The 87,327-nt window shown below is 38.5% G+C and carries 84 protein-coding genes; 30 read left to right on the plus strand and 54 right to left on the minus strand.

The genetic code is table 11. The features are described from left to right. From IBX42_RS00780 to IBX42_RS00815, 8 genes are all read right to left on the minus strand, one after another. Positions 1-1,789 (minus strand): ABC transporter substrate-binding protein (locus IBX42_RS00780; protein ID WP_294927323.1); only part of this gene is annotated, 1,789 nt, incomplete at its 3' end. 28 nt (positions 1,790-1,817) lie between these two features. Continuing rightward, the gene (locus IBX42_RS00785; protein WP_294927326.1) at positions 1,818-2,147 is read right to left on the minus strand and encodes a DedA family protein; all 330 of its coding nucleotides are present in this window, start codon (positions 2,145-2,147) and stop codon (positions 1,818-1,820) included. A 76-nt stretch (positions 2,148-2,223) separates the two neighbouring features. Further along, positions 2,224-3,153: a D-2-hydroxyacid dehydrogenase gene (locus IBX42_RS00790; protein WP_294927329.1), complete on the minus strand. Its 930-nt coding sequence runs from the start codon at positions 3,151-3,153 to the stop codon at positions 2,224-2,226. After that, complete coding sequence (gene purT / locus IBX42_RS00795; RefSeq protein WP_294927331.1) at positions 3,154-4,317, minus strand: formate-dependent phosphoribosylglycinamide formyltransferase; 1,164 nt, start codon at positions 4,315-4,317, stop codon at positions 3,154-3,156. Between the two features lie 50 nt (positions 4,318-4,367). Further along, the gene (gene flgE / locus IBX42_RS00800; protein ID WP_294927333.1) at positions 4,368-6,530 is read right to left on the minus strand and encodes a flagellar hook protein FlgE; all 2,163 of its coding nucleotides are present in this window, start codon (positions 6,528-6,530) and stop codon (positions 4,368-4,370) included. A 204-nt stretch (positions 6,531-6,734) separates the two neighbouring features. Continuing rightward, entirely contained in the window at positions 6,735-7,991 is a 1,257-nt protein-coding gene (locus tag IBX42_RS00805) for a flagellar hook-basal body complex protein (protein WP_294927336.1), read from the minus strand. Positions 7,992-8,007: 16 nt separating this feature from the next. Further along, positions 8,008-8,673 (minus strand): FlgD immunoglobulin-like domain containing protein, encoded by a 666-nt coding sequence (locus tag IBX42_RS00810; RefSeq protein ID WP_294927339.1) that lies wholly within the window; start codon positions 8,671-8,673, stop codon positions 8,008-8,010. 230 nt (positions 8,674-8,903) lie between these two features. After that, positions 8,904-10,511: a flagellar hook-length control protein FliK gene (locus IBX42_RS00815; RefSeq protein WP_294927342.1), complete on the minus strand. Its 1,608-nt coding sequence runs from the start codon at positions 10,509-10,511 to the stop codon at positions 8,904-8,906. 96 nt (positions 10,512-10,607) lie between these two features. On the opposite strand from IBX42_RS00815, the gene IBX42_RS00820 reads away from it, so the two are divergent. Next, a complete protein-coding gene (locus IBX42_RS00820) occupies positions 10,608-10,853 on the plus strand; it encodes a hypothetical protein (protein ID WP_294927345.1) in 246 nt (81 codons plus the stop codon). On the opposite strand, the gene IBX42_RS00825 is transcribed toward IBX42_RS00820, so the two are convergent. From IBX42_RS00825 to IBX42_RS00835, 3 genes are read right to left on the minus strand one after another with little or no spacing between them, the layout of a single operon-like run. Next, positions 10,840-11,256, minus strand: a complete 417-nt coding sequence (locus tag IBX42_RS00825; protein ID WP_294927348.1) for a hypothetical protein — start codon at positions 11,254-11,256, stop codon at positions 10,840-10,842. The genes IBX42_RS00820 and IBX42_RS00825 overlap by 14 nt on opposite strands. Before the next feature lie 57 nt (positions 11,257-11,313). After that, the gene (locus tag IBX42_RS00830; protein ID WP_294927351.1) at positions 11,314-12,291 is read right to left on the minus strand and encodes an argininosuccinate synthase domain-containing protein; all 978 of its coding nucleotides are present in this window, start codon (positions 12,289-12,291) and stop codon (positions 11,314-11,316) included. 47 nt (positions 12,292-12,338) lie between these two features. Next, positions 12,339-13,595, minus strand: coding sequence for a DEAD/DEAH box helicase (locus IBX42_RS00835; protein ID WP_294927354.1), 1,257 nt, complete (start codon positions 13,593-13,595; stop codon positions 12,339-12,341). Between the two features lie 97 nt (positions 13,596-13,692). Here IBX42_RS00835 and IBX42_RS00840 point away from each other — a divergent pair, with 97 nt between their 5' ends. Next, entirely contained in the window at positions 13,693-14,616 is a 924-nt protein-coding gene (locus IBX42_RS00840; RefSeq protein WP_294927357.1) for a hypothetical protein, read from the plus strand. 8 nt (positions 14,617-14,624) lie between these two features. Here IBX42_RS00840 and dnaG read toward each other — a convergent pair whose 3' ends face one another. Then, positions 14,625-16,277 (minus strand): DNA primase, encoded by a 1,653-nt coding sequence (dnaG, locus tag IBX42_RS00845; protein ID WP_294927547.1) that lies wholly within the window; start codon positions 16,275-16,277, stop codon positions 14,625-14,627. Positions 16,278-16,713: 436 nt separating this feature from the next. Here dnaG and rpsU point away from each other — a divergent pair, with 436 nt between their 5' ends. Then, entirely contained in the window at positions 16,714-16,926 is a 213-nt protein-coding gene (rpsU, locus tag IBX42_RS00850; RefSeq protein WP_011371658.1) for a 30S ribosomal protein S21, read from the plus strand. Positions 16,927-16,969: 43 nt separating this feature from the next. Here the strand turns inward: rpsU and dgt are convergent, their stop codons facing one another. The 8 genes from dgt to IBX42_RS00890 are packed head-to-tail and all read right to left on the minus strand — an operon-like array spanning position 16,970 to position 23,335. Beyond that, positions 16,970-18,067 (minus strand): dGTP triphosphohydrolase, encoded by a 1,098-nt coding sequence (gene dgt / locus IBX42_RS00855; protein WP_294927359.1) that lies wholly within the window; start codon positions 18,065-18,067, stop codon positions 16,970-16,972. 14 nt (positions 18,068-18,081) lie between these two features. Next, positions 18,082-19,245 (minus strand): GGDEF domain-containing protein, encoded by a 1,164-nt coding sequence (locus tag IBX42_RS00860; RefSeq protein ID WP_294927362.1) that lies wholly within the window; start codon positions 19,243-19,245, stop codon positions 18,082-18,084. A 37-nt stretch (positions 19,246-19,282) separates the two neighbouring features. Next, on the minus strand, positions 19,283-19,840 hold the full coding sequence (locus IBX42_RS00865; protein WP_294927365.1) for an alkylphosphonate utilization protein: 558 nt from the start codon (positions 19,838-19,840) through the stop codon (positions 19,283-19,285). Positions 19,841-19,853: 13 nt separating this feature from the next. Beyond that, positions 19,854-20,066: a hypothetical protein gene (locus IBX42_RS00870; protein ID WP_294927367.1), complete on the minus strand. Its 213-nt coding sequence runs from the start codon at positions 20,064-20,066 to the stop codon at positions 19,854-19,856. A gap of 4 nt (positions 20,067-20,070) precedes the next feature. Further along, on the minus strand, positions 20,071-20,904 hold the full coding sequence (locus tag IBX42_RS00875) for an FAD-dependent thymidylate synthase (protein ID WP_294927369.1): 834 nt from the start codon (positions 20,902-20,904) through the stop codon (positions 20,071-20,073). A 50-nt stretch (positions 20,905-20,954) separates the two neighbouring features. Next, a complete protein-coding gene (locus tag IBX42_RS00880; RefSeq protein WP_294927372.1) occupies positions 20,955-21,593 on the minus strand; it encodes a protein-L-isoaspartate(D-aspartate) O-methyltransferase in 639 nt (212 codons plus the stop codon). After that, entirely contained in the window at positions 21,586-22,329 is a 744-nt protein-coding gene (locus IBX42_RS00885; RefSeq protein ID WP_294927375.1) for a carbon-nitrogen hydrolase family protein, read from the minus strand. The genes IBX42_RS00880 and IBX42_RS00885 overlap by 8 nt, the downstream gene beginning before the upstream one ends. Next, positions 22,313-23,335 (minus strand): ribonucleotide-diphosphate reductase subunit beta, encoded by a 1,023-nt coding sequence (locus IBX42_RS00890; protein ID WP_294927378.1) that lies wholly within the window; start codon positions 23,333-23,335, stop codon positions 22,313-22,315. Before IBX42_RS00890 ends, IBX42_RS00885 begins: the two co-directional genes overlap by 17 nt. A 226-nt stretch (positions 23,336-23,561) precedes the next feature. On the opposite strand from IBX42_RS00890, the gene IBX42_RS00895 reads away from it, so the two are divergent. Next, a complete protein-coding gene (locus tag IBX42_RS00895) occupies positions 23,562-24,413 on the plus strand; it encodes a bifunctional methionine sulfoxide reductase B/A protein (RefSeq protein WP_294927549.1) in 852 nt (283 codons plus the stop codon). A gap of 18 nt (positions 24,414-24,431) precedes the next feature. On the opposite strand, the gene IBX42_RS00900 is transcribed toward IBX42_RS00895, so the two are convergent. Both IBX42_RS00900 and typA read right to left on the minus strand, forming a co-directional pair. After that, positions 24,432-24,698 (minus strand): hypothetical protein, encoded by a 267-nt coding sequence (locus tag IBX42_RS00900; RefSeq protein WP_294927381.1) that lies wholly within the window; start codon positions 24,696-24,698, stop codon positions 24,432-24,434. Between the two features lie 111 nt (positions 24,699-24,809). After that, positions 24,810-26,612, minus strand: coding sequence for a translational GTPase TypA (gene typA, locus IBX42_RS00905; protein ID WP_294927384.1), 1,803 nt, complete (start codon positions 26,610-26,612; stop codon positions 24,810-24,812). A 140-nt stretch (positions 26,613-26,752) separates the two neighbouring features. Here typA and IBX42_RS00910 point away from each other — a divergent pair, with 140 nt between their 5' ends. Continuing rightward, complete coding sequence (locus IBX42_RS00910) at positions 26,753-28,003, plus strand: CCA tRNA nucleotidyltransferase (protein WP_294927387.1); 1,251 nt, start codon at positions 26,753-26,755, stop codon at positions 28,001-28,003. 72 nt (positions 28,004-28,075) lie between these two features. Here the strand turns inward: IBX42_RS00910 and queF are convergent, their stop codons facing one another. The 5 genes from queF to dnaA form a co-directional block, all read right to left on the minus strand. Beyond that, positions 28,076-28,453 carry a preQ(1) synthase gene (gene queF / locus IBX42_RS00915; RefSeq protein WP_294927390.1) on the minus strand — a complete coding sequence of 126 codons (378 nt, stop codon included), beginning with the start codon at positions 28,451-28,453 and terminating at the stop codon, positions 28,076-28,078. A gap of 1 nt (position 28,454) precedes the next feature. Next, entirely contained in the window at positions 28,455-29,873 is a 1,419-nt protein-coding gene (locus IBX42_RS00920; RefSeq protein WP_294927393.1) for a GGDEF domain-containing protein, read from the minus strand. A 14-nt stretch (positions 29,874-29,887) separates the two neighbouring features. After that, positions 29,888-32,197: a DNA topoisomerase (ATP-hydrolyzing) subunit B gene (gene gyrB, locus IBX42_RS00925; RefSeq protein WP_294927396.1), complete on the minus strand. Its 2,310-nt coding sequence runs from the start codon at positions 32,195-32,197 to the stop codon at positions 29,888-29,890. A 239-nt stretch (positions 32,198-32,436) separates the two neighbouring features. Further along, positions 32,437-33,504 (minus strand): DNA polymerase III subunit beta, encoded by a 1,068-nt coding sequence (gene dnaN / locus IBX42_RS00930; protein WP_294927397.1) that lies wholly within the window; start codon positions 33,502-33,504, stop codon positions 32,437-32,439. Between the two features lie 167 nt (positions 33,505-33,671). Continuing rightward, a complete protein-coding gene (dnaA, locus tag IBX42_RS00935) occupies positions 33,672-34,979 on the minus strand; it encodes a chromosomal replication initiator protein DnaA (RefSeq protein ID WP_294927400.1) in 1,308 nt (435 codons plus the stop codon). 162 nt (positions 34,980-35,141) lie between these two features. On the opposite strand from dnaA, the gene ruvC reads away from it, so the two are divergent. The 3 genes from ruvC to IBX42_RS00950 all read left to right on the plus strand — a co-directional run bounded on the left by ruvC (position 35,142) and on the right by IBX42_RS00950 (position 37,018). Beyond that, complete coding sequence (gene ruvC / locus IBX42_RS00940; RefSeq protein ID WP_294882051.1) at positions 35,142-35,621, plus strand: crossover junction endodeoxyribonuclease RuvC; 480 nt, start codon at positions 35,142-35,144, stop codon at positions 35,619-35,621. Between the two features lie 76 nt (positions 35,622-35,697). Then, the gene (locus tag IBX42_RS00945) at positions 35,698-36,663 is read left to right on the plus strand and encodes a PAS domain-containing protein (RefSeq protein WP_294927402.1); all 966 of its coding nucleotides are present in this window, start codon (positions 35,698-35,700) and stop codon (positions 36,661-36,663) included. Positions 36,664-36,706: 43 nt separating this feature from the next. Next, positions 36,707-37,018 (plus strand): pyrimidine/purine nucleoside phosphorylase, encoded by a 312-nt coding sequence (locus IBX42_RS00950; protein ID WP_294927405.1) that lies wholly within the window; start codon positions 36,707-36,709, stop codon positions 37,016-37,018. Positions 37,019-37,033: 15 nt separating this feature from the next. On the opposite strand, the gene IBX42_RS00955 is transcribed toward IBX42_RS00950, so the two are convergent. The 6 genes from IBX42_RS00955 to purB form a co-directional block, all read right to left on the minus strand. Beyond that, entirely contained in the window at positions 37,034-38,311 is a 1,278-nt protein-coding gene (locus tag IBX42_RS00955) for a citrate synthase (RefSeq protein WP_294927408.1), read from the minus strand. 31 nt (positions 38,312-38,342) lie between these two features. Beyond that, positions 38,343-38,765 (minus strand): thioredoxin TrxC, encoded by a 423-nt coding sequence (trxC, locus tag IBX42_RS00960; protein WP_294927411.1) that lies wholly within the window; start codon positions 38,763-38,765, stop codon positions 38,343-38,345. Positions 38,766-38,781: 16 nt separating this feature from the next. Continuing rightward, positions 38,782-40,167: a Do family serine endopeptidase gene (locus IBX42_RS00965; RefSeq protein ID WP_294927414.1), complete on the minus strand. Its 1,386-nt coding sequence runs from the start codon at positions 40,165-40,167 to the stop codon at positions 38,782-38,784. Positions 40,168-40,239: 72 nt separating this feature from the next. Further along, complete coding sequence (locus IBX42_RS00970; RefSeq protein ID WP_294927417.1) at positions 40,240-40,605, minus strand: hypothetical protein; 366 nt, start codon at positions 40,603-40,605, stop codon at positions 40,240-40,242. 1 nt (position 40,606) lies between these two features. Further along, complete coding sequence (locus tag IBX42_RS00975) at positions 40,607-42,973, minus strand: ribonucleoside-diphosphate reductase subunit alpha (RefSeq protein WP_294927420.1); 2,367 nt, start codon at positions 42,971-42,973, stop codon at positions 40,607-40,609. 86 nt (positions 42,974-43,059) lie between these two features. Next, complete coding sequence (gene purB, locus IBX42_RS00980) at positions 43,060-44,391, minus strand: adenylosuccinate lyase (protein ID WP_294927423.1); 1,332 nt, start codon at positions 44,389-44,391, stop codon at positions 43,060-43,062. A gap of 80 nt (positions 44,392-44,471) precedes the next feature. On the opposite strand from purB, the gene IBX42_RS00985 reads away from it, so the two are divergent. After that, positions 44,472-45,389, plus strand: a complete 918-nt coding sequence (locus IBX42_RS00985) for an RluA family pseudouridine synthase (protein WP_294927425.1) — start codon at positions 44,472-44,474, stop codon at positions 45,387-45,389. Between the two features lie 423 nt (positions 45,390-45,812). Here IBX42_RS00985 and IBX42_RS00990 read toward each other — a convergent pair whose 3' ends face one another. From IBX42_RS00990 to hisF, 4 genes are all read right to left on the minus strand, one after another. Further along, positions 45,813-46,052 (minus strand): hypothetical protein, encoded by a 240-nt coding sequence (locus IBX42_RS00990; RefSeq protein ID WP_294927428.1) that lies wholly within the window; start codon positions 46,050-46,052, stop codon positions 45,813-45,815. Between the two features lie 134 nt (positions 46,053-46,186). Continuing rightward, entirely contained in the window at positions 46,187-47,257 is a 1,071-nt protein-coding gene (gene rlmN / locus IBX42_RS00995; protein WP_294927431.1) for a 23S rRNA (adenine(2503)-C(2))-methyltransferase RlmN, read from the minus strand. Then, complete coding sequence (locus IBX42_RS01000) at positions 47,254-47,799, minus strand: purine-nucleoside phosphorylase (RefSeq protein ID WP_294927434.1); 546 nt, start codon at positions 47,797-47,799, stop codon at positions 47,254-47,256. Before IBX42_RS01000 ends, rlmN begins: the two co-directional genes overlap by 4 nt. After that, a complete protein-coding gene (gene hisF / locus IBX42_RS01005; RefSeq protein WP_294927437.1) occupies positions 47,799-48,557 on the minus strand; it encodes an imidazole glycerol phosphate synthase subunit HisF in 759 nt (252 codons plus the stop codon). The genes IBX42_RS01000 and hisF overlap by 1 nt, the downstream gene beginning before the upstream one ends. A 235-nt stretch (positions 48,558-48,792) precedes the next feature. Here hisF and rsmA point away from each other — a divergent pair, with 235 nt between their 5' ends. The 6 genes from rsmA (at position 48,793) to fliI (ending at position 56,097) form a co-directional block, all read left to right on the plus strand. Then, complete coding sequence (gene rsmA, locus IBX42_RS01010) at positions 48,793-49,596, plus strand: 16S rRNA (adenine(1518)-N(6)/adenine(1519)-N(6))-dimethyltransferase RsmA (protein WP_294927439.1); 804 nt, start codon at positions 48,793-48,795, stop codon at positions 49,594-49,596. Then, positions 49,568-51,505 carry a ribonuclease J gene (locus tag IBX42_RS01015; RefSeq protein ID WP_294927442.1) on the plus strand — a complete coding sequence of 646 codons (1,938 nt, stop codon included), beginning with the start codon at positions 49,568-49,570 and terminating at the stop codon, positions 51,503-51,505. The genes rsmA and IBX42_RS01015 overlap by 29 nt, the downstream gene beginning before the upstream one ends. A gap of 167 nt (positions 51,506-51,672) precedes the next feature. After that, the gene (locus IBX42_RS01020) at positions 51,673-53,304 is read left to right on the plus strand and encodes an EAL domain-containing protein (protein WP_294927445.1); all 1,632 of its coding nucleotides are present in this window, start codon (positions 51,673-51,675) and stop codon (positions 53,302-53,304) included. A gap of 40 nt (positions 53,305-53,344) precedes the next feature. Further along, positions 53,345-54,067 carry a PAS domain-containing protein gene (locus IBX42_RS01025; protein ID WP_294927448.1) on the plus strand — a complete coding sequence of 241 codons (723 nt, stop codon included), beginning with the start codon at positions 53,345-53,347 and terminating at the stop codon, positions 54,065-54,067. A 104-nt stretch (positions 54,068-54,171) separates the two neighbouring features. Next, on the plus strand, positions 54,172-54,756 hold the full coding sequence (gene folE, locus IBX42_RS01030; RefSeq protein ID WP_294927452.1) for a GTP cyclohydrolase I FolE: 585 nt from the start codon (positions 54,172-54,174) through the stop codon (positions 54,754-54,756). Between the two features lie 27 nt (positions 54,757-54,783). Further along, entirely contained in the window at positions 54,784-56,097 is a 1,314-nt protein-coding gene (gene fliI, locus IBX42_RS01035) for a flagellar protein export ATPase FliI (RefSeq protein WP_294927455.1), read from the plus strand. Here the strand turns inward: fliI and IBX42_RS01040 are convergent. From IBX42_RS01040 to IBX42_RS01060, 5 genes are all read right to left on the minus strand, one after another. Next, positions 56,078-58,210: a WD40 repeat domain-containing protein gene (locus tag IBX42_RS01040; RefSeq protein WP_294927458.1), complete on the minus strand. Its 2,133-nt coding sequence runs from the start codon at positions 58,208-58,210 to the stop codon at positions 56,078-56,080. The two genes, fliI and IBX42_RS01040, sit on opposite strands and share 20 nt — an antisense overlap. 83 nt (positions 58,211-58,293) lie before the next feature. Continuing rightward, positions 58,294-59,268, minus strand: a complete 975-nt coding sequence (locus IBX42_RS01045) for an MBL fold metallo-hydrolase (protein WP_294927461.1) — start codon at positions 59,266-59,268, stop codon at positions 58,294-58,296. Positions 59,269-59,361: 93 nt separating this feature from the next. Next, on the minus strand, positions 59,362-60,840 hold the full coding sequence (locus IBX42_RS01050; RefSeq protein WP_294927463.1) for an FAD/NAD(P)-binding oxidoreductase: 1,479 nt from the start codon (positions 60,838-60,840) through the stop codon (positions 59,362-59,364). Positions 60,841-60,974: 134 nt separating this feature from the next. Beyond that, a complete protein-coding gene (gene recJ / locus IBX42_RS01055; protein ID WP_294927465.1) occupies positions 60,975-62,594 on the minus strand; it encodes a single-stranded-DNA-specific exonuclease RecJ in 1,620 nt (539 codons plus the stop codon). A gap of 2 nt (positions 62,595-62,596) precedes the next feature. Further along, positions 62,597-64,225 (minus strand): CTP synthase, encoded by a 1,629-nt coding sequence (locus IBX42_RS01060; RefSeq protein ID WP_294927467.1) that lies wholly within the window; start codon positions 64,223-64,225, stop codon positions 62,597-62,599. Positions 64,226-64,392: 167 nt separating this feature from the next. Here IBX42_RS01060 and IBX42_RS01065 point away from each other — a divergent pair, with 167 nt between their 5' ends. From IBX42_RS01065 to IBX42_RS01085, 5 genes are all read left to right on the plus strand, one after another. Then, complete coding sequence (locus tag IBX42_RS01065) at positions 64,393-66,012, plus strand: cation:proton antiporter (RefSeq protein ID WP_294927470.1); 1,620 nt, start codon at positions 64,393-64,395, stop codon at positions 66,010-66,012. Positions 66,013-66,018: 6 nt separating this feature from the next. Beyond that, positions 66,019-66,846, plus strand: coding sequence for an HAD-IIB family hydrolase (locus IBX42_RS01070; protein ID WP_294927473.1), 828 nt, complete (start codon positions 66,019-66,021; stop codon positions 66,844-66,846). Next, positions 66,839-68,104, plus strand: coding sequence for a sugar MFS transporter (locus IBX42_RS01075; protein ID WP_294927476.1), 1,266 nt, complete (start codon positions 66,839-66,841; stop codon positions 68,102-68,104). The genes IBX42_RS01070 and IBX42_RS01075 overlap by 8 nt, the downstream gene beginning before the upstream one ends. Next, entirely contained in the window at positions 68,101-68,937 is an 837-nt protein-coding gene (locus IBX42_RS01080) for a D-hexose-6-phosphate mutarotase (RefSeq protein WP_294927480.1), read from the plus strand. Before IBX42_RS01075 ends, IBX42_RS01080 begins: the two co-directional genes overlap by 4 nt. Positions 68,938-69,069: 132 nt before the next feature. Continuing rightward, positions 69,070-69,321: an iron oxidase oxidoreductase gene (locus IBX42_RS01085; protein ID WP_294927483.1), complete on the plus strand. Its 252-nt coding sequence runs from the start codon at positions 69,070-69,072 to the stop codon at positions 69,319-69,321. A 6-nt stretch (positions 69,322-69,327) separates the two neighbouring features. On the opposite strand, the gene IBX42_RS01090 is transcribed toward IBX42_RS01085, so the two are convergent. Next, positions 69,328-70,302, minus strand: a complete 975-nt coding sequence (locus IBX42_RS01090) for a lytic murein transglycosylase (protein WP_294927485.1) — start codon at positions 70,300-70,302, stop codon at positions 69,328-69,330. Between the two features lie 109 nt (positions 70,303-70,411). Between IBX42_RS01090 and IBX42_RS01095 the strand changes: the two genes are divergently transcribed. Next, on the plus strand, positions 70,412-70,558 hold the full coding sequence (locus tag IBX42_RS01095; RefSeq protein WP_294927488.1) for a hypothetical protein: 147 nt from the start codon (positions 70,412-70,414) through the stop codon (positions 70,556-70,558). On the opposite strand, the gene murU is transcribed toward IBX42_RS01095, so the two are convergent. From murU to secG, 8 genes are all read right to left on the minus strand, one after another. Next, positions 70,545-71,207: an N-acetylmuramate alpha-1-phosphate uridylyltransferase MurU gene (gene murU / locus IBX42_RS01100; RefSeq protein ID WP_294927491.1), complete on the minus strand. Its 663-nt coding sequence runs from the start codon at positions 71,205-71,207 to the stop codon at positions 70,545-70,547. The genes IBX42_RS01095 and murU overlap by 14 nt on opposite strands. Then, positions 71,204-72,142, minus strand: coding sequence for a phosphotransferase (locus tag IBX42_RS01105; protein ID WP_294927495.1), 939 nt, complete (start codon positions 72,140-72,142; stop codon positions 71,204-71,206). The genes murU and IBX42_RS01105 overlap by 4 nt, the downstream gene beginning before the upstream one ends. Continuing rightward, on the minus strand, positions 72,135-73,241 hold the full coding sequence (locus tag IBX42_RS01110; RefSeq protein WP_294927498.1) for an anhydro-N-acetylmuramic acid kinase: 1,107 nt from the start codon (positions 73,239-73,241) through the stop codon (positions 72,135-72,137). Before IBX42_RS01110 ends, IBX42_RS01105 begins: the two co-directional genes overlap by 8 nt. Continuing rightward, on the minus strand, positions 73,234-74,706 hold the full coding sequence (locus tag IBX42_RS01115; protein WP_294927501.1) for a sodium:solute symporter: 1,473 nt from the start codon (positions 74,704-74,706) through the stop codon (positions 73,234-73,236). Before IBX42_RS01115 ends, IBX42_RS01110 begins: the two co-directional genes overlap by 8 nt. Then, positions 74,706-75,812 carry a glycoside hydrolase family 3 N-terminal domain-containing protein gene (locus IBX42_RS01120; protein ID WP_294927504.1) on the minus strand — a complete coding sequence of 369 codons (1,107 nt, stop codon included), beginning with the start codon at positions 75,810-75,812 and terminating at the stop codon, positions 74,706-74,708. The genes IBX42_RS01115 and IBX42_RS01120 overlap by 1 nt, the downstream gene beginning before the upstream one ends. Before the next feature lie 87 nt (positions 75,813-75,899). Then, positions 75,900-76,508, minus strand: coding sequence for an orotate phosphoribosyltransferase (gene pyrE / locus IBX42_RS01125; RefSeq protein WP_294927507.1), 609 nt, complete (start codon positions 76,506-76,508; stop codon positions 75,900-75,902). Between the two features lie 5 nt (positions 76,509-76,513). Then, positions 76,514-77,071 carry a ribosome recycling factor gene (gene frr / locus IBX42_RS01130; RefSeq protein ID WP_294927510.1) on the minus strand — a complete coding sequence of 186 codons (558 nt, stop codon included), beginning with the start codon at positions 77,069-77,071 and terminating at the stop codon, positions 76,514-76,516. 96 nt (positions 77,072-77,167) lie between these two features. Further along, positions 77,168-77,500: a preprotein translocase subunit SecG gene (secG, locus tag IBX42_RS01135; RefSeq protein ID WP_294927513.1), complete on the minus strand. Its 333-nt coding sequence runs from the start codon at positions 77,498-77,500 to the stop codon at positions 77,168-77,170. 97 nt (positions 77,501-77,597) lie between these two features. Between secG and IBX42_RS01140 the strand changes: the two genes are divergently transcribed. From IBX42_RS01140 to IBX42_RS01155, 4 genes are read left to right on the plus strand one after another with little or no spacing between them, the layout of a single operon-like run. Then, positions 77,598-78,512: a metal ABC transporter substrate-binding protein gene (locus IBX42_RS01140; RefSeq protein ID WP_294927516.1), complete on the plus strand. Its 915-nt coding sequence runs from the start codon at positions 77,598-77,600 to the stop codon at positions 78,510-78,512. Further along, on the plus strand, positions 78,509-79,273 hold the full coding sequence (locus IBX42_RS01145; protein ID WP_294927518.1) for a metal ABC transporter ATP-binding protein: 765 nt from the start codon (positions 78,509-78,511) through the stop codon (positions 79,271-79,273). Before IBX42_RS01140 ends, IBX42_RS01145 begins: the two co-directional genes overlap by 4 nt. Further along, positions 79,251-80,072: a metal ABC transporter permease gene (locus tag IBX42_RS01150; RefSeq protein WP_294927521.1), complete on the plus strand. Its 822-nt coding sequence runs from the start codon at positions 79,251-79,253 to the stop codon at positions 80,070-80,072. The genes IBX42_RS01145 and IBX42_RS01150 overlap by 23 nt, the downstream gene beginning before the upstream one ends. Beyond that, a complete protein-coding gene (locus IBX42_RS01155; protein WP_294927523.1) occupies positions 80,069-80,761 on the plus strand; it encodes a methyltransferase domain-containing protein in 693 nt (230 codons plus the stop codon). The genes IBX42_RS01150 and IBX42_RS01155 overlap by 4 nt, the downstream gene beginning before the upstream one ends. Here IBX42_RS01155 and IBX42_RS01160 read toward each other — a convergent pair. Further along, the gene (locus IBX42_RS01160) at positions 80,743-81,189 is read right to left on the minus strand and encodes an MOSC domain-containing protein (protein ID WP_294927526.1); all 447 of its coding nucleotides are present in this window, start codon (positions 81,187-81,189) and stop codon (positions 80,743-80,745) included. The genes IBX42_RS01155 and IBX42_RS01160 overlap by 19 nt on opposite strands. Positions 81,190-81,457: 268 nt before the next feature. Between IBX42_RS01160 and soxC the strand changes: the two genes are divergently transcribed. The 5 genes from soxC (at position 81,458) to IBX42_RS01185 (ending at position 85,901) form a co-directional block, all read left to right on the plus strand. After that, the gene (gene soxC, locus IBX42_RS01165; RefSeq protein WP_294927528.1) at positions 81,458-82,801 is read left to right on the plus strand and encodes a sulfite dehydrogenase; all 1,344 of its coding nucleotides are present in this window, start codon (positions 81,458-81,460) and stop codon (positions 82,799-82,801) included. A gap of 13 nt (positions 82,802-82,814) precedes the next feature. Next, entirely contained in the window at positions 82,815-83,966 is a 1,152-nt protein-coding gene (locus IBX42_RS01170; protein ID WP_294927530.1) for a c-type cytochrome, read from the plus strand. Between the two features lie 39 nt (positions 83,967-84,005). Continuing rightward, positions 84,006-84,461: a thiosulfate oxidation carrier protein SoxY gene (locus tag IBX42_RS01175; RefSeq protein ID WP_294927533.1), complete on the plus strand. Its 456-nt coding sequence runs from the start codon at positions 84,006-84,008 to the stop codon at positions 84,459-84,461. A gap of 57 nt (positions 84,462-84,518) precedes the next feature. Then, a complete protein-coding gene (gene soxZ / locus IBX42_RS01180; protein WP_294927536.1) occupies positions 84,519-84,809 on the plus strand; it encodes a thiosulfate oxidation carrier complex protein SoxZ in 291 nt (96 codons plus the stop codon). A gap of 129 nt (positions 84,810-84,938) precedes the next feature. Further along, a complete protein-coding gene (locus IBX42_RS01185) occupies positions 84,939-85,901 on the plus strand; it encodes an MBL fold metallo-hydrolase (protein ID WP_294927539.1) in 963 nt (320 codons plus the stop codon). A 97-nt stretch (positions 85,902-85,998) separates the two neighbouring features. Here the strand turns inward: IBX42_RS01185 and IBX42_RS01190 are convergent, their stop codons facing one another. Next, a complete protein-coding gene (locus tag IBX42_RS01190) occupies positions 85,999-86,403 on the minus strand; it encodes a thiamine-phosphate pyrophosphorylase (RefSeq protein WP_294927542.1) in 405 nt (134 codons plus the stop codon). Next, complete coding sequence (locus tag IBX42_RS01195; protein WP_294927544.1) at positions 86,396-87,094, minus strand: Bax inhibitor-1/YccA family protein; 699 nt, start codon at positions 87,092-87,094, stop codon at positions 86,396-86,398. The genes IBX42_RS01190 and IBX42_RS01195 overlap by 8 nt, the downstream gene beginning before the upstream one ends. Positions 87,095-87,327 lie beyond the last annotated feature (233 nt).

The following is an 87,327-nucleotide window of genomic DNA, read 5'->3' on the forward strand; positions in this document are numbered from 1 at the left end:
CAGCCACCGCTTGGGTAACCATGCTTTGAAGCTCGCCATTTTTCTTTTTTAAAATATATTGTCTATAAAAAAATACGAACAATACAAAAAACGCCAAAAACAGACTCTCTTTTAGGTACTTAAACTCTATACCGTTTACATAATTGACAGAGACCCAATTATTAAAAAAGCTATTCACTTCCGGATGTTTGAGGCTTTTTGAGAGTTTTTCATAAATGGAAAAGAGCATAGCATCATCACTCCTTACCCCAAAACAGATGCCTACCTTATCATCAAACTGCCCAGATATTTTCAGATATACATTAGAGCTGTTTTTAAAAGCGTATGCCGCATTTATAAGAGTATCTATATATCCGTAATATTGTCCTCTCTCAACGGCTCTAAAGCCCTCTTTTAGTGAATTGACATAGTTTAGTTTTATCCACGGGTTTCTCTTTTTCAAATCCTCTATAAAAGGATTGCCTCTCACGACAACAAACTCTTTATCTATGATGCTATCTATATCTACTATATAATTTTGCGATTTTCTTGTCACAACTATAAGCTGTTCATAATGATAAGAGGTTGTATACTTTAAATCTTTCTCTTCTTTATTTGATACCGCCATAGGCACAATATCACACTCATTGTTTGAGATTTTTTGCAAAGCCTCTTTGTAGCTGCTGCTTTTTACATACTTATATTCGACATTGATATTCTCTTTTGTAAGATTTAAAATATCTGCAGAAACTCCTATAAAATCCTCATGCTCTATACCACTAAAAGGGAGCATAGATGTAATAGCGCAAACCTTAATCTCTTGTTTATTTCTAAGATAATCACGCTCCTCTTTGGTTAAAAATCCATCTTTAGCATTGAATATAAGTTTATCTATGTCAACATCGGATTCCACTAAACCTGTAACTCTATAGATATCCACTATTCTCTCTATTTTACTTTTTTTTATGCTCCCCAAAGGCACACTCTCTGTATAAGCGAGTTTTTTTAGTTCGTTCGCTTCAAATATCAGAGCATCTTTTGTCTTGTTGGTGGGATTGTACTTTTTGTAAATGATATCTACTGCTTCATCTATATTTCTAAAAGCGTACTCCCACCCTTTTATGGATGCTTTTTTAAAACTCTCTACTTTTACAGGATTTTTGCGAGCCTCTTCTTGCGAAGTGAAAAGTATATCGCTGTAAAAGTCAAAGCCTCTCTCTTTTGGGGAAAATAGCCTGTATGGTATCCCTCTTTTTTTTAAGGTAAAAGGTTCATTTGAAACATACCCCGTATAAAGATCAACTCTTCCATCAATCAACTCTTCAAGGTCAAAAGTATGCTTCTTAAATGTGATGCTGTTTTTATCTACCTTAGCAGCATTTATCATGGCATACACGGATGCAATCTCAACAGCGTTTTCTGTTGTCATGGCATTTCTAGAAGCAAAATCTTTTATACTCTTTATTTTTGAAGATTCGAGCGCTATCAGAGTAAGCGGTGAGGATTGGAATGCTGCACTAAGCAGAGAGATCTCTCTACCTTGAGCATAGTGCCAAACTAGGCTTGAGCGACCAATGCCGTATGTTGTTTTGCCGCTTAGTACATCACCAATCAGGTCTGTTTCATAACTGAATTTTTTTATCTCTACATCAAAACCCGCATCCTTGTAAAAACCCTTCTCTTTTGCCATATAATATCCGGCAAACTGAAACTGGTCAAGCCACTGAAGCTGCAGAGATACTTTTTGCAAAGAGTTTTGTGAAGCATGCATGGAGGTAAAAAGAAGTAAAAAAGCAAATATATATTTCATAAAATTCCGGCTGTTTAAATATGCTAGATTATACCACAAGAGTCAAAAAGTAGTATCTTGCAATCCTCAAGCTCCCAGCGATTAAAACAAACCAAACAAACCTGAGCCTAACCAAGCCCGCGACAACTGTTAGTGGGTCACCGATGATTGGAAGCCATGAGAGCAGAAGTGCATAATAGCCGTTTGCATGAGTGTAGTTGTAAGCTTTTGCTCCTGTTTTGGATGCTAAGAGTTTCGTTTTTGTCTTCTCGTAAAGCAGATAGCCTAAAAAGTAGTTTGTTATGATGGCAAGAATATTGCCGCTTGAGGCAAAAAAAAGTGCATTTAACTCGGGCATGCCGTTTGAGAGAGCTGCCACAAACGCAACCTCTGAGCTGAAGGGGAAGATAGTGGCTGCTAAAAAAGCTGAGAGAAAAAGTGCTAGCTCTGTTATGTTATCTGCTTGTAAAGTATGTGATATTTTCTATAACGCCCGCTATAAGTTTCTCTCTTGCTTCAACACTTGTCCATGCAATATGCGGGGTTATGTAGAGATTGTCTTGGTTTTTGACATGCAAAAGAGGGTGGTTCTGCTCCATCGGCTCGCGACTGAGGACATCTAAACCAAAGGAGATATTTTTCTTATCAATCACTCTTGCAACCGCCGCTTCATTGATGATGCCGCCGCGCCCAAGGTTTAAAACTACTGCCCCATTCCTACATGTTAACAGCCGTTCATATCCCAAAAGATTTGTAGTTTTCTCATTCAATGGCGCATGGATAGAGATAATATGGCATGTTTTTAAAAGCTCATCGAGTTCTACATGTGGATAGTCTTTATTGGAGTTTTTGCCGCTTGTAGAGAAGTAGCAGACATCCGCACCGAACATTTTAGCAACCCTTGCAACACCTTTGCCGATTTCACCCAAACCAATGATGCCCCATTTTTTACCCTTTATCTCAAAAAACGGATGTGAGACATCTGTAAAAATAGGGCTTTTTGCATAAGAGCCATCTTTTACATACTCATCATAATATCTAGAGTGTCCTATGAGGTAGAAGAGCATAGAGAATGTGTGTTGAATGACTGAATCTGTTGAGTATCCTGAGACATTTTTTACCTCAATGCCTCTCTTTTTTGCAGCCTCCATGTCTATATTGTTCATGCCCGTAGCAGCTACACAGATAAGTTTTAGAGCAGGTGCGTTAGTCATATGAGCCTCTGTTATAACCACTTTGTTAGTAACAATAACATCTGCATGAGCCATGCGCTCCTCTGTATGCTGCGGCAAAGTTGTTTGAAAAACATCAACGTCCCCTAACTTAAAGAACCCATTAAGAGAGGTATCGCCGAATGTAAGCGCATCAAGGATAACAATCTTCATTTAGCTGTCCTTAATGTTTTGAATCAACTCTCTTGCTCTCGCTAACGCTTTATCTGCTTTATCAAAAACAAGTGCAACTGCCAATCTTCTGCCTTTATGAGCTTCGGGTTTGGAAAAAATCCTCACAAAACTGTTATCACTAAAGAGGCTCTCATCAACACTTAAAACAGGAGCATTACTGTGGACTTCTGATTTAAACGCGGCACTCGCACCCTCACCGTAAAAGGTAAACCCAAGCGGAAGTCCAAGAACAGCGCGTAAGTGAAGTGCAAACTCGCTTTGAGACTGAGTGATTAGCGTAACCATCCCCGTATCATGCGGACGAGGCGATACTTCGGAGAAGTAGACCTCATCGCCCTTAATGAAGAGTTCAACTCCAAAAAGACCGCGACCGCCAAGACCGTCGGTTATCTTTTTTGCCATCTCCTGAGAGCGCTCTTTTGCAAGCGGGCTCATCTGCATCGGCTGCCATGAGAAGACATAGTCACCGCCCTTTTGCTCATGACCTATCGGCTCGCAAAAAACAGTCTCTTTGCCATTTCTAGCGGTGAGCATCGTTATCTCATAGTCGAAATCTACAAAAGCTTCAACAATAAGCTCGCTTGCATCGCCACGCGCCTCTTTTGCAATCTCCCATGAAGCATCAATATCTTCCGCACCTTTAGCAACGCTCTGCCCGTGTCCGGACGAACTCATAACAGGCTTAATAACACATGGAAAGCCCATGCGTTCAGCTGAGTCTTTTAAACCCTCTTTTGTAGTAACAAACTCATAAGGACCTGTTTTTAAACCCAGAACTTCTGCCGCAAATGTGCGGATATTTTTTCTGTTCATGGTCTTACTAACAGCACTCGCGTTAGGAATAACGTTATACCCTTTATCTTCGGCTGCAAAAAGAGCATCGATGCTTATCGCCTCGATCTCAGGCAAAATATAGTCCGGTTTTTCGCGGTGGATAATCTCTAAAACCGCATCTTTATCCTGCATGTTTACGACATAGCTTCTGTGTGCCACATGGTGTGCTGGCGCATTTTGGTATCTATCGACCGCGATGACTTCAAGACCTAGTCTTTGCGCTTCAATAGCGACTTCTTTACCGAGTTCGCCGGAGCCTAGAAGCATAATTTTTTTTGAGTTTGATTTTAGAGGAGCAGAGAAACGCATAATAATTCCTTCGTTGATATGAAGGAATTATAGCAGAGCAGAGTTAAAAATTATCGTTTTAGTCCGATAAGCGTCTCAAGAAGCGTATCTGAAGTGGTAATTGTTTTACCGTTTGCCTGATACCCTCTTTGAATGATAATGAGCTGCGTCAAAGAGCGTGAGAGGTCAACATTTGAAGCCTCAAGAGCTGCCGCTTGCATAAATCCGCGTCCTGCCGTTGCAGCCGTTCCGATAATCGGATCACCTGAGTTTGCTGTTTGAATAAATACGTTTCCGCCCTCGGTTGAGAGACCTTCGTTGTTAGTAAACTTTGCCATACCTATCTGCGCCAAACCAAAAGAACGACCGTTACTAAACGAACCGACTAGTGTACCGCTCTGATCAATTCTGATACCTACCAAATCTCCGCCGGTAAAACCATCCTGACTTATTCCAGAAGTTGATGAAATAGAATCAAAGCTTGTCATACCGTCAAAACTATTTGATGTACCCAGCTTAATGGAAACTTGCTGATTTGGAGCCGAGCCGTTATTCGCCGTAAAAGAGACGTTTGGCGGATTATAAGTCGATAGTGAACCGTCACTATTAAATCTAACAAAACCAGTTTTTTCGTTGTATGGCGTTATCGTATCTATCGTAGCAGGCTCTGGAACACTTATTTTCATATTCCAAGTACTTCCCGTAGAAGCGTCAACGGAAACTTTTCTAAACTCTGTTCTTAATGTATGTTTTGAGCCCAAAGAGTCAAAAACATCAATACTTGCAGAGTGCGTTGCCGCATTAAAGCCTTGTGAAAATGCTGTAGCAGTACTACCTGATGGCAAAGTTGCATTAAGCGCTTCCATGCTTCTAGTAAAGCTACTGTTCTCAGTTATTCCGCCGCCCGTAATACTGTTTGCATTCATTCCGGTGATAGAGAGATTTATATCATAATCATTGTCTAGTGAACCACCGGGATTTGAGAGTTCAAATTTACCCTGCTCATTAACAGTTACTTCTATATTATTTTCATAGATACCGTTAAGATTGGTGTCACCAGCAGTCGCTCTTGCCTGATTTTCTAAAGCTTCACGAAGATCGGCGATTGTTCTAAATTTTTTATCGAACCCTTCGGTTGTCGTAGCCCCTGTAGGATCATATTGGTATCTGTACGCAGTCGTAGCTGAGTCAGCAAGCGCAAAACCACTTCCATCAAGTGCACCGACCGCACTTATTCTAATATTATGCGAAGAATTTGAGTTCGAGTTGCCGTTTGTAAGGGTAATTGCTCCTGTTCCTGGATCATAAACAGCTTCAATGCCTGTTACTGATGTTTGGGCATTAATGGCTGATACAAATCTTGAAGCAGTTTGCGCCTGAGTCTCTCCACCCGGAGCGTTACTTGTTGTTATCTGCTTTGTTGTACCGTTATCCAACTCAAATGTAATATCCAACTCAGTATCGGCAGTAACCGGCACTGAAGCAGTCGTAGTTGTATCTATAAATGACGCCCATATACCCTGCTTGGCCTGAAGATTAAAAGCCTCGCCGGATTCATTGAACATAACACCCATGTCGCCTGACTCTATCGGATTTCCGTTTTTATCTATTGCCGCAGGTGAAGGAACAGCTGTTCCGGCAGGATAACTTTTTACCTCGTATGCAGCCGAATAGTTATCGACACGTGGACCAGAGTTTAGGTTTGCTTTGATTATGACATTTTGTGTCGGGGACGCAGGAGTTGTAAGTCCCGGCGGTATATTGATATTTGTTATCGGTGCGGTTGCATCTACGAGTCCTGTAGTCTGATCTCTAAGCCACCCCTGAACAATAAAACCGTTATTGTCAACAAAGTTTCCGCCGGCATCAAACTTGAAGTCGCCTGAACGCGTGTATTTGTATGTATTTCCGCCATCAGGAGAGACTATAAAAAAGCCGTCCCCCTGAATAGCAACGTCTGTATTTTTGTCAGAGTTCTGAACAGAACCCTGTGCAAAAATCTTAGTTACCGAGCTCGCACTCGCACCAAGACCAACTTGAACCGGGTTTTTACCGCCCAGTGAGCCTTGTGGCGCCGTAGCTATTGCTTTGGTCTGAGCAAGAAGATCCGAAAAGTTAGCACGTGAATATTTAAAACCTATAGTATTTACGTTTGCAATATTATTTGACTCTACGTCCATCGCTACCTGATGAGACTGTAGTCCGGATACACCGGCAAAAAGTGATTTTAACATTTTAAATCCTTTTTATTATTTGATATTATGCACTAAAACGGACGCGTTCGTTTTAGTGAGAGGGACTAAAGTCCCTTCTAGCCCCCTAAAGCTACGAAAAAAAGTTTTTCGAGAATTACAAGGTGTTTTATGCCGTTATTTGTAAAAGCGCATAAGCCTAATTATTATAAGTGAAAATACTTAGCATTTTGTGTTCCAACTTTGTTAAGCATCCATGCTCAAGGCTTTTTGAAGCATCTCGTCTGCTGTAGTTATTGATTTTGAGTTTGCATCGTATGATCTCTGCATAATAATAATCTCCGTAAGACCCGCTGCCATCTCAACATTTGAGCCCTCAAGCTTAAAGTTTGTCATATCCGTTCCTATAATATTTTTACCGTTTTCATCTTGAAAAAATATTGCTCTGCCGCTATTTTGAGACTCTGCAAATCTTGAACCGCTTACACGCTCAAGTCCTCTGTCATTTTGAAAATGGTATACGGCAACCATTCCGACTGCACTCTGCATACCGTTTGAAAAGGTTGCTATTACCTCTCCATTTTTGTTTATATCATAACCCAAAAGATCACCAGCTTCAAGACCGTTTGCAGAACTTGAGCTACTAAAAGTATCGCCCAAAGATATAACACCCTCATATCCCATTCCAAGATTTATAGCTACATCTGTTCCGTTATTATTAATTGATGCAAGGGTGTTGGAGATAAGCGCCCCGGCATCATCAAAACTTGCAACGCCACCGCTTGTAGAGTAAACTTCGGTGCCTTCTAAATTCTGAACCGTGGCAACTATATCCCACTGTGCCCCAGGTAAGACTTGCGGAACGCTCTTTGCGAACTCAAGTCTTAAATTGTTTCTGTTATTTTGTGCATCAATTATTCCTGAGCTTATAACCCTTGTCTCATCCCCTGCGGTCAAATTTCCATAAAATTTCGCCTCTGTAGTAGGCTGAACAGGGAAAAGCAGATCTTCCGGAAACTGGAGTTTTTGTTGCGCATCTACTGCTCCAAGCTCCAACTCTGCCAACTGTTGTGTCAGCACTCCGTTGTTTATGTTGCTCCCCATAGTTCCTAAAACATACTGTCCGTCATTTGTAACCAAATCTCTGTTTTTATCAAACAAAAAGGCTCCATCACGCGTATATAGAGGTTTGCCTTCTCCCTGAATACCAAACCAGCCATCACCCAAAATTGCCAAATCCGTACTTCTATCGCTGAGTTGAAAAACACCCTTGCTCTCATTCATGGCAACCGTATTTAACTTTGTACCGATTCCAACGCCGCTGCTCGCACTTGAAAAATCTGAGGCTGTTACGAGAGTCTTTTCAAAAAGCGAGGAGAACTCAGTTGTGTACCCACGAAATCCGACCGTACTTATGTTTGCCAAATTGTCTGAAATTACATCAATACCATACTGATGCGCTTTAATTCCGTTTATTCCCGTATAAAAAGCTTGGCTCATCATTTGTGTGTACCTCTTTTTAGTAGATCTCTACTACGTCCGAGAGAGATACATAGCTGGAGCCTATTTTAAAGTATGTATCATTGCCCTCAAACTTAACCGACTCTATAGGATACGCTCCCACTCTGGTTGTTAAAGCATCACCGTTTGGATTTTTATATGAAGCAGTTGCGTAATATATTCCACTGTTTACGGTATTGCCGTTTGTATCGGTTCCGTCCCATGTAAACTGGTAAACACCCTTAGGGTTTGTGCCGACATCCAGTGTCTTTAATATATTTCCGTTTACATCAAGCATCTCAACGTTTCCCTGCCCTATGTCATCGGGAAAGTAGATCTCAAAAGTAGTCTCGCTTCCCTCTTCAAAAACAATTGCGTTGCTTCCTGTATCGGCTGTTTTTCCAATAGCAGATATTGTACCAAACTGCTGTGAGATACCAAGTGATACAGCCAAATCAGATAGTGCTTTGTTTGTATTTTCAGTAGCTTCAAGCGTTGCGAGCTGTGATGTCTGAGTTAAAATCTTCCCACTGTCCATTGGCTCTGTGGGGTCTTGATTTTGAAGCTCAACCAACAAAAGAGTCATAAAGTCGTCTTTACCTAAAATCGACTTATCCTCAACCTTACTTGGAGTAGCATACTCCGCATTTGTCGCAGCATTTAATCCTGTTGATGTAATTGCCATAATTAACTCCTTAATTTTATTTCATAAAATGAAGGGAACCTTTCCCCTTGATTTGTCCACAAAAGGAACCCGTCCCTTTTGCTTCGCTAGCCGCTGTGGCACTACTTGTCTAAAGACTGATACTAGAAATCACTAAATGATTTCTAGTAGAAGCTTGCCTCATTTGAGGCAGATTTTATTTACTGATATCCCTGCCACTAAACGGACGAGTTCGTTTAGTGCGTAACAAGTTATATGTATCTAGGGACTACAATCTCTAAAGAGCTAAGTATCTCTTCATGTGTCTCTTCGCTCTCAAAATAGCCATACTCTTCATGGGCTCTCTGCTCATTTTGTCTCTGCTGATGTTGCCCACCTGCATTTGTATCGCCGCTTTGCGAACTATCACTAAAGTTCAATGTAGCATTATTTATTCCACTGTTGCTTAACTGCACTCTTAGCTCATTTGCATTCATCGCCAAAGTATTTACGGCAACATTGTTTGAGCTGATATTGACATGCAGGTTTTTGCCTCTTTGGACTATCGTCAGGTCAACCTCTCCCAAATGTGCAGGATTGAGCTGAATCTTGACTCTGGTAAAGGGTGATTTATAATCCTCGATAGCATTTTTTACATCATTTGAGAGATATTTAATCATCTGTTTTGCTTCATTTAACTTAACCTCAAAGCTGTCGGCTTTATGTGTTGTTAATGATTCTGTTTTTGAAGATGAGCTGTTTTGCTCGGACGAAGTTGAATCTCCACCAAGAAGCTGTTCAAGCGTTCTCATACCCTCTTGTGTCGCATTCGGCGCAATTACTTTGGCTGTAGCTGTGGAAAAATCAGCCGTTAAAACCAGATTGTTTAGTGATGGCTTCTCTTCTCGAAGAAGAAGCTTAAGCGTTTCATCCGCTTTTGTTTTGGGCGTTTTTTCTTCCGCCCTTTGCATGCTGTTTGCTTTTACCTGAACTATCTGCTCTGTTGTTGCATGTTGTTGCGGAGCTTGCGCCTTAAAAAGAGGTGTCTCTTTTATCTCTTTTTGCGCTTGTGTAAATTTTTCACTTCTGTTTATCTCTTGAGAAGCTTGAGCATTGGCTGTTTGCGCATTTGCGGCAACTCTCTGTGCATTTTTTTCATCAATATCAATGTTTTTACCAAGATTTTTCATCTCTTTTGGCACTTCTTGACGTAGCTCTTTTTGAGGAGTTTCTTTTGTCTGCAACGTCATCTCTTTTGCAGGCGCCTCTTGAGGGCTCTCTTTTTGAGAAACTTGACTCTTGCCGGGTGCTATTTCTTTTACAATCTCCATGCGTACATCTTTGAGACTTCCGTTATCTTTGAGACTTCCGTTATCTTTGAGTGGAGTCTTCAACTCCTCAAAACTGATTTTACTTATATCTATATCAAATTTTTTGGCAACCTCGATTAAGCCGCTCAAGGTCTTTGGAAGCTCTTTTATCTCCGCTTTTTTATAGCCGTCGCTATTTTTAATCTGCTCTTTTAGGTAGTTTTTTGCCTCCATAGTTAGTGACTTCATCTCCTCTTTTGTAAGCGAGGAGAGAAGCTTTGGATTGAGAAGCGATAACTCTTCCTCATCTTTTGAGAGAGTCAACTCATCGCCGCTCTTTAGCAAAGAGAGATTTTTCTCAGACTTTAAATCAACATGCAGAGGCTTGACATTTTTTGCTTCACTGCCAAGCGAGAGGATTAAAGAGCCGTTTTGAACACCTTTAACCTCTTTTTTTTCACTCACTCCCTTTAAGAGGTCTGAAAAAGAGATACTTTTTTCATTTTTTGGAGTAACTAATGCTAGGGGTGATGATGAGCTATTTTTACTTTTGCCATCCAACAATATCATTGTACACCGCCTTTATAATCATAGATTTTTAAAAGTAGTAGCACAAATTATTCCACTACTAAAAATATTAAAAAAATATAGCTATAATTTTGGATTATGAAACTATTACTATTGCTATTTCCGCTACTGTTAATTGCCGAAAGTCCTTTTGAGTCAAAACCCTCTAGTTTTGACATGTCTGCTTATGAGACAAAGAAAAGTGAGCTAAATGTTATGGCGGGAAATAATAGTAAAATCAGGTGCAGATATGTGTGTGATAAAAAAATCTATAAAGAGCAGGAGATTTCAGATGCATTAGAGTTCTATAAAAACTCTAATGAGTACAGTTTTAGTAAAGATTAAAGCTCTCTAAGCATTTAAGATCTTTTTTGTATGTCGCACTTATATTGTTTGCAAGCTCTTCGATAAGTGCTCTTGAACTCTCTCCATCTACGGGATAGCTCACCATGCTACTGTTTAAATCTCTTGCGAAGAACTCTTCAAACATATTTTTAACGATTTTTGTTCCATACTTATCCGTGTATGGCAGCAGAAAAAAGTAGTCTGAATCGCTATTTACGATAGCGTCAGAGTTTCTTAAAATCTGCTCTAAGGAGCTGTCTATGACCGATTGCTCAACTGCTGAAAAATCACAATAAAGTAAAGTAAAACTCTCGGCACGACTCTCATCTACCCTCTGAGCCAAACCTATACTCAGATCAAGAAACTGTCTAAAGTTGTCAAATCCAAAGTGTACTCCCGCCATCTTTAACTCCAAGTTTTAAAATTTGTCTTTTTAAAGTATATCAAAAATTATAAAATCTCACATTACTGTGTATGGCTTTATCTCATCCCTTGAATCAAACGGTACTGCCGTTAACTCCTCTTCATCGAAGCTAAGCGTATATGTTTTATTCTCCTGCGTTTTACAGTACGTTAGAATTATTCTTGCCGCAAGCTCTTTGTCTGCCGTAGTCGCATTTTTGCCAAGAAGCGAGTGGGGGCCGGGAAGAGCGATAGTTTTTATGTGGTAATATTTATCATTATCTATCTCTTGAAGATGTAGATTCTCATCTTTGTTTCTTCCAACAACCAGTTTTGCGCCATCAGGAAGTCTAAGATGGCGTCCAAACTTCATAACGGGGATATCTTTTACCTCAAATTTGTCATACTTAATAAAATCAAACATTTTCTTGGCAAAATTTTCGTCTGTTAAAAGGCAGCCGCCACCCGGAGTCTCAAAATCTTCAAGCCCTATCTCTTTTACAAGTTCAAGTTGCCTGTCACGGCTTCTTCCTACAATGCCCTCAAGTTTTTCTCTATCGACCCATCCCTCTATCTCTGCAATAGTAGGAGCGAGTGCTTTTGCGGAGAGCGGGCGCAATAATAGCCCATCACAATTACTTTCGTTTAAAACAGTTTGCATGGCATCTTTGTTTTGGCTCATGGGGCGCTGTCCTAAAACTTCACCGCTTATTAAAAACGATGCGCCCTCTGCTTCCATTACTCTTTTTGCAACCGCAAACATCTTTGCATGGCAATCTATACATGGGTTAAAATTTTTACCGTATCCATGCTTTGGATCAAACAGTACATCTTGTAAAAATTCACTCTCTATATCTACGATTTTAAGTTCTGCACCGACCTGCTTGCACATGTTTTGCATATGCTCAAGCCTACTTTTTGTGCTCCCGAAACCGGTATTGATATTTACTGCCAAAACCTCTATGTTTTGATCTACTATAAGTTTTATTGCTAGAGTTGAGTCTAACCCACCGCTAAATAGTGCGACTGCTTTCATCTTTTTCCTTGTAAAATTAATAATTTTTAAATAATTATATACTATTTCTACTTTTTTCTTCTAGATGGCTCTTTTGAAGATTTTTGAGCCGGTTTGTTTTGCGCTCTGCCTCTGGAGTTTGAGCCTCTGCCGCTACCGCCTTGGTTTATAGGCTCTGCTTTAATGCTTGGATCTGGTTTAAAATCTTTTAGCCATACTTTTGGGATATCGGTTTTTATTAGCTTCTCTATATTTGCCAAATACTCATGCTCATCTATACACACGAGAGAGATTGCCTCTCCCTTATTTCCGGCACGTCCCGTTCGCCCTATTCTATGGACGTAATCCTCAGGTACATTTGGCAGTTCATAGTTTATGACATGCGGAAGTTGGTCAATATCTATCCCTCTTGCCGCAATATCCGTTGCAACCAAAACTCTCACTTCGCCCGCTTTAAAGTCAGAGAGCGCTTTTGTTCTTGAGTTTTGACTTTTGTTGCCATGAATGGCAACAGCGGTTATGCCGTCCTTTTCAAGTTGCCCTGTCAGACGGTTGGCTCCATGTTTTGTTCTTGTAAATACAAGAACCTGCTTCCATTTTCCCTCGTTTATAAGATGCGTTAAAAGCTCACGTTTGCGCTCTTTGTCAACCGGGTAAACTATTTGTTTTACAATCTCTGAAGTTCTGTTTGGACGCGCAACCTCTATAAGTACAGGGGAATTTAGTAATTTGTCCGAGAGTTTTTTTATCTCATCGGAGTAAGTAGCCGAAAATAGAAGGGTCTGCTTCTGTTTCGGAAGAATTGCCAATATTTTTTTGATATCGTTGATAAAACCCATATCGAGCATTCTATCGGCTTCATCGAGTATGAGAAACTCAACATCTCTTAAATCTATGCTCTTTTGAGATACATGGTCCAAGAGTCGCCCCGGAGTTGCAACAACTATATCAACCCCTTTTTTTAGCTTTAATAGTTGAGGATTGATTTTAACTCCCCCAAAGATAACTGCTGATTTAAACGGAAGATATTTTCCGTAAACCTCAACACTCTCGCCGACTTGTGCAGCCAACTCTCTTGTTGGAGTTATTATAAGTGCTCTTATGCTCTGTTTTGACTTTGCGGGTTTTGTGCTGCTTAAGAGTTCGAGCAGTGGCAGAGTAAAACCTGCGGTCTTGCCGGTTCCCGTTTGAGCGCCTGCCAAGATATCTTTTCTGCTTAAAATTACCGGAATTGCTTGTTTTTGGATGGGTGTTGGTTCACTATACCCTTGTTCTTTGACAGCTTTTAGTAGAGGAGCTGATAAACCTAACGTGCTAAATGACATTCTAATCCTGATTGTAATATTTATACATAATAGCATAATTTATGCTAATGTGAGATATAATGTGAACTAAATTTTAAAAACCTCATTAGGACATCTTATGCCAATCAGCCAAATAACTCTCAAACACAACAAACATCGTATTCATCCATGTCCTAATGATAAAAAATTATCACTTCTCAACTTGCTAATAGAGCAAAACGGCGACCTTGATATTTTAGTTGCAACAGCACAAAACAGCAGTTTGATAAAAGAGGCACTTAAAAATGAGAATATTAAAGTTCTTGATGACAGTGAACTCTCGGGGATGCCTGAACTTAAATGCGAACTTCTTATAAGTTATGATTTACCGGGAGATGCTTCAGTGTACCTCTCAAGAGTAGCCAAAGCTACGGACAGTGCGGTTGTTCTGCTTGACATTAGTGAGCAAAAAGAGCTCTACCCCATAGAGACTCTTCTAAAGAGAGTTATCAAGCAAGAGATTGTTGAGGGTTTTGAGTATGAAGAGCAGAAGATGGTAATAGCTCAGCCTGCTCAAAAGAGAGAGTATGCTTTCAAAACCGACTCTAGCGAGAAACCAAAGTACGATAAAAAACCATTTGACAAACCTAAATATGAAAAAAAGAGTTCGGATAGACCAAAATATGACAAACCAAAAAGAGACGGCGAAAAATCAGAGCGCAAAGTATTTGAAAAACCAAATTACGATAAGTCAAAAAAAGATGAGAAAAAACCTGATTATAAATCTTTTGACAAACCAAAGTATGACAAGCCAAAATTTGATAAACCTCGAAGAGATGACGAAAATAAAGAGGAAAAATTTAATAAATTTGCAAAGTCAGATAAAAAACCAAGTAAATATTTAGGCAAAGATGAAAACGGAAAGGCAAAATTTTCTGGCAAAAGCAAAGAGAGAAATCACCGCCATGACGGAAAACCTAGAGAGACGCAAGAAGCGCCAAAGAATGTTGGAAGAAAGATATCTATAAAAGAGCGTAAGCCCAAGGAAACACCCGAGTCATAACTGAGTTATTAGCTATTAAAAGCGACCAGTTCGCCTTTTTTTAGCTGCGAGATTTTGCCTTTGTATCTACGGATAAAAAAGGCTTTTTGCTCAAAAGAGATATCTTTTTGCGTGTTGACCTTTTTATACTCCCTCTCATAATGCTTCATCAAAAAAGAGATTAATTCCGCCCTTAGCGCCTCCTCATTTTTTAGCGCCCTTATCTGTTCATCCACAGAAATTGCCATCAGCAGAGGTTCATCAAATTTTCCTCTAAGTGCCAATGCAAACTCATGCGAGTGAAACTGCAAGAGTGATGGGTCTAAAACATCTAGTATCTGCTCTATAAATTCTGGATGCTCTAAAACCGTTTTTATGAGTGTAAGCTCCCACATATCCTTATGACGGCTTCTATCATCAACAGATTTGTTGGTGTTAGTGTTAGCTTGGTTAGTCAATCTTACAAATGAGGGATTGATTCCCAATCTTTGCGCTAAATATGTTTTATATCTATCTTGGAGCATAGCAGAGAGGGTTTTAAGATAGCCGATTGCCTCTTGCATGCACACCTCTTTTGCTTTTGGGTCTGAGAGATTGTAAAGAGAGAGTATCTCATCTATAACAAACTCTATAAAAGGCTGAGGAGTTCTAAACATCTCTGAAAGCTCCTCTATTGCACCCTTTTGTACCATATCCGCAGGATCTAAACCTGCACCGAATATAACAACTCCGCCGCTAAATCCGCTTGCGCTCAAAAGTTTTGAGGCTTTAAGCGCCGCCACACGCCCCGCTTTATCTCCGTCATACGCCATGACAACCTCAGGCTCCCCCTTTCTTAAAAGAGGCAGGTGCTCAGCCGTGAGTGCGGTACCAAGCGTTGCGACAGCGTTATCAAATCCCGCCTGATGCAGCATAATAACATCAAGATAGCCCTCTGTTATAACAATCTGTTTTGTTTTATGTATGCTCTGCCTTGCAAGATGATACGCATACAAAAGACGAGATTTATTAAAATATGGAGTTTCTGGAGAGTTTACATACTTTGCCTGATGTCCCGTTATGGTTCTGCCGCCAAAACCCACTATAGCACCGTTTGCGGAGTGAATCGGAAACATTATGCGTTCTATAAACCTAGCATAACTCTTTGCTCCATCACTTCCTATTACACCCATCTCAATTGCTTCACTCATATTTAAAAGTTCAGATTTTATATAGTTTATCGTGCTATTTGAATCAGGTGCATAGCCTATAAAAAACTTCTCCATGCTGCTATCATAGATACCGCGCTCTTTGAGGTAAGAGAGTGCTGTTGGATTTTTGGTAAGCAGGTATTGATACCAGCTATTTATTTTTTCCATAAACTGTGAACGTGGTTTGTTCTTTTTTTCCTCACTGTAGGAGAGAGAGAAGTTGTGTGAAGAGGCGAGCTTCTCAAGAGCTTCTGGATAATTAAGCTTCTCATACTCCATAACAAACTTAATGCCATCACCGCCTGCGCCGCATCCAAAACAGTGGTATATCTGCTTAGAGGGGCTTACTACAAATGAAGCTGTTTTTTCATCATGAAAAGGGCATGGAGCTTTATAGTTTGCACCCGCTTTTCTAAGTTCCACGTATGAACCTACTACGTCAACAATGTCAAGTCGTGCTTTTAGGGCTTCTATGGAGTCTTGGGTAATCATGTGCGAATTATACAAAAATGTTCGTTAAAGAGAGTTTGGAAAAAGGTAGATGGAGGTCACCAAAACAGGTCACACTAAGACCTATTTTAGAAGGAGAAATAAAATTTGAGATATCGGTAAATATCTCTACTCTCATGATCCGGTCAATCAATCTGAGTATTTGACTTCGGTATTGAAATAAACAATACTCTAAGCTTGGAGGACACCCAACGCTGCAACACGGCTAAAATGAACATAATTCATTTAACTTCCTCTGGCAAGAACGCATTACGCTCTTAAACTTTTAAATCGGACGAATCTTATCTGATTTAGAATTGAGACTCATTGATTTGTATCAATTTTAAGAAAAATCTCTATCTCACTAATATAAAATTTTAGTTGAAGATATTTATGATACAATTCGACTCCAAATTTTAAAGAAAGTAGGTGATGTGATATGCCAGGTATCGTACTACGCAGTGATGATAATTTTGATGCATCTTACCGCCGTTTCAAGAAGCAGACTGACCGTAACTTAATTGTTACTGAAGCTCGTGCTCGTCGTTTCCACGAAACGAAAACTGAAAAGCGCAAGAAATTCTTAATTGCATCTCGTAAGAAAATGCTCAAGCGTCTTTATATGATGAGACGCTACGAATCACGCCTCTAATATAAGCCTTCGGGCTTATATTTTTTTTAGTCTTCAACTTTAACTACAGTTTCCCATACATCTCATTATAAAAAGACAACGCATGTCTATCGCTCATTGAAGCTATATAGTCGGCTATAACCCTATGTTTATTTCTGCTTTGCAGTTGAGCTCGGTAAAAATTCGGCAACATCTTAGGCTCTTCGTTTAATCCGCTATATAGGCCTCGTATTGCCTGTTTTCCTGCAAACATCTTTATCATTATATCTTTATGCTGATAGAGCTTTGAGAAGAGGATTTTTTTGAGTTTTTTTATCTCTGTCTCAAGTTTTGGCTCAAAACCGATAGGAAGCTCGCTCTTGCTGTCAAGTGTTGCACATAGTACCCTGGAGTTATCCACCCTCTCTTTTGAGTACTCTATAAGCGAATAAACAAGACGGTTGATTAGGTGCGAGACAAAACGGTATCTAAACATCTCATCGTCACGCTCTTCTACACCCTCGTTTTTTACCTTCTGGAGTATCTCTTTTATCAAATCACTCTCTTGCAGATCATCAAAACTAATCAATCCTGAATTCACACCGTCATCTATATCATGGGTTATATATGCTATCTCATCTGCGCGATCAACTATCATTGCCTCGATGCTGGGATGGGTATTGAGATTGAACTGCTCATCTATAACTGGAGGAAGAAAACTTTTTTTGTATGGATATGAGTGCTTAAGAATCCCCTCTAGAGTTGCGAAGGTAAGATTTAGACCGCTAAATCCATTGTATCTCTTCTCAAGCGATGAGACGACCCTAAAGCTTTGAAAATTATGCTCAAAACCGTTGCCAAATCCCTCCTGCTTCAAACACTCATCAAGCGTATCTCCGCCGATATGACCAAAAGGCGTGTGCCCCAAGTCATGCGAAAGAGCAATCGCTTCGGCGAGAGATTCGTTGAGTCCCAGATGAGAAGTTATAGAGCGGGCAATTTGGGATACCTCTATAGAGTGTGTAAGACGCGTGCGAAAAAAGTCACCCTCTTGATTTAAAAAAACCTGCGTTTTATACTCTAACTTTCTAAAACTTCCCGAGTGAATAACCCTGTCTCTATCTCTTGCATAGGGATTTCTAAAATCTTCGTCTATATTGTAAAATCTATTATGCGCTTGCATTTCATACCTCTGTTTTAAGCTTTTATAACTTGGTTTCTTCCTGCTTTTTTTGCCTTGTATAAGGCATTGTCTGCTCTTTTCATAACTGCAAACGGATCTCTGTCCTTTGAGCTTTTTTGCACAACGCCGGATGAGATATTTACATATATTGTCTTAGAGCTTTTTTTATTTCTGATGCTAAAGGGGCTCTTTGCGATTGCATCTCTTAATATATCCGTATGAGTGTATGACTCATCTGCATCTTTTGAAGGAAAAAGAAGTACAAACTCTTCTCCTCCGTATCTATAAGCTTTTCCGCCTCCGCCTACATTTGCCAGTCTTGAAGCGACCATCTTTAAGACCTCATCACCCGTATCGTGTCCGTATGTATCGTTAAACTTTTTAAAATGGTCAATATCTATCATAGCAAGTGAGTACTTCATTCCTAATTTTGCCATATCTTCTACCAGTGCTCTTCTCCCCGGAAGCGATGTAAGTTCATCGTAAAAAGCAAGGCGGTATGACTCTCTTATGAGCAAAATAAAAATAATTACACCGATTGCCAACATTGAGAGATCGTAGGCATGAGCTGTTTTTATAAAATATAAACCCGCGTAAAAAGTCACGGTTATTACGAAAAAAGAGCTGTTGTAAATTAGATACCTATTAAATATCAAAAGCGCACCCATTATAAATAGCACAAAGATTCCTATAGCAAACGAGAGATCCTGCAGCGGATAAAAAGAAGCAGCAAAGAGTTTTATCTTAAACAGAGCTATTAAACTATCGTTTGGATTAACTACCAGGTATGATACGACTCCTATCTCAAGTAAAAAAAAGAGTATCTTTAAGATGCCCCAGATAGAGAAGAGTCCTCTCTCCCTCAGAGATAAAAATATAAGAAGATGAAGCGGATAAAGCAAAGAGACATATAAGAAGAGATCTGTTGCTTTTTTTGCGCTCAAATACTCAAACCCTGCATTTACTAACAGCAGCGGTACGACAATAAAAATAAATCTATTGCGGTTAAAGTGCCAAGAAACCCATAAAATAAGCACGCTTATGCCATAAAAAAGATATGGAACCAGATTAAATATAATCTCGGGTATCTTGGCTTCGTAATATGCGATAAAGAGAAATAGCAAAAATATAAAAAACGGTATTGATATATTTAGGAGTACTGATTTCAAAGAGTTCATATATTCCTTTTATATAAGCTTACCACTAGGCACTAAATTAGGCTTTTTTCAAAAACTCTGTTTTTAGGTAAATTTTTGTTCCGTTTACACGCCCCTCTACATGACCCTCTACGTCTTGTGGAATTGTGATATTTTTAACCATAGTACCTCTTTTTGCAGTAAAGCCGGCACCCTTAACCTCTAAATCTTTAATGATTACAACACTGTCGCCAGCATTTAAGACAACTCCATTGGAGTCTTTTACCACCGTACTCTCGGAAGCACCCTTAAAGCCGGCCTGGGCCCAGTTTTTCACATCCTCCTCCATGTACATCATATCAACCAAATCTTCTCTTCCAAGAGCCTTTAGAAGTCTGTATGACATAACTACAACTGCAGGAACTTCGCTCCACATACTGTCATTGAGGCAGTTAAAATGCGTCTCATCCATCTTATCAGGGTTTTGGATCTGCTCTTTACATGTTGCACATACATATATCGACTGCTCTGCGCTTGCGTCAGATGGCGCTACTTCTAATGCGCTAAGCCCTTCGCTGCTTCCACAAAGTTCACAAACGCCGCCACTTCTGGCTTCTAACTCTTTTTCTACGCTCATATTCTCTCCTATCTTATTTTTTAAACTCTAATATCTCTTCATTGCTTGCAGGTTTTCTTTTCGTATTGTCAAAAGCTTTTTGCGCCTCTTCTTCATTGTAGTTTCTACACTCCTCAATTTTTTGAGGGTTATCATTCGGTCCGATATTCTCACACATTGCAGCGTTAAACTCAAAATATGAGCATCCGCTAAAGAGAAAACTTGCTATTAAAATATATTTCCACATAAACTCAACCTTTTTTGATTATTAGATCTAAATATTTCGACGGTGTCTTTCTCATCATCTCTTGCGCAAGCCATCTTATCTGAAAATATGCCGCACCGCTGTCTCTAAGCGTCAAATAATTTTTTAAACTGCGAAGATTGAAAGTAACTATCATATCAACTTTTACGTTATCAGTTATTATATGCTTAAAAGCATCTCCGACATTGCGCTTCTTTTTTCCACTCTCAAGCGCTTCAAAAAGTGCTTTTGGATTCCCACTAAACTCTTCTAAAAACGCAAGTGAGCTTTTTGCTACAGCTATCTCATTGAAATTTTCTACTCTTTGAGATTGGAACTTCAGCTTATCATACATCGCCCCGATTTCAACTCTGTTGTACGCTTCATCACACGTTACAAACATATCAAAACTCAAAACTTTGTCTATAAAAAACTCTCTATCTTCAGCTGTCTGTGAGGCGATAAAAGCGTTGATAACAGAGCTCATGGTATAACGCGTACTTCTAACGCTTATGGCCTGTATACGGTGGCGCGCATGTTCTTGAAGTACGCCCCTGCTGGTTCCTCTTATAAGAAAACTGAGATTTGCATGCTCTAAAATAGAGTGATGAAAATGGGTCCAAGCCAAATCATGAAGCAGATTCGACTCCTCAATTTCATTTATCTTTTGACATGTTGAGTTATCCGGCATACTGCTTTCAATATATCGAATAGCCTCATTTTCACTGTTTTCAAATGAGTCATAACATGTTCTAGCCGCAGCTTCAGCCACACCGATACCGGTCTCTTGCATTAAGACAACTTCTGGCTTTGAGTATTTAATACCGTACATCATTTGCATAGATTTATCCTGCTTTGTATTCATACTATTTTACAACAATAAGCTTAGAGTCACTTCTGAATTCCGTTTAAAATCGGAACAAAATCGCACTCTTCAAGCTCCTCTTTTTGTATGGAGCCGCCCGTTTTTTTAAAACGTGTAATTATCTGTTTTGAGCCTGCCTGCATAGGAGCTATCAAAACTCCGCCTTCACAAAGTTGCTCAAAAATTTTTGAAGGAATCTCTTTTGCCGTTGCCGAAAAAAGGATTCTGTCATACGGAGCATACTGAGTCCAGCCGTTTTGTCCATCATCAAGTCTTGTGTGAATATTAGTAAAACCCAATTTTCTAAAACGCGCTTTTGCCTCTAAAATTAGAGGTTCTATTCTCTCTATGGTAAAAACTCCGCGAAAAAGATGCGACAAAACAGCTGCCTGGTAACCGCTTCCGCAACCTATCTCCAAAACCCTATCTGCACCTTTTGGCTCTAGATATTCCGTCATCTTCGCAACCGTCAAGGGAGAACTTATCCACTGCGATGAACCCATCGGCAGAGCATCCAATTTATATGCGTTATGTCTAAAACCTGCAGGAACAAACTCCTCCCTGCTTGTTTTAGCGATTGCATTTTTAACACTCTCGCTTAAAGAGAATTTCTTGTGACACTCATCCGCTAATTTTGCCGTTTTTGTCGCGGTAATTCTATCCAATCTCTACATCCATATATCGTCTCATTTTAACTATCTCTTTTTCATCATATTTAATCTCTAAACAAGCCATGTTTCCATTTCTCACATCTTCGCCATGCGGAGTTATAATTCCGCTCATCTTTGTACACTCTTCGTTTTGTGAATCGCTTGCAACAACATAGCATTGGTTTATAATGGCAAGTGCCTGCGTCAGTACTTTAAAATGCTCTGTTCTTAAAACTCCCCACCATGAGGGAACGGCTATAACATCGCACCCTTCAAGTTTTTGCCAAAAATCTTTAAAACGGAGTTCAAAGCAGATTAAAATACCAATTTTTATACCATCAATTTCCACAATCCTGATATCATCGCCGCTTCCCTCAGCCATGTATATCTGCTCATCACCAAAACGAAACAGCTTTGCCTTTGCTCTCTCATATACGATTTCACCATTATAAAATATCTTGGCAAAATTGAAAACTTCATCACCTCTTTTCTCAAGCATGCTAAGAATGATTATCTTCTTTTTTGAGGCACTCTTTAGCTCTTTGTTAGCTACATGAGAAAACTCTATCGCCGCATCATAGTTTTCATAGTCAAACCCCGTTAAACAAACTTCGGGAGCGACGATTAGAGATTTTTCGGGAGTTTTATCTACTAACGCCAAAAGTGTTTGCAAGTTAGTGTTATAGTTTTTTGTTGTTTTAAAAAGAAGCGAGCAGAGTCTATATTTGCTCTGCTTAAAAGTCGTCGTCAAAGCTTAAGCTTCCTTTTGAGTAATTGGCAACTGTTCCCTCAAAAAAGTTTGTTTTTTGGTCATTAAACTTTGAGAAATCATCAACCCATTTTATGGGATTTGCTACATTATATAGTTTGGCAAACCCGACGCTTGCGAGTCTGTCATCGGCTAGATATTGTATATACTGCTCTATAATCGAATCCGTAAGACCTAAAACCTGCCCGCCGGTTATATATCTTCCCCAATCCGTCTCAAGTCTGACCGCCTCTTTAAACATCTCTATAACTTCACCCTTAAGCTGCTCACTAAAAAGATCCGGTCTCTCTTTTCTAAGTGAATTTATAAGATTTTGAAAAAGTACCAAATGCGTCACTTCGTCTCTTTGGATAAAGCGGATCATCTGTGCGGAACCGAGCATTTTACCGCTTCTTGCAAGTGTATAAATGTACGCAAAACCGCTGTAAAAGTAGATGCCCTCAAGTATTTGGTTTGCAAAACATGCTTTTACAAAGTTGTGTTCTGTCGGGTTTTTAGAGAGTTCCTCATAAATGGCCGCAATTGCGTCGTTCTTGCTCTTTAGCATCATGTCGCGTCGCCAAAGATCATAAATCTCTTTGGAGTTTGCAGAGATGCTATCAACCATAACGGCATAACTTTGCGAGTGAAGCGCCTCTTCATAAGCCTGACGAACCAAAATAAGATTAATCTCCGGAGATGTTACATAGGGATTTATATTGTCCATAATATTGTTTGTTTGCAGAGAATCCATAAAAATAAGCTGCGAAAGCGCTTTATCATAAGCTGCTTTTTCGACATCGGTAATCTGCTTATAGTCGCTAACGTCGCGTGTCATGTCAACCTCTTTTGGAAACCATGTATTGTTTAACATCATCTCCCAAAGGTTATACGCCCACTGGTATTTTATATCGTTTAGCTCAAATATTCCGGTTGGATTGCCGCCAAATATTCGTCTATCGTTTACACTTTCATTTGATTCAGGATTATATATCTTTTTTCTGTTCATCTCTTCTCCTAAAATTCAGTATAGGATTATATCTTTATGAAGATTTTTTTTTGATAAAAGCAATATTATAAATTTTATTCAAATAAAAAATCTCTATCTTGCATAAAATTTTATAGCGTATAATAGAACAAATCTAAATAAGGAGTAGTGTGTGAAAAATTTTATAGTTTTCATACTCATAATAATTAACATGAATGCATCCGAACTAAAACCATGGAGTTCAAAAATCCAAAAACTTAGCCAAGAGGAGAAAAGTGTAATCATAAACAAAGGTACTGAGCGACCTTTTTCAGGAAAATACACAAATGAAAAATCAAGAGGAGTCTACACATGCAAAGTTTGCGATACTCCGCTTTATGACTCCGGCGATAAGTTCGATTCCGGCTCCGGTTGGCCAAGCTTTGATGATGCCATAGAGAGCGCCATCAAGAGAATCCCCGATGCGGATGGCAGAAGAGTAGAGATAGTCTGTGCAAACTGCGGAGCACATCTGGGTCATGTTTTTGAAGGAGAGGGTTTTACATCCAAAAATACAAGACACTGCGTCAATTCAATATCTCTTAATCTTGTAAAAAAGCCGGACATTAAAGATGAAAACCTCTCCTATGCCTATTTTGCGGGAGGATGTTTTTGGGGAGTAGAGTACTATCTGCAAAAGCTTAATGGCGTAAAAGAGGTAATCTCAGGATTTATGGGCGGGCATATAAAAAACCCGAGCTACTACGAGGTTGTCCGATCAAACACTGGACATCTTGAAGCTGTGGAAGTCATTTATGACAGCAATGTAATCTCATACGAAGAGATTGCTAAAACCTTTTTTGAGATTCACGATCCGACTCAAACAAATGGGCAGGGTCCAGACATTGGAGAGCAGTATCTCTCCGCAGTATTCATAAGCAGTGAAGAGGAGAGAGAAATAGTTGAGACTCTTATTGAAAAGCTTGAAGCTAACGGATACAGAGTTGCCACAAAAATACTCAACAGTTCTGAGTTTTATGCGGCTGATGAGAGTCATCAAGACTACTATGACAAAAAAGGGAGCGAGCCTTATTGTCACGGGTATGTAAAAAGATTTTAGCGCTTTAAAAAAGCAGCTCTAATCTCCTTGTACCTCTTTTTTTATTTTATGCTCGTCATACCCTTCGTTACCGCGGGATTTACTGAAATCACGTGCAGATTTATCGAGCGACTCTATCACTTCATCTTTGTATTTTGTGGCAGTATTGCCCGTTTCATGTGAATATATTATATAAACACCGACAGCCAAGACAAGAAACATCAGTTTAAAACTATTGCCGCGATAGAGGGCAAAAGCCATTATAGCAACCACAATAAGAGATACTATGTATAGAGTTCCATCCATTGCTTATCCTTTTGAAGTAAATATTTAATATTTTTTTATGGGATAGTATAGCAAAATTAAGATTATTTATGATGAATTTCACACATGTTACCATGTGTGAAAAATAGGAGATTATTTACGAATGTTTCTTTTTCTTTCGCTTTCAGTTAAGAATTTTTTACGAATACGGATGCTCTTAGGCGTTACTTCTAAAAGTTCATCATCCTCTATCCACTCTAATGCACGCTCTAGTGACATGTCACGAGGTGGAATAAGTTTAATCGCTTCGTCTGCCCCGCTTGAACGAACGTTTGACTGTGCTTTTCCTTTGATAGGATTAACCACTAAATCGTTTGAACGTGAGTGCTCACCGATAATCATACCTTCGTATACTTTTGTTTGCGGTCCTATAAAAAGAACTCCACGGTCTTGAATATTGAAAAGTGAATACGCTAAAGTTTCGCCGTTTTCCATACTTATAAGCGCACCGTAACTTCTTGATTCAACGCTTCCGCTGTATGGACGGAAATCCAAGAATGAGTGGTTCATAATACCTTCACCCTTCGTATCTGTCAAGAACTGTCCTCTAAAGCCTATAAGTGCACGAGCCGGAATTTCAAACTCGATTCTTTGGAAGCCTTGTCCCATCGGAACCATAGATTTCATCTCAGCTTTACGCTTGCCAAGTTTTTCAATTACCGAACCGCTTAAGTTTTCTGGAACGTCAATCACTAAATGCTCAAACGGTTCACACTTAACACCTTCAATTTCTCTAACGATTACTTCCGGACGAGATACACCAAATTCGAAATTTTCGCGGCGCATATTTTCAGCAAGAATTGTAATCTGAAGCTCACCACGTCCTGAAACTTTAAATTTACCCTCACCGACAACTTCAAGTTTCATTGCAACGTTAGTCGTCATTTCAAACTCTAAACGCTCTTTTAGTTTGTTTGAAGTTACGTGCTTACCTTCTTGACCGGCAAGTGGTGAATCATTTACAGAAAATACAACTGTTAAAGTTGGCTCTTCAATGTGCATTGGGTCAAGTGGCATAGGATTTTTAGGATCACATACCGTATCTCCAACATCAACAGTCTCTAAACCTGCGAATGCTACTATGTCTCCAGCTTCTGCCTCTTGAATCTCCATACGGTTAAGACCGTGAAAACCAATAAGCTTACTAATTTTACCTTTTACCATTTCACCATCAGCTTTTGCAAGTATAATGTTGTCACCTTTTTTGATAACACCGTTAAAAATACGAGAAATACCTATTTTACCGACATAGTTATCGTAGTCAAGTGTAAATACTTGAGCTTGAGTCGGATTTTCTCTATCACCCTCTGGCTCAGGAATATGCTTTAAAATTGTTTCAAATATGCACTCAAAGTCTCCATCAGGATCCGCCATGTCAAGCTTAGCTATACCATCTCTTGCTGCTGCATAGATAATAGGGAAGTCTTGTTGATCATCAGTTGCACCCATTGCAGCGAATAGGTCAAACATCTCATCTACAACACGATCCGGTTCAGCAGAAGGCTTGTCAATCTTGTTAATAACAACAATCGGCTTTTTACCAAGTGCTAACATCTTCTTAACAACAAACTTAGTTTGAGGCATAACACCCTCATAAGCATCAACAAGAACTAAAACACCATCTACCATCTTAAGAACACGTTCAACTTCTCCACCAAAATCTGCGTGACCCGGAGTGTCAATAATGTTAATCTTATAATCTTTATAACGAATAGCCGTATTCTTAGAAAGAATCGTGATTCCACGCTCTCTTTCTAAATCGTTGCTATCCATTGCTCTTTCATCATGTTGCTCATGAGCTCCATACGTTCCTGACTGTTCTAATAATCCATCAACCAATGTAGTTTTACCATGGTCAACATGGGCTATAACTGCAATATTTCTAATCTTTTGCACGAGGCTTCCTTCTTTGGCTTCTTAAACATGAAACCAAGATAAAAATTTTCGCGATTATACCTTAAATAATGTTATATCTATGTAAAAGTAGTGTTATAATACATTTAAAAGCAAGAGAGTTGTTCATTTTTAGGAGTTATATGATTTATTATCCAAATAAACTAGATACTATTTTTGACAAACTAAAGAGTTACGGTATTAAGCCTATTATTGTTGGCGGGTATATTAGAGACTATCTTGCTAAGATTGAGTCAAAAGATATAGATATTGAAATTTACGGTATATCATCCTTTTCAGAGTTGCAAAATATACTAAAAGAGTTTGGCAGTGTTAATGTCGTAGGAAAAAGTTTTGGGGTTTGTAAACTATACTTTGAAGAGTACGATTTAGACTTCTCATTTCCAAGAATCGACAACAAGGTTCAATCAGGACATCGAGGATTTGAGATATCTATAGACACGACACTTGATTTTGAAACCGCAACATCAAGAAGAGATTTTACGATGAACTCTGTAGGTTATGATGTTATAGAGAGAAAAATATTAGACCCATTCGGCGGAATTAAAGATTTTGAGAACAAAATACTTAAAGCCGTAAATTTAGAGAGTTTTGGCGAGGATCCTCTTAGAGTTTTAAGAGCTGTTCAATTTGCTACAAGATTTGAGCTTAAAATTGAAGATAATCTTTTTTCTATATGTAAAGATATGGTCTTAAGCGGAATGTTAAACGAGCTTCCAAAAGAGAGGATATTTGAGGAGATTAAAAAGCTTCTTCTTTATGCAAAAAAGCCCTCGCGCGGATTTGAACTCTTAAAAGAGTTTGGAAGTGGCTTGTATACTCAAAATATTTCCGTAATTGACGAGGTTGCAAAACAGCGAACAACAAACAATCAAACAAATATTGTTTTGATGTTAGCAGCTCTTTGTTATAACTTTTCTCAAAAAGAGGCACAAGATTTTATAGAAAAAATAACTCATGAAAAAGAGCTTTTACAAAGATCTCTTCTGCTTATAAAAAAACATAGTGAAGTAGAGACTCTTTATGAAAATAGCATAAACGATTATCACCTATACAAACTCGCTGCTGAAGTAAATATAGAAGAACTCCTTATTTTAAGCAGTTCAATCTACTTTGCAAATCACAATTCTGAAATTTACAGAGCCGGCGAAGAGATAAAAAAAAGAGCCAGAGAGCTCAATATACTCAACAAAAAACTTCCAGCCATTTTAATGGGAAGAGATATTTTAAAGTTTGGAGTTGAGCCATCACCTCTCTTTTCAGAGATTTTGAACGAAGCTTATGAAGCTCAAATGCATGGTAAATTTAAAAATTATGACGAGGCTTTTCTCTGGTTAAGAGAATATATATCTCACAAAGCAAGCTTTGTGTAGCTTTAGGGGGTTGCAAGGGACATTTGTCCCTGCCACTAGAATGGGCTTTTGCTCATTCTGGTGTGTAATAAACTAAAGTCTTGAACTGTCTATCTCTATAACAGTATGAACATTCCCTCTAGGATTATAATCAGCCACTATTTTCATATATTTTGGTTTTAATTTTCTCTCTAAAACACTATATATCTCATTTGCACTATTTTCATGAGAGATATGTCTCTCTCTAAATGAGTTTATATAGAGCTTTACAGCTTTTAATTCTACAACCCACTCATCAGGCGTATACTCCAAATATATTGTTGCATAATCAGGATATCCGCTTCTAGGACAAAGACAAGAAAACTCCGGAAGTGTCATCTTTATAAGATAATTTCTCTTATGCTCATTTGGCCAAATTTCCAAATCTTTCTCTACATCAAACTCTTGAATAATTTTTTCACCGTATTTCATACTAACTCCTGTTATTTTCATTTTTATCTAAAGGCGCTATATATCTGCCTTGCATATAATCTATTTTCAACTCCTGCGCTAAAGCGTAACTATTTTGGCTCTCAATCATCTTTACCCATGTTTTAACACCCTTTTCATGTGCCATAACATTAAACCCGCTCACAATACTCTTATACTCTCTCTCATCACTATCTTTTGTGTAATATGAGTCAATTCTTGCAATATCAATATCCAAATCACGCAGATATAAAAAACTTGTATGCAAAGAACCCAGTCTATCTATAGCCACAAGAACTCCCAAATCTCTAAGCTGCTGCAAGATTGCATTAAACTTCTCTATTCTTGGATAATATTCGTTCTCGTTAAATATTAATATAATTCTACTTTTTACACACTCATTTTTTACGAAAACCTCTTTTATCTTTGTTAAAATTGTATAGTTTCTAAGAGAAGTTGGAGAGATCTGTATAGCAAATTTACCGCTGTCGGGTTTTTTGCACATCTTTAATATTTTTTCCAAAACTATTAAATCATAATCACCCATTAATCTCAATTTATCTAAGATTTTCATATAATTCTTTTGATGAAGCAATTTTTTATCTTCTGTTTTTAATTTTACAAAACACTCTTTAAATAGTTCTATTTTATTTTCAAATACACTCTGTGTATATATTAATAGATCTTTTCTTTTAATAGCATTTATAACACTATACTCAAGTTCGTTTGGATTTATATTAACTTCAATACTCTCCATTGCCAATTTTGAATTTCTATTTTTAACCTGGAGTTCAAAAAGATTTTCTATTAAATAATCAATATCCTTTGAAAATACCGTATCGTTAATTGCTCCGGAAATTTGTATCTCAATATCATCAATCTTAAAATCTTCACTTTTTAGGCACAGTAGCTCTAAAATTGTCTTATATTGACTCTTGTCTCCGCTGAGTCCGATAATAAAATCACCACCTTTTATGCGTCCGATAGGAAAGTTATATATATCTTTTGATTTTAGGTAATCAGCTATCCAATCAATTGTTTTAGAGAGTACTTTATCGCCGTTTTTTATACCATAACGACTATTTATCTCATAAAGATTATCAACACTTAAAAGTACAAGTGTATACTCTTTAGACTCATTTATCTCTTTTTTTAGATACTCATACATATACTCTCTTGTAAAAGCTTTTGAGATGCTATCCGTTATTTTAGTATCAAACCCTTTATATATAAGGTAAAAAATAAAATAGATACTAAATACTAAAACTAAAATTGATTCAACGTAAAATGAGGTACTTAAGGTATCTTGGCTGGTTATAAAAGTATGAAGAACTAAAGCAACAACAAGAGCAAAAATAGGAAGTACCATCCTAAGTGCTAACTTAAAACGGTACTCTCTCTCTTTAATCTCCGGAAGTAACATGTAGTACTAAAATGTTAAACATCTAAATGTTTAACGTCTTTTGCATGTGTTTGAATATAGTTACGGCGAGGTTCTACTTCATCACCCATAAAGAGAGTAAATGTATCGCTTGCTAGTTCTGCATCTTCAATCGCAACTTGCAGTAAAACTCTATTTTCAGGTGTCATAGTAGTCTCCCAAAGCTGATCTGGATTCATCTCTCCAAGACCTTTATAGCGTTGGATATATGCACCTTTTTTAGCATAATCGATAATATTATTTAATACTTTCAAAACATCATCTTTGAAATCTAAATTCCAATCTTTTATCTTTGTATAGACATAACTAGCTTCACAAAAGTGCGGTGCTGCAAATAATTCATCATTTATAAATAACTCTTCCATTCCATCTTTTGTCTGTACAAAAATATGAATTGAATCTTCAGTAATTGTTTTTGTAAGGATATTGTTTCCTTTGTTAGTCAAAAACTCTTCGACTTTTTTGTACATACTTTTTATATCAAGACCTATAAGATCAGGATTTTCTATGAAATGGCGTATAAGTTCTACTAGTGCATATCTTCTCTCTAGAGCCTCTAATGAACCTCTGTAGTGATCAACCATTTTAAAGTATGAGACCAAATCGTTGTGTCCTACAGTTTGTTCCTCTAAACACTCTATTCCGTTATCAATTAAAAAGTCATTCATCTGGCGATCATCTTTGAAATAGATCTCTTTTTTGCCTTTTTTATAGCGATAAAGCGGTGGTTGTGCTAGATAGAGATATCCGTTTTCAATAACTTCACGAAAATGACGGAAGAAAAATGTAAGAAGCAGTGTTTGAATATGTGAACCATCAACGTCAGCATCCGTCATGATGATGATTTTATGGTAACGAAGCTTCTCTTCATTATACTCATCACCTATGCCACAGCCCATAGCCGTAATCATATTTGTAATCTCTTCAGATTTTAAAATCTTGTCAAGTCTTGCTTTTTCAACATTTAAAATCTTACCTTTTAGCGGTAAAATTGCTTGAAAAACTCTATCGCGTCCCATCTTTGCAGAGCCGCCCGCAGAGTCGCCCTCCACTAGGTAAAGTTCACAGATAGAAGCGTCTTTGCTTTGACAATCTGCAAGTTTTCCAGGAAGTGTTCCTACACTCATAGAATCTTTTCTACGTGTTAACTCTCTTGCTTTTTTAGCAGCTTCACGACCGCGTGCTGCCATAAGAGATTTTGCAACAATCGATTTTGCTTCGATTGGGTTTTCTTCAAAGTATTTACTTAAAAGTTCATATGTTGCTTTTTGAACTAACGGTCTTACATAAGTATTTCCAAGTTTACCTTTTGTTTGTCCTTCAAATTGAGGCTCTGGAACACGAGCTGAAACAATAGCAATAAGACCCTCACCTGTATCTTCACCGCTTATTTTTATATCTTTCTCTTTAGCGGCTCCGTTTTGAGAGTTGTAGTTTGATATTGCGCGCGTAAGGGCTGCACGAAATCCAGCTTCATGCGTTCCGCCGTTTGGAGTACGTATATTATTTACAAAAGAGTAAATTTTTTCTTCATAAGAGTCGTTGTACATAAGTGCTACGTCAAACTCTATATCTTCAATCTTTGAACTAAATTCAAAAACTTTAGCAACTTCTTGTTTTTTATTTAAATCTGTAACATACTGTGCTATTCCACCTTCAAAATGGTATGTTTGCGAAACATTAGTTTTCTCATCATTAAAATTAATAGTTATGAATGGATTGAGGTATGCAAGTTCTTTAAATCTTCTAGCTAAATAATCAAACTCAAAAATTACTGTTTCAGTAAATATACTAGGATCTGGAGCAAACTCTATTGTAGTACCTGATTTGCGAGTTTTACCTATGCTTTTTAAAGGTTCTTGAGGTATACCTTTTTTAAAGTCCTGCTCATGAATCTCTCCATTTCTATAAATAGTCATTTTTAGATCTGAAGATAGTGCGTTTACAACAGATACACCTACACCATGAAGACCACCGGAAACTTTATAGGTATCTTTATCGAACTTACCACCGGCGTGAAGAACTGTTAAAACAACAGTAGCTGCACTTATCCCTTCGCCTTGATGTATATCGGTAGGAATACCACGACCGTTATCAGATACTTTACATGTACCATTTTTTGTAAGAGTAATATTGATTGTATCACAGTGACCAGCCATCGCTTCATCAATAGAGTTATCAATAACTTCATAGACTAAATGATGTAAACCTCTATGACCTGTATCACCTATGTACATACCAGGTCGTTTACGAACTGCTTCTAATCCCTTTAGGACTTTAATATTACTAGCTCCGTAATTTTCCATTCAATACTCCATTATAACTTTGTTACATAATTGGAGATATTTTATCTAATTTATTCTAAAAGAAAGTTTTATACTATCTGATGTTACACACTAAAACGAACGTGTCCGTTATAGTGGCAGGGATAAATGTCCCTACAACCCCCTGAAGCTACAAAACGAAGTTTCTTTAGAAAAAAACAAGTTTTTTTGAGAACTATAAAGTATTTTTATGTATTTTTTGTAAAGGTGTATTAAATCAGTTAAATAACTATAGGCATTACGACTGTTTTAAAATTACCCTCACTTAAAACAAAAGGAAGATTACTCTCATTTAAACCAATGTTGAACTCTGAGCTGTTTATGCTATTTAAAAAATCTAAAAGATGTCTGCTGTTGATGGCAATAATAAAAGGTGAAGAGAAGCCTGTTTCTTGATTGATTTCAGTTTTTGCTTCTATATTATCATCACTTAGTGATTCAAACGTTATGCTATTTTGTAAAAAAGTTATTTTAACATCTGAAGAGATTGTTGTAATCTGCTTAATAGACTCAATCATTGTAGCTTTTGGAAGAGTTAACGTTTTTGATATCTCTTTAGGAATTATTCTGGAATATTCTGGAAATTTTCCATTTATCAGTTTTGTAAAAAATGTGTATTGCTCAGAATGGATAATAAGATTTGTCTCATCATAGTAAAGCTCTATGTCCTCAAAAAAGAGTTTTTGAATTTCTATTATTGCTTTTCTAGGAATTATTATAGATAACTGATTGCTATTTTGGTTTTTAATATTTACAACTGCCAATCTTCTTGTATCGGTTGATGCAAAGTTAATTCCCTCTTCTTTTATGTCGATAAGCGCACCGTTGAGTTCAAATTTAGGGTTGTTGTTATCAATTGAGGGAGTTATTTTTTTAAGTGAGTCTATTAGTGAGTGTGAATTGATCAGTATACGAGGCTTTCCTTCATAAGCAGGGAAGGACGGGAATTCACTATAAGAGAATGTTGGTAGTTTAAAGCTAGAGTGTGATTGAGAGATATAAAGAGTGTCATTTTTAACTTCTAAAGTAATATCGCCATCTTTTAAGATTCTAACAATATCTAAGAATTTCTTACCGTTTGCTGTAACTGTACCGTCTTGGATAATATTTACTTTGTCTGTTGATACAAAAAGACCTATTTCATAATCTGTAGCTTTAATATTTAATTTTGAATTTGAAACATCCAGTAATAGATGAGACGTAATTTGTGAAGCATCTTTTTTTTCTAAAAACGGTTGAACATGAACCAAAATATTTTCAATGATAGACTTTTGTATCGTTATCTTCATTTGAATCCCTATTTATTATATAAAATTATAGTAGTAGTAGTAGGGGGGAGTGATAATGTGAATATTATCAATTTACTCCTACCACGAGAGCTTTTTAGATGTGATGAACCTTCGGGAGTTTTTTCACATCTATTCACTTAAGTAATTATATCTTTTTTTTATCTTTTTTAAGAAGATGAAGTTATTTTATTGGTTAATTCTTGTATTTTAACCTTGAAATCTTCATCGTTTTGAATGAGTTCGTTTATTTTTTTCAACGTATGACTAATTGCCGTATGATCTTTCATTCCAAAGTACTGTGCAAGCTGCGGCATGGTGTTTTGAGTTAAATCACGACAGAGATAAATTGCAATTCTTCTAGCGTAAACCAGATTTTTACTTCTTCCTTTTGAGCGTATTTCGCTCGGTTTTATATTCAGATCTTTAGCGACATTTTGTGTGATAATATCGAGGGTAAGATTGGCACGATTTTCCTGAAGTTGATCTTTTAAAACACTCTTCGTAAACTGTAAATCTATATCGACATGCATAAGTTGTGAATAGGCATGTAGTTTAGATAAAATCCCCTCAATTTCACGAACATTACTCTCAATTACCGTTGCTATATAATTTATAATATCTTTTGTAAGAATAACTTTATTGATTTTACATTTATTCTCTATAATGGCTATCTTCGTCTCAAGTTCAGGCGGTTGAATATCTGCAACAAGTCCATGCTCAAAGCGGCTTTGAAGTCTTTTTTCAAGTCCCGCTATCTTTTTTGGATGCTTATCAGCTGTTAGTATAATCTGTTTTCCGACTCCCTTTAGAGCTTCAAACGTGTGAAAAAACTCCTCTTGAATCCCCTCTTTATTGCTTAAAAACTGGATATCGTCTATAAGGAGCACGTCGCATTTACGGTATTTCTCTTGGAATCTCTCCATAGTTTTATTTCTTACATGACGTATAAAATCATTTAAAAACTGCTCAACCGTAGTGTAGATAACGATTTTTCCCTGATTTTGAAAAACGTTTCCCGCTGCTTGCATCAGGTGGGTTTTGCCCAAACCGACTCCTCCGTGAATAAAAAGAGGATTGTAGAGAATTCCCGGTTTTTCGCTTACACTCTTTACGGCGGCATAGGCAAACTGGTTGGAGCCTCCGACCATAAAATTTTCAAAAGTGTGTGAAGGATTCAATAGGGAGTGCTGATGTTTCTGCTCTTTTTTATGCTCTGTTTTTTTAGACTCAATCTGGTTTTTAAGTAAAATTTTCACAGTGACATTAGACGAGTCGTGTACTTCAAAAAGATGTTTGATTTTTGAGCTGTATTTGTTTTTTATCCAATTTAAAACCAGAGAGTTTGGAGCATAAAACAGAGCTGTATCACTGGTGGATTTTTTTGTGTCATAAACGAGATGCTTTATATATCTGTTATATTCAATTTCGGGTATCTCTTCTTTTAGCAGAAGCAAAATCTTTTGACCTATATTCACAACTCTTCCTCTATCTCTATTGTATTTGTGAATAATAGCGATTATTGCCATAAATAGAGTTAAAATTATGTGAATAACAAATTTGTGAATATGTGAATAGCTTAAGGACACCCCTAAAATAGTTGCACTATAATACGAAAATATCATGCCAAGAGGATGGAGATGACAATTTTAGGAATAGACCCGGGAACAAGAAAGATGGGTTATGCTCTTATCTCTTTAGAAAAAGGCAAAATAGCATTAATCGAGGCGGGACTTATAAAGATAAAAGCCGAGGAGTTGCAGTTTCAGATACCTCAAATGGTCGAGGCGTTCGAGAGCATATTTAAAAATCACAAGATAGATGAAGTCGCAATTGAAGATATTTTTTATGCGCATAATCCAAAAACAACAATCAAACTAGCACAGTTTCGCGGAGCTATCATGCTTATGCTTCTTCAGCAGTTCGGGCAGTTTAACGAATACACCGCTCTTCAAGTAAAAAAAGCATTAACAGGAAACGGCAAAGCGACAAAAGAGCAGGTAGCTTACATGGCAAAGATGCTTTTAAATATAAAAAAAGAGATAAAACCGCTCGATATAACGGACGCTATCGCCGTTGCCATAACTCACTCCCAAAGAGTAAGGCTTAAGCTGCAGTAATTTCCATCTTGTTATAAATCAAAAAGTAAATTTTTTTAAACAGTATAATTTTGTTATAAAATAGTTAAGGAAAATAATGAATCCATTTGCAAATTTGCCTGAGGGGCACCCGGTAAGAGTCTATTTAGAAGAAAATATGTTAATGAGAGGACTTATTTCAAGCATAAACAGTATAGATATAGTAGAAAATTTTGAAGAGTTTGAAGACAAGTTTAAAAAGCTTTGTCTTGTTGAGAAGCATTTTGCAAGAAAAGAGAACCAACTTTTCCCATATCTTGAAAAGTACGGCTGGACGAGTCCCTCACAAAATATGTGGGCTTTTCACGATGATATAAGAGCAGAGATAAAAACCGCAAGAGCTTTAGTACAAGAGAAAAATATGCCCGCTTTGATGCAGCAGCTACAGGTAGTTTTTACAAACTTAGAACATATCATGCAGGTTGAAGAGGGAAGACTTCTTCCAAATGCGCTAAGCATGCTTGATGAAGATGACTGGAAAGAGATGCGTTCAGGCGATGAGGAGATAGGCTGGATGTTTGATACGCCGCCTGCTGCTTATCCTGCGCATGTAGAGGGTGAATATATCCATCCGTCTCAAGATAAACAGAAGAGAAAATTGCCTTTTTCACTTGAGAACAGAATCAATCTAGAAGAGGGTTACATGCTGCCTGAGCAGATTAACTGGCTTTTGAAGTTTATGCCGGTCGATATCACTTATGTAGATGAAAATGACATTGTTATCTTCTATAACCGCGGTGATGAGAGAGTATTTCCAAGAAGTGCGGGAATTATCGGGCGTGAGGTAAAATTTTGCCATCCTCCGAAATCTGTAGATCAGGTTTTAATGATTTTGCGAGAGTTCAAAGCTGGTCGCAGAGACGAAGCCGAATTTTGGATAACGTTTAAAGGCAAGTTTATTCACATTCGTTACTTTGCTATAAGAGACGATGAAGGTGTTTATAAAGGCGTTATAGAGGTTTCTCAAGATGTTACTCATATCAGAGGTTTAGAGGGTCAGCAGAGATTACTCGATTGGGAATAATTTAGTTACAATGGCAATATTATAAAAGAAGGAGATTTGATTTATGTCATATTTAAATAATGCAAATATAAAAAAAGAGGCAAATATCTACCATGAGGGAAAAGTTACAAGCAGAACTGTCGAGTTTAAAGACGGCAGCGTAAAATCGCTTGGAATTATGTTGCCGGGCGAATATACTTTTGGAACAAAAGAGGCTGAGATAATGGAGATGATGAGTGGAGAGTTGGATATAAAACTTCCAGGGGAAGAGTGGAAAACACTTAAAACTCCAGAGAGTTTTAATGTTCCTGCAAACTCATCATTTGATCTAAGAGTAAAAACCGTTACAGACTATTGCTGTTCATATATTAAATAGTTTTACAACTCCGGATTAATACTCCGGAGTTCTCTCTTTTGGACCTCTATAGAGTTGTCTAGGTCTGGCAATCTTGACTGTTTTTTGTTGATTCAGTTCGCTCCACTGCGCAATCCAACCAGGTGTTCTACCTATTACAAAAATAACCGCAAACATCTCTTTTGGAATTTTTAGTGCTTGAAGAATAAGTCCTGAATAAAAATCTATATTTGGATAGAGATTACGGCTGATAAAATATTCATCATTTAATGCAATCTGCTCTATCTTATTTGCAACCTCAATAAGTTCACTGCTAATGCCTAGCTCTTCAATAAGCTCATTACGGAGATTTTTAAGAATGGTGGCGCGAGGGTCAAAGTTTTTATATACGCGATGTCCAAATCCCATCAGTCTAAATGGGTCATCCTTGTCTTTTGCTTTAGCTATAAACTCATCTACCCTATCAACGGTTCCAATCATCTCTAGCTGACGAATTACACTCTCATTTGCTCCGCCGTGGCTTCTTCCCCACAGAGCGCCTATTCCTGCGCTGATAGCGGCATAAGGGTGCGCATTTGTTGAGGCAAGATTTCTTACGGCGGTAGTCGAGGCATTTTGCTCATGGTCTGCATGGAGGGTAAAGATAGTATCTAGAGCTTTTATCTCTATGGGTTTTAATTCAATATAGTCATGAGGATAAGCTCGCAACATATAAAGAAAGTTTTCGGTAAAACCTTTATTTATATCCGGGTATATAATAGGTAGTCCGTTTGAGTATCTGTATGAAAAAGCGGCAAGCGTAGGGATTTTTGCAACTATTCTGTTTGCCATCTCAGTATACTCCTCAGAGTCTTTTATGTCCAAATGAGTATAGTAAAATGTTGAAAGAGCAGAAACTCCTGCCGAGAGAATTGCCATTGGGTGCGCGGCATCCGGAAAAGAGTCAAATAGTTTTTTTACCCCCTCGTGTACAAATGAGCGTTTTTTCATCTCTAACGCAAAATCAGCCAACTCGCTTTTGTCAGGAATCTCGCCGTTTATAAGAAGGTAAGCAGTATCTAAAAAACTCTTCTTCGTTGCAAGATATGCTATATCGTAGCCTCTGTACATAAGTTTTCCCGCTTCGCCGTCTATATATGTTATGTCGGATTTACATGATGCCGTAGAGGTATAACCCTCATCATAGGTAAACATGTTAGTCTCTTTGTAGAGCGTTGAGATATCGATAACTGAGGGTCCGACGCTTGCATCTAGTATGGGAAACTCATAACTTTTTCCATCACGATTGTTTGTTAGTGTTACTGTATCTTTCATACCATACCTTTTTTGTTTAGTGACAATTATACTATAGAAATTGTGCAACCATTTTATTTAATGTTGCCTCGTCCAAAGCACCTGAAACCCTATGAACCTCTTTCGCATCTTTAAAGACTACTATTGTCGGGATGCTTCTTATGCCAAACCTTGCACCGAGATTTTGTTCATTTTCGGTGTTTACTTTTACATAGAGCGCTTTGAGTGGAAAATTTGCCGCACTTTTGGCAAAATTTGGTGCCATCATTTTACATGGACCACACCACGGCGCCCAAAAATCTACAATAACCGGAATATCGCTGTTCACCACTACCTCGTCAAAGTCAGCGTTTGTTAGCTCGATGGGTTTTGTATCAAGAAGTGAACTTTTACATTTTCCGCAATTGGCTTTTTTGTAAGAGTCTCTTTGCGGAACATTGTTAACACTTTTACAAACGGGACAAACTACTCTCATTTTAACTCCTTAGTTGTTATAGAACAGTGGCAAAAATACCGCCTCTTCTATAGATGAAAAATCTTTTTTTGCTCTTTGATGCGGTAGCTTTTTTAAACTCATCCAAATTGGCTATCTCTTTGTTTTCTACTTGAATAATGATATCATTTTTTCTTACACCCGAATTAAACGCTTCACTGTTTTGATCTACTTCTTTAACTAGTATACCTTCTATTGTGAGACCCAGTTGTTGTTTAATAGCAGGAGTTATTTCAGAGAGCTTCATACCTTTATACTCAAACTCACCCGCAACAACTTTACTATCGAGTGTGGCAAGAGTCACATTTACTATATCTATCTTTTTGTCTCTTAAAAATTTTATATTTACCACTCTTTGCGGAGCGTAAGAACCTATGGTGTTTTTAAGTTCACTTGCACTTTCAATTTTTTTGCCATTTACGGAGATAATCAAATCACCTCTTTTAAGTCCGGCTTTTGCCGCGGGTGAGTTCTCCTCCACGCCTGTAATAAGCGCGCCGTAATTTTCATCATAAAAACTGCTCATGTCTTCGCTGACGTCTGCTATAGTGACTCCAAGATATGCACGGGTAAATTTGCCGCTCTCTATCAAACTTGTTGCTATCGAGGTTACCATGTTTGAGGGGATTGCAAACCCGATGCCGACATTTCCGCCGGATTTTGAGATAATGGCTGAGTTTATTCCTATGAGATGACCAGCTGAGTTTATAAGTGCGCCGCCCGAATTTCCCGGATTTATAGAAGCATCAGTCTGTATAAAATCTTCATACTCTACGATTCCCACGCCGCTTCTGCCGGTAGCTGAGACTATTCCCTGTGTGATTGTCTCGCCTACTCCAAAGGGATTTCCCAGAGCAAAGACGATGTCCCCGACTTTTACTTTGTCCGAGTCATAAAATGTTACGGCATTTAGGTTTTTTGCCCCAATCTTAATAACAGCCAAATCGCTCTTCTCATCTTTGCCGATGAGTTTTGCCTCATACTCTTTTTTATCTCCTGCCAGATTTACTATAATCTCATCTGCGCCGTCGATGACATGGTTGTTTGTAACAATATATCCATCTTCTGAGATGATAACACCCGAGCCTAGCGATTTTTGGATTCTATCTTGAGGAATATCCCCGTACCCTTTAAAAAACTCTCTAAAAAACGGGTCATTAAAGAAAGGGTTTGCGCTGTAGAGATTCCCTTTCATCTCTTTTTTTATAGAGATATTTACGATGCTTGTTCTAACGTTTTGTAGAATGTTGTTATAGGAGAGTATCTGGTTTTGTGCGCTTGGGAAGTTTCTCTCAATATTTTTAGGTGCGTATTTAAACTCCACGCTCTCTTTTGCATAAAGTAGCGAAAGCACCAGAGTAAATAGAATAAAGAACTTTTTCATTTTTTCATTCCTTTTAGTTTTTTTGCGGTTGACAAAATTTTATAACTAAATGGTTTATGAAATACTAATGAACTAAAACTCGCCTTGCAAATATTTGAGTGAATCGGCTTTTATATAATATAGAGAGTCTGTTATATTGCGAAGATTGGTATAACTGCCGATGCCAAAAGCAAATCGGCTCTCTTCACAGAGCAGTGTTATGCCCTCGCTCATATCTACATGTGAGAGTTTTGAATTTTCAAGCAGTAGCGCGCCCTTGATACCGTTAAATTCTAAAGTGAGTGTTATCCAGTCAAATCCTCTAGCGTTGTCTTGTGCCGCTAGAGTAATTTTAACGGTAGTAGCAGAGACAACTTCTATGAATCTTAACTCTGCATCTATAAAGTTGTCAAAACGCTTTAAAAACGCATTGCAATCTTTTTTAAGCAGTGGTCTCATCCTATTGACAACCTACACACTCCATGCTTCTGTCTTCAACATCGCTTGCCATCTCAGGAGATTGTGAACGAAGATAGTAGGTAGATTTAAGTCCTAACCTCCAAGCCAACATGTAAATTTCGTTTAGGTATTTACCGCTTGCTTTGTCAAGCGTTATAAATATGTTAAGACTTTGACCTTGATCTAGCCATTTTTGACGGATTGCTGCTGCTTTGATAAGAACCGTTTGGTTCAAATCATACGCAGGAGTATAGTACGCCCAAGTATCGGGAGAGAGTTCAGGAACAACAACGGGAATAAGTCCCGAGAGATTCTCCTCATACCACTTTCGCTTAAATACCGGCTCAATCGCCTGCGTCGTGCCTGTTAAAATAGAGATAGAACTCGTAGGCGCTATCGCCATAAGATAACCGTTTCTCATGCCCTGTTTTTTGACTTTGGCACGAAGTTCGTCCCACTCGTAAGCTGAAGCAAAAAGTCCGCCACGGTCAACAAGCTTTTTAACCTCCGCATTTGCATGATCCATCGGCATAATGCCTTGGCTCCATTTAGAACCCTCATACTCTGAGTAAGAGCCTTTTTCAAGTGCAATGTCGCTAGATGCAGAGATGGCATTAAAACTAACAGCTTCCATTATCTCATCTACTTTGTCAAAGTGCTCTTGGCTTCCCCATGTTATAGCTTTTTGCGCCAACATCTGCGCTTCGCCCATAACACCAAGACCGATCGCGCGCGTTTTCATGTTAGTGCGTTTTACTTTCTCAAGCGGGTAGAAGTTAAGATCTATTACATTATCTAACGCGCGAATCGCAATGGGGACGATTCTGTCAATGTCCTCTTTAGTATTTACGCGGGAGAGATTGACCGAAGCGAGATTACAGACCGCAGTGTCGCCGTCTATCTTCTCTTTTTCCACCATGTATATTTCACGTCCGCCAATAGCGTCCAATGCCGTTACTTTTTTGGCAGGCTTCTCTAAGCCGCTGTCAACTTTGATAATCTCTTCCTCTTCATAACTAACGCTCTCGCCATTTTCAAAAATAAATTTTATCTTGTAGTGGTTAGGGTTTGTGTTTTGAAAAATCTCCGTACAAAGGTTAGAACTTCTGATAACTCCGCAATGGCTGTTAGGGTTTGCACGGTTTGCGTTATCCTTGAAACATAGAAACGGGCTGCCGCTCTCAAAATAGGATGTAAGTATTTTTTTCCAAAGATTTTTTGCTTTTATCTTCTCTTTTACGATAGTCTCATCTTGTTCAAACTCTTTATATTTCTTGTTAAACTCTTCGCCGTGAAGCGTGGTAAGCTCTTTGCAGTCGTAAGGATCAAAGAGTGTCCAGATGCCGTCCTCTTGAACTCTTTGCATAAAGAGATCGTTTATCCAGAGTGCAGGGAAAAGGTCATGTGCGCGACGACGCTCTTCGCCCGAGTTTTTCTTCAAATCCAAAAAGTCGTTTATATCTATATGCCATGGCTCCATATAAACAGCGATAGCACCTTTTCTGGTTCCCAGCTGATCAACGGCAACGGCTATGTCGTTTGTAATTTTTAGAAACGGTATGGTTCCGCCGGCTGCATTTTTATGCCCGTCGATATATGAACCCATTGAGCGGACATTTGTCCAATCCCAGCCGATTCCTCCGCCAAATTTTGAAAGAAGCGCCATCTCTTTGTATGAGTCAAAGATTCCCTCTATATTGTCGGGGGTCGAACCGATGTAACATGAGCTGAGCTGATGCCTTGGTGTTCTTGCATTGCTTAGAGTAGGTGTTGCAAGCATGACTTCAAATTTAGAAATCATGTCGTAAAATTTTATAGCCCACTCCTCTTTTTTCTCTTCTCTTTGCGCCAAAAACATAGCAATAGCCATAAACATGTGCTGTGGCAACTCTATAGGGTCTGAGTTTCTGTCTTTTATGAGATATCTGTCATAGAGCGTTTTAACGCCAAGATAGTTAAACTGCATATCTCGTTCTGGTTTTATATGCTTTTCAAGCTCGTCAAGGTTGTACATCTCTTTTAGGCCAAGAAGAATTTTCCCCTCTTTTTCCCCTCTTTGGAAATACTCTTTTAATGATGAGTAACCCGTAAATCCGTTTACTTGATGGTAGAGGTTAAACAAGAAGAGTCTTGAAGCAACAAAGGTCCAGTTGGGAGCATCTATGTCTATCTTGTCGACCGCTGTTTTAATAAGTGTCTGCTGTATCTCTTTTGATGTTATACCGTCGCGGAACTGTATCTGCGCATCGACTTCGAGTTCGCTTTGAGAAACGTTATCTAACTCTTTGACGGCAGCGGATGTATACTTCTGTATCTTTGTAATATCCAACGGTTCGGTTCTGCCGTTTCTTTTTATAATTGTTATCATATGATTTCCTGCTATGTTGCATTAAGCACAAATAAGTGCTTAACGACTTTTGATTTTGCTAATGAATATTAGCACAATTATGTCATTTATTTGTTGAAAACTCTCTTGAAAATTTTATCTACATTTTTTGTATAGTAGTCAAAATTGAAGCATTCGCGAATTGCCTCTTCGCTCAAACTTGCTCTCAGCTCTTCGTCCGCCAAGAGATGGTTTAGGTAGAGAGATTCTCCCTTTTCATTTGTGGTTGGTTTGCCCTGCTGTATCTCTTCCCAGACCATCATCGCGTTTCTCTGAACTATGCGGTAAGCATCCTCGCGGCTGACACCCTTTAGCGGAAGTTCTAAAAGTACTCTTTGGGAAAAGACAAGTCCGCCGGTAAGATTGAGATTTCTCATCATGTTTTGGGGATATACCGTTAGGTTAGCGATTACATTGTTCATGCGGTGGAGCATAAAGTCACTTGTTATAAATGAGTCTGGAAGCCAGAACCTCTCAGTTGAAGAGTGGCTGATATCTCTCTCATGCCAAAGCGCTACGTTTTCCATGGCAGGTATCGCGTAAGCTCTTATCATTCTTGCCAAACCTGTTATGTTTTCCGTTAGTATAGGATTGCGTTTATGAGGCATAGCAGATGAGCCTTTTTGACCCTTTGCAAAATACTCTTCGCACTCGTAAACTTCAGTTCTCTGCCAGTGGCGGACTTGAACTGCAAACTTCTCTATTGAGCTTGCCATAAGAGCCAACGAGGTAGCAAGTCTTGCGTATCTGTCTCGCTGAATAACTTGGTTAGATGCGGGTGCAGGTTTTAGCCCTAGCTCTTCACATGTATACTCTTCAAGTTCTAGTGGTGCGTGAGCAAAGTTGCCCATCGCTCCGCTAACCTGTCCTACACTTATAACATCAAGTGTTTGTTCAAGATTCTCTAAATGTCTTGCCATCTCATCGTACCAAACAGCTAACACAAGACCGAATGTTATAGGCTCTCCATGTATGCCGTGGCTACGCCCGACCATAAGAGTCATCTTGTGTTCCATCGCTCTTTTTTTGATCGACTCCATAAGTATCTTCACATCTTCTATGATTAACTCCAGAGAGCTTTTCATCTGTAGTGCTACGGCTGTATCAATGGTATCGGAACTTGTCATGCCGTAGTGGAACCATCTGCTCTCTTCGCCTAGAGTTTCTGATACGCTAGTCGTAAACGCTATAAGGTCATGACGAGTTACTGCTTCTATCTCATCGATTCTTTTTATATCAAATCCTGCATTCTCAACAATCTTCTTAGCATCATCATCAGGAATAAGTCCCAGTTTGTTCCAAGCTTTCACAACCGCTTTTTCTACATCTAGCCAAGCTTGATATTTTGCCTGCATCGTCCATTTAGAGCTCATCTCTTCTCTTGAGTATCTTTCGATCATTTATTCAACCTGATTATTGTAAAATTTCTTTTTAGCAAGTAATGATTTTACAAAAAATACTCTAACAGAAGGATTAAATATTGCCATTTATAATTAAAAAAATGTTTGCACAGGAAAGAGAGAGCGCTTTTCTTTTCTTCAAGCGAGAATTGGGACACTCTCAAAGAGATATTCAAAGATATATAGCAGTAGGGAGAGTTCTTATAAATGGTGTTCCGATTACGAAGCCATCTGACTTTTTAGAGGGCGAATTTGAGTTTATCTATTTTGAACCTATTTCAAAAGGTTTGGTGCCGCATGTAGTTGATGAAAGGTTTGTGATTTTTGACAAACCAAGCGGAATGCTTATCCATCCTCAAAACAGGCACACTCCCTACTCTCTTATAGACGAGCTAAAGTTTCAGTTCGGGATGGATGCAAACATCGCCCATAGAATAGATCAGGAGACAAGCGGACTGGTTTTGTGTGCAAAAGATAAAAAGAGCGAAGTTGATATAAAGATGATGTTCCAAGAGCGGGAGATGAAAAAAAAGTATTTGGCAATGGTTCATGGAGAGTTAAAAGAGGAGCTTCGCATCGATGCTCCTCTGCTTAGATACGATGATGAAAAAAGCGCACTTATAAGAATGGTTGTTAAAGTTGATGAGAGCGGAAAGAAATCATTGACATATGTGAAACCGATTAAATATTATCCAGAGTTAGATATGACTATGATTGAGTGTTCCCCGCACACAGGAAGACAACATCAGATAAGAGTCCATATGTTCCATGTGAAACATCCTATAGTCGGTGATCCGGTTTATGGGCAAGACGAAGAGAATATTGTAAAGTATCTCGACAGAGAACTCGATAGAGAGACAAGAGTAAAAATTAGCGGTGCCAGAAGATTGCTTCTACATGCAAATGAGTTAGAGTTTGAACTATACGGAAAAAATTATCAGATAAAAAGCAGTGTAGATTTTGAAAAAGTTTGCCTGGAGAATATGAGAACCATATAGAGAGATATTGTAAGAAATATAACAATAAGTTTGAGTATGTGAATAACTATTTGCATCTTTCAAAGACATTTTAAAAAATTATATTATAATCTCTGCTAAAATTATTACAATGCCCTAAAATAGGGAGTTTAAGCGATATATAAAAATTTAGAATTCAGCAAGTATTTATATAAATTAATTCTTAAAAAAGAAGAAAATTTTCAAATTTATTTCAAACTATTCTCTATCCTATTCACACATTAGAACAATGTGTGAATAGTGCACAAGCAGAGAAAATTAAGTCTGTTTTTTTATAATAAATATTTTTTTAAGAAAGAAAGAAATTTTTATGAATCATTTATATATGTAGGGTATCATTATGCTTATAAACGACCTCCCTGGTGTGTTGGTCGTTTTGTTATAAGTTAAGAGGGGCAGTTTGTATTAAACCGCATTGTATCTCTTGATGATTTTTTTAACACGATTCTTTAAATTGCGCAGAGCTTCAGTATCTGATTCTCCATCAGCCGTAAGACTTTCAAAACCATCATCAAACTGTGCCTTTGCAATCCATCCCATTTTTTTATGGTATTTCACTCCCACAAAACGAACGCCTCCAAAGTGATCCTCACAAAGTTGGTAAATTCTTTTTATTCTGTCTGAGTTTGTTTTTTTGTAAGCCATTATTATCTCCTTAAGTAAATTATAGTTGAAATGATAACATTTTTAGTCATCCTTTGTCGCAGCCTTTATAAACCCTATGATGCCCACCGCAAAAACAATAACTAAAAAGATTATCTGAAATATCTCTACATAGCTCATGATAACTCGTTGCCGGTTTGTTCTTTTAGCTGTCCGCATGCAGCGCTTATATCGATTCCCTTAGAGTCACGAATAGTACATAAAAGCCCATGATTTAGCAGATACTCCTGAAAAGCTATCATATCGCTCTTTGAAGGTCGCTCATACTCTGTCCCCGGATAAGGATTGAAATAGATAAGGTTTACCTTAGCTTTTATGTCTGAGAGGAGCTTTACAAGCTTTTTAGCAGAAGCTATATCATCATTTTTATTTTTAATAACCAAATACTCAAACATAACTCTTTTTCTAGTGTCAATTGGAAAGCGTTTAACAGCTTCTATAATAGAGGAGATATTGTACGCTTTGTTCATAGGGATAAGTTCAGTTCTAAGCTCATCGTCAACCGCATGAAGTGAAATGGCTATATGAACGCCCAGATCCATCTCTCCGAGCTTATCTATCTTGCTGCTAAGCCCGCTTGTAGATACGGTCTGTCTTTTGCCCGATATGCATAGCCCCTCTTCCTCTTTGAAAATCTCAATAGCACGTGCGAGATTATCAAGATTATCGAGAGGTTCTCCCATTCCCATGTAGACTATATTTATCATTCTGTTATGCTTATGCTCGTTATCGCGCTTTAATGCAATAACCTGCCCTACTATCTCTCCTGCGGTTAAATCCCTTGTAAAACCGCCTTTTGCAGTCAAACAGAATGCACAACCGACTTTACAGCCGACTTGCGTGGATACGCAGATGGTATATTTCGCCTCTTGTGTAACTTCGCCGGCTTCGTCCGTGAGCGTTTCTTTCATCTTTAGCCATACTGCTTCTATGGTTTTGCCGTCTTGGAGTTCAAAAAGGTACTTGATTGTGCCATCACTTGATATCTCTTTTTTTATTATTTTTAGAGGATTTACGACAAATTTTTCTGATAGCTCATCTTTGAGTGCTTTTGGTATGTTTTTCATCTCATCAAAGTTTTGTGCATAGTTATGATAGAGCCAGCCGTAAATCTGTTTTGCTCTAAATGAGGGTTTTACAATCTCTTGTAGCTCTGTTAGTTTAAAATCAAGAAGTGAAGGTTTCATTTTTTAGTAAGCTCCGTAACTCTTTTTTTTACATGCTGCTCTAGAATTTTTTTTGCTTCTTCATGATTTTTTAAAAAATCTTCATGCGCATTTTTGTTAGTGTAGTTAGTTATACAAAAGACTCCTCCGGCAGGAATATCAAACTCCTGCGCTACCTTTAAAACAGCAAAAAACTCCATGTTTTCTATGCCTATGTCGAGGTTTAGAAACTTTTTTGTTAGCTCTTCGTTTGTTGAGATGTAGTTTGATGAGTTGACTATAACATCTTTTTTTGTTCGCTCTGTGTTAGTAGAGATTACATTATCCAAAGGGGTATATGCATCGTTACTTAAAAAACCAAGCTCTATATTTGAAGCTGTTTTGGACTCAATGATGTCAAATATCTTATGCTCGCCGTAGCTCCCTGCACTTCCTACAAAGAGTAAAAATTCAGGCTTATCAAAGAGGCAGAGCCTTGTGAGATTTATAGCGGATTCAATTAGCCCTACTCCCATTGGAGTAGCAAAATCGAAAGTTTCGCTGTTTCCTGCGCATATTATCATTAAAGTCTTACCGGTATGTTGTTATCGTGAAGATAGCGTTTTAGATCCATAATATCTATCTCTTTGTAGTGAAAGATACTTGCTGCCAGTGCCGCATCAGCACCGTGCAAAAACGCCTCTTTTATATGCTCCATAGTTCCCGCTCCGCCGCTTGCGATAACTGGGACATTAACTGCACGGCTAATTTGCTCGGTTATGTTTAGCTCAAATCCAGCCTTTGTTCCGTCTGCATCCATTGAGGTTAAAAGGATCTCACCGCTTCCGCGATCAACTACCTCTTTTGCCCACTCTAGGGCATCTATGCCTGTATCTACTCGACCGCCGTTTAGATAGACGTTATATCTATTGCCTGTTTTTTTGACATCGATTGCAGTTACAATGCACTGCGAACCGAATCTTTTTGCACCCTCGTTTATAAGCTCCGGTCTTTTAATCGCGGCAGAGTTTACGCTTACTTTGTCGCATCCGACATTTAAAAGTTTGTATATATCATCAAGTTTTCTGATTCCGCCGCCGACTGTTAAGGGGATAAAGATTTCGCGCGCAACCTGAGCTACTATATCTACAATAGTATCGCGGTTGTCGCTTGAAGCAGTGATGTCCAAAAATGTAATTTCATCCGCTCCCTCTTCGTTATATCTCTTTGCGACTTCTACCGGATCGCCCGCATCTTTAAGTCCGACAAAATTGACACCTTTGACAACGCGTCCATCTTTAACGTCAAGACATGGAATAATTCTTTTTGCAAAATAGTTCAAAACTCTACCTTTTGTAATATAGTGAAATTATACACACAATGGCTTATAGTTAGTTTTGGTATTTCAAATGTTTCACATGAAACATAAAATAATGTGGTTTTATTTATAATTATTATACGATTGTCTAATAATAGCCTCTTAACAATAAATTCAGCTTTAAAAAAGTAGTATACACTAAAGTTATTTTTATTGATATTAATCAATTGTAAGCAAAATTACTATATGATGTCAGTCAATGGAAAAAATTATAGCTAAAAAGAAGTTCGGACAGAATTTCTTAAAAGACGAGACTGTTTTACGAAAAATCATCGAAGCGATGCCCAACAATAACAATAAAATTGTAGAAATTGGGCCTGGCTTAGGTGATTTAACTAAATATTTAGTAGATGTCAAAAGTGTAGAAGCTTTTGAGGTCGATACCGATTTGTGTAAACTGTTACAAAAAAAGTTTGAAAAAGAGATCGCAACCAAGCAGCTCCACATTAATTGTGGAGACGTATTGACTACTTGGAAGAGTGAGCTTATAGATGAGTCGTATGATTTGGTGGCGAATTTGCCATACTATATAGCGACTAACATAATCTTAAAAGCCCTCGCAGATTCAAAATGCAAAAATATACTTGTAATGGTACAGTTTGAAGTGGCAGAGAAGTTTTGCGCACATGAAGGCGATAAGGTATTTGGTTCTTTGAGTATTATAACTCAAAGTGCAGGGGAAGCACAATTGATTGTGAAGGTCCCTCCAAGTTCTTTTGAGCCTCAGCCAAAAATAGACTCCGCAGTTTTTTTGATAGAAAAACAGAGTGATAGATTTGACAAAGATTTTGAGGATATGCTTAGAGTTGCATTTACGCAGCCTCGCAAAACTCTTATGAAAAATCTCTCTGCCGTTTATGAAAAAAATATACTTCAAGAAGTTTTTGAGAAACTTAGCCTAGCACAAACGATTCGTCCTCATCAGGTCTGTACAAATGACTATCACCAACTCTATAAACTAACAAGGAGTTTGGATGGAACAAGAGAAGCAAGAAAGTGTTAAAAGCACTTCTCAAGAAAATCGTAAACAATATAACAACAATAAAAGACACAACAACCCAAGTAGACCAAGTGGTCAAGACGACAACAAGCAAGTAGCTGCCGCTCCCGCAGGTAACGCTAAAAATAAGAACGCGTCAAGAGGTCGCCGTCGCCAAAGCACACCAATAAATGATAACTTAAAGGCATTTGTCGAGATAAATCAAGAGGCGCATAAGCAGAGACTTAATCCCCACTATAAACTAGATTTGAACTCAAATGAGAAGATTCGCATAACTCCGCTTGGAGGCCTTGGTGAAATCGGCGGAAATATCATGGTGATTGAAACAGAAAAAGAGGCCATATTAGTAGACGTCGGTATGAGTTTTCCTGATGAAGATATGCATGGTGTTGATATTTTGGTGCCTGATTTTACATATATTCGTGAGATAAGAAACAAAATTAAAGCAGTAGTCATTACCCATGCCCATGAGGATCACATCGGAGCGATGCCGTACCTCTATAAAGAGATGCAGTTTCCTATATATGCCTCACCTCTTCCTTTGGCTATGATAGGCAGTAAATTTGATGAACACCATATAAAAGATTTTAAACAGTATCTCAACCCTATCGAAAAAAGAAAACTATATAAAATTGGCAATGATTTTGAAGTAGAGTGGATGCACATGACGCACTCTATTATAGATTCGTCATCATTGGCTATTACAACAAGCGCAGGAACGATTATCCATACGGGTGACTTTAAGATTGACCATACTCCGGTAGACGGCTATACGGCAGATTTACATAGACTTGCTCATTACGGCGATAGAGGCGTTCTTTGTCTTTTGAGTGACTCTACCAACTCTCATAACATCGCACCTACACTATCAGAACTCAATGTTGCACCTGCGCTTGATAGAGTGTTTGCAAAGGCTGAGGGAAGAGTAATCCTCTCAACATTTAGCTCAAATGTTCACCGTGTTTACCAGGCGATACAGTATGGCGTAAAGTATGGACGTAAAGTATGTGTCATCGGTCGCTCAATGGAGAGAAACATTGAAGTTGCAATGCAGTATGACTATATAAAACTGCCAAAAAATATATTTGTAGAACCTGACCAGATAGCGCATCTCAACGACAAAGATGTTCTTATAATCACTACAGGTTCACAAGGCGAGCCAAGTTCTGCGCTTTTTAGGATGTCAATCGGCGAGCATAGACATGTCAAAATTAAGCCGACCGATTTAATCGTTCTCTCATCTCGCCCAATCCCGGGAAATGAAGGCTCAATCTCCGGAATGCTGAACTATCTTCAGCGTGCAGGAGCAAAAATAGCTCAAGACAGAGAGCTACATGTGTCCGGTCACGGTTCCATTGAGGAGCAGAAACTTATGCTCCGTCTGGTAAATCCTAAGTTCTTTTTACCGATTCACGGTGAGTACAATCATGTTATGAAACATAAAGAGACTGCAGTAATGTGTGGTGTTCCGGAGCGTAATATACATATCATGAATGATGGAGACACTATTGAGATTGCTCCTAAATATATGAGAAAAGTAAAAACCGTAAGAACGGGTAAAACATATATTGACAATCAAAATAACCATAAAATAGAAGATGACATTGTGCTAGATCGTCAAAAACTTGCATCAGACGGTGTTGTAATGATTGTTGCTCAGATTGACGGACAGCACTCGACAATGCTATCTAAGCCGATAGTGACATCATTTGGAATTGTTGCAGACAAGCAAGATAAGTTTTTTGCTAAAGAGATAGAGGAAGTTTTAGAGCACTTCCTTGTAAATATCAAAGAGGGGCTTCTTGAGAATCCAAGAGCACTCGAAAATGATCTTCGTCAGGTTGTTAGAAAACATATCTATAGAAAGATGAAAAAATATCCGTTTATTGTTCCGCATATTTTTATTATGTAGATCAATATTTTTGATATGCGGAAGAGATCCCGCATATCATTAAACCTCCACTTATTTCCGACCTCTTTGTACAATAGTAGTAATTTACTAGACACTTTTTCGATACTATTACCCAAATTTAGCAAAATAGTTTAATCTCTTTAAATTTTTAAGACAACGGGGTAGTTTTGAGTATAAATAATGTTTTTGTAGATATTGTAGATTTGCATCCTTCAAGAATAGCCGTTTATGAAGAAAATGGAAATTTTTTCTATGCAAACAGTAACTACATAAAAGCTTACGGTATTGAGATGTCAGAGAAAGAAAGTTTAAATTTTGATAAGATTAAACCATATGAGGTAACATTCGAGTATATAAAATCTCAACTAATTACATCAAAGAGCTTCAGTATTCAAGAACTTGAAGATTCTACTTTATTTGAATCTCTATTTTTTTATACAACTTCAAAATATCTTATCCATATCTCTTCAAGTATTACAACATTAAAAGAAGCAGACAAAAAAATCTACTATCATGCAAATTATGATTCGCTGACTACGCTTCCAAATAGATCTTATTTTAAAAAACAACTCAAAAGTATCCTTCAAGAATCTTCGCGCAATAGCTCAAAAATAGCTCTGTTTTTTATAGATGTAGATAAGTTTAAAGAGGTGAATGATACATACGGTCATGATGTAGGCGACAAGATGCTTGTTGCAATAGCAAAGAGACTTTTAAACAGTGTTAGAGAGGATGATATAGTAGCTAGAATAGGCGGTGATGAGTTTGTTTTAATAGCTAAAGATATAAAAAATACAGAGATTATAGAACGTTTGGCACTTAAGCTGCAGAAGAGAATCAGAGAGCCTATAGAGATAGATACGCACATCTTCAATGTAACGCTCTCTATCGGTATAGCGGTATACCCGCAACATGGAATAACAAGCCAAGACCTTTTAAAAAATGCCGACATTGCCATGTATGAAGTCAAAAAAACTAAAAAGGATGATTTTAGGATTTATAATAAGTCGATGTCAAGCGAAGCGGCTATAAAATTATCGATGAAAGCAGAGATAAGAAGAGCATTGGAACAGAACGAGTTTGTTATGCATTATCAACCGGTTATAGATTTTCGTACTAACTCTATTGTCGGGGCAGAGGCGCTTGTGAGATGGTATCATAGCAAAAGGGGCATACTGGAACCAAATGAGTTTTTGGAACTTATCTTATCGGGGGATATGGATAAAGAGTTTAACTGCATGGTTGTTTCAAAAGTTTTAAAAGATTTGACAATAATGAATAAAGCTTTTTTAAATAAAAAATTAATCATCTCTATCAATATATCAAAGGATCAGTTTTTTAGTCCAACTTTTTCTTTAAATATATCAGAGACATCTAAAAACTACTCCATAGATAAATCGCAAATAGAACTCAAAATTGTAGAAAATCAGATAATGAAAAATAGTTCTGTGGCAAAAGAGAACATAGAAACTCTCCATTTGATGGGATTTAAGATAGCTTTGGATGACTTTGGAATCGAACACTCAAGTCTTAATCATCTAAAAAATTTTAAAGTAGACAAGCTAAAGATAGATAGATTGTTTATTAAAAACATAGCTCAAGATGAAAATGATCTGAATATTGTAAAATCTATAGTAAATACGGCAAAACTGTTTAATCTCAAAGTACAGGCAGAGGGAATAGAGACTAAAGAGCAGTATCAGAAATTAAAAAAAATCGGATGTGACTTTTCGCAAGGTTTTTATCACTCAAGTGCCTTGCCTATGGATGATTTTATACACTATTTTAATAAAACTTGATACTATAAAAACAAATAAAAAATTTAAATAAGATTGAAACATGAAGAACAATAAGTTAATAAGATTATCAAGCAGCTGCTACTGGAGTATGGAAATAGAGTCTCTCTCGGTAGAGGGGGTGGATATTAAATTGTCCATTTCACAGAAAAAGTTGTTTAAATTTTTAGTTAAGCATATAAACAAACCTGTTCTAAATTTAGATATATCTTATGAACTGCATGACTCCTTAGATAGAGAATTCAATGAAAAAAGTGTGCGCAATTTTATAACAGGACTTAGAAAATTAGCTCCATGTCTTAATCTTGTAAATATATACGGCGGATACTATATGCTTAAAAGTGAGCAGATTAGTAAATACATAAAGCTTAAAGAGCAGTTTTTTGAGATAATAGAGCAATCAAAAAATCCTATAGTTGTCACTAGCCCAAATGAATATGACAACCCCATAATTTATGTTAATGAGGCATTTTGTGAGTTGTTTGGGTATGAGTATGAAGAAGCGGTAGGTCAAAATTGCCGCTTTTTACATAGCAACGATACAGAGCAGGAAGCTCTTAAACAGATAAGAGAAGCAATAAGTGCGCAAAAGTCTGTAGAAGTAAATATCTGTAACTATACCAAAGATGGAAACATGGTTTATGAAGATGTTACGATTAGTCCTATCTTTGATAAACAAAAAGAGAAACTTAGCTACTTTTTAGGCATATACAAAGATGTTACATCAGTGCCGCTCTTTTTGGAAAAAGTCCAAGAAGTTCTTTAGAAGAATTTTATGGTGCTAAAAAACTTCTTAAAAAATCATCACATCATTTTCTCAGCTATTTCTTGATACTCTATCGTTATAAAAACCTTACAAAGGCAGTGAAATTGTCCGATAACGAAGATACAAAATTTGAAAATGCGGTAAAGACCATGATGTTTCATGTGGGAGAAAATCCTGAGAGGGAGGGGCTTTTAAAAACTCCTCAGAGAGTTAAAAAAGCATATGAGTTTATATTTGGCGGTTATAAAGAAGACCCTAGGGAGATACTCAAATCTGCGCTATTTACAAGCTCAAACGATGAGATGGTTCTTCTAAAAGATATAGAGTTTTACTCCACTTGCGAGCATCATCTTCTGCCTATTATAGGGCGTGTGCATGTGGCATATATTCCAGATGGAAAGGTAGTAGGACTCTCAAAAATCCCACGTGTCGTAAATGTTTTTGCCCGTCGTATGCAGATTCAAGAGCAGTTGACGGAGCAGATAGCCGATGCAATCATGGATACCATAGCGCCAAAGGGCGTAGCGGTCGTTATTCAGGCAAGGCATATGTGTATGGAGATGAGAGGTGTTGAGAAGATAAACTCAACTACGACATCATCGGCTCTACGCGGACTATTTAAAAAAGATGAGAAAACAAGAAGCGAATTTTTCTCTTTGATAAACTCTCCTACGGGTTCACGTTATTAGACAGACTCAAAAGCAGGGAGATTTTTAATGCCTTTTTCTTCACTAAAAAACAGAATCTCAAATAAAAAATATTCGGTCGCATTCGGCGAGGTTGTTAAAATAAATGCAACCGTAATTACTGCTCGCGGGTTAAAAGTAAGTATAAGCGACATAGTAAAGATTATCTCAAACGATACCAACCAAGAGACTATCGGGATGGTTACCGAGATAGACGGTGCTACATTTTTTATTACGCCTTTTAGCTTTGTGGAGGGATTTTGTTCTGGAGATAGGGTCTTTTTGGACCAAACAGGTTTAAATATTCCGGTGGGTCAATCTCTGCTCGGACGCGTTGTAGACCCGTTTATGAGACCCATTGACGGTAAAGGAGTTGTAAACGGCTCTAAACTTATGCCGATTATTAAAGCACCCATTGCAGCCATGAAGCGCGGCATGATAGATGAGATTTTTAGCGTCGGGGTAAAGAGTATAGATGGGCTCTTGACCTGCGGAAAAGGTCAAAAACTCGGAATCTTTGCGGGAAGCGGTGTCGGAAAATCAACACTTATGGGAATGATTGTAAGAGGCTCCGATGCACCCATAAAAGTTGTTGCACTTATAGGCGAGAGAGGTAGGGAGGTTCCTGAGTTTATAGAGAAAAATCTAGGCGGAAACCTTGAGAATACCGTAATCGTGGTGGCTACGTCGGATGACTCCCCGCTTATGAGAAAGTACGGCGCATTTGCTGCTATGAGTGTGGCTGAGTTTTTTAAAGATCAGGGACTTGATGTTCTTTTTATCATGGACTCCGTGACCAGATTTGCGATGGCTCAAAGAGAGATAGGTTTGGCCCTTGGAGAGCCTCCGACCTCAAAAGGTTACCCGCCATCATCACTCACACTTCTTCCACAGCTGATGGAGCGTGCAGGAAAAGAGGAGGGCAAAGGCTCGATTACCGCTTTTTTTACCGTTTTGATAGAGGGCGATGATATGAGCGATCCGATTGCAGATCAGTCTCGCTCTATTTTAGACGGTCATATAGTGCTCTCACGCGAACTTACAGACTTCGGGATATATCCGCCGGTACATATACTAAACTCTGCTTCTAGGGTTATGAATGACATCATCTCGGACGAGCATCTCAAAGCAGTTCTGAAGTTTAGAAGACTCTATACAATCCTCAAAGAGAATGAGATGTTGATTCGCATAGGTGCGTACACGAAGGGCGGAGATTCGGACTTGGATGAAGCAATAGCTAAAAAAGGTGAGATGGAGAAGTTTTTAATTCAAAATTCGATGCAAAAGAGCGATTTTAACGATACTCTGGATGCGCTTTTAAAGCTCACAGCCCCTTCATTATAATATCGTTGTATCTCCAGCTGTCTCTTGTAGGCCTGTCTTCATGTGATTGTGTTATGGCAAGTTTATGAGATGAGATTTTTTCAAACTTTTTCATAAGATGGCTAATCTCGCTGTCTACTCCAAATATATCTATATAGGTATAGATTATCGCCTCTGCACCCTTAAAATTATTTTTCTCCATCAGGATGCCTACTCTTGCGTGAAAGCTTACCCTCAGAAGATCTCCTACCTTGTTGCTTCTGCTAGATAGAGCAAGAAGCTGACCCAATGTTTTTTTAATATCTTTTATACTTCCCTCAAGTGCGTACTCTTCGCATTTTTGCATAAGTTTTGACCAGTGTTTCTCAAGAAGCATTCCCAGTTCTGTGCTTCTTAGAAACTTATAGAGATCTAAAAGTTCATAGCAGCGCTTAAAGTCGTTCTCTTCATATGCATTTTGAAGCAATTTTGCATGTTTGCATTTTAGGTGCAGCTCTTCTCTCTTTTGGCCTATATGAGGAATCTCCTCAAGAGTAAGCAGAAGCTCTTCTGCTTTGTCGATTTGTGCCGCTTTTATATTTTTTTCAACCTCAAGGAGAGTCTCCTCTATTTGGTTATTCATAGCTATATAGTTTGGTATCTGCTTAAAGAGTTCATTTTTATCTACAAGTTTGTTAATGGTTTGAAAATCCCTCTTTTGTATGGCTCTTAGCAGGTCTACAAACTCTCTGTTTTGTGTAAGAAGAAGTTTTATCAGAGGCTTCTTTGAGATTACACCGGTGTAATCTGCAAAAAGAGCTCTGGCACCCGCTATGTTATTTTGTACAATATGTCTTTGGGCATTTGAGAAGGCGAGTCTGAAAATCTGCTCCATTTTTTTATATTGAACTGTTCTTTTTAGAGGCTCATGTTTAGAGCAGATGGCATAGGCAAGGGCATACTTTTTTTCTAAAAAGAGCACTTGAAATCTAAGGTAGTTTTCAAAAGCGACAAAGAGCTCTTTTATGACACTCTCTTTTGATTTTATATCTCTGTATGGGTTTAGAATCTGGGTGGCATAAGCTCTGTTTTGGTTAATGAGTGCTTTTAGAGCAATCTCATAACTTTTTTCAAACCTCTGCTGGAGAGCTTTATGCTCATGTGAGCCTTGAAGCATAGGCTCTTTGGCAATTAGCTCAAAGGCTTCTTTGAGCGCATTGTGGGCAATTAGAGATTTTAATCTTGCGATACCGGGAAGTTCAATATGCAAGATATTGTTGTTTTGAAGCGCGACAACAAGTGAATCACTCTTTAGAATATCTACAAATTTTATTTTAGAATCAAGCTCAATATATTTACTATGCGCAATTTTGCAATTTTTCACATCAATTATCGTAATGATATTCGAGTTACCGCTTACTAAAATATAGTTTGGATTTGGCATTATAATTACTCTATTAATTGATGCGATGGGCGTATCTATACTTTTATGACTCTCTTCATCCAAGAGTGAGACAATGTCTACTTTTCCGTTGTCTTTTGCGCATATAAGCGTATCTTTATTTAAAAAGCAAAGAGCGTTAATGCGGGTTTTGTTGTAGGTAAGGATACTTGTGTTTGTCTGCGAGTAGAGGTCAATTATATAGATAGCACCCCCATAGCCGCTACATGCAAAAGAGTTATTGTAAAATGCAAATGAGCTTACATAGTTTTGGCTCTCTCTTGTTATTCTCTTTCTGTCGTATGGAAAAGAGCAGAGTCTGGAGAGAAGCGATGGCTGATTTGTTTTGTATTGAAGGACTCTGCCGTTTTTGCTTCCGGCTATAATATAGTTTGAAGATGGGTCAAAACTTACAATATCAACATCTTCGTCATACGTCTCAATGATATATGCAATCTCTTTAGATTGTATCTCTAAAATATAAATAATTCTATTGTTGACAAAAGCAAAAAATTCACGATTTGGACTAAAAGCAGAGGTCGTTACATTTGTATTAAGATAAGCATTAGCAATACTTTTTTTTATTTCACACTCGTTAAGATCAAATATTTTAACTCCATGAAACTTGGTATTATAGGCAACAAGCGAATCATCCAGTGCTTTTAATAGGGTAATATCTGATTTTGCTTCTTGGCATTTGTATATTTTAGGCATAAAATATTATAGATTAAAAAAGTAGTGTTTGAACTGAAATTTTTGGCAATGAGGAGCAAGAGCCGCAAAGAGGCAGCTCCGTTTTAAAAGTCTAGCATCTCTACTTCTGAGTAGGCTTTTATTAGGTGTTTGCCCATTTGACCTTCATAGGCATCCCATGAGTGATACTCTTTTAATTTTTCATGTACTTCCGGCTTTATTTCATAGCTTGCTATACCATCGTCATAAGCTTTTTGGGCACCCTCAAGTACAATTTTTAGGTACTTTAAAAATGGCTCTACGGTTTTGCTTATCTCAGTGCCCGATGGACCATGACCCGGAACATAAAGTGTATATTTTTTAAATCCGTCCTCTTGATTTTTAATCTTCTCAAGCACTTTTATGTTTTCAACAATGCTTGAAGATTCATCAAATGCTCCAAAACGATTTGTTATAAGATTATCCCCGATAAAAAGCGTATTTGAGTTTGTATGTTCAATAAGTATATCCGTGTCGGTATGCCCTTTTGCAAAGTGGCGCATTATAAAAGTCTCTCCGTCAACAACAACTGTCTGCTTGTTTTCAACACCTTCACTCGGGAATGTAAAAGGCTTCGTGCCCTCTAGATTTCCAGTGAGTCTATCAAGGATACCGTACCAAGTTTCAGCTGAATTGTCTTTAACCTGCTCAATCATGTAGGTTAATGCATAGATTGGCACTTCTGGGTATTTTTCCCTAATATTTTTGTTTGCAAACCAGTGGTCACCGTGTTTATGTGTATTAAAAACAGCAATTATCGGCTTAGGGCTCAATTTCTCTATCTCAGCGAGAATTTTTTGACCTACGTTGTAGTTTCCGCCCGGATCAATTACGATAAGTCCGTTTTCACTCTCAACAACGACAGGATTGTTCATAAACCCTTCGTTCTCTTTGCTAGGCTCTGTTTCAGGTCCATGCATAACATAAACATTTTGGTTCATCTTCTCAAATTTAAACTCACCTAAACTTCCTAATGTAAAAGCATTTAGCGATATTGAAAAGAGCATGGCAATTGAAGCTAAGATAGTAGCTTTTTTCATCTCATCTCCTGTGTTGTGTAAAATTTTAATTGTGGGGGTTATTATACTATGCGAAGGGTAAATCCTCCATAAAGGAGGATTTAGTAGTTCTTTTTATGCTCTACCTGAAAGCATACCGTGGATTGTCATTGGCTTAAGCATATAAACTTTTAACAACCAGTAAATCCATCTCTCTTTTGTAGGATCAAGAGGGAATGAAGGTGTAGGTTTTTTACTCCAGTCAAACTCAGCAAGCATAACAGTACCGATACTTGTAATAAGTGGACAAACTGTATATCCGTCATATTTAGCAGTCGGCTCTTTGCCGCCCATTGCAGCAATAACGTTGTCAACAACGACTTTGTACTGCTTACGAGCCGAACCTCCGGTTTTACCCATTGGAACACCGGCACAGTCACCAACAGCCCATACATTAGGGAAGAAAGATGATTGAAGAGTCTCTTTATTTACGGTAACCCAGCTACCAGCTGAACCGATTTTTGATTTGCCAACAACATCAGGTGTTTTCATTGGAGGAGCAACATGTATAAAGTCATACTTGAATGTAACAGGCTCGCTTACTTCTACTTCTTTGAAGATTGGTTCACCCATTTCGTCTTCAAACTCTTTTTTCTCCATTTTCCACTTGTTGAATGTTGCTGTTTTAGCAGCCGGATCTATCTCAGCAAGGTTGTGCTTGTAGTTTACTTTGAAATCTCTCTCTTCAAACTGCTTAACGATAGGTACATTATAATCTGGAATACCAAATAGTGCCCCATTGTTTGTGTTGAAAGTAAGTTCAACTTTATCACGCACACCAGCTTCTACAAGACGAGCGTGTGTTAAATACATGATTTTAAGTGGAGCACCACCACACTTGATAGCTCCTCTAGGGTTAGAGAATAACGCTTGAAGTTTTTCAGGTCCTTTGTGAGCTTTTGCTGTGTTAATCAGCTCTTGGATACCTTTCCACGTTGCAACAGCACCGTCTTGGAAGTAAAGAGAGTGTACACCATTTTGTGTAATTGTCTTTTTTGTAGCTGCATTATCTTTCCCAGAAGATGTAATTTCACCCTCTAAACCTTTAATAGCCCCGTAGTTAAGATTTGCTCCCGCTGCTACTATAAGCTGATCGTAAGTTACCTCTTGGCTTCCATCAACTATAACTTTGTTGTTCTCAGGATCTATAGAAGTTACGCTGCCTTTGATAAGCTTAACACCGCTTGGAACAAAATCATCTCTTTTGTAGATAATGTCATCAATTTCCCAAACACCACTAGCAACCAATGTTTGACCAGGCTGATAAGAAACAGATATTGGATCCGGCTCTATAACAGTTATATCTGCATCCGAAATAGTGTTGTTTAGACGTGCAGCCGTACTCATACCTGCTAAGCCGCCACCTAAAATAACTATTTTACCTTTAACATCTGCAGATGCGGATGCAGTTGCAGCCCCCACGGTAGCACTAGCTAAAACAGATGCTGCTAACGGAGACACCGTTAGGTATTTTAAAGCCTCACGACGAGACATAACCTCCGGATGCTTATCTACTTCATTTAAAATCTCTTCTAAGATCTTATTTTTCTTCATGATTTTTCCTTTTTTTGTGATAAAGTTATCAATTTTACATCTTTGCGCCTTAAGATATTTTTAAACATAGTAGTTTTTTCTTATAATAATGCTATTTTAGGTGCTTATGTGTAATTTATAAGAGTAATTTTTGCTTAATAATTATATATTTTATTTATAATAAGCTGAACTGATACACGTGAGTTGAACTCATTTTTTGTCACGCCGTAACTACAGGTTAACTTTTTTTCACTAGGCATTTCAAGACTCTTTTTAAAAAGTATTAACTCTATCGGTTTTCTCTCATGGGCAAATTGCTTAAGTAGTACTTTTGTATGCGACTTATCTTTGCCGAAATATTTTATCTCTAATATTTGGGCATCTTTTATTAAAAAAAGCGGACGTAAGTTTGCTTCTCCGTATGGTTCAAAGCTCTCTAGCAGCTCCAAGAGACTAAAGTCTATCTCATCGCTTGGAAGTATGCCCATAACCTTCTCAAGGGAGAGAAAGTCTGCCGGGCTTAGTTTTGAGGCACTTTTGTTAAGAGCAGCTTTAAATAAATCTATATTTTTATCCTCAAGAGAGAGACCCGCTGCCATCTTATGTCCGCCAAATTTGCCCAAAAGGCTGCTGTTTTGCTTGATAAGTTTATATATGTTTATGTTGCCTATGCTTCTGGCGCTCCCTTTGGCAACGCCGTTTTTTATGCTTAAGACAATTGCCGGCTTTGAGAAGTGATCTACAAGCCTAGAGGCTACAATCCCCACAACGCCCTCATGCCAACCCTCTTTTGCAACAACGATAATAGTCTCCTCTTCATTAACAAGCTCAAACGCTTCATTCGTAGTTTGAGCTTCTGTTGTGCGTCTGAGCTCATTTAGGGAGTTTAGCTTTTCGAACTGCGTATAGGCTTTATTTGTTGTTTGTGCAGTTAAAAACTCCAGCGCAATGCTTGCGTCTTCAAGTCTCCCTGCAGAGTTTATGCGTGGTGCAATTGCAAAGGCTATATCTTCAGATGTGATGGAGCTTTTATTTAGAAAATCTCTTATTATAATAGAAGAGGGTCTTTGCGAGTGCATCAAAACCTTCAATCCCTCTTTAACAATGGCTCTATTTATGTCTGTTAAGGGCATGATGTCAGCAATTACCGCAATGCATAAAATATCCAAAAACCCTTTCATGTCGATGTCAAGAGAGAGCTCTTTCTTTACGAGTCCAAGCAGAAGCCATGCAACTTGAGCTCCGCAGATCTCTTCAAACGGGTAATAGCAGCGTGATAATTTTGGATTTACTATGGCATATGCTTCAGGAAGAGTTTCTAGCGGCGTGTGGTGATCTGTAATTATGAGTTCTATGCCTCGCTCTTTGCAGATCTTGGCAGCCTCTATGGCTGTTATGCCGTTGTCCACCGTTATAACAATGTCTGCATCCACTCTTTTTAAAACGTTTGGACTTACTCCATAACCGTCACTGAAACGGTTTGGGATGATTGTTTGAAGCGGGTAGGGAATCTGTCTGAAAAAGTCGACCATTATGGCTGTTGCACTTACGCCATCAACATCGTAATCGCCCACAAGGGTTATTTTCTTATTCTCCCTTATGGCAGCGGCTATTTTTTTAGCTGCCCTTGAAGCATCATGGAGAAGATTTGGATTTGGGATTTGCGAGAGTGTTTTTTCTTGAGTGTCAAATCTTTGAGAGAGCAGCTCAAAAAGAGCCGACTTGTTTAATATAGGTACATCATCAAAACGAAGTTTCTTTAGAAAGAGATGCATAACTATTTTTGCTGTGAAATATTTAGAGTTGCCTCAACAAATGCAAGAATGGAAGGGTTTGGAGTTTGAAGTCTTGAGGTAAACTCAGGATGAAACTGAACTCCCAAAAACCATGGATGATCTTTTATCTCAACCGCTTCTATAAGCCCGTTTGACTCACCTGTTACAATCATGCCCGCATCTTCAAACTGCTTTCTGTAAGTAGGGTTTGCCTCATATCTGTGGCGGTGTCTCTCAAAAATTGTTTTTGCTCTGCCGTAGGCTTTGTGTATAATCGAGCCCTCTTTAGTGTCACATGGATACTCTCCAAGACGCATTGTTCCGCCCATTGGAGATTTGTGTGTTCTAAGTTGCGTATTTCCGCTTTGGTCTATAAAGTTGTCAATAAGGTAGATTATAGGATGAGGTGTGTTTTCATCAAACTCTACGGAGTTTGCACCCTCCAAACCAAGCACGTTTCTTGCATACTCAACAAGCGTGAGCTGCATGCCGAGGCAGATACCGAGATATGGGATTTTGTTTACGCGTGCGTACTCTATGGCTTTGATTTTGCCCTCAACTCCGCGATTTCCAAATCCTCCTGCAACCAAGATTGAGTCGCAATCGCTTAGAAGTGCTTCCGTGCCTCTTGTCTCAATCTCTTCACTGTCAACCCAATGAATTTCCACGCGCGTATCAAGATGCGCACCTGCATGGATAAGAGATTCCGTTAAAGATTTGTAAGCCTCTTTTAGTTCGAGATATTTTCCGACAAACCCTAAAACAATGCGGTTTTTAGGCTGAACAATCTTTTTCACAAGAGAGTCCCACTTCTCCATGTCCGGATTTAGTTCGCCAAGCGAGAGCTCTTTTGATATCGGTTTTAAAATGTTTTGTCTTAAAAATGTAATCGGAATATCATAAATAGTTGCAGCATCAAGAGCCTCTATAACGCTATCAGCGGAGACGTCACAGCTCATTGCCAGTTTTTTCTTGAATGTTTTTGGGAGCGCATTCTCGCTTCTTGCAATTATCATCTGCGGAGTTATACCGATGCGGCGAAGCTCTTGAACGGAGTGCTGGGTAGGTTTGCTTTTTAGCTCGCCTGCCGCTTTGATGTATGGAATAAGCGTGACATGAACAAAAAATGTTCCCTCTACCTCTTCGTCATGCTTCATCTGTCGGATTGCCTCCATAAATGGAAGACCCTCAATATCTCCTACCGTTCCGCCAAGCTCCACTATAAGGATCTCATGACCCTCTCCGGCCTCTTTTATACGTTTTACAATCTCGCCGACGATGTGTGGGATGACCTGAATAGTCTGTCCCAAATAGCCGCCTGCTCGCTCTCTCTCAATTACGCTAGAGTATACCTGACCTGTAGTAAAGTTGCTCGATTTAAGGTAAGAAGAATCCAAAAATCTTTCGTAGTTTCCGATGTCAAGGTCTGTTTCGGCTCCATCTTTTGTAACGAAAACTTCCCCATGTTCAAGCGGGCTCATGGTTCCGGGGTCAACATTGATGTATGGATCTATCTTTAACATACCGACTTGTATGCCGGCATGTTTTAAGAGTGTGCCAATGCTGGCTGCCGTTATCCCTTTTCCAAGAGAACTTAAAACTCCGCCGGTAACAAAAATATATCTAGTCATAGAATAGCTCCAAAATGTCAAACATAGCCGCGATTATAGTATAGAATCTCTTAAATTTAAGTATATGATTTTTTTAAAATATTTAAAGCTCAAAGTTTCTTTTGCTATAATAACGTTACTTCAAGGGAGCTCTTAAAACCCTTAAAACTAAGATTTGAAAGACTTTTATGGATTCAGCACTTTTGTACATTGTTATGGCTCTAGGTATCTCCACGGTGTTAAATCTGTTTTTAAAGCGTTTTGGCATTTCGCAGATAATAGGCTACATATTTACCGGTACTATTATGGTTTATGCACTCGATTTAAGGTACATGAACGACTCGGCAACTCTAGAGCATATAGGAGAATTTGGTATAGTTTTTTTGATGTTTACGATAGGTCTTGAGATATCCTTGGCTAAGATGAACAGCATGAGAAAAGAGATATTTTTCAATGGCTTTTTGCAGGTTGGATTTACCGCCTTGGTTGTTTACGCTATAAGCCACTATCTCTTTTCGCTTGAGTCAACTTCTGCTCTTATCCTCTCGCTTGCTTTTGCCCTCTCTTCCACCGCCGTGGTTCTTAGTTACTTAAAGAGTTCAAAAGAGATACACAACCCCTACGGTCAGCGTGCGACAGGGATACTTATATTTCAAGATATTGCCGTTATTCCAATCCTTATCCTTTTGGGATTTTTGATTAGCAAGGGCGATCAATCAGTACTTCTCATAGTTAGAGACACATTTATAAGTGCCGTTTTTGTTATCGGTTTTATGTTTATCGTTGGAAAAAAAGTCATGACTTGGCTTCTGCACTTCTCGGCTTCAAGCGAAGTTGATGAGCTTTTTATGGGTTCGGTTCTTTTTATAGTCGTCTCTGCTGCACTTTTAGCTTCCTACATGGGCTTTACATACTCTTTAGGGGCATTTGTTGCGGGGATGATTATAGCTGAGACAAAGTACCACCATAAAGTGGAATCGGACATTGCGCCCTTTAAAGATATACTCCTTGGAACATTCTTTATCGTTGTGGGCATGAAGGTAGATGTTCTCTTTTTTATCGACAACTTCTGGCTTATTGTCGGTATCTTTTTGCTTGTTTTGGTTTTAAAGACCATTATTACCTATCTTGTAGTGCGAATCACATCTTCACATGTGCTCTCCTTAAAAACAGCACTTGCAATCTCACAGGTTGGAGAGTTCTCTTTTGTTATCTTTGCGGTTGCAAGCATGGGCGGTCTTTTGGAGAAGGAGCTTGAGTCTCTTTTCGTTCTTGTGGTTATCTTCTCAATGGTAGTGACTCCGTTTTTTATCTCAAGAATCAACAGATTTGTAAGCTATGTAAGCCGTCATCAATATCTGGGGCTTAACACCTCCGCATTTATATCCAGAAAGAACCATGTAATCGTCTGCGGCTACAGTACCATCGGTAAATTTGTCGCCAAAAATCTTGATGTGCTTGGTGCTCCGTATGTCATAATCGACAACAACCCAAAGCATGTTCAAGAGGCACTATCCGCAGGTAAAGAGGCATATTTGGGAGATATGTCAAAACTCTCACTCTTAGAAGCACTCCATGCAGAGAGTTCGGCGGCAATTATAGTGACGCTTGATAATATAGAGAAAAAAAGAGCGATTTGCGAGGCTGTTTTAAAACATACGAAAGATATCAACCTGATAGTAAAAGTCGCTACGCTTGAAGATAAGGAGAATCTTCAAGATTTGGATATTACATCCATTGTAGATACCAAAGTAGAAGTTGGACGCTTGCTTGTTGAGAAAATGATTACATGTAAGATGAGATATTAAAACAATATGAAAAATGCTTATATTACAGATTTGGATCACACTTTTTTGCGAACCGATTTGTCTGTAAGCCTTTTTACAAAAGAGATATGGAACGGTTTTGGAGTTGATTCTATCCTTAGTATAGCAACCGCAAGGACATATAAAAAGACGGCGCAGTTTTTAAAAGATGTAGATGTCAACGCTCCCATGATACTGCTTGATGGCGCATTGATAGCTACCATGGAGAAAAAGATAATCGGCACAAAGTTTATAAACAAAGAGGTCGGCGATGCAGTGATAGATGAGGGCGCAAAGTTCGGCATCTACCCTTTTGTTCTCTCTTTGGCAGATAAAAATCTGAGTGAAGCTTTCTCCTACTCTACAGTCTTAAACGTATATCAAACAAAGATTCTTAAAAACTACAAAAAAGATGAGTATCATCATCAAGAGAAAAATCTTCGCGCCATGAGTGACAATTTTAAGATTGTATATTTTGGTGAAGAGGAGCTTTTAAGAAGAGTCGCATCGCATCTTAGAGGAGTTTTTGGAGACACGCTTAAGTATATTTTGGCTCCAGAAGCCTATGCAGGCTGCTACTTTTTGACGCTGCTTCACAAAGATGCGGACAAATCACATGGCATACGAAGCGTTAGCGAAGCAATAGGCTTTGACTTAAAGAGGTTGAGTGTTTTTGGAGACAACTTTAATGATATAGGCATGTTTGAGTTAGCGGGAACATCCATTGCGGTAGCAAATGCGCAAGAGGGCGTAAAAAAGGCGGCAAAAATAGTTCTGCCGCATACAAATGATGAAGACGGCGTTGCAAACTATCTTAAAGGGCTTAAAAATGTCTAACAAAACATCGTTCCTTCCAATGGTTATCATAGGGGTTCTCTTTTTTATTTTCGGCTTTGTTACATGGCTAAACGGTTCGCTTATCCCATTTTTAAAGGTTATCTGCGACCTTAACGAGTTTGAGGCTCTTTTTGTGACTTTCGTCTTCTATATAGCCTATACGGTTATGGCTCTGCCGATGTCTTACGTGATTGAAAAAATAGGGTATAAAAACTCAATGGCACTCGGCTTGGCGATTATGACAGTTGGGAGCCTTCTCTTTATACCCGCAGCGCAGAGGGAGAGTTTTACACTTTTCTTGATAGCTCTTTTTGCTCTTGGGTCGGGTCTTACTATCTTGCAGACTGCATCAAACCCCTACATAGTCTGCATAGGACCAATAGAGAGCGCGGCGATGCGTATAAGTATTATGGGGCTTATAAACAAGGGAGCAGGGGTTATCGCACCACTTCTCTTTACCGCATTTATACTCTCAGGGATAGGTTCGTTGGAGGATCTCTCTGCCGAGTCAAAAGAGGAGCTTGCTTCAAAGCTTATAGCTCCATACATTGTTATGGCACTGCTGCTTAGCTCTCTTATCATCCTTGTGAAGTTCTCCAAGCTTCCCGAACTTGAGTTTGAAAAAGATGAAGCCGAGGAACAAAAGAGTATTTTTGCGTTTCCACGCGTGGTTTTGGGTGCATCCGCACTCTTTTTCTATGTAGGCATAGAGGTTATGGCGGGAGACACCATCGGACTTTACGGACAGCATTTAGGCTTAACAAATGTTACCGCCCTAACCTCTTATGTAATGTCTTTTATGGTGATTGGGTATGCGCTGGGTGTCGCACTCATACCGAAATATCTCTCACAAGAGCGCGCGCTCATAGGCTCTGCACTTTTTGGAATACTCTTTTTGCTCGGCGTAGTGCTCTCATCTCAAAGCCACGGAATTTCAGAGGTTTTATGGGGATGGAGCGGCATTAGAACTCTTCCAAATACCGTGACTTTTGTAGCATTTTTAGGGTTTGCAAATGCTCTTGTATGGCCGACGATCTGGCCGCTTGCACTTGAGGGTTTGGGAAAGCGCACTGCACAAGCAAGCGCTCTTTTGATTATGGCTATAGCAGGCGGTGCGATCCTTCCGCTTATATTTGGAAAGATATCTTACGTCAGCGGAGATATGCAGTCAACATACCTTATGGGGATAATCTGTTATCTCTTTATACTACTTTACGCTCTTAGATGGCATAAGATAAAGTCTTGGGATGAGTTGTGATAACTCACAAAAAACTGCCAAACGGCTTTGCTTATATTGAGATAAAAAACTCTGCCGCAGAGGCAAAAATAGCGCTTCAGGGCGCACATCTGTTTCACTATGCAAGAGTAGGGGAAGAGCCTATTTTATGGCTTAGCGAAGTGAGCGATTTTGAGCTAGGAAAAGCTATCCGTGGAGGAGTTCCGATCTGCTGGCCATGGTTTGGTTTTAATGAAGACAGAACTCTGCCGCAGCACGGCTTTGCAAGAGTCTCTTTGTGGGAGTTTGTCTGCAGTGATGAGTCGGACGAGAAGAGAACAACTTTGACTTTTAGGCTGACTCACAATAAAAAAACGCTTCAGATGTGGCACTATAAGTTTGAGCTTGAGTTGCATGTAACTATCTCAGACAAGCTGACTATGGAACTTAAAACGACAAATATAGATGACAAAGAGTTTGAGATTACACAAGCGCTTCATACCTATTTTAAAGTTTCGCATATCTCTAATGTGAGTGTCAAGGGGTTTAATAAAAACCCCTATCTTGATGCCCTGACATACAAAAATAAGGTGCAAGATGGAGATATAACCTTCAATCAAGAGGTTGACAGAGTTTACCAAGAGGTTGATGGCATAATCGTTTTAAAAGATAAAAAGAGAGAGATTAGCATAAACAACGACGGCTCATCTTCCGTGGTTGTTTGGAATCCGTGGATAGAAAAAACTTTAAGAATGAGCGCAATGAAAAAAGATGCCTACGAGAATATGCTCTGCATAGAGTCAGCAAACGCCTTTGATGATGTGAGAGTTGTAAAGCCCCAAAAATCCCATACGCTAAAAGCCACAATTTTTTAATAAAATAAAATTTAACAAAGATAGTAGATTTTATTGTCTATAAATATTTAAGAGAAAAAGAATAAAGTATAGTTGTGGGAAAAGCGTTTATGGTTAAATGTAATTTTTACAAATTCCTAGTAGGAGATGAGAATGAAAGCTTCATCAAGAAGAGTTTTTTTCAGATATATGGCTATACTTGGGCTTGTAACATGGGGTGCTTCTCCTCTTTTAGCAAAAGGAACAAAAGAGAAGACTATGTATCAGGATAGTCCAAAAGATGGTAAAAAATGTATAGACTGTCTCCATTTTTTACCAGAAACAAACGAGTGTAAAATAGTAGAGGGTTCCATAAGTCCAGATGGCTGGTGTGTACTCTATTTTAAAGACACGAGAAAAAAATAACTATTCTTATTTGTTAAGCATAGTATGTGCATCATACGCAAGACGCATAACTCCGATAGCGTAGTTTGAGGAGTTATTGTAGCGCATTATTTTTTTGGCATAAGCTCTTAGATATTGGAGCTCTTCCTTGTCACATGCAAAACAGTCGTATGTTTTGTCTGCTTTAGAACTTTTCTCATAAACAAGCGAAGCGTTCTCATTTTCAAACTCATAATCGTACCATTTGGATTCAATGCTTACGATATCAGGTATTTTGCTCCACTCTATCAGCTCTGTAAATTCTGCTTTTTGGCGTAAAAAATTAGCTGTAGAGACGATGGCATCTTCCATTTTTGTCAAATCTGCAATTTCTGTTTTATACCCATGAGCATATATAAAACTGTTTGGCATAAACTGTGGAATTCCAACTGCTCCTGCGTAAGAGCTTGGCAGGGTGCACTCTTCGGGTGTTACTTCTTTTTTGTAGCAGTGGGTAATTATGGAAGCCATGTTTGTTTTGCCCATATTTAGAAGCCACTTCTCTCTAGGGCTGTTTGGCTCTGTTCTGACGACCAAAGTGTTAAAGACAATAAATGCGTCATGGGTCGGCTTTATCTTTCCAAGCCTTGTCTCTTTGATCAAAATAGCGGCAATTATCTCACGGTTTACGCCATATTTTTGCTCTGCAAAATCATAAACCTCACTATACTCTTTGAGATGCTCAACCATATCGGGCACATACTTTACAAGCACGTTGTTTGCTTTTTTCTCATTTTTTTTATGGGTTGTAATGTATTTTGGCTGAAGATATTTATAGCTAATCTCATCAAACTTTTTTGTCTTAAAGTAAGAGAGCAAAAACTTGTTTGCATACTCATATGAGACACCGTTTTTGACGGCACTGTTGCAGACATCTATATAATCTTTGTTTTTAAATTCGCAGTTGTCATATTTCGCAAACAGCAATGTTCCCAGAGAAAGTATAAAAAATATTTTAAACATCATAAACCCTTTTTTTTATTGGTTTTAGTATAGCATGTTAAACCAAATCCTATTTTAGGTAATAAAAATATTTGTTATAATTTCAAAAAAATTTAAAATAGGAATAGAGATGGAAGTAGATAAGGCTTGCGACAATAAAATATGTATGAAAAGCGATGAGTGCGCAAGATATCACTCATATTTAGAGGGAAACAAAGATTATAAGACCTTTAAAGGCACAGAGGTAAAAGGGTGCGGGCAGTTTATACAGAAGTAGCATTTATCTCTTTAAGTCTTTGCGGCGTGCCTATGTCATACCATCTTCCGTCATAGAGAGAGCCGCCTACTTTGCCCTTCTCTACCGCCTCTCTAAGCGGTGGTGCAAGCGGCATCTTTTGATTTTGTAAGCCCTCAAAAAGTTTAGCAGAGTAGTACCCGATACCTGAAAACGTAAATCTTCTTTTTGTATCGTTGCTAACCCTGTTTTTATATAGTGCAAAGTCCCCATCTGGATTATGTTTTGGATTTGGAACTAAGATAAGATGAGCCAAGTCATCCCTTAAGTTAAAACCTGTTTCAAACTCATAGTCGCACCAGATATCGCTGTTTACTACTAAAAACATCTCACTCTCTATAAGAGGCAGAGCGTTTATAATCCCGCCGGCACTCTCTAGCGCCCCGCTTTGCCTCTCATCCGAGTAGAGCAGGTTGACTCCCCACTCTGAACCGTCGCCCAAACTCTTCTCTATCATGTCGCCTAAATGGTCTATATTGATTATTATTTCGCTAAAGCCAAGAGAAGCAAGCCTCTCTATATGCCAAACAATAAGACTTTTGCCGTGAACTTTTAAAAGTGGTTTTGGAGTTTTATCGCTAAGCGGACGCATTCTCTCCCCGCGTCCTGCCGCCAAAATCATGGCTTTCATTTGAGACTGCTTAGAAGTTTTGCAAACTCTTGTGTTTCTTCATATCTGCTTGCCGTATCTATAACATACTTGAGAGTCAGAGGTATATCTTTTAAATAACCCTCTTTTTTGTCGCGAATATATAGACGAGAGAAGATCCCAAGCACTTTTATATGCCTTTGAAGTCCCATAAAATCAAACCATTTTATAAATGTTTCATTGTCCACTTTGAGCCCTTTTTTGTCACGAAATTCTAGAGCCAGCTCTTTTATGCTTCTTCTGTCATAGGCGACGTAGCAATCTTTTAGCAGCGATACCAAGTCATAGGTAATAGCACCGTTCATGGCATCTTGATAGTCGATGATGCCGAGTTTATTGTTCTCTTTTAGTATTATGTTTCTTGAGTGAAAATCGCGATGAACAAATGTTTCTTGAGGCTGCTCAAGAACAGTGTTTGAGATAGTATCAAGGGTGTTTGCTATAAGCTCTTTTTGCGCCTCAGTCGGCTTTACATGAAGATATTTTTGGATGTACCACTCCTGCATCAAATCCATCTCTACATGTAAGAACTCTTTGTCATAGAGCCGAAGTCCTGCAACATCGGCTTTTTGCATCTTTAAGATAGTGTTCATGGCTTTTGTGTAGTAAGTTTTAAAGTTGTTTTGATTTAAGATATCCAGATAGTGCTTAGTTCCGAAATCTTCGAGTATCAAGTAGCCATTATCTATATTTTGTTCAAATATTTTAGGCACGCCTACATCTGCGCTTAGAAGTCTTGACGTTACATCGAGAAAGGATTTTAGTGACTCTTTTTCAAGTGAAGAGTCCATTAAAAGTGCCGTTTTGTTGCCGTCTCGCAGCCTGTAATATTTTCTAAAACTCGCATCTGCTATAGCAGACTCAATTATGTAGTTTTTAAAAGAAGTTGTTTTTAGCCAAGTTTGGATTTTACTCATAAATAGCACCCAATATAGAATCTTTTGACGCTCCTGTTACGGAGGATAATTTAACACAATTTTTGTGCACTCTCTCATGTGCGAGCCATGCGAAAGCCATAGCTTCCATAAACTCGCTGCTTACCCCGCACTCATCGCTTGAAACCACTTCCACATCCTTTAGCACACTCCCGATTCTCTGCATAAGATAGCCGTTTTTAACACCGCCGCCGCATACTATAAGCAGATCTATTTCGTTTTTTTTGACCTCATTTGCGATATTTGAGACTGTTAGTTCCAAGAGCGTTGCCTGTACATCCCTGTTTTTTATATGCAGAGTGCCGCCCTTTTTCTGCAGAAAAGTCTCAAGCTCTCTCTCAAGCCATGCTCCATTGAAGAGCTCACGTCCCGTGCTCTTTGGGGCTTTTTTTGAGAAATATGGCTCGCTTAGCATCTGCTCTAATAGCTCAGAGTTTGGAGTTCCTGATTTTGCCCAACTTCCATCCTCATCAAATGTTGCACCGTTGTAAAGCGAAACCCAGTAATCCATAAGAACATTTCCGCATCCGGTATCATACCCCATGAGATTTTCTCCCAAAATAGACAGATTTGCCATTCCCCCGATATTTACAACGGCAATCTTACTCTTTAGCCTTGAGAAAATATATTGGTGAAATGCGGGTGCAAAGGGAGCGCCCTGACCGCCTAACGCCATGTCCTTTCGTCTGAAATCACTAACGACACTAACGCCTGTAATCGCTGTGATAACGTTAGGATTGCCCAGCTGCATGGAGAAGGGATACTCACCATCTGGCTCATGCCACAGTGTTTGTCCATGCAGACCGATAGCGGCTATCTGCTCTTTATCTATCTTTTTTTGGGATATAAAACGCTCTAGCGTATCTGCGTACATTTTTCCAAGGCGCGTATCAAGTTCGCCAATTTGCTTAAGTGTTACAGGGGTCTTTAGCGCTTTTAAAATCTTCTCTTTTATCTCTTTGTCAAAAGAGTATTTGTCCGAGTGAAGGAGTTCAAAGCTGTGTTCTTTGATTTGGCAGTAGGCAATATCAATGCCGTCAAGACTTGTTCCCGACATTACACCGATGTAAAATTCACTCATTTTTTGCTCCTCCTGTTTGAACGATTAAAAATGCCGCAGCGGTACCGATAACCATCTGCCATGAAAAACCAATCTCAAAGCCAAAGGTATAGGGCTGGAGCGCTAGAACTGTTACGAACCCGCCAAGAAGACCCCATAAAACACTTTTTTCATTTCCGCGTGATGTAAATATTGCCGAGAAGTATACACCCAAAAGCCCCGTGTATGCAAATGCCATAACACCAAGCGCGAAGTTTATAAGTGATAAATCACCATGGCGCTGCCAGAAGTAGCTTAGTACCGCCATAAGAGAGAGAAGAACGGCAAAGAAGAGCACTGCAAATCGTGAAGCTTTTACAAAGTGCTGCTCATCTGTTTTGCCCTGTTTTAATCTCCATGGTCTGTAGAGATCCTCAACCGCAACCGATGCCATGGCGCCAAGAACGGAGTTTGTGCTTGAGAGAGCTGCCGCAATTGCCCCGACTGTAACCAACCCTCTTAAACCCTCAGGCATCTCGTTTAGTATGTAGTACATAAAAATCGTAATTTTTTCGCCCTCAAAACTCTGTGTTACGCTGCTTTGCATGTAGAAGAGGTACAGAAGCGAGCCGATTGCCAAAAAAAGAAGTACGACGGGAATGGTAAGCAAAATAGAGACAATAAGTGATTTTGCCGCCTCTTTTTTGTTTTTGCATGCCAATACTCTTTGCGTCATATCCTGATCAAGTCCGAAGGCGGCGATGTTTAGAAGAAGCCAGCCGCCAAGAAGTCCGATAACGCTAAAGTTGCCATCAAACGATGTGTCTAAAAAGTTTAGTTTGTTCTGTTCGTTAAGCGTCTTTATAATCTCGATATGCTCAAGTGAGGTGTAGAGATAGATAAGAACAGCGACTCCCGCTCCGATGTATGTCACGGCCTGAATAACATCGCTTAAAATGACGGAACGCACACCGCCGAAGTAGGTGTATGCAAGCGCTCCAAACATTAAAACCAAGATAGAGAGCGCAACATGAAAAAAGAGTATATCGCTAAATAAAATCATCGATATTGCGAGCGCTCCGATGTAGAGTCTTGCTCCGCTGGCAAGCACTCGCCCTATAAGAAACATCACACCTGCCTGCTTCTTTGCGCTCTGGCCATATCTGGCTTCTAGGAGTTCATAGACCGTAACCGCCTTCATCTCATAATATTTGGGAATCAAAACATATGCTACAAAAACAACCGCTAAAAGCGCAGAGAAGTAAAACCCTATAAATGTAAAATCATGCGCATAAGAGTACTCGGGAGCACCCAAAAATGTGGCGGCTGATTGCGAGGTAGCCAAAACAGATAGAGCGACGGCAAACATCGGCATTGCGTGTGGAGATAGAAAGTAGTCCCGAGAAGAGTTGATTTTGGTGCGGCTTAAAATAGCCGACGTTATGGCAAGCATGATAAAATAGGAGGCAAATACAATCCAGTCTAGAGTTGAAAAAGCACTTTGCATTATTTCGTTTTTATCTTAGTGAACAACTGTTCTACTCTTGAGTTTGACTCTAAAATTCTACTTAGAGGGATAGCGCCATTTTTTACTTGAGCCAAAATAGTCTCTACAAGTTCATCATTGTCTTGATATGAGAGTTGGTTGCCAAAGAGCAGCATATCTACTCCAGAATTTATAGTTAGTGTCACAATCTGCTCGAGAGTGTAATGATTTGCAATTGCACCCATCTGCAAATCATCACTAACAATCACCCCTTCATAGCCTAGCTTATCACGCAGCAGCTCCGTATTTGTTTTGTATGAGAGCGTTGAGGGATAAAGCTCATCAAGATTTGAGTTGAAGACATGAGCCGTCATTATCATGCGGGCATCTCCTGAGTGGATAAGTTCTATGTATGGCTCTAGCTCAACTTCGCTCCATGTCTTGCTGATATCTACAAATCCGTTATGCGAATCTCCAAGTGATGAACCGTGACCTGGAAAATGTTTTAAAACAGAGATAATATGTTTCTCCCTTAGTGCGTCCATAAATATCTTTGCATACTTTGCGACCTCTTTGGGCTCGCTTGAGTAGGAGCGTTTTAGTCCGACAATAACCCTGTTTTGAGGGTTGGTTGCCAAATCGACTACCGGTGCAAAGTTGCAGTTGATGCCTGCATCTTTGAGCGTTTTTGCAAGATTGTCATAGACACGTTTCGTCATGTAGGCATCCATCTCAGAGACTACTTTAGCGGAGGGTGTGGCTTCAAAACCGTATGCGGGCTTGAGTCTTGCAACTTTTCCTCCCTCTTGATCAACGGAGATTAGAAGCGGTTTTAGAGCGAATGATTTGAGCGATGAGGTAAGAGTTTTCAGCTGCGAAGGAGAACTTATATTTTTTGTTTTGCTTCTGTCGTTAAAGTGGCGGTCAAATAGAATGACGCCTCCGAGGTAATATTTTTGCATCTGCTTTACGATTAGACTATCTTTAGTTACGCGCTCACTCTCAAAACCGACGATAAGCATCCTGCCAATCATCTTTTTAAGTTTCTCATTATTTGAAAGACTTTGGGATTGTGTTGCACTAAGAGTTACTATAGTGCTAATAAGTAGTGCAAAAAATCTCTTCATTTTAATGAAGTAGCTTTAGGGGGTTGTAGGGACACTAGTGTCCATGCCACTGTAATGGGCTTTGCTCATTACAGTGCGTAACATCAGCTAGTTCCCTCTTGAGCCAGGCTTTATAGCTTCGCTTCCGGCTTTGCACATAGGGCACTCATCCGGCGCATACATCTCAAACGTGAAATCTTCCAGCGCAAAAAACGGAATATCTTGCGGAAGTTTACAGTTTGGCTTTGTTGTTATATCGCTGTTTTGGCGCTTACAAAAACCGCGGTTGGCAAGTGCGGCAACGCCTACAATCTCTCCGCCAAGGCTCTTAACTACCTCTGCGGCTTCCATAGCAGAACCGCCTGTTGTAATAATGTCTTCACACATCAAGACTCTCTCGCCCTTTTTTATCTCAAAGCCGCGACGAATAGTCATCTTGCCATCCACTCTCTCGGCAAATATAGAACGTACATCAAGCGCGGTTGCAAGTGCAAAACCTGCTATAAGACCGCCAAGAGCAGGAGCGCAGACTGTATCTATCTCTAAACCGCTCTTTTTAATCTCAAGGGCAAGTGCATCTGCGAGAAGTTTTGCTGTTTTTGGATTCTCTAAAACTTTTGCAGATTGGAGATAAAATTGTGAGTGGTTACCGCTGCTTAGTTTAAAATGCCCCTCTAAAAGAGCATCTGAATCCATATATATTTTTTTAATATCCATCTAGCTTATACCTTTAGTATCTCTGCTTCTTTTGTTTTAAGAATGTTATCAACTTCCGCAATAAATTTATCTGTAAGTTTTTGTATGTTCTCTTGAGCAGATTTTGACTCATCAGCTGTTATCTCTTTATCTTTTTCAAGCTTTTTGATTTTGTCATTAGCATGTTTTCTGTCGTTTCTGATAGCAACTTTTGCAGTCTCACCCATGCCCTTCATCTGTTTTACGGACTCTTGTCTTTGCTCAACCGTCATGGCAGGAAAAAATAGTTTAATTTGCTCACCGTCGTTATTTGGATTTGCGCCTACATTTGCTTTTGATATAGCGCTCTCAATGGTCGAGAGAAGGTTTTTCTCCCACGGGTTAATAACGATTGTAGTTGCGTCTGCTACTAAAATAGAGCCGACTTGATCAAGCGCAGTCATGGTACCGTAGTAATCAATTCTGACATTGTCCAAAACAGAGGTTGTTACCTTACCTGTTCTTAACGTCTTAAAATCTTTTAGCATATGGTTTACGCTTGCTCTCATCTCTGATTCGCATGCATTGAATATTTCATTTGGCATTTAGTTTCCTTATGTATGAAAAATAGTGGCGCCATTGTAGCGAGAAATGGCTAAAAAAAAGATTTTATAAAGAGTGTAGTTGCAAAAAAATTGCAACTATTTCGGAGGTGTAGTTTCGCTCTGAGCGGGCGGAGGAGTTACGGCAGAGGGAGCTTGAACGTCAGTTGTTTCAACCATATTGTCAACGACTGACTCGGTTGCAGCCGATGCGTACATATAGCCTAGCGCTATTGTGTTTACGACAAATAAAAAGCCTATGGTAAAAGTCGCTTTTGCTAAAAAGCTTGCTGGACCTTTTGCTCCAAAAACAGAGTCATTTGAGCCGCTGTATGCCCCTAAACCTATGCTTGAGCTTTTTTGCAGAAGTACCGCTATGATAATCATTACGACTAAAATTATTTGAACAATAAGTAGAAAACTAGCTGTCATTATATATATCCTGAGTTTTAAAAGTTGCGAATTATACCCAAAAAAACCAATTGTTGCAAAATAAGATATAATTTCAAAAAAATGTTTGGAAATAGCGATGAATTTTAAAAATAAATTTTTTTTGACTGCAATCTTGCTTGTTACGTCAATATCTCTTGGGGCAGAAGAAAAACTTAATGAAAAACCTACTATCGCGGTGAGTACCTTTTCGCTCTACGATATAGCAAAAAATATAGCCTCCGACACGGCGGAGACCTTTATGATTCTCCCTTTTGGGGTAGATGCGCACAGCTATGAGCCGACTCCTAAAGATATGGTAAAGATATCAAGAAGCAATCTTGTTCTTTACAACGGTGTCGGTTTGGAGCCGTGGATAGAGGGGTTTGAGTTTAAAAACAGAGCGCTCAATATGGGTCAGCATGTAAAACTGATGGAGGTTGGCGGAGATGAAGATCAGCACAATCATGATGATCACCACCACGGCAGAGTAGACCCCCACTACTGGCAGAGTCCGCAAAATATGATACTTGCAACAGAGCGAATAACCGAAGAGCTTATTGCACTCTTTCCAAAAAACAGAGAGCTGTACTCTAAAAACAGAGATAGCTATATTGCTATGCTAAAAAATCTTGATGAAGATTACAAAAAAGAGCTCTCCTCGTGTCAACTCGATACAATCATCGTAAATCACAACGCATTTTCCTATTTGGCGAATAGATACGGCTTCCATACGGAGGCTCTGAGCGGACTCTCTCCCGAAGCAGAGCCGAGCGCAAAAACTATGATAAAGCTTATTAAGTTTATCAGAGAGCATAGCGTAGAGACTATATTTTTTGAGAAGTTTGCAAACGAGAAAACTATAAAAAGCATAGCAAAAGAGGCAAACGTCTCTTACGATGTTCTTCAGCCGCTTGGTAATATCACTGCCGATGAGGCAAAAGAGAAACTGAGTTATGAAGATATCATGAGAAGAAATCTTAAAAAAATATCTAAAGCCCTAAAGTGCCAATGAAATTTAGCGTTCCAATATTTGATGTTAAAAATTTAAGCTTTGTTCTTAAAGAGCAGACTATCCTCTCAAACATCTCTCTGGAGATTTTCCCATCAGAGTATATTGCAATCATTGGACCAAACGGCGGAGGCAAAACAACGCTTATTAGAATGCTTTTGGGTCTTGAGAAGCCAACTTCTGGAGAGGTGAGAATATATGGCAAAAAATTCTCACACTTTAAAGATTGGCATAAAATCGGTTATGTGCCACAGCGTGCTTCGCTTATAGACAGCTCTTTTCCGGCTACTGTTTTGGACATCGTAAAGATGGGAAGAACATCACAAAGAAGCATCTTCAAGCCACTAAGTAAACTCGATAGAGAGCTTGTAGATGACGCAATGGCAAAGATGGATATAAGCGACCTGAAAAATAAGATGGTAGGAACGCTCTCAGGCGGGCAGAGACAAAGGGTTATGATAGCTCGTGCGCTTGCTTCAAAACCCGAGATTTTGATACTGGATGAGCCAAATACGGGCGTAGATGTTGGCTCTCAAAAAAGGTTTTACGCACTGCTTAGAGAGCTAAATCAAAAAGAGGGTATTACCATTGTTTTTATAACGCATGATATAGGGGTGATTGCCGATGATATAGCAAGACTCTTTACGATAAACCAAAAAGCAATCATCTGCAACAACCCAAAGCAAGCACTTAGCTGTGAAGAGATGAGCGAACTCTACGGAATAGAGGCTCATCTGCTTCATGTTCACAAGCACGAGCATTAACATGTTTGAGATGTTTGAATACGATTTTATGCAAAGAGCGCTCTTTGCGGGGGTCATCATTGCCATCTTAGCCTCCATCAGTGGTACGTTTGTTGTTTTGAGAAGATACTCTTTAATAGGCGAGACGCTGGCGCATTCAGCTCTTTTAGGCGTAGCTGTAGGTCTTGTTGCAGAGTACAATCCTCTCTGGTCGGCAGTTGTTTTTGCACTTTTATCGGCTTGGCTTATTGAGTATTTAAGAAGCGCATTCGCACTCTACAGCGACGCGGTTCTTGCTATTTTGCTCTCAGGCTCTTTGGCGGTAGCAATCATAATCGTCTCTCTTGGAGGGGCATTTAACAACTCGCTTTTTTCATACCTTTTTGGTTCTATTCTCTCTGTGAGCAGTGAAGATATTGTTGTTATTGCACTCTTTGGAACTCTCTCCTTGGGGGTGCTTCTACTGTTTTCAAAAGAGTTCTATTTTATTGCTTATGATGAAGAGGTGGCAAAGACCAGCGGCATAAAGGTAAACATTTTAAATTTTGTGCTTGTGAGTGTTGTTGCAATTATTATTGCTCTCTCCATTAGGGTGGTCGGAAGCCTTCTTATAGGCGCTCTTATGATTATTCCCACCATCGCGGCACTGCAGTTTAGAGTCGGGTTTTTAAAAACAGTGTTCATCTCTCTTACGTTTTCGCTCTTTAGCGTATTGGCTGGAATGGCTCTCTCGTTTCACTTTTCACTCCCCTCAGGAGCAACCATAGTACTATGCATAATCGGGATTTTTATTCTGTCTTTGGTCGCTAATAGAAGATGAAGATAAGCTCAGAGTTTTCAAAATACGCACTTGATTATAACAGCTACAACGTTATACAAAACAGAGTGATTGAGAAGCTTTTAAGTTATGTAAAACATAAACCAAAAAATATTTTAGATTTAGGGTGCGGAAGCGGAAGCCTTTGCAAGGCAATCAAGTGGGATTATGAGCACTTTTGCGGGGTAGATTTTGCGCAGGGCATGTTAGAGCTGCATCCAAAATCACCAAAGATTGAGCTTATCTACGCAGATTTTAACGACAACGCTCTTTTTGAAAATAAGCTTACATATATATATAATTTTATTTTTTCTGCTTCGGCTCTTCAGTGGGCGGATGATTTAGAGCAAGTTTTTAGCAGGATTAAGAAGTTAAATGCTCCCGTTGCTCTGGCGATTTTTACCTCAAATACTTTTAAAACCATAAACAAAACGGCAGCGATTGACACAATCTTAAGAAGTGCAGAGGAAGTTTGTGAGCTTGGAAAAAAGTATTTTGACGCAAAAACCGAAATCGTAGACTACAAGCTTGAGTTTGAATCGACAAGAGATATGTTTCGTTATATAAAAAAAAGCGGTGTGAGCGGGTCGAGAAAAGTATTGAGTTATAAAGAGAGCAAAAAACTTCTTCGCGAGTACCCTCTAAGCTATTTGGAGTTTGAAGTCGTTTTTATCTACTCTTGCAACAAATAGACGTCATCACCCTTTGATACTTTTCCGGGTGTAACAACTTTTGCGAAGATGCCTCTATCGTTTTTTAAAAGTTTAGGTATACGTTTGTCAAGCACGGATAGATGGTTGCATATAGTACAGTTTTGGCTTATCTCAAACAGTGCTGTGCCGATTTGAAGCCTGTTTCCCATGCCCAAGGAGTATGGATTATAGTCCATTAGAATATTTTCACCCAAATAGCCATACGGCATATCTATAGCATACTCTTTTATCAGGTTGTAGCTATCACTAGAAGTGATTAAGATTGAGCGGCTGTTGTCTTTGTCGTAAAACTTGTCTCCTACAACTCCAGCCAGATCCAGTTCTATAGTAGGCTTATTGATTCTTGAGGAACTCTCTTTTGTGGAGATAAAGAGCTCTATAATTTTTCCGACACATTTTTTTGACATTTTTTCACCGTTTTTAAGTAACTTTATATTTGCATAATTTTAACATATTTTTAGTATCAATTATAAAAACTATAAGAGAAGTTAATTTTTTAATAAAGTGTGAAGAAATATAAAAATGTGAGAAAATTATTACATTATTGATTATATTGCTTGACAATTTAATTTAATTTCATATATAATCTCCGTCTTGCATTTTGTACTATGTATAAAGTTTGTACTGTGCATACTATAAAATCTACAAGATTAAAGAGAAGGAGGTAGATGATAAATGAGTAAAATTTCTGAAAATAATTTAGAAACTACTACTACAAATAGTGTAGAGCAATCAAGTAGAAGAGACTTCTTCAAAAGAACTGCTGCTTATTCTGTAAGCGCTATCGCTGCTACAAGTATCTTAGCACCTGCTAAGTTATCGGCGGATGATGAAAATATTATTCACCATGTGGAGTGGGGTACAAGTTTAGGTGATGAGCTTAATAAGTATCCATATGGTATACCGTCAAAGTATGAGCACAATGTTGTAAGAAGAACATCAAGTCTTCTTTCATCTGCTGGAGATATGCATGCTGCTGTTTCAATGACACCACTGCATGAGCTAGAGGGAATCATTACGCCAAATGGTTTACACTTCGTAAGAACACACAACGGTGTTGCGCATGTAGATCCAAATAAGTTTAGACTTATGATTCACGGTCTTGTTGACAAGCCAATCGTTTTGACTCTTGATCAGTTGAAAAAATATCCGTCTGAGAGTAGAATTCTTTTCATGGAGTGCCCTGCAAACGGTGCTGCTGAGTGGAAAGGTCCACAGTTTAACTCTTTACAATTCGTAAAAGGCATGATGAGCAACGCAGAGTGGACGGGTGTTCGCCTAAAAACTATCCTTGATGAAATCGGTCTTAAACCGACTGCAAAATGGATGTTAGCTGAGGGGTCTGACGGTTCAGAGATGAGCAGAACAGTTCCTGTTGAAAAAGTACTAGATGATGCAATGATTGTTTGGGCTCAAAACGGTGAGGCAATAAGACCTGAACAAGGTTATCCTGTTCGTTTAATGTTGCCGGGCTGGGAAGCAAACCTATGTGTTAAGTGGCTAAAACGTTTAGAATTCGGTGCAGAGCCATGGTACTGTAAAGAAGAGACTTCTAAATATACGGTTCTTACTGCTAGCGGTAAAGCTATCCAACATTTCTACCCGTTAGAAGTAAACTCTATTATCACAACTCCTTGTCCTGAAAAACCATGGTCTGACCTTAAAAAAGGTGATTTGGTAGAGGTAGAAGGTATTGCTTGGAGCGGTCACGGAACAATAACGGCTGTAGATATATCATTTGACGGCGGAGATAACTACGTTGAAGCAAGTCTTAAAGGACTGGTTCTTCCTAAGTCATGGACAAGATTCTCATATATGTACAGATATGAGGGCAAACCTCTGTTGATTCAATCTCGTGCAATGGATGATGCTGGATATGTTCAGCCATCAGTTACTCAAGAGAAAGAGATTATTGGCGTAGAGGGTGTTTATCATAGAAACTCAATTTGTACTTGGGAAGTAAGACAAGATGGTTCAGTTCACAATGTTCAAGTTAGAACAGATAACTGTCCAAGTTAGGGAGATGCAGAAAATGATAAAATTAAATAGTAAACTAATTATTCTTGGGGTTTCCGTAGTTGCAAGTAGTGCACTGTTATTTACAGGTTGTTTTGCTTCAAGCACTACTGCGGGTAAATCATCTGCAAAAGTTCAGTCAGCTGCTAACGGTATGTATAACCCGACTAAAGATGCTTTAGACGGTGGTGTTACATATAAAACAGAGAATGGTATGTATACTGCATATGCTGTTAATGAGCAACCGACAACGGGTGTAAATTTCGGTAGAGCTCCGACTCCAAACGAGTTAAAAGCTTGGGATGTAGATATTATGCCGGACGGTACAGGTTTGCCAGAAGGTAGCGGCAGTGTTGATGAGGGTGAAGTGCTATACGATAGAGATTGTGCTGTTTGCCACGGTGATTTTGGTGCAGGTGGTAAAGGCTATCCTACTTTAACAGGTGGATCAATAGAGTCTCTTGCAAACCAAAGAACTTGTCCAGGCAAAGATGCTCCAAACAGAACTATAGGTTCTTACTGGCCGCAAGCAAGTACGCTTATTTGGTATATCCGCGATGCTATGCCGTACGCAAACCCAAAAAGCTATACACCAGATGAGATGTATGCAATGACTGCTTACCTATTGGCTGAGAACGGTATCCAAATAGACGGTGAAGATATTGAAGAGTTAAATCAAGATAACTTCAAAAAGATTGTAATGCCGAATCGTGATGGTTTTTATCCAGACATTGATGGACCAAATGGTATTGAAAACGTAAGAGCATTTTTTGCAGAGCCTAAAAACTTCGGTGCAGTCGGAACTCGTTGTATGACTAACTGCGGCAAAGAGCCTGTAGCAAGAATTGCAAATGAGATTACGAATGTTGTACCTCCATACTCTACTGTAAGAAATCTTCCACCTGAAGACGAGAATGCAGGACCGGTATCAGAGGCTGAAAAACTGTATGAGAAGTCTTGCGCGGTTTGTCATAAAACTGATGCAATGGGCGCACCTGCAGTGGGAGACAAAAATGCTTGGGCTACAGTAATGGAGCAAGGCATAGATAGAGTTAACCATAACTCTATAAACGGTATTGGCGGTATGCCTCCAAAAGGTGGAGCTATGGACCTTAGTGACGATCAGATTAAAGACATTGTTAAATTTATGGTAGAATCTAGTAAGTAAGACTTATTAGATCTACTAACACTATATAAAGGAAAAAAAATGCAAAGAAGAAAATTTTTAAGTTTAGGTGCGACAGCAGTAGCTGTTGCATCTGTGTTACCTGTAAGTTTAAGTGCTACCGACTTTAGAGCAACTGCTCCAAAAGCATGGGAAGCTCCTAGCTCTAAAGAGGCAATTGAGGCGTTATTTGGTTCATCAGAAATGATAGATGGACAAATTGAGATTAAAGCTCCAAAGTTAGCTGAAAACGGTGGTGCAGTGCCAATCGGTATTAAATCTAAATTAGATTTAGCTGTAGTTGCTCTATTTCAAGATGCCAACCCAAGAAGTGCTGTTGTAGTTATGGAGTTAGCAGAAGGTACTGTTGCTGATCTTATGACTAAGATTAAAATGAGAAAAACTGCCAATGTAACAGTAGTTGCAAAAGGCAGAGACGGTAAATTATATTCAGCAGTACAAAAAGTAGAGGTTTCTATCGGTGGTTGTGGAGGTTGATTCAAACCTAAACAGAACGCAAAAGATATAAATAAAAATAAAAAAAAGGATTAAATTATGAAAATAAAAGCAAAAGAAAAAAAAGGTCTAGTTGAAGTTAAAATTTTACTTGACAGCCCAATGGTAGGCAAAGAAGAAGCTGAGACAAGAAAAGTGGAAGTAGATTTTCTTACTCACGTTACTGCTAAAATAAATGGTAAAGTTATATGGGAAGCGTCTACTGGACCATTCCTATCTAAAAACCCTTACTTTATGTTTAATGTTGAAGGTAAAAAAGGCGATGAGCTTGTTATTGAAACTATCAATGACAAAGGTGTTGTTGATAGCGATAAAGATCAAGTTAAGTAATTTTTCGCACTTCTCTCTTTTTCAAGAGAGAAGGTCTTAGGTTAAAAAAAGAGTAAATTTGATGTGTTATAAAACACTTCAACTATATTCTTACAACAAAGAGTAAATTAAATTAAAAGGTAAAAAAATATGATAAACAAGATGATTAAACCACTGCTTATAGCTGCAGTGGCAATGTTGCCACTTGCAACAGCTTCTTTTGCGGACGGTCATGAGTCAGATGCTGATTTTCAGTATAATCTTAAGCCAAAGCAAGTGAGCGAAAATGTATGGTGTTTTTTTGGAGCACTTGAAATTCCGACAAAAGAGAACGGTGGGAACATGGTAAACACATGTTACATAAAAGGTAACGATGGTTATGTTTTATGGGATACCGGACCATCTTACATATATGCGAAACAGGCTTATGAAGCAGTAATCAAGGTTGCTGGAAAGCTTCCTGTAACACATGTTATTTTAAGTCATGAGCATGATGATCACTGGTTAGGTAATAACTACTATAAAGAAGTTCATGGAGCAGAAATTGTTGGTCCTGAATCTATTAACAAAAACTATGCGATTGGTCACGAAGAGTCTAGAATGTTCTTAACTCTTTCTAAAAATGCTATTAGAGGCACAAAGATTATTCATGTTGACAAATGGTACAAAGAGACTATAAAGTTTAAAGTTGCAGGTGTAAATCTTGAGTACGTTCCTGTTGGAATGGGTCACTCAGTCGAGGATTATTTCTTGTATATGCCAGATAACAAACTTATCTTAGCAGGTGACTTGGTTATGAATGGAAGAGTTACATCTAACAGAGATGGTTCTGTTATGGGTCAACTTTCTGCGCTAGAGACTATTAACTCAAAAGATTGGACAATTTTAGTTCCTGGACATGGCTTTATCATTGATAAGACTGCAACTGATGAATCTGTACAATACTTTACTTTAACAAAAGAGAGAGTTGAAGCCGCTATGGATGATGGCATTGACAGTACAGGAATTGTTGAGGCTGTGCCTTTAGAAGAGTTTAAAGACAAAGCACTTTATGATTTGCTTCATCCAGGTAATATAGCTAGAGCATATCTAGAATTTGATATGGGTCTATAACATAAATAAAACTATATAAGATTTGGCAATAACGCCAAATCTTACCCTCTTACTTTTCATCTTCTTTTATAAAAATACCTAAAAAAATTACTGCTTATTAATTGCCGACTAGAGTAGATTTTTCTAACGCATAAAGCTCGTATCTTATCTGTTTAAAGTTCTCGCTATACTCAGCACTATGAAGTTTATAAAGCTCCTCTAGTACTCTTGCAGACTCCTGCGCTCTTTTAAAGTTAGCTAGAATGATTGCAGATATATCGGTGCGGTTAAGTTCACTCTTGATTGTAGTGCGAAGTACATCATTTACGCTGTCGCGCTCTTTTAGTAACTCTAGTGTCTCTTCGATTTTTGCTTTGTGTCTTAGTTGCTTTAATTGGGAGGAGAGTTCTTTGTTGTTGTCTCTGTATCTTGCAATATCTTCAACAACTCTAATACCTTCTTTGAGGCGGTTTAAGTTGGCATCAATCACCCGATAAAGTTCGGGTGAAAGCTCTTTACTCATCTTTTCCAAATATACCAAACAGGTGTAGAAGAGCAGTAAAAATATTTAAAAAGTCTAAATAAAGAGCAATTGCTCCATCGATAGGTGTTTCATATGCACCTTTAATGATATTTTGAGTGTCATATACAACTAATATACTAAATAGTAAAACAACGGCTCCGGAGATAGCTATAGCCATCAATGGATTTCCCAAAAAGATATTTATAATAGAAAAGGCAATAATAACAACAAGTGCTATCATTAACGGCTTCCCGTAGCTAGAAAAATCCTTAGTAGTTTTAACGGCATAAAAGCTCATGGCACCAAATACAAGAGATGTCATTGCAAAAGCGTTTCCGACAATTGTTCCACCACCGTTCATTCCTAAAGTATGTGAAAGCAGAGGCGCCAACATTAAGCCTGTCATAAATACAAAGCCAAACATTACGGCTAAGTTAATTCCCGGCTTATGTTTTACAAAATGCAGTCCAATTAAAAGCCCAATCTCTAAAATCAGTAGAGGGAAAAAATTAGCTGCTATTGTTCCAGCCATCGGTACACCAACGTAAGAACCGACGGCACCTGCCATCAGTGAAGCAGCAAAAAGTTTATATGTCTCTTTTACAAAAGATATAATTTGTGTTTCACTTCTAGCTTGAGTACTGTATGCAGATGCATTTTCTCTAGCATAATCGCGATTGTAAAGTCCCATTTTTTTCCTTTATATATGTAATGTAAAAGAATTTTATACATAAAGAGTTAATAAATAGCAACACAACTGCTTTATATAGAATGGTTATCGGTGAAATTTATTAAAAAAGCATTGAAAACTTAACACATGTAAATAAATTTCAAAATTCATCTGAAAAACCATTGACATCGAAGTTTGATTTCCCTATAATTCCCCTCCACAAACAAAGAGACCTAAAGTTTAGGATTTAAAAA

It is taken from the genome of Sulfurimonas sp. (assembly GCF_014859695.1).
GTDB lineage: Bacteria > Campylobacterota > Campylobacteria > Campylobacterales > Sulfurimonadaceae > Sulfurimonas.

What these genes read in the sequence shown, in the direction of transcription:
- IBX42_RS00790 (WP_294927329.1), bottom strand. Translation starts at nt 3,153, where the DNA reads ATGAAGATTGTTATCCTTGATGCGCTTACATTCGGCGATACCTCTCTT.
- purT (WP_294927331.1), bottom strand. Translation starts at nt 4,317, where the DNA reads ATGCGTTTCTCTGCTCCTCTAAAATCAAACTCAAAAAAAATTATGCTT.
- flgE (WP_294927333.1), bottom strand. Translation starts at nt 6,530, where the DNA reads ATGTTAAAATCACTTTTTGCCGGTGTATCCGGACTACAGTCTCATCAG.
- IBX42_RS00805 (WP_294927336.1), bottom strand. Translation starts at nt 7,991, where the DNA reads ATGATGAGCCAAGCTTTTTATACGGGAATAAACGGAATTAAAGCGCAT.
- IBX42_RS00810 (WP_294927339.1), bottom strand. Translation starts at nt 8,673, where the DNA reads ATGGCAATTACATCAACAGGATTAAATGCTGCGACAAATGCGGAGTAT.
- IBX42_RS00815 (WP_294927342.1), bottom strand. Translation starts at nt 10,511, where the DNA reads ATGATATTGTTGGATGGCAAAAGTAAAAATAGCTCATCATCACCCCTA.
- IBX42_RS00820 (WP_294927345.1), top strand. Translation starts at nt 10,608, where the DNA reads ATGAAACTATTACTATTGCTATTTCCGCTACTGTTAATTGCCGAAAGT.
- IBX42_RS00825 (WP_294927348.1), bottom strand. Translation starts at nt 11,256, where the DNA reads ATGGCGGGAGTACACTTTGGATTTGACAACTTTAGACAGTTTCTTGAT.
- IBX42_RS00830 (WP_294927351.1), bottom strand. Translation starts at nt 12,291, where the DNA reads ATGAAAGCAGTCGCACTATTTAGCGGTGGGTTAGACTCAACTCTAGCA.
- IBX42_RS00835 (WP_294927354.1), bottom strand. Translation starts at nt 13,595, where the DNA reads ATGTCATTTAGCACGTTAGGTTTATCAGCTCCTCTACTAAAAGCTGTC.
- IBX42_RS00840 (WP_294927357.1), top strand. Translation starts at nt 13,693, where the DNA reads ATGCCAATCAGCCAAATAACTCTCAAACACAACAAACATCGTATTCAT.
- dnaG (WP_294927547.1), bottom strand. Translation starts at nt 16,277, where the DNA reads ATGATTACCCAAGACTCCATAGAAGCCCTAAAAGCACGACTTGACATT.
- rpsU (WP_011371658.1), top strand. Translation starts at nt 16,714, where the DNA reads ATGCCAGGTATCGTACTACGCAGTGATGATAATTTTGATGCATCTTAC.
- dgt (WP_294927359.1), bottom strand. Translation starts at nt 18,067, where the DNA reads ATGCAAGCGCATAATAGATTTTACAATATAGACGAAGATTTTAGAAAT.
- IBX42_RS00860 (WP_294927362.1), bottom strand. Translation starts at nt 19,245, where the DNA reads ATGAACTCTTTGAAATCAGTACTCCTAAATATATCAATACCGTTTTTT.
- IBX42_RS00865 (WP_294927365.1), bottom strand. Translation starts at nt 19,840, where the DNA reads ATGAGCGTAGAAAAAGAGTTAGAAGCCAGAAGTGGCGGCGTTTGTGAA.
- IBX42_RS00870 (WP_294927367.1), bottom strand. Translation starts at nt 20,066, where the DNA reads ATGTGGAAATATATTTTAATAGCAAGTTTTCTCTTTAGCGGATGCTCA.
- IBX42_RS00875 (WP_294927369.1), bottom strand. Translation starts at nt 20,904, where the DNA reads ATGCAAATGATGTACGGTATTAAATACTCAAAGCCAGAAGTTGTCTTA.
- IBX42_RS00890 (WP_294927378.1), bottom strand. Translation starts at nt 23,335, where the DNA reads ATGAACAGAAAAAAGATATATAATCCTGAATCAAATGAAAGTGTAAAC.
- IBX42_RS00900 (WP_294927381.1), bottom strand. Translation starts at nt 24,698, where the DNA reads ATGGATGGAACTCTATACATAGTATCTCTTATTGTGGTTGCTATAATG.
- IBX42_RS00910 (WP_294927387.1), top strand. Translation starts at nt 26,753, where the DNA reads ATGATTTATTATCCAAATAAACTAGATACTATTTTTGACAAACTAAAG.
- queF (WP_294927390.1), bottom strand. Translation starts at nt 28,453, where the DNA reads ATGAAATACGGTGAAAAAATTATTCAAGAGTTTGATGTAGAGAAAGAT.
- IBX42_RS00920 (WP_294927393.1), bottom strand. Translation starts at nt 29,873, where the DNA reads ATGTTACTTCCGGAGATTAAAGAGAGAGAGTACCGTTTTAAGTTAGCA.
- gyrB (WP_294927396.1), bottom strand. Translation starts at nt 32,197, where the DNA reads ATGGAAAATTACGGAGCTAGTAATATTAAAGTCCTAAAGGGATTAGAA.
- dnaN (WP_294927397.1), bottom strand. Translation starts at nt 33,504, where the DNA reads ATGAAGATAACGATACAAAAGTCTATCATTGAAAATATTTTGGTTCAT.
- ruvC (WP_294882051.1), top strand. Translation starts at nt 35,142, where the DNA reads ATGACAATTTTAGGAATAGACCCGGGAACAAGAAAGATGGGTTATGCT.
- IBX42_RS00945 (WP_294927402.1), top strand. Translation starts at nt 35,698, where the DNA reads ATGAATCCATTTGCAAATTTGCCTGAGGGGCACCCGGTAAGAGTCTAT.
- IBX42_RS00950 (WP_294927405.1), top strand. Translation starts at nt 36,707, where the DNA reads ATGTCATATTTAAATAATGCAAATATAAAAAAAGAGGCAAATATCTAC.
- IBX42_RS00955 (WP_294927408.1), bottom strand. Translation starts at nt 38,311, where the DNA reads ATGAAAGATACAGTAACACTAACAAACAATCGTGATGGAAAAAGTTAT.
- trxC (WP_294927411.1), bottom strand. Translation starts at nt 38,765, where the DNA reads ATGAGAGTAGTTTGTCCCGTTTGTAAAAGTGTTAACAATGTTCCGCAA.
- IBX42_RS00965 (WP_294927414.1), bottom strand. Translation starts at nt 40,167, where the DNA reads ATGAAAAAGTTCTTTATTCTATTTACTCTGGTGCTTTCGCTACTTTAT.
- IBX42_RS00970 (WP_294927417.1), bottom strand. Translation starts at nt 40,605, where the DNA reads ATGAGACCACTGCTTAAAAAAGATTGCAATGCGTTTTTAAAGCGTTTT.
- IBX42_RS00975 (WP_294927420.1), bottom strand. Translation starts at nt 42,973, where the DNA reads ATGATAACAATTATAAAAAGAAACGGCAGAACCGAACCGTTGGATATT.
- purB (WP_294927423.1), bottom strand. Translation starts at nt 44,391, where the DNA reads ATGATCGAAAGATACTCAAGAGAAGAGATGAGCTCTAAATGGACGATG.
- IBX42_RS00990 (WP_294927428.1), bottom strand. Translation starts at nt 46,052, where the DNA reads ATGGCTTACAAAAAAACAAACTCAGACAGAATAAAAAGAATTTACCAA.
- rlmN (WP_294927431.1), bottom strand. Translation starts at nt 47,257, where the DNA reads ATGAAACCTTCACTTCTTGATTTTAAACTAACAGAGCTACAAGAGATT.
- IBX42_RS01000 (WP_294927434.1), bottom strand. Translation starts at nt 47,799, where the DNA reads ATGATAATATGCGCAGGAAACAGCGAAACTTTCGATTTTGCTACTCCA.
- rsmA (WP_294927439.1), top strand. Translation starts at nt 48,793, where the DNA reads ATGGAAAAAATTATAGCTAAAAAGAAGTTCGGACAGAATTTCTTAAAA.
- IBX42_RS01015 (WP_294927442.1), top strand. Translation starts at nt 49,568, where the DNA reads ATGGAACAAGAGAAGCAAGAAAGTGTTAAAAGCACTTCTCAAGAAAAT.
- IBX42_RS01025 (WP_294927448.1), top strand. Translation starts at nt 53,345, where the DNA reads ATGAAGAACAATAAGTTAATAAGATTATCAAGCAGCTGCTACTGGAGT.
- fliI (WP_294927455.1), top strand. Translation starts at nt 54,784, where the DNA reads ATGCCTTTTTCTTCACTAAAAAACAGAATCTCAAATAAAAAATATTCG.
- IBX42_RS01040 (WP_294927458.1), bottom strand. Translation starts at nt 58,210, where the DNA reads ATGCCTAAAATATACAAATGCCAAGAAGCAAAATCAGATATTACCCTA.
- IBX42_RS01045 (WP_294927461.1), bottom strand. Translation starts at nt 59,268, where the DNA reads ATGAAAAAAGCTACTATCTTAGCTTCAATTGCCATGCTCTTTTCAATA.
- IBX42_RS01050 (WP_294927463.1), bottom strand. Translation starts at nt 60,840, where the DNA reads ATGAAGAAAAATAAGATCTTAGAAGAGATTTTAAATGAAGTAGATAAG.
- recJ (WP_294927465.1), bottom strand. Translation starts at nt 62,594, where the DNA reads ATGCATCTCTTTCTAAAGAAACTTCGTTTTGATGATGTACCTATATTA.
- IBX42_RS01060 (WP_294927467.1), bottom strand. Translation starts at nt 64,225, where the DNA reads ATGACTAGATATATTTTTGTTACCGGCGGAGTTTTAAGTTCTCTTGGA.
- IBX42_RS01065 (WP_294927470.1), top strand. Translation starts at nt 64,393, where the DNA reads ATGGATTCAGCACTTTTGTACATTGTTATGGCTCTAGGTATCTCCACG.
- IBX42_RS01070 (WP_294927473.1), top strand. Translation starts at nt 66,019, where the DNA reads ATGAAAAATGCTTATATTACAGATTTGGATCACACTTTTTTGCGAACC.
- IBX42_RS01075 (WP_294927476.1), top strand. Translation starts at nt 66,839, where the DNA reads ATGTCTAACAAAACATCGTTCCTTCCAATGGTTATCATAGGGGTTCTC.
- IBX42_RS01085 (WP_294927483.1), top strand. Translation starts at nt 69,070, where the DNA reads ATGAAAGCTTCATCAAGAAGAGTTTTTTTCAGATATATGGCTATACTT.
- IBX42_RS01090 (WP_294927485.1), bottom strand. Translation starts at nt 70,302, where the DNA reads ATGTTTAAAATATTTTTTATACTTTCTCTGGGAACATTGCTGTTTGCG.
- IBX42_RS01095 (WP_294927488.1), top strand. Translation starts at nt 70,412, where the DNA reads ATGGAAGTAGATAAGGCTTGCGACAATAAAATATGTATGAAAAGCGAT.
- murU (WP_294927491.1), bottom strand. Translation starts at nt 71,207, where the DNA reads ATGAAAGCCATGATTTTGGCGGCAGGACGCGGGGAGAGAATGCGTCCG.
- IBX42_RS01105 (WP_294927495.1), bottom strand. Translation starts at nt 72,142, where the DNA reads ATGAGTAAAATCCAAACTTGGCTAAAAACAACTTCTTTTAAAAACTAC.
- IBX42_RS01110 (WP_294927498.1), bottom strand. Translation starts at nt 73,241, where the DNA reads ATGAGTGAATTTTACATCGGTGTAATGTCGGGAACAAGTCTTGACGGC.
- IBX42_RS01115 (WP_294927501.1), bottom strand. Translation starts at nt 74,706, where the DNA reads ATGCAAAGTGCTTTTTCAACTCTAGACTGGATTGTATTTGCCTCCTAT.
- IBX42_RS01120 (WP_294927504.1), bottom strand. Translation starts at nt 75,812, where the DNA reads ATGAAGAGATTTTTTGCACTACTTATTAGCACTATAGTAACTCTTAGT.
- pyrE (WP_294927507.1), bottom strand. Translation starts at nt 76,508, where the DNA reads ATGGATATTAAAAAAATATATATGGATTCAGATGCTCTTTTAGAGGGG.
- frr (WP_294927510.1), bottom strand. Translation starts at nt 77,071, where the DNA reads ATGCCAAATGAAATATTCAATGCATGCGAATCAGAGATGAGAGCAAGC.
- secG (WP_294927513.1), bottom strand. Translation starts at nt 77,500, where the DNA reads ATGACAGCTAGTTTTCTACTTATTGTTCAAATAATTTTAGTCGTAATG.
- IBX42_RS01140 (WP_294927516.1), top strand. Translation starts at nt 77,598, where the DNA reads ATGAATTTTAAAAATAAATTTTTTTTGACTGCAATCTTGCTTGTTACG.
- IBX42_RS01145 (WP_294927518.1), top strand. Translation starts at nt 78,509, where the DNA reads ATGAAATTTAGCGTTCCAATATTTGATGTTAAAAATTTAAGCTTTGTT.
- IBX42_RS01150 (WP_294927521.1), top strand. Translation starts at nt 79,251, where the DNA reads ATGTTCACAAGCACGAGCATTAACATGTTTGAGATGTTTGAATACGAT.
- IBX42_RS01155 (WP_294927523.1), top strand. Translation starts at nt 80,069, where the DNA reads ATGAAGATAAGCTCAGAGTTTTCAAAATACGCACTTGATTATAACAGC.
- IBX42_RS01160 (WP_294927526.1), bottom strand. Translation starts at nt 81,189, where the DNA reads ATGTCAAAAAAATGTGTCGGAAAAATTATAGAGCTCTTTATCTCCACA.
- soxC (WP_294927528.1), top strand. Translation starts at nt 81,458, where the DNA reads ATGAGTAAAATTTCTGAAAATAATTTAGAAACTACTACTACAAATAGT.
- IBX42_RS01170 (WP_294927530.1), top strand. Translation starts at nt 82,815, where the DNA reads ATGATAAAATTAAATAGTAAACTAATTATTCTTGGGGTTTCCGTAGTT.
- IBX42_RS01175 (WP_294927533.1), top strand. Translation starts at nt 84,006, where the DNA reads ATGCAAAGAAGAAAATTTTTAAGTTTAGGTGCGACAGCAGTAGCTGTT.
- soxZ (WP_294927536.1), top strand. Translation starts at nt 84,519, where the DNA reads ATGAAAATAAAAGCAAAAGAAAAAAAAGGTCTAGTTGAAGTTAAAATT.
- IBX42_RS01185 (WP_294927539.1), top strand. Translation starts at nt 84,939, where the DNA reads ATGATAAACAAGATGATTAAACCACTGCTTATAGCTGCAGTGGCAATG.
- IBX42_RS01190 (WP_294927542.1), bottom strand. Translation starts at nt 86,403, where the DNA reads ATGAGTAAAGAGCTTTCACCCGAACTTTATCGGGTGATTGATGCCAAC.
- IBX42_RS01195 (WP_294927544.1), bottom strand. Translation starts at nt 87,094, where the DNA reads ATGGGACTTTACAATCGCGATTATGCTAGAGAAAATGCATCTGCATAC.